General features: G+C 60.1%; 78 protein-coding genes, 4 tRNA genes and 1 pseudogene. 34 read left to right on the top strand and 49 right to left on the bottom strand.

Going from position 1 to position 81,382, the window contains the following annotated elements:
- Positions 1–182: 182 nt before the first annotated feature.
- The 28 genes from RX395_RS03900 to RX395_RS03765 all read left to right on the top strand — a co-directional run bounded on the left by RX395_RS03900 (position 183) and on the right by RX395_RS03765 (position 23,507).
- Positions 183–255: transfer RNA gene (locus RX395_RS03900), tRNA-Ala, on the top strand.
- Between the two features lie 198 nt (positions 256–453).
- Positions 454–529 (top strand) — tRNA-Ile (locus RX395_RS03895).
- Between the two features lie 447 nt (positions 530–976).
- Positions 977–1,049: transfer RNA gene (locus RX395_RS03890), tRNA-Ala, on the top strand.
- A 75-nt stretch (positions 1,050–1,124) separates the two neighbouring features.
- Positions 1,125–3,158: an ABC-F family ATP-binding cassette domain-containing protein gene (locus RX395_RS03885; protein ID WP_316365603.1), complete on the top strand. Its 2,034-nt coding sequence runs from the start codon at positions 1,125–1,127 to the stop codon at positions 3,156–3,158.
- Complete coding sequence (locus RX395_RS03880; RefSeq protein WP_316365601.1) at positions 3,145–3,441, top strand: hypothetical protein; 297 nt, start codon at positions 3,145–3,147, stop codon at positions 3,439–3,441. The genes RX395_RS03885 and RX395_RS03880 overlap by 14 nt, the downstream gene beginning before the upstream one ends.
- Positions 3,442–3,450: 9 nt before the next feature.
- Positions 3,451–4,134 (top strand): site-2 protease family protein, encoded by a 684-nt coding sequence (locus tag RX395_RS03875; protein WP_316365599.1) that lies wholly within the window; start codon positions 3,451–3,453, stop codon positions 4,132–4,134.
- Between the two features lie 84 nt (positions 4,135–4,218).
- Positions 4,219–5,031, top strand: a complete 813-nt coding sequence (locus tag RX395_RS03870) for a segregation and condensation protein A (protein WP_316365597.1) — start codon at positions 4,219–4,221, stop codon at positions 5,029–5,031.
- Positions 5,032–5,042: 11 nt separating this feature from the next.
- Positions 5,043–5,771, top strand: coding sequence for an SMC-Scp complex subunit ScpB (gene scpB / locus RX395_RS03865; RefSeq protein ID WP_316365596.1), 729 nt, complete (start codon positions 5,043–5,045; stop codon positions 5,769–5,771).
- Positions 5,758–6,723, top strand: coding sequence for a pseudouridine synthase (locus tag RX395_RS03860; protein WP_316365594.1), 966 nt, complete (start codon positions 5,758–5,760; stop codon positions 6,721–6,723). Before scpB ends, RX395_RS03860 begins: the two co-directional genes overlap by 14 nt.
- A 66-nt stretch (positions 6,724–6,789) precedes the next feature.
- On the top strand, positions 6,790–7,476 hold the full coding sequence (gene cmk / locus RX395_RS03855; RefSeq protein WP_316365592.1) for a (d)CMP kinase: 687 nt from the start codon (positions 6,790–6,792) through the stop codon (positions 7,474–7,476).
- 3 nt (positions 7,477–7,479) lie between these two features.
- Positions 7,480–8,208 (top strand): lysophospholipid acyltransferase family protein, encoded by a 729-nt coding sequence (locus tag RX395_RS03850; protein ID WP_316365590.1) that lies wholly within the window; start codon positions 7,480–7,482, stop codon positions 8,206–8,208.
- 2 nt (positions 8,209–8,210) lie between these two features.
- Entirely contained in the window at positions 8,211–9,110 is a 900-nt protein-coding gene (locus tag RX395_RS03845) for a 4-hydroxy-3-methylbut-2-enyl diphosphate reductase (protein WP_316365588.1), read from the top strand.
- Between the two features lie 2 nt (positions 9,111–9,112).
- Positions 9,113–10,555: a DUF512 domain-containing protein gene (locus RX395_RS03840; protein ID WP_316365586.1), complete on the top strand. Its 1,443-nt coding sequence runs from the start codon at positions 9,113–9,115 to the stop codon at positions 10,553–10,555.
- Positions 10,556–10,565: 10 nt separating this feature from the next.
- The gene (der, locus tag RX395_RS03835; protein WP_117803194.1) at positions 10,566–11,900 is read left to right on the top strand and encodes a ribosome biogenesis GTPase Der; all 1,335 of its coding nucleotides are present in this window, start codon (positions 10,566–10,568) and stop codon (positions 11,898–11,900) included.
- On the top strand, positions 11,893–12,576 hold the full coding sequence (gene plsY, locus RX395_RS03830; RefSeq protein WP_316365584.1) for a glycerol-3-phosphate 1-O-acyltransferase PlsY: 684 nt from the start codon (positions 11,893–11,895) through the stop codon (positions 12,574–12,576). The genes der and plsY overlap by 8 nt, the downstream gene beginning before the upstream one ends.
- 9 nt (positions 12,577–12,585) lie before the next feature.
- The gene (locus tag RX395_RS03825; RefSeq protein ID WP_316365582.1) at positions 12,586–13,593 is read left to right on the top strand and encodes an NAD(P)H-dependent glycerol-3-phosphate dehydrogenase; all 1,008 of its coding nucleotides are present in this window, start codon (positions 12,586–12,588) and stop codon (positions 13,591–13,593) included.
- Positions 13,594–13,611: 18 nt separating this feature from the next.
- On the top strand, positions 13,612–14,283 hold the full coding sequence (gene rpe, locus RX395_RS03820) for a ribulose-phosphate 3-epimerase (RefSeq protein WP_316365580.1): 672 nt from the start codon (positions 13,612–13,614) through the stop codon (positions 14,281–14,283).
- A 6-nt stretch (positions 14,284–14,289) separates the two neighbouring features.
- Complete coding sequence (locus RX395_RS03815) at positions 14,290–15,468, top strand: cysteine desulfurase family protein (RefSeq protein WP_316365579.1); 1,179 nt, start codon at positions 14,290–14,292, stop codon at positions 15,466–15,468.
- Complete coding sequence (locus tag RX395_RS03810) at positions 15,465–16,274, top strand: Nif3-like dinuclear metal center hexameric protein (RefSeq protein ID WP_316365577.1); 810 nt, start codon at positions 15,465–15,467, stop codon at positions 16,272–16,274. Before RX395_RS03815 ends, RX395_RS03810 begins: the two co-directional genes overlap by 4 nt.
- On the top strand, positions 16,271–16,990 hold the full coding sequence (locus RX395_RS03805) for a zinc ribbon domain-containing protein (protein WP_316365576.1): 720 nt from the start codon (positions 16,271–16,273) through the stop codon (positions 16,988–16,990). The genes RX395_RS03810 and RX395_RS03805 overlap by 4 nt, the downstream gene beginning before the upstream one ends.
- Before the next feature lie 3 nt (positions 16,991–16,993).
- Complete coding sequence (coaBC, locus tag RX395_RS03800) at positions 16,994–18,205, top strand: bifunctional phosphopantothenoylcysteine decarboxylase/phosphopantothenate--cysteine ligase CoaBC (RefSeq protein WP_316365574.1); 1,212 nt, start codon at positions 16,994–16,996, stop codon at positions 18,203–18,205.
- 80 nt (positions 18,206–18,285) lie between these two features.
- Positions 18,286–18,362 (top strand) — tRNA-Pro (locus RX395_RS03795).
- A gap of 294 nt (positions 18,363–18,656) precedes the next feature.
- Positions 18,657–19,361, top strand: a complete 705-nt coding sequence (locus RX395_RS03790) for a CDP-alcohol phosphatidyltransferase family protein (protein ID WP_316365573.1) — start codon at positions 18,657–18,659, stop codon at positions 19,359–19,361.
- Between the two features lie 66 nt (positions 19,362–19,427).
- A complete protein-coding gene (locus RX395_RS03785) occupies positions 19,428–19,862 on the top strand; it encodes an FHA domain-containing protein (RefSeq protein WP_316365571.1) in 435 nt (144 codons plus the stop codon).
- Between the two features lie 3 nt (positions 19,863–19,865).
- Complete coding sequence (gene ftsR / locus RX395_RS03780) at positions 19,866–20,744, top strand: transcriptional regulator FtsR (RefSeq protein ID WP_316365570.1); 879 nt, start codon at positions 19,866–19,868, stop codon at positions 20,742–20,744.
- Positions 20,745–20,784: 40 nt separating this feature from the next.
- Complete coding sequence (locus RX395_RS03775; RefSeq protein WP_316365568.1) at positions 20,785–21,315, top strand: adenine phosphoribosyltransferase; 531 nt, start codon at positions 20,785–20,787, stop codon at positions 21,313–21,315.
- Between the two features lie 32 nt (positions 21,316–21,347).
- Complete coding sequence (locus RX395_RS03770; RefSeq protein WP_316365566.1) at positions 21,348–22,475, top strand: coiled-coil domain-containing protein; 1,128 nt, start codon at positions 21,348–21,350, stop codon at positions 22,473–22,475.
- 165 nt (positions 22,476–22,640) lie between these two features.
- The gene (locus RX395_RS03765; protein ID WP_316365564.1) at positions 22,641–23,507 is read left to right on the top strand and encodes a DegV family protein; all 867 of its coding nucleotides are present in this window, start codon (positions 22,641–22,643) and stop codon (positions 23,505–23,507) included.
- Positions 23,508–23,580: 73 nt separating this feature from the next.
- Here the strand turns inward: RX395_RS03765 and RX395_RS03760 are convergent, their stop codons facing one another.
- Together RX395_RS03760 and RX395_RS03755 are read right to left on the bottom strand one after the other, a co-directional pair.
- A complete protein-coding gene (locus tag RX395_RS03760) occupies positions 23,581–24,192 on the bottom strand; it encodes a DUF1836 domain-containing protein (RefSeq protein ID WP_195622239.1) in 612 nt (203 codons plus the stop codon).
- A gap of 154 nt (positions 24,193–24,346) precedes the next feature.
- On the bottom strand, positions 24,347–25,285 hold the full coding sequence (locus tag RX395_RS03755; protein WP_316365562.1) for an NAD(P)/FAD-dependent oxidoreductase: 939 nt from the start codon (positions 25,283–25,285) through the stop codon (positions 24,347–24,349).
- Positions 25,286–25,354: 69 nt separating this feature from the next.
- On the opposite strand from RX395_RS03755, the gene RX395_RS03750 reads away from it, so the two are divergent.
- Positions 25,355–26,704 carry an MGDG synthase family glycosyltransferase gene (locus tag RX395_RS03750; RefSeq protein WP_316365560.1) on the top strand — a complete coding sequence of 450 codons (1,350 nt, stop codon included), beginning with the start codon at positions 25,355–25,357 and terminating at the stop codon, positions 26,702–26,704.
- A gap of 464 nt (positions 26,705–27,168) precedes the next feature.
- Here the strand turns inward: RX395_RS03750 and dut are convergent, their stop codons facing one another.
- Genes dut through RX395_RS03735 form a run of 3 tightly spaced genes read right to left on the bottom strand, consistent with a single transcriptional unit; the run spans position 27,169 to position 28,561 of the window.
- A complete protein-coding gene (gene dut, locus RX395_RS03745; RefSeq protein ID WP_316365557.1) occupies positions 27,169–27,612 on the bottom strand; it encodes a dUTP diphosphatase in 444 nt (147 codons plus the stop codon).
- Between the two features lie 4 nt (positions 27,613–27,616).
- Complete coding sequence (gene nrdR, locus RX395_RS03740; RefSeq protein ID WP_316365555.1) at positions 27,617–28,060, bottom strand: transcriptional regulator NrdR; 444 nt, start codon at positions 28,058–28,060, stop codon at positions 27,617–27,619.
- A 51-nt stretch (positions 28,061–28,111) separates the two neighbouring features.
- Positions 28,112–28,561, bottom strand: a complete 450-nt coding sequence (locus tag RX395_RS03735; protein ID WP_316365553.1) for a LysM peptidoglycan-binding domain-containing protein — start codon at positions 28,559–28,561, stop codon at positions 28,112–28,114.
- A gap of 163 nt (positions 28,562–28,724) precedes the next feature.
- On the opposite strand from RX395_RS03735, the gene lexA reads away from it, so the two are divergent.
- Both lexA and RX395_RS03725 read left to right on the top strand, forming a co-directional pair.
- Positions 28,725–29,369 carry a transcriptional repressor LexA gene (lexA, locus tag RX395_RS03730; protein ID WP_040359862.1) on the top strand — a complete coding sequence of 215 codons (645 nt, stop codon included), beginning with the start codon at positions 28,725–28,727 and terminating at the stop codon, positions 29,367–29,369.
- Positions 29,369–30,073 carry a heparan-alpha-glucosaminide N-acetyltransferase gene (locus RX395_RS03725; protein WP_316365550.1) on the top strand — a complete coding sequence of 235 codons (705 nt, stop codon included), beginning with the start codon at positions 29,369–29,371 and terminating at the stop codon, positions 30,071–30,073. The genes lexA and RX395_RS03725 overlap by 1 nt, the downstream gene beginning before the upstream one ends.
- Here the strand turns inward: RX395_RS03725 and hflX are convergent.
- The 42 genes and pseudogenes from hflX to pyrR form a co-directional block, all read right to left on the bottom strand.
- Positions 30,058–31,347, bottom strand: a pseudogene (hflX, locus tag RX395_RS03720) (GTPase HflX). The gene RX395_RS03725 and the pseudogene hflX sit on opposite strands and share 16 nt — an antisense overlap.
- Positions 31,347–32,285 carry a tRNA (adenosine(37)-N6)-dimethylallyltransferase MiaA gene (miaA, locus tag RX395_RS03715; RefSeq protein ID WP_316365549.1) on the bottom strand — a complete coding sequence of 313 codons (939 nt, stop codon included), beginning with the start codon at positions 32,283–32,285 and terminating at the stop codon, positions 31,347–31,349. Before miaA ends, hflX begins: the two are co-directional and overlap by 1 nt.
- Positions 32,285–33,655 carry a tRNA (N6-isopentenyl adenosine(37)-C2)-methylthiotransferase MiaB gene (miaB, locus tag RX395_RS03710; protein WP_316365547.1) on the bottom strand — a complete coding sequence of 457 codons (1,371 nt, stop codon included), beginning with the start codon at positions 33,653–33,655 and terminating at the stop codon, positions 32,285–32,287. Before miaB ends, miaA begins: the two co-directional genes overlap by 1 nt.
- Before the next feature lie 49 nt (positions 33,656–33,704).
- Positions 33,705–34,022, bottom strand: a complete 318-nt coding sequence (locus RX395_RS03705; protein ID WP_006235982.1) for a stage V sporulation protein S — start codon at positions 34,020–34,022, stop codon at positions 33,705–33,707.
- A 74-nt stretch (positions 34,023–34,096) separates the two neighbouring features.
- Entirely contained in the window at positions 34,097–35,182 is a 1,086-nt protein-coding gene (locus RX395_RS03700; RefSeq protein WP_316365544.1) for an ATP-binding protein, read from the bottom strand.
- Position 35,183: 1 nt separating this feature from the next.
- A complete protein-coding gene (gene rny, locus RX395_RS03695) occupies positions 35,184–36,734 on the bottom strand; it encodes a ribonuclease Y (protein ID WP_115596193.1) in 1,551 nt (516 codons plus the stop codon).
- Between the two features lie 257 nt (positions 36,735–36,991).
- On the bottom strand, positions 36,992–37,684 hold the full coding sequence (locus RX395_RS03690; protein WP_316365542.1) for a regulatory protein RecX: 693 nt from the start codon (positions 37,682–37,684) through the stop codon (positions 36,992–36,994).
- A gap of 11 nt (positions 37,685–37,695) precedes the next feature.
- A complete protein-coding gene (gene recA, locus RX395_RS03685) occupies positions 37,696–38,844 on the bottom strand; it encodes a recombinase RecA (protein ID WP_022094695.1) in 1,149 nt (382 codons plus the stop codon).
- A gap of 257 nt (positions 38,845–39,101) precedes the next feature.
- Entirely contained in the window at positions 39,102–39,632 is a 531-nt protein-coding gene (locus RX395_RS03680; RefSeq protein ID WP_316365539.1) for a CinA family protein, read from the bottom strand.
- A gap of 12 nt (positions 39,633–39,644) precedes the next feature.
- The gene (gene pgsA, locus RX395_RS03675; RefSeq protein WP_006235973.1) at positions 39,645–40,193 is read right to left on the bottom strand and encodes a CDP-diacylglycerol--glycerol-3-phosphate 3-phosphatidyltransferase; all 549 of its coding nucleotides are present in this window, start codon (positions 40,191–40,193) and stop codon (positions 39,645–39,647) included.
- Positions 40,194–40,292: 99 nt separating this feature from the next.
- Complete coding sequence (gene rimO / locus RX395_RS03670) at positions 40,293–41,642, bottom strand: 30S ribosomal protein S12 methylthiotransferase RimO (protein WP_316365536.1); 1,350 nt, start codon at positions 41,640–41,642, stop codon at positions 40,293–40,295.
- 27 nt (positions 41,643–41,669) lie between these two features.
- Positions 41,670–42,167: a YajQ family cyclic di-GMP-binding protein gene (locus RX395_RS03665; RefSeq protein WP_022094699.1), complete on the bottom strand. Its 498-nt coding sequence runs from the start codon at positions 42,165–42,167 to the stop codon at positions 41,670–41,672.
- A gap of 26 nt (positions 42,168–42,193) precedes the next feature.
- Entirely contained in the window at positions 42,194–43,705 is a 1,512-nt protein-coding gene (locus tag RX395_RS03660; RefSeq protein WP_316365535.1) for a helix-turn-helix domain-containing protein, read from the bottom strand.
- Positions 43,705–46,485, bottom strand: coding sequence for an FtsK/SpoIIIE family DNA translocase (locus tag RX395_RS03655; protein ID WP_316365533.1), 2,781 nt, complete (start codon positions 46,483–46,485; stop codon positions 43,705–43,707). Before RX395_RS03655 ends, RX395_RS03660 begins: the two co-directional genes overlap by 1 nt.
- 1 nt (position 46,486) lies before the next feature.
- Positions 46,487–48,157, bottom strand: coding sequence for a ribonuclease J (locus tag RX395_RS03650; protein ID WP_006235967.1), 1,671 nt, complete (start codon positions 48,155–48,157; stop codon positions 46,487–46,489).
- Between the two features lie 520 nt (positions 48,158–48,677).
- The gene (locus RX395_RS03645) at positions 48,678–50,924 is read right to left on the bottom strand and encodes a polyribonucleotide nucleotidyltransferase (RefSeq protein ID WP_055309899.1); all 2,247 of its coding nucleotides are present in this window, start codon (positions 50,922–50,924) and stop codon (positions 48,678–48,680) included.
- Between the two features lie 149 nt (positions 50,925–51,073).
- Positions 51,074–51,352, bottom strand: coding sequence for a 30S ribosomal protein S15 (gene rpsO / locus RX395_RS03640; protein WP_035138510.1), 279 nt, complete (start codon positions 51,350–51,352; stop codon positions 51,074–51,076).
- A gap of 138 nt (positions 51,353–51,490) precedes the next feature.
- On the bottom strand, positions 51,491–52,240 hold the full coding sequence (recO, locus tag RX395_RS03635; protein ID WP_316365525.1) for a DNA repair protein RecO: 750 nt from the start codon (positions 52,238–52,240) through the stop codon (positions 51,491–51,493).
- A gap of 15 nt (positions 52,241–52,255) precedes the next feature.
- Complete coding sequence (gene era, locus RX395_RS03630) at positions 52,256–53,323, bottom strand: GTPase Era (protein ID WP_316365524.1); 1,068 nt, start codon at positions 53,321–53,323, stop codon at positions 52,256–52,258.
- 12 nt (positions 53,324–53,335) lie between these two features.
- The gene (locus RX395_RS03625) at positions 53,336–53,713 is read right to left on the bottom strand and encodes a diacylglycerol kinase family protein (RefSeq protein ID WP_148346217.1); all 378 of its coding nucleotides are present in this window, start codon (positions 53,711–53,713) and stop codon (positions 53,336–53,338) included.
- Between the two features lie 9 nt (positions 53,714–53,722).
- Entirely contained in the window at positions 53,723–54,232 is a 510-nt protein-coding gene (ybeY, locus tag RX395_RS03620; RefSeq protein ID WP_117770331.1) for an rRNA maturation RNase YbeY, read from the bottom strand.
- Complete coding sequence (locus tag RX395_RS03615) at positions 54,229–55,215, bottom strand: PhoH family protein (RefSeq protein ID WP_316365520.1); 987 nt, start codon at positions 55,213–55,215, stop codon at positions 54,229–54,231. Before RX395_RS03615 ends, ybeY begins: the two co-directional genes overlap by 4 nt.
- Complete coding sequence (locus RX395_RS03610) at positions 55,196–56,488, bottom strand: MiaB/RimO family radical SAM methylthiotransferase (RefSeq protein ID WP_316365518.1); 1,293 nt, start codon at positions 56,486–56,488, stop codon at positions 55,196–55,198. Before RX395_RS03610 ends, RX395_RS03615 begins: the two co-directional genes overlap by 20 nt.
- 9 nt (positions 56,489–56,497) lie before the next feature.
- On the bottom strand, positions 56,498–57,646 hold the full coding sequence (gene dnaJ, locus RX395_RS03605) for a molecular chaperone DnaJ (protein ID WP_316365516.1): 1,149 nt from the start codon (positions 57,644–57,646) through the stop codon (positions 56,498–56,500).
- An 82-nt stretch (positions 57,647–57,728) separates the two neighbouring features.
- The gene (locus RX395_RS03600; protein ID WP_316365515.1) at positions 57,729–58,832 is read right to left on the bottom strand and encodes a DnaJ domain-containing protein; all 1,104 of its coding nucleotides are present in this window, start codon (positions 58,830–58,832) and stop codon (positions 57,729–57,731) included.
- Positions 58,833–58,890: 58 nt separating this feature from the next.
- The gene (gene hemW, locus RX395_RS03595; RefSeq protein WP_316365513.1) at positions 58,891–60,123 is read right to left on the bottom strand and encodes a radical SAM family heme chaperone HemW; all 1,233 of its coding nucleotides are present in this window, start codon (positions 60,121–60,123) and stop codon (positions 58,891–58,893) included.
- Between the two features lie 2 nt (positions 60,124–60,125).
- Positions 60,126–61,169 carry a tRNA dihydrouridine synthase DusB gene (gene dusB / locus RX395_RS03590; RefSeq protein WP_316365511.1) on the bottom strand — a complete coding sequence of 348 codons (1,044 nt, stop codon included), beginning with the start codon at positions 61,167–61,169 and terminating at the stop codon, positions 60,126–60,128.
- A 4-nt stretch (positions 61,170–61,173) separates the two neighbouring features.
- Positions 61,174–62,985, bottom strand: coding sequence for a translation elongation factor 4 (gene lepA, locus RX395_RS03585; protein WP_316365510.1), 1,812 nt, complete (start codon positions 62,983–62,985; stop codon positions 61,174–61,176).
- A 96-nt stretch (positions 62,986–63,081) separates the two neighbouring features.
- On the bottom strand, positions 63,082–63,348 hold the full coding sequence (rpsT, locus tag RX395_RS03580) for a 30S ribosomal protein S20 (protein WP_022094714.1): 267 nt from the start codon (positions 63,346–63,348) through the stop codon (positions 63,082–63,084).
- Between the two features lie 133 nt (positions 63,349–63,481).
- Positions 63,482–64,444 (bottom strand): DNA polymerase III subunit delta, encoded by a 963-nt coding sequence (gene holA / locus RX395_RS03575; RefSeq protein WP_316365507.1) that lies wholly within the window; start codon positions 64,442–64,444, stop codon positions 63,482–63,484.
- 78 nt (positions 64,445–64,522) lie between these two features.
- A complete protein-coding gene (locus RX395_RS03570) occupies positions 64,523–66,826 on the bottom strand; it encodes a DNA internalization-related competence protein ComEC/Rec2 (protein ID WP_316365505.1) in 2,304 nt (767 codons plus the stop codon).
- On the bottom strand, positions 66,823–67,536 hold the full coding sequence (locus tag RX395_RS03565) for a helix-hairpin-helix domain-containing protein (RefSeq protein WP_316365504.1): 714 nt from the start codon (positions 67,534–67,536) through the stop codon (positions 66,823–66,825). Before RX395_RS03565 ends, RX395_RS03570 begins: the two co-directional genes overlap by 4 nt.
- A 213-nt stretch (positions 67,537–67,749) precedes the next feature.
- Positions 67,750–68,994, bottom strand: a complete 1,245-nt coding sequence (gene thiI, locus RX395_RS03560; RefSeq protein WP_006235944.1) for a tRNA uracil 4-sulfurtransferase ThiI — start codon at positions 68,992–68,994, stop codon at positions 67,750–67,752.
- The gene (locus RX395_RS03555; protein WP_035138532.1) at positions 68,995–69,276 is read right to left on the bottom strand and encodes a DNA-directed RNA polymerase subunit omega; all 282 of its coding nucleotides are present in this window, start codon (positions 69,274–69,276) and stop codon (positions 68,995–68,997) included. It abuts the gene before it with no gap.
- 5 nt (positions 69,277–69,281) lie between these two features.
- Positions 69,282–69,851: a guanylate kinase gene (gene gmk / locus RX395_RS03550; protein ID WP_006236131.1), complete on the bottom strand. Its 570-nt coding sequence runs from the start codon at positions 69,849–69,851 to the stop codon at positions 69,282–69,284.
- On the bottom strand, positions 69,852–70,160 hold the full coding sequence (gene mihF, locus RX395_RS03545; RefSeq protein WP_006236130.1) for an integration host factor, actinobacterial type: 309 nt from the start codon (positions 70,158–70,160) through the stop codon (positions 69,852–69,854).
- A gap of 239 nt (positions 70,161–70,399) precedes the next feature.
- Entirely contained in the window at positions 70,400–71,116 is a 717-nt protein-coding gene (gene pyrF, locus RX395_RS03540) for an orotidine-5'-phosphate decarboxylase (RefSeq protein ID WP_316365501.1), read from the bottom strand.
- Positions 71,110–72,018: a dihydroorotate dehydrogenase gene (locus RX395_RS03535; protein ID WP_006236128.1), complete on the bottom strand. Its 909-nt coding sequence runs from the start codon at positions 72,016–72,018 to the stop codon at positions 71,110–71,112. Before RX395_RS03535 ends, pyrF begins: the two co-directional genes overlap by 7 nt.
- Positions 72,019–72,032: 14 nt before the next feature.
- The gene (locus tag RX395_RS03530) at positions 72,033–72,800 is read right to left on the bottom strand and encodes a dihydroorotate dehydrogenase electron transfer subunit (protein WP_316365607.1); all 768 of its coding nucleotides are present in this window, start codon (positions 72,798–72,800) and stop codon (positions 72,033–72,035) included.
- A 116-nt stretch (positions 72,801–72,916) separates the two neighbouring features.
- Positions 72,917–74,206, bottom strand: coding sequence for a dihydroorotase (locus RX395_RS03525; RefSeq protein WP_118273339.1), 1,290 nt, complete (start codon positions 74,204–74,206; stop codon positions 72,917–72,919).
- Positions 74,190–75,134, bottom strand: coding sequence for an aspartate carbamoyltransferase catalytic subunit (locus RX395_RS03520; RefSeq protein WP_316365498.1), 945 nt, complete (start codon positions 75,132–75,134; stop codon positions 74,190–74,192). Before RX395_RS03520 ends, RX395_RS03525 begins: the two co-directional genes overlap by 17 nt.
- A gap of 4 nt (positions 75,135–75,138) precedes the next feature.
- Complete coding sequence (pyrR, locus tag RX395_RS03515; RefSeq protein ID WP_117770320.1) at positions 75,139–75,723, bottom strand: bifunctional pyr operon transcriptional regulator/uracil phosphoribosyltransferase PyrR; 585 nt, start codon at positions 75,721–75,723, stop codon at positions 75,139–75,141.
- Positions 75,724–76,175: 452 nt separating this feature from the next.
- Between pyrR and rpmB the strand changes: the two genes are divergently transcribed.
- Entirely contained in the window at positions 76,176–76,364 is a 189-nt protein-coding gene (rpmB, locus tag RX395_RS03510) for a 50S ribosomal protein L28 (RefSeq protein ID WP_022094725.1), read from the top strand.
- Positions 76,365–76,590: 226 nt separating this feature from the next.
- Here the strand turns inward: rpmB and RX395_RS03505 are convergent, their stop codons facing one another.
- Complete coding sequence (locus RX395_RS03505; RefSeq protein ID WP_316365491.1) at positions 76,591–77,367, bottom strand: transposase; 777 nt, start codon at positions 77,365–77,367, stop codon at positions 76,591–76,593.
- Between the two features lie 329 nt (positions 77,368–77,696).
- Between RX395_RS03505 and adhE the strand changes: the two genes are divergently transcribed.
- Together adhE and RX395_RS03495 are read left to right on the top strand one after the other, a co-directional pair.
- Complete coding sequence (adhE, locus tag RX395_RS03500) at positions 77,697–80,345, top strand: bifunctional acetaldehyde-CoA/alcohol dehydrogenase (RefSeq protein WP_316365489.1); 2,649 nt, start codon at positions 77,697–77,699, stop codon at positions 80,343–80,345.
- 88 nt (positions 80,346–80,433) lie between these two features.
- Entirely contained in the window at positions 80,434–81,198 is a 765-nt protein-coding gene (locus RX395_RS03495; protein WP_035138543.1) for an aminoglycoside phosphotransferase family protein, read from the top strand.
- 95 nt (positions 81,199–81,293) lie between these two features.
- Here the strand turns inward: RX395_RS03495 and RX395_RS03490 are convergent, their stop codons facing one another.
- Entirely contained in the window at positions 81,294–81,380 is an 87-nt protein-coding gene (locus RX395_RS03490) for an IS3 family transposase (protein WP_316365605.1), read from the bottom strand.
- Between the last annotated feature and the right edge of the window lie 2 nt (positions 81,381–81,382).

The following is an 81,382-nucleotide window of genomic DNA, read 5'->3' as shown; positions in this document are numbered from 1 at the left end:
TCAGGGTCAACCAGGCGCGCGACAGGTGGGACCCGACTGCAAGGGTGGTGCGCCATATCCTGATGGCCGACGCGACTTACCGCAGCTTGGGATAGGTGCGGCATCACCCGTTATCTAAACTGTTAGATTCCAAAATTATCCTTGCATCGGCGGGGGAGTTCCCGTATAGTTCTTCTTCGCACGGGGGCGTAGCTCAGCTGGGAGAGCGCTTGACTGGCAGTCAAGAGGTCAGGGGTTCGATCCCCCTCGTCTCCACCCGAACATTGAATGAGGCTCCAACGCAAGTTGGGGCCTTTTTTCATATAGGCACACAAGGTCAAAGGCGGCACCATGATCCTCCTGGTCGACAAGATCGTGCGTTGAACGGGCGCCGCGTGCATGGTAGTATTTCACGTCGTGGTTCAAGATGGGTGGCCTGTTCTATTGGCCTCTATTGCACGCGCCATTTTATAAGGGCTCTTGGCGCAACGGTTAGCGCAGGGGACTCATAATCCCTGGGTTCTGGGTTCGAATCCCGGAGGGCCCACCAGAGAATCGAGGGGCCGGGCAAATAGCCCGGCTTCTTTTTGCCATAGTTCCCACTCCATATGCCTGCCAAATTGCTTTGAAAAACGTTTGCAGTTCAAATCCACGTAAAAGATTATGCTGGTTGACAAGAACCATTTCAAAACTATGCCGGATTACGGGGCTGGACCCGGACCGGCCGTCCATACCCTGCATTTCGCTGAATGCGCAAGTCGTCTACCTGCGGTTTTGATTTTACCGATTACGGCATGCTCGGGGGTTCCCGGCCTGGCCCCGTAAACCGGCATGGTTTTGAAATCGCCGGGTCGGCGGGAGCGCGATCGGCCCCGATAATGAGCCCGGCGCTGGCGGGACGGTCGTTGGGCGGATGGCGGCCTGCGCCGCGACTGCGAAATTTTCCAAAATTGTCCTTGCATCGGCGGGGGAGTTCCCGTATAGTACTTCTTCGCACGGGGGCGTAGCTCAGCTGGGAGAGCGCTTGACTGGCAGTCAAGAGGTCAGGGGTTCGATCCCCCTCGTCTCCACCCGAGCATTGAATGAGGCTCCAACGCAAGTTGGGGCCTTTTTTCATATAGGCACACAAGGTCAAAGGCGGCACCATGATCCTCCTGGTCGACAAGATCGAAAAAAGCTTCGGCGCACGCGTCCTCTTTAGCGGCGCGTCCTTCCAGATCAACCCCGGCGAGCGCTTTGCGCTCGTGGGACCCAACGGCGCCGGCAAAACCACCATGCTCAAGATCATCATGGGCATCGACAGCCCAGACGCCGGCCAGGTCCAGTACGCCAAGGACTGCCAGGTAGGCTACCTAGAGCAGGAAACTAATCTGGAGCAAAAGGACACCACCATCCTTGCCGAGGTCATGGCCGCCGCCAAGGAAATCCGCCGCATGGGCGAGCGCGCCAACGAGCTGCAGGCCCAGATCACCGAGCTCTCCGAACAGGGGAAGGACGTCAACGCGCTCCTCAACGAGTACGGCCAGGTCCAGGACCGCTTTGAGCACCTGGGCGGCTACGAGCTCGAGAGCAACGCTCGCAAGATCCTGTCCGGCCTGGGCTTTAAGGTCGCCGACTTTGAGCGCCCGTGCTCCGAGTTCTCGGGCGGCTGGCAGATGCGCATCGCACTTGCTAAGCTCTTCCTGCGCCACCCCGACCTGCTGCTGCTCGACGAGCCCACCAACCACCTGGACCTCGAGAGCGTCCAGTGGCTGCGCGGCTTTATCGCCAACTACGACGGCGCCGTGCTCATCGTCAGCCACGACCGCGCCTTCATGGACGCCTGCGTCGACCACGTCGCCGCACTCGAAAACCGTCACGTAACCACCTACACCGGCAATTACAGCAGCTACCTCAAGCAGCGCGAGGACAATCTGGAGCAGATGCGCGCCAAGCGTGCCGCTCAGGAGCGCGACATCGCCCACATGCAGGTCTTCGTCGACAAGTTCCGCTACAAGCCCACCAAGGCTGCCCAGGCCCAGGAGCGCATCCGCAAGATCGAGCAGATCAAAAAGGAGCTCGTCATCCTACCCGAGGGCCACAAGCACATCGACTTTAAGTTCCCCGATCCGCCACGCTCCGGCGACATGGTCGTGGGCCTCGAGGGTGTGTCCAAGTCCTACGGCGACAAGCACATCTACAGCGACATCGACCTCAAGCTCTACCGCGGCGAGCATGTGGCGCTCGTCGGCCCCAACGGCGCCGGCAAGTCCACCCTCATGAAAATCATCGCCGGTCTGGAGCCGCCCACTACCGGCACGCGCGACCTGGGCACCAACGTGGGCGTGGCCTATTACGCCCAACACGCGCTCGAGGGCATGACCGAATCCAACACCGTCCTGCAAGAGATTGACACCGTTACGCCCAAGTGGACCGTGCCGCAGCAGCGCAGCCTGCTGGGTGCCTTCCTGTTTAGCGACAACGACGCAATCGAAAAGCAGGTACGCGTCCTCTCCGGCGGTGAAAAGGCGCGTCTGGCCCTGGCAAAGATGCTCGTGGCCCCCGAGGCGCTCCTGTGCCTGGACGAGCCCACCAACCACCTGGATATCGACTCGGTGGACATGCTCGAGAATGCCCTGCAAAACTTCCCCGGTACCATCGTGCTGATCAGCCACGACGAGCACCTGGTACGTGCCGTGGCCAATCGCGTAATCGACATCCGCGATGGTAACGTCACGGTCTACGACGGCGACTACGACTACTACCTCTACAAGCGCGAGGACATCGCGGCCCGCGCCGCCGCCGAGGCGGCAGGGGAGAGCGCACCGGCCACGGCCAAGTCCGCCAAGGTCGCCGCGGCCCAGCCCGATGCGCCCGCCGCCACCCCCAAACCTGCCGAGGGCAAAAAGACCAAGGAGCAAAAGCGCGCCGAAGCCCAGGCCCGCGCTGCGCTCAACAAAAAACTCAAGGGCGTGCGCAACCAGCTCAAGAAGATCGAGGCAGAGCTTGACAAAAAGCGTGCCCGCTATGACGAGCTTATGGAATTGATGGCAAGCGAAGAGCTTTATGCCGATCAGGATAAGTTCAACGCCGCGCTGGGGGAATATAACGGCCTTAAGCAGGAGCTGCCCAAGCTCGAGGACGAATGGCTGGAGCTTTCCACCCAGATCGAAGAGGAGACCGCGCGTGAACTCTCGTAAGGCCGCTGCCGTGGCGATGAGCATCATCGCCATCGCGTGCCGCATCTCCGGCATCTTTATGAGCGCGATGACCGTGCTGCTGTGTTTTAGCGGCCTCACCGCCAAGCTGCAGATCGTGGGCTTTGTCGTTGAGCTTTCGCGCGCGCTGCCAAGCGCCATCGCCGGCTACGGCGTCATCACCTCTCCCTTTGGCGGCGTGTTCCGCCTGGATTACGCAATCGTGGCCGTCATTCTGTTTGTCGCCGACTACTTGCTCACGCGCGCCTCGCGCCGCGTCCGCTAGGGGAGCGCCATGTCCAGCAGCTATATCATGAACCTGCTCGCGAGTGCCGTCGCCGTCATTGTGGGCATCGTCATCCACGAGAGTGCGCACGCCGCCGCAGCCTGGGCACTCGGCGATAAGACGGCCCGTTCGCGCGGACGCGTCTCGCTCAACCCGCTCAACCATATCGACCCGTTTGGCACCATCATCCTGCCGCTGCTTATGCTTGCCGCCGGCGGTCCTGTATTCGCCTTTGCCAAACCCGTGCCCGTCTACCTCAACAACCTCAAGCACCCCAAACGCGACGAGGTCCTGGTGAGTGCGGCCGGCCCCGCATCGAACATCGCCCTCGCGTGCCTTGCCGCGGTCCTCATGCACGCGGCATACGGCAACCTATACACCAGCATGTCCTTTGCCGTTGCATCACAGATCATGAACTTCGGCGCCACGTTCATCGTAGTCAACCTGTCACTCGCGTTCTTCAACCTCATCACGATCCCGCCGCTCGACGGCTCGTCGATCATCGTGCCCTTCCTCAAGGGCAAGGCGCTCGCCAACTACTACCGCCTGCAGCAATACGCCATGCCCATCCTCATCCTGGTGCTGTACCTGCTGCCCATGTGGACCGGCATCGACGTAATCGGTCGCTATTTCGACGTTACCGTGTATCCGCTCGCTGAGCAGCTGCTTAACTTCGCAATCGCCGCCATCTAAGGTAAACTAACAGGTCGACCGTGCAAAACGGTCGTAACATGCACCCAAACCGCGCCGCGAAGGCGCCGTCAAAGGAGGTCGAAGATGTCGTATCGCGTGTCGACGCAGGTCTACAGCGGACCGTTCGACCTGCTGCTGCAGCTGGTAACCCGCCAAAAAGTAGATATCGGCGCCATCTCGATCAGTGAGGTGGCCGAGCAGTACCTTGCCGAGGCCGAGCGCATCGAGGCGCTGGACCTGGACGTGGCAAGCGACTTTTTGCTGGTCGCGGCAACCCTTTTGGATATCAAGGCCGCCTCTCTGGTGCCGCAGGAGGCCCCGCGCAAAGCCGATGATGACGATGACGAGTTCGACGAAGACCTCGAGGAGCTCAGCACGCTCGACGGCGACGCCTTGCGCGAGGTCCTGATCCAACGCCTGATTGCCTACAAACAGTTTAAAGGCGCGGCTGCGGCCCTCGGTGCCCGCATGCAGGCCGAAAGCCGCATGCACCCGCGTGTGGCCGGCCCCGACCCCGAGTTCTTGGGCCTCATGCCCGACTACCTGGCCGGCATCACCCTGCGCGGTCTCGCTGTCATCTGTGCCGACCTGGACGGCAAGCGCCAGACCTTCCTGCTGGAGGCCGAGCACGTGGCGCCGCATCGCGTGCCGCTCGACCTGACGGTGGCCTCGGTCGACCGCTTTACCATGGCACACCAAACCTGCACCTTCCGCGAGCTGTTAGACGGCGATGCTACCACCGAGCAGCTCGTCGTCACCTTCCTAGCCATGCTTGAGCTCGCCAAGCGCGGCTCGCTCACGCTGAGCCAGGACGAGATCTTTGGAACCATCCGCATCAACCGCGTCGAGGGCGCCGAGGCCTACGTGCCCGGCGAGGGCCCCGAGCTCACCGAATAGGAGCCGCAACCATGTCAACCCTTTCCACGCTGGAGGCAAACAGTCTCAAAGGTGCCCTCGAGGCGCTGCTGCTGGTGTCGAGCGACCCGGTGAGTGCGGCCGCGCTGGCCGGCGCACTGGATATCGCCCCCGGCGAGTGCGCGTCGCTGCTCGCCGAGCTCAAGGTTGAGTACGAGGAGGCCAACCGCGGCTTTCAGCTTCGCGAAGTCGCCGGCGGCTGGCGCCTGTTTACGCATCCCGCCTACCACGACGTGGTCGAGGCCTACGTGCTGAGCTGGGACACGCAAAAACTGTCGCAGGCGGCGCTCGAGACCCTGGCCGTCATCGCCTACCACCAGCCCGTCACGCGCGAGGTGGTCAAGGGTATCCGCGGCGTCAATTCCGACGGCGTCATTGCGTCGCTCGTTGACAAGGGTCTGGTGCGCGAGCTCGGCCGTGACCCCCAGCGCGGTCAGGCCATCATCTACGGCACGACCAACGCCTTCTTGGAAAAGTTCGGTCTGCGTTCCACCCGCGACCTGCCCGATCTGGAGCAGTTTGCCCCCGACGAGCAGTCGCGCCAGTATATCCGCGAGCGCCTGAGCGGCCGCAGTATTCAGTCCACGCTCGAGGAGCAGGCCGAGGACTTAGACGAAGAGCGCGAACTGCTCGATACCGATGTTGAAGATGTTGAGGCAGCCGAGGACTTGGAGACCCTGGTCGTTGGCGATACCTCGGAGGATTTGCATGACGAGGACTAACGAAGCAGAGGAGACGCGCGCCGTGGGCAACGCAGTACCCGCAACCGACGCCCAGCCCGTCTACCCGCACACCATGCGCCTGCAGCGCTTTTTGGCGCGCGCAGGCGTGGCGAGCCGACGTGGCTCGGAGGATCTGATGACCGCCGGCCGCGTGACCGTCAACGGCGAGGTCGCGACCGAGCTGGGTACCAAGGTAGACGTCGACCGCGACCATATCGAGGTCGACGGCATGCCCGTCAAGCTCAACCAGGGCGCCGTGTACCTGATGCTCTACAAGCCAACTGGCTACCTCACCACCATGAGCGATCCGCAGGAACGCCCTTGCGTGGCCGACCTGGTCCCGCGCGACCGTTTTCCGGGGCTCTTCCCGGTGGGTCGCCTGGACCGCGACACCACAGGCCTTTTGCTCTTTACCACCGACGGCGACCTGTCGCAGGATCTGCTGCACCCGAGTAAGCACGTCTACAAGACCTATCAGGCGCTCGTGGACGGCCACTTGACCGATCGCGACTTGGAACCGCTCCGCCGTGGCATCGAGCTCGACGACGGCCTATGCCAGCCGGCGATCTGCCGAATCATTAACGCGCGCGAGGCCGAGGCCGTAGCTCCCCAGGGCGTCAAGCCCGGCACCACCGCCGTGGAGGTCATCATCCGCGAGGGCCGCAAAAATCAGGTTAAGCGCATGCTGAGCAAGATTCACCATCCGGTGATCCGCCTGCACCGCTGCAACTTCGCCGGCCTGGAGCTCAAGGATGTGGCCAAGGGTTCGTGGCGCGAGCTCACCGACCGCGAGGTGCAGATCCTCAAAAGCGGTGGCATCCCGCCCAAGCAGGCGAGCGGCAAGCGTAACGGCGGCAAGCCCCAAGACACGCCCGCCAGCCGCACGCGTCACCACGGCAGCCACGGCTCCGCACCCAAGCGCAACACCTACCGCGAGCGCTACACGGGCTAGGCAAACCGCCGCACCCCAACGCCCGCGAACCATAGCAGCACTTCAACCACCGAAAGGAAGCATTGCATGATCGTTGCCATCGACGGCCCCGCCGGATCCGGCAAGTCCACCATCGCCAAGGAGATCGCCCGCCAGCTGGGCTTTAACAAGCTCGACACGGGCGCCATGTACCGCGCCGTCACCTTTGCCGCGCTCGACCGCGGCATCGATCTGGACGACGAGGCGGCCATCGACGCCCTCGCCGAGCAGATCGAGATCCGCTTTACCAACGGCACCGGCGAGGACACGCGCCTGACTATTGACGGCCAGGACGCCTCGGCTGCCATCCGCACCCCGCAGGTCGACGCCAACGTGTCCAAGGTCTCGGCCTACCCGGGCGTGCGCACCGCCATGCTCATCCATCAGCGCCGTGCCGCCGAGGACCGCGATATCGTGGCCGAGGGTCGCGACATCGGAACCGTCGTGTTCCCTAACGCGCAGGTCAAGGTCTTCCTGACGGCCGACCCGCGCGAGCGCGCCCGTCGCCGCGTGCTGCAGCGCCACCAGAACGACGCCCAGCCGCTCACGTCCGAGCAACTCGAGGCCGAAGTCGACGAGACCCTCGACGCCCTTAAGCAGCGCGACAAACTTGACAGCAGTCGCGAGGTCGCCCCGCTCGTGCCCGCCGAGGACGCCGTGCACGTCGACTCCACCGCCCACACCATCGACGAGGTCGTCTCGATAATCAAGGACCTCATCAACCAAAGGAGGTAGCCCATGCGCCTGTTTCAGCAGACGCCCGAGGACTATTACAACGCCCCCTACGCCGAGTTTCCAGCGCTCATCCGCGGCACCGTCGTCGTAGTCATGGCCATCCTTTGGGCCTTCTCCAAGCTCATGTGGCGCTGGAAGGTCGAGGACGCCGATCTTCTGTTTGAGCGCCAGGAAGGCCGCGGCAGCGTGGTCATCTGCAACCACACCTCGATGGCCGAGCTCTTGGCCGTGGAGACGGCGCTGTTCTTTGGGGGCCGCCGCATTCGACCCATCTTTAAGTCCGAGTTCGCCAAGAGCAAGATTGTTCGTTGGGCCTTTAGCCGCGTGGGCGGCATCCCCGTGGAGCGTGGTACTGCCGATATGAAGTGTCTGCGCGCCGCCCAGCATGCGCTGCAGCGCGGCGAGGACGTTCTGATCTTCCCCGAGGGCACGCGCATCCGCTCGCGCGAGATCAAGCCCGAGGTCCACGGCGGTTTTGCGCTCATCGCCCAGATGGGCAAAGCACCCGTCAACCCGCTCGCAATCTGTGGCTGGTCCGACATCACGCCTGCGGGCAAAAAGATCATGCGTCCCAAGAAGTGCTGGATCCGCGCCGGCAAGGCCGTCTCGCTTTCCGATGCACCCGCCGGGCTTAAGCGCACGGAGCGCCTGGCCTGGTTTGAGTCCGAGGCCATGAACCGCGTCTACGCTATGCGAGACGAGCTGTGCGCCGAGCATCCGGGCAGGTTCTAGCCATGAGTGAAAACGTGACGAACACTGCCGCGACTGCGTCCGACCAGGACGGCGCGCCCATCATCGAGATTGCAGCCCACGCCGGCACTTGCTACGGCGTACAGCGCGCGCTCGACATGGCGCTGGCCGCCGCGCCGCAGGCAGGGGAGAGCACTCAGGTCCATACCTTGGGTCCGCTCATCCATAACCCCATCGTGGTACGCGAGCTCGCTGAGGCAGGCGTTGGCTTGGCCGAAACCCTGGACGACGCAGCAACCGGCACCGTGATCATCCGCGCCCACGGCGTGGTGCCGCAGGTCATCGATGCCGCTCGCGAGCGTGGCCTTAACGTCGTCGACGCCACCTGCCCTTACGTCAAGAAGGTCCACGTGGCCGCCGAGCGCCTGGTGCGCGAGGGCTACCGCGTGATCGTCGTAGGCGAGCCGGGTCACCCCGAGGTGGAGGGCATCCTGGGTCACGCCGGCAATGATGCGCAGGTCGTGAGCTGTGCCGCCGATGCCAACGCTTTGCCGCTCAAGGGCAAGGTGGGCTTGGTTGTGCAGACCACCCAGACCGCGCAGAACCTCGCCGAGGTCGTGGCTGCCATCACCCCGCGCGTGCAGGAGCTGCGCGTGATCAACACCATCTGCGCCGCCACGAGCGAGCGTCAACAGGCAGCAGCCACACTTGCCAAATGCTGCGACTGCATGGTCGTGGTGGGCGGCAAGAACTCGGGCAACACCCGCCGCCTGGCGCAGATTTGCGCAGACGCCTGCGAGCGCACGTATCACATCGAGGAAGCTTCCGAGCTCCAGGCCGCGTGGTTTACCGACGCTCACCACATCGGCATCACTGCCGGAGCCTCCACCCCACAAGAACACATCGAACGCGCCGTCACGCGCATCAAGGAGCTTTGCCGCTAACCATGGACCAGACCGTACCCGCATACGCCGCCGAGGTGGCCGATTACGGGCGCAGCCGCGACCCCGAGCCGGGTGAGGGCGCGCTCGTAAAGAACGTACGTCCCGAATCGCCCGCGTGGGATGTGGGTATCGAGCCGGGCATGCGCGTGCTCACGGTCAACGGTGAGGTGCTCACCGACATGATCGTGTGGCTCTGGGAGGCAGACGACGACACCGTCGAGCTTGAGGTATTCGACCCGCGCGACAACAGCGTCACCCCCGTCGAGCTCGACCGCTTCCCGGGCGAGGATTGGGGTTTGGAGTTCGATGGCCCCATCTTCGACGGCATGCGTACCTGCGTAAACGCCTGCGTGTTCTGCTTTATGACGATGCTCCCCAAGGGCGGCCGCTCCACGCTCTATATTCGCGACGACGACTACCGTCTGAGCTTTTTGCAGGGCAACTTCGTCACGCTCACGAACCTCACCGATGAGGACGTGCAAAACGTCATCCAACGCAACATGAGCCCTATGAACGTGTCGGTCCATGCCGTGAGCCCCGACGTCCGCCGTCGTATGATGGGCCGCAACGCCCAGCGCGGCATGGACGTACTCGAGGCCATCATGGCCGCCGGCATCGAGATTCACGCGCAGATCGTGTTGTGCCCCGGCATGAACGACGGCGAGGAGCTGGAAAAGACCCTGCGCTTTTGCGAGGAGCACGAGCAAATCACAAGCCTGGGCATTGTGCCGCTCGGTTTTACCAAGCACCAAAACCGCTTTAGCTGGTCATACAGCGACAAGCCCGAACTGGCGCGCGAGACCATTGCCATGATCCGTCCCTACCAGGACCGTGCCTTCGAGCGTTTTGGCCGCCACACCTTCCAGATGAGCGACGAGTTCTACCTGGACGCCGGCATCGATCCGCCCGAGGCGGACTTTTACGACGGCTATCCGCAGTACTACGACGGTATCGGCATGATCCGCTCGTATCTGGACGAGACCGACGATGTACTTGCTGCCGACGCCGAGCGCCTGTGCCGCGTCCGCGCTGGCATCGCCGAGCGCAACCAGCACCTGCTGTGCCTCTCGGGCGCCAGCGCACGCGACACCGTGGCGCGCTTTGTGGAGTCGCCGCATGGTCTCGCCGGCACTGTCACAGCCATCAAGAACCGCTACTTTGGCGGCAACGTGGACGTGACCGGCCTCATCGTCGCGTGTGACATTCTGGAGCAGCTGCCGCAGGACCTCTCGGGGGTTATGCTCTTTGTGCCTAAGCTCATGTTCAACGCTGACGGCATGACGCTTGACGAGTATCATCGTGACGATTTACTCGCAAGCCTTGCCAGTCGCGGCACCGAGGTTCATGTGGTGTCGACCATGCCGCATGAGCTGCTCGATACCCTGGAGCACATCCTTGGCATTGTGCCCGCGGACTCTAACATTTCCACTGACCCTACCCATTAAAGGAGTGCAGATGAAACCTATCGTCGCCGTCGTCGGACGCCCCAACGTGGGCAAGTCCACGCTCGTTAACCGCCTGGCCCAGACCTCGGACGCCATCGTCCACGAGTCCCGCGGCGTCACGCGCGACCGCTCGTACCACACGGCCGATTGGAACGGCCGCGAGTTCACCATCGTCGACACGGGCGGCATCGAGCCGCTCAAGAGCGATGACGTGTTTGCCACGTCCATTCGCGACCAGGCCCTCGCCGCCGCCGAGGAAGCCGCCGTCATCCTGTTTGTGGTCGACGGCCGCACCGGCGTCACCGAGGAGGACGAGTCGGTCGCCCGCATGCTCAAGCGCTGCGACAAGCCGGTCTTTCTGCTGGTGAACAAACTCGACAACCCCGATCGCGAGAACGACAGCATCTGGGAGTTCTATTCGCTCGGTATCGGCGAGCCCACGCCGCTCTCGGCCCTGCACGGCCACGGCACGGGCGACCTGCTCGACGATATCGTTGCCCTGCTTCCGGAGGAAGAGGACGAAGTCGCCGATGAGTTCCCCGATGCGCTGAACGTCGCCATCATCGGCCGCCCCAACGCCGGTAAGTCGTCGCTGTTCAACCGCATCCTGGGCGCCGACCGCTCTATCGTGTCCAACATTGCCGGCACGACGCGCGACGCCATCGACACCGTCGTGGAGCGCAACGGCAAGCACTACCGCATGGTCGACACCGCGGGTATTCGCAAGAAGAGCACCGTATACGAGAACATCGAGTACTACTCGATGGTTCGCGGCCTGCGCGCCATCGATCGCGCCGACGTGGCACTGCTCGTCGTCGACGCCTCCGTGGGCGTTACCGAGCAGGACCAGAAGGTCATGGGCCTTGCCATCGAGCGCGGCTGTGCCATCGTGGTGCTGCTCAACAAGTGGGACCTGCTCGACGACGACCGTAAGCGCGAGGCCTGCATGGAAACCGTCGACCGCCGTCTGGGCGTCATGGCTCCCTGGGCCCAGTACCTGCGCATCTCTGCCCTCACCGGCCGCAGCGTCGAGAAGATCTGGGCGATGGTCGACGCTGCCGAGAAGACGCGCTCGCAAAAGATCACCACCTCGCGCCTCAACACGTTCCTTACCGACCTGCGCGAGTTCGGCCACACCGTGGTGGACGGCAAGCGCCGCCTGCGCATGCACTACGTGACTCAGACGGGCATCAACCCGCCGACGTTCACGTTCTTCGTCAACCACAGCGACCTGGTCAACGACACCTACCAGCGCTACGTGGAGAACCGCATGCGTTCGACCTTCGATTTTGCCGGTACGCCCATTCGACTCTTCTTTAGGAAGAAGGAGCAAAAGGATGCATAATCCGATTCTTCTGACCGCCATCTGCGCCGTGGTCTCGTTCTTTATCGGAGCGATTCCGTTTGGCCTGATCCTGGGACGCGTGTTCAACCACACCGACATTCGCAAGGCGGGCTCCGGCAACATCGGCACCACTAACGCGCTGCGCGTGGCCGGCCCCAAGGTGGCCGCGCTCACGCTGCTGCTCGACTGCCTTAAGGGCGCCGTCTGCGTCCTTATCGCCCGTCCGCTCATCGCGAGCGTGGGCTATGGCTTTCCGCCGAGCATTATGGCTCCCGGTGCTGCCGGTGATTGGATGATCGGCGTCATCTGCCTGGCGGCCGTATGGGGCCACATCTTCTCGCCGTACCTCAACTTCCACGGCGGCAAGGGCATCGCCGTGGGTCTGGGCGTTATCCTCGCCTGGTACTGGCCCATCGGACTTTCGCTGCTGGGCATGTTTATCGTGGCCGTTGCCATCACCAAGTTTGTGTCGGTGGGCTCGCTTGCCGCCGCCATCGGCCTTCCCATCGCCGCCTGCGCGGTCTTTCCGTACAGCAGCCTGGGCCTCAAGTTTTGCATGGCGATGATCGGCATCACCGTGGTGTGGGCCCATCGCGCAAACATCAAAAAGCTCATGACCGGTAAGGAGTCCAAGCTCTCGTTTACCAAGCGCGTCACCGAGCCCGACGATAAGTAGGAGAGAGTCATGAATGTTGCGCTGATTGGCTCTGGCTCCTGGGGAACCGCTGTCGCCGGCCTTGCCGCCGCGCGAGCCGAGCGCGTGACCATGTGGGCCCACAGCGAGCAGACGGCCGCCGGCATTAACGGCGAGCACCGCAACCCGCGCTATCTGGTGGAATACGAGCTGGCGGACAACGTGGTAGCAACGACCAAGCTCGCCCAGGCGCTCGACGGTGCCGATGCGATCATCTTTGCCGTTCCTTCGACGCACCTGCGCGACGTGTGCCATCAGGCAGCGCCGTTTATCGATGCGGAAACTCCGGTCCTGTGTCTCACCAAGGGCATCGAACCCGAGTCCGGCCTGCTCATGAGCGAGGTCATTGCCAGCGAGATCGGCAACGAGTGGCGTGTGGCGGCCCTCTCGGGCCCCAACCATGCCGAGGAGATTTGTCGCGGCGGGCTGTCTGCCGCCGTCATCGCCAGCGAAGATACGCAGGTAGGGGAGACCTTTAAGAAGCTGCTGCTGTCCACGGCCTTCCGTATCTACCTGTCGCAGGATATGACCGGCGTCGAGGTTTGCGGCGCCATGAAAAACGTTATCGCCATCGTGTGTGGCATCTCCGCCGGCTCAGGCGCGGGCGACAACACGCTTGCCCTCATCATGACGCGCGGCTTGGCAGAGATCAGCCGCCTGGTGCACGCCCGCGGCGGTCAGGCCATGACCTGCATGGGGCTTGCCGGCATGGGTGACCTCATTGCCACCTGCACCTCCGAGCATTCGCGCAACCGCACCTTTGGCTACGAGTTTGCCCACGGCGTGTCGCTCGACGAGTATCAGACGCGCACGCATATGGTAGTGGAGGGTGCCGTTGCCGCCCGCAGCGTGAGCGAGCTCGCCCGTTCACTGGGCGTAGACATTCCGCTCACCTTTGCCGTGGAGCAAACGCTCTACAACGGTGTTACTTTGGATAGGGCGCTCGAGATCCTTACCGACCGCGTCCCCTCTCAAGAGTTCTACGGACTCAACGACTAGCGCAGAAAGGCTACTACCATGGGTTCCATCAAAATCGCTCCGTCTGTCCTTTCGGCCGACATGGCCAACCTCAAGGGCGAGCTCGACAAGATCGCCGGTGCCGACTACGTGCACTTCGACGTTATGGACGGTCACTTTACCGGCAACCTCACCTTTGGCGTCGACATCCTCAAGGCCGTCAAGCGCTCCACCGATGTACCGGTCGACGCGCACCTGATGGTGTCGAACCCCGACGAGACCGTTGATTGGTACGCCGACGCCGGTGCCGACATGATCACCGTGCACTACGAGGCTTCCACGCACCTGCACCGCACGCTCACGCATCTGCAGCAGCGCGGCGTCAAGGCCGGTGTGGTGCTCAACCCCGCCACGCCCGTCTGCGTGCTCGATAGCATCATCGACATTGTTGACATGGTGCTGCTCATGAGCGTGAACCCCGGCTTTGGCGGCCAGAGCTTTATCCCCGGCACCATCGCCAAACTGCACGAGCTCAAGGCCATGTGTGAGCGCCACGGCGTTTCGCCCCTCATCGAGGTCGACGGCGGCATCTCTTCCAAAAACATCGCCGAGGTCGTCAAGGCCGGTGCCGATGTTCTGGTGGCCGGCTCCGCCGTATTTAAGTCCGAAGATCCCGCTGCCGAGGTTGCGCTGCTGCAGAAGCTGGGCAACGAGGCCGCACAGGAGGCATAAACCCTTATGACCGCAGGTCAAAACCGCATACCCGTGAATCTTGACTATGCCGCCTCGACGCCCATGCGCGCCGAGGCGCTCCTTGCGCAGCGCGAGTACGACGACAGCGAGCTTGCCGGCGTCAACCCCAACTCGCTGCACTCGCTCGGCCGCAAGGCTGCCGCGCGTCTGGAGGTTGCACGTCGCGAGATCGCCCGCAGCTTTGGCGCGCGCGTTCGCCCGTCTGAGATTGTTCTGACCAACGGCGGCACCGAAGCCAACCAGCTGGCGCTACTCGGTCTTGCCGAGGGTGCACGTCAGCGCGACCGTAAGCGTAACCGCGTGATCGTATCTGCCATCGAGCACGATTCGATTCTGGACAACCTGCCGCTGCTGCGTGCCGCAGGCTTTAGCGTCGACCTGGTGCAGCCCTGCCGCATGGGCTACATTGAGCCTGCCACGCTTGTCGAGCTACTAGGCGACGACGTGGCGCTCGTGAGCATCATGGTTGCCAACAACGAGACCGGCGTGGTACAGCCCATCCGCGAGCTTGCCTCGGCCGCTCATACCGTGGGCGCAGTGTTCCACACCGATGCTATCCAGGGCTATCTGCACATTCCACTCGATGTCACCGAGCTGGGCGTCGATGCTATGTCCGTCGCGGCCCACAAAATTGGCGGTCCTGTGGCATCCGGCGCGCTCTACGTTAAGACCCGCACGCCGCTGCGCCCCCGCATCTTTGGCGGCGGACAGGAAGGCGGACGTCGCGCCGGCACGCAGGACCTGCGCACGCAGCTGGCCTTTGCCGCTGCCGCCCGCACGCTGGCTCCCCATGTGGCTCAGGAGCGCGAGAAGCTGCAAACCCTTTCCAACAAGCTCTACGCCATGCTTACGGCCCATCCGCGCATTCACGCCACCATGGGCGACTACGAGCAGGTCGACCGTCTGCCGGGTATGGTTTCGATCTACGTCGACGGCATGGACTCCGAGGAGCTCATCGTCAAGCTCGACGCCGCCGGCTTTGAGGTATCGGCAGGCTCGGCGTGCTCGAGCGGCAGCATGGACCCGAGCCATGTTTTGAGCGCGATGGGCATCGGTCGCGAGCAAGCTCTCGGCGCTCTTCGCATCTCGTTCGATGACCGCGTGAACCCAGCCGATCTGGACGACTTTGCCCAAGCGCTGCTGTCGATCGTGGGTGCCGCATGATCGTCGCCGAGCTCGAGCGCGCTCTGCTGGCACGCTATCCAAAGACGGACACCGAGCCCTGGGACCACGTAGGCTTATCCGTGGGCGACCCTGCCGCCGAGATCACCGGCGTGACCTGTGCGCTCGATGCAACCGAGACCAACGTACACCGCGCTCTCGAGGCCGGTGCCAACGTTCTGCTGACGCATCACCCTATCTATATCAAGGCTCCTGAGGCCTTTTGCCCAGCTGATGCCGCACGCCCCCAGTGCAGCGCGGCACTCTACGAGGCAGCGCGTTGCGGCGTGAGCATCATATCGCTCCACACCAACCTGGACCGCTCGCACGAAGCCCGCGTCTGCCTGAGCGAGCTGCTGGGTGCCGCACCCGTGAGCTCACTGGAGCACGTGGACGACCCCGAGTCCACCGGCCTGGGTGCACTCGCGACCCTCAACAACCCCTGTAGCCTGCGCGATCTCGCCGCCCGTGCCGCCACGGCATTTGGCAGCGACCCGCGTGTGTGGGGCGAAGCCGAGCACGCATGCCGAACCGTCGCTATTTTGGGCGGCTCCCTGGGCGACTTTGGAGAGCTCGCCATCGCCACGGGCGCAGATGTTGTCGTGACGGGCGAGGCGGGCTACCACGTGGCGCAAGACCTTGCCTTGCGTGGGCTACCGGTGATCTTGCTCGGCCACGACCGCTCCGAGGAGCCGTTCGTTGATATATTGATGAACTCTGCAGTTGACGCCGGGGTCGACCCCCGTCATGCGATTAAAATACTGAACCCTTGCCAATGGTGGACTGTGACAAAAGGAGAGAACTTATGAGCGCCGGCGCTACGCTACTCAAGCTGCAACAGATCGATTTGGAGCTCGCCCGCAACAAGAGCGAACTTGCCAATATGCCGGAGCTCAAGGAGCTCGCTTCCAAGCGCAAGACCTATGTGAAGCTCAAGTCCGAGATGACCAAGCTCTACGCCCAGCGCAAGGATCTGGACATTGAGCTCGACGATCTCAATACAACCGAGATTCAGACCAACAACGCCATCGAGGCTGCCAAGAAGCGCCACGTCGACGGCTCCGACTACCGCGAGGTTCAGGACCTGGAAAATGAGCTCGCCACCCTGGCCAAACGTCTGGACAAGATTGAGCACACCCGCAAGGACGTCGTTGTCGCCCATAAGGAGGCGCTCGACCGCGAGGCCCGCGCGCAGGCAATCATCGCCAAGTTCGAGGAGGGCGTGAAGGCCGATACCAAGGCCGCCCGCGCCAAGGCTGCCGACCTGCAGGCTCAGATTGACGCCGCCGCTAAGGAGCGCACCGCGCTTGCTGCCACGCTGCCGGCCGACGTTCTCACCGACTACGAGCGTCTGCTCAAGCAGTTCCGCGGCCTGGCCGTCGAGACCATCCAGGGCAACATCCCCACGGTCTGCCACACCGCGCTGCAGGCATCGTCCATGAGCGACCTGAACCACGACGGTAGCGAGATTACGCACTGCCCGTACTGCCACCGCCTCCTGGTGCTCCCGAGCAAGGAAGCTTAAACGATGGCGGCACCCAACAATTCAATGCAACTTGAGGGAAAAACGATCCTGCTGGGCATTACCGGCGGGATCGCCGCCTATAAGTCGTGCAATATCGTGCGCCTGCTGCAAAAGCGCGGCGCGCACGTCAAGGTCGTTATGAGCGAGCATGCCACCGAGTTTGTGGGGCCGCTTACCTTCCGCGCACTCACCAATGAGCCGGTCGCGGTGGGCCTATTCGACGATCCCTCCGACCCCATCCACCACATTTCGCTGGCGCAGGAGCCCGATCTGGTGGTCGTGGCGCCCGCGACGGCCAATATCATCGCCAAGATGGCCAACGGCGTCGCCGATGACCTCATCTCCACCACGCTGCTTGCGACGCCGCGACCCATCGTGATCGCACCCGCTATGAACAACGGCATGTGGAAGGCGCCGGCGACGCAGGCCAACATGGCCACGCTTCGCGAGCGCGGTGTCCATGTGGTGGGTCCGGGCAGCGGCTACCTTGCCTGCGGCGACGTGGACACGGGACGCATGAGCGAGCCCGAGGATATCGTCGAAGCCATCTGCGAGGTGCTCAATCCTGTGCCGCAAGACTTGGCGGGCAAGCGCATCGTGATTACCGCCGGCCCCACGCACGAGCCGATTGACCCCGTGCGATTCATCGGTAACCGGTCGTCGGGCAAGATGGGCATCGCCCTGGCGGGGGAGGCTGCTCGCCGCGGTGCTGCGGTCACGCTCGTGCTGGGCCCGACATCGCTCGATGTTCCCCGCGGCGTGGAGTGCGTGCGCGTGCAAACCGCCGCAGAGATGCTCCAGGCGGCCCTGAGCGCCTTCCAGACGGCCGATGCGGCAATTTGTGCGGCCGCCGTCGCCGACTATACCCCCGCCACCCCTGCGGACCATAAGCTCAAAAAGTCCAACGAACGCTTGAATCGAATCGAACTGGTCGAGACGGTCGATATCTTGGCCGAGCTCTCGCGCCAAAAGGGAAATCGGAGCGTGATCGGCTTTGCGGCCGAAACCGATAACGTCGTGGAGTACGCACAGCGCAAGCTCGCGCGCAAGGGTTGCGATGCCATTATCGCCAACGATGTCTCGCGCGCCGATTCGGGCTTTGGAACCGATACCAACAAGGCCTGGATTGTGAGCACAACGGGTACGCAAGAACTTCCCGTGCTAACAAAACCCCAGCTCGCAGATACAATTTTGAACTTGCTTCAAAATTTGTAAAAAAGTTCTTGCACAAGGACAAAGTTTCGAGTTAATATACTCCCTGTTGCGAGCGAGAGCAGAGCAACAAACAAAAGTTTCGGGACGTGGCGCAGCTTGGTAGCGCACTTGACTGGGGGTCAAGGGGTCGCTGGTTCGAATCCAGTCGTCCCGACCAGAAGTTTGCAGGTCAGGCACCTAGTGCCTGACCTTTTTTGTTTTCAGTCATCATGATTAATTTGCTTAAAGCAACAACGTTCCCGATCGATGTAATCACCGAATCAAAACGTGTACATCAGCCACCAAAATCGACATTTTTCGACATGTTTGGAGGCGGATGTACACGAATGCGAAATCCCCGTCGCCTAAAAGCACCTTCCACATGTCTGGACTCTCTATGCTTACGCTGGATAGACATCGCCGGAACGGGTATAGTATCGAAAGTTTTGTCGTTAACCAGCGGGGGAGTCCTGTGGGCATCAAAAAGAAGATCAAAAAGGAGCTTATCGGCACTTCCGATTACCCGTCGAATAAGATCTTTACGATCTCCAATTTCATCACCTTTACGCGCCTGATCCTCACCCTGGTATTTCTATACCTGTTTGTGACGGATAACAACCGCGTCATCGCCATCGTTATCTACGCCGTTGCCGCCTCCACCGACTGGATGGACGGTCAGATCGCCCGCATGACTAAGACGGTCTCGTGGCTCGGCAAGGTCATGGATCCCATTTGCGACCGTGCGCTGCTGTTCACCGGCGTGCTGGGACTGGTGGTCCGCGGAGAGCTGCCCATCTGGGTCTGCGTGCTCATTATTGGCCGCGACATCTATCTGGGCATCGGCACGCTTATCGTGCGTCATTATCACCGTCGCCCCATCGATGTCGTCTTTCCCGGAAAGATTGCCACAGCGCTGCTCATGACCGGCTTCTCGCTCATGCTGCTCGGTTTCCCCGTTATTGACGGCCTGCATCTTTTACCTTCATCCCTTACGGCCTTCCCGGGCCTCAACGGAAGCTCGGTGCCCCTCGGCATCTTCTTTGTGTACGGCGGTGTGATCTTCTCCATGCTCACGGCTGTCATCTACTCCATTAAGGGCGGAGCGGCCATTAAACAAGCTCTCACGCATCCCGAGGACGAGGACATCGACTTTCTGAACCCTGAAATCGAAGACTGATTCGTTGGGGTATGATTACGTACGGTTCATTATTTGCGGCACGTCCGCGATAAGTTAGGGGTTGTCATGGACAACATAGTTAACAATATGCCTCAGAATGATAAGACTGCTGACGCTACCTGCGTATTCCGCGTGCCTTCAAGCGACGTCACCGTTCCCGACCTCATGGCCAACGTGCGCATCACCGCCCCCGTTCTGTCCATCGTCAAGGGTCCGCAGACTGGTGCCGCCTTTGAGCTCGAGGACGACGTGACCACCATCGGCCGCGATCCTGCAAACGGCATCTTCCTCAATGACATGACCGTTTCGCGCAGCCACGCGCGCATTATCCGCGAGGGCCTCGGCGCTCGCATCGAGGACTTGGGCTCGCTCAATGGCACCTGGGTCGACGGTGCCATCGTCAATGCGGCCCCGCTGCACGACGGTTCTTCCGTCCAGATCGGTACGTTTACGCTCATCTACCACGAGAGCACGCCGGAGCGCATCGAAACCGGTGAGTAGGGCATGGCCGAACGCAACTATCTGAGTATCGGCCAAGTCGTCAACCTACTTCGAGGCGCATACCCCGATCTTTCGAACTCAAAAATTAGATTTCTAGAGGATGAGGGGCTCATTACCCCTCATCGTACGCCAAAGGGGTACCGTCAGTACTCCAAGGAGGACGTTGATCGCCTGGAGGTCATTCTGCACTTGCAGAAGACTCGCTACATGCCGCTCAACGTGATTAAGCAACGCTTGGAAAACGCCACGGACCTGTCAACGCTCGCCTACGAGGTGGGCTTGCTGTCCGATGTTCCGCTCAAGACGGAGCCCAAGGAGACTAAGCAAAAGCTACATCCCATCGAGACCATTCCCGATATGCTGGGCGTCGAGATTTCGTTTATCCGCTCGCTCGCCGAGAACGATCTCATTCGCATCATCAAGAGCCCACAGAATCGTGAGCTCGTCGATGGCCGCGATTTTCCGATCATCCGCTACTGCTCCGAGCTGTCACGCTTCCATATCGAGCCGCGCAACCTGCGTCAGTACGTGTCTTCCGCCAACCGCGAGTCCTCGATGTTTGAGCAGGTGCTCGTGAGCATGCTCGGAATGGATACCTCCGATGACGAGCGCGACGCCAAGCTCGAGCGTGCGTTTAAGAAGCTTCACGACCTGACGGAAGGTGTGCACACTGCGCTGCTCAAGAACCGCGTTTTTGAGTCGCTCAACGCCGTGGTCGAGGACGCCGACATCGATGCACTCGATGAGGAAATCACTCGCTCCGAGTCCACCAAGGCCAAAAACGAAGAGACAGCCGCGCCTGCTTCGCACGAGGATTCTCTCGTAAAGCCGCTCAAGGTCGTCGTCCCTTCGCAATCCGGCACCGCCACCGCGGGCATATAACCGCTGCTGAAATTTCGGCAACCCATTGAAAGGTCATGCAATGTACGACTTCGAATCTCAAATCGTCGACATCCCCGACTATCCCGAGCCCGGAGTCATCTTTAAAGACATCACGCCGCTCTTTGGCAATCCCGAGGCGCTCAAAGCCATGACCGATGCCCTCGCCGAGCACTTTGCCGGCATGGGAATCACCAAGGTCGTGGGTCCCGAGGCTCGCGGCTTTATGGTTGGCGTACCGGTGGCTGTAGCCCTTGGCGCTGGCTTTGTTCCCGCACGTAAACCGGACAAGCTGCCGCGCGAGACCGTAAGCCAGAGCTACGAGCTCGAGTACGGCACCGATTCAATTGAGATCCATGCCGACGCTATCAGCTCTAAAGATACCGTGTTGATTCTGGACGACTTGGTCGCGACGGGCGGAACCGTCGAGGCAACAGGTAAACTGGTGCGAGATATGGGCGCAAAGCTTGTCGGTTACGGTTGTATACTTGAGCTTGCGTTTCTCAACCCGCGCGAGAAGCTCACGCCGTCTGATGACGATGTGGAGCTCTTTAGCCTGGTGACGGTGGACTAGCCGTTACCCTTAGTTACTGGAAAGGAAGCTACATGCGCACAGCAAACACGCACAAAAACATGGCACGCTGCGCTGCTACGGCAACCCTCGCTTGTGTTTTGGGCTTGGGCCTCGCGGCTCCTGCCTACGCCGATACCGCATCCGACCTTGCCGCTGCTCGTACGAAGCTCGAGCAGATCGGTACCCAAACCCAGCAGATTTACGATGAGCTCGCCACGCAGACGCAGGCGCTCGATCAGACTGCCGGCGAGATCACGCAAAAGCAGCAGGAGATCGCCGATGGTCAGGCCAAGCTCTCGACCTATGTCGCCGGCGAGTACAAAACCGGCGGTCTGAGCCTGCTTCAGGTTCTGACGGGTGTCGATGACCTGAGCGATATGCTCAACCGTCTGTTCTACTACGGCAAAGTTTCCGATAAGCAGGCTCAGACCATTCAAGAGGTCAAGGAACTTAAGCAGCAGCTCACCGATAAGCAGTCCGAGCAGGAAAAGAACGTCGCCGCCACGCAAAAGAAGGTCGACGAGCTTAACGCCCAGCAGGCTGAAGCCCAGAACGTCGTAAACTCTCTGGATTCACAGCTGCAGGCCGAACTAGCCGCCGAGGCCGAAGCCAACGCCGCGCTGCAGGCCGGCATCAACGCCAGCACCGCCGAGAAAGCCACGGTGAGCAACGAGACTGCCGGTACGACCGAGAACACCAACAACGGTGGCCAGACCAGCAATAACAACAACCAGGGCGGCAACACTCCGGCTCCTACGCCGGCACCTGCTCCGACGCCGCAGCCCCCCGCACCTGCTCCGGCTCCGACGCCTTCTGCCCCGAGCCAGTCCGTCGACGGCGGTTCTGTTGTCTCTCGTGCATACAGTAAGCTTGGTTGCGCTTATTCCTGGGGCGGAATTGGCCCGAACAGCTTCGACTGCTCTGGTTTTGTTAGCTATTGCCTCACTGGTCGCTATTGCCGTCTGGGCACCACGGGTACCTTTATGGGCTGGACGCGTGTGTCCGATCCGCAGCCCGGTGACGTTGTGGTCAACTCGTACCACACTGGCATTTACATCGGTGGTGGTCAGATGATTCATGCTTCCGACTACAACACGGGTGTTATCATCAGTTCCGTTGCCGCCGGCATGAACAACAACTATATCTTCGTGCGCTACTAAGTTATCCTACACAGCGTGTGAATGTGGACCTCGTGGCTTTAAGTCGTGAGGTCCACTCTTTTCTCTCTCATCTTAGACGGCTATCTAGTATTCAAAACTAGATAGCCGTCCATTTGGTTTGCAAGAAGGCTATAATTGTTGACGAACCATTAGAAAGGACCCTCTATGAGCTGGGCACTTATCTCCGATTCAAGCTGCAACCTCCGCGATTGGCAACCGACCGCGCCCCATACCACCTTTGCATTTGCGCCCCTCAAAATTCGAGTGGGGGAGCGTGAATTCGTCGATGACCTTTCACTCGATGTTCATGAACTCAACTGCGCTGTTCAGGCGGAGACGAACGCTTCTTCGAGCGCTTGTCCCAGCGTAGGGGAGTGGGCCGAGCTCTTCAAATTGGCAGACAAGACCATCTGTATGCCGATCTCTGAGGGCGTGTCGGGCAGCTACAACGCAGCAGTCACGGCTCGCGATATGGTTCTTGCCGAGGAACCGGACCGACAGATTCATCTAGTCAATTCACGCGCAGCTGGCGGCAAAATGGACCTCATTTTCTTGCTGTTCGACCGCTATCTTGCAAGCAATCCGAATGTCGCATTCGAGGACGCTTGCGCATACTTCGATAGCCTTGAACAGAACAGCAAAATCCTCTTCAGTTTGTGCAATTACGAAAACCTCGCCAAAGCCGGACGTATCCCTAAGGCAGCCGGCGTCATTGCCAACAAGCTCAATATCCGCATTTTGGGCACGGCGAGTGAGGCCGGTAAAATCGAACTCGTCGGGCACACGCGTGGCGAAAAGAAGATGCTCAACAAGATCATCGATACCATGGAAGCCGAGGGCTTTGCCGGCGGCGAGGTCATCATCGATCACGTTGAGAACGAAGCTGGAGCACAGGCGCTTACTGATCGCATAGTCGAGCATTGGCCCGGCTCCAAGACCATCATCATGCCCTGCAACGGCCTGGATTCCTATTACGCCGAGATGCACGGCCTCATCATCGGCTACGGCATGGGCGTAGCTTCGGGCAAATAAAGTCCAACCAAGCAAAAATACGGGCGGGACAAAGCGACAGATGGCTCTTTGTCCCGCCCGTTTTATACGCCGGCTAGCTATTAAACCCGTTGAACTTGAGATAGCTCATCAGGTACGCCTTCGAAACGAAGGACGATACCGCGCTGCGCACAAGCAGCGACTCACGCGTTACCTGATGCGCCGTATCGGGAACCGGCGTCTGCTCGACGGAAAACGCCGAACGAATCGATGCCTCGAGCTGATCGACCACATAATCGAAGGCCGTCGGGGCATCGTAGCTCAAACGCTGAATGTTAAAGAGTGCCTGCACAGCAGCAATAGGTAGCACCTGTTTAAAGATGCAGATAGCGATCAGGCGGGCAATCTGCTCGCGGCCATATTGCTTTTTGACCGGAGCAGGCACTAGGCCGACCTTTACGTAGTTATTGATCATCGATGGCGTAATGATGGGCTGCTCAACGCAAATGGACAGCGGCTCCATCCACAGCGCAACATACTCAATGACCTGGTCGCGGTAGAGCGTCACATTTGGCAACTGGTCATAGCGCGGCAGACTCAACGTATTGAGTTTGCGCACGATATCGGACTGAATAAATGCATCGGGCAGCACAGTGGGCTGAATATCCTCAGGCTTAATGCTGACCGATGTATCGGACATCGGGATAACGCGTTTGGCGTGGTTCATAAGGATCCTCCGTTCATAAGCTATATTGTATTCTAGATAATCTAGTTTTGCATACCACATAACCGGTAAGTAAAAGTGGCTGGACAACACATTGAAGCACCGTCCAGCAACTTTGTTTAAAGATAGCAACCTTACATAAGATATATTATCGTACTTATCTACGGAGAAATGCGTATGCGCTGGTTGCCGCTATGGCTCCATCAGAAACGGCGGTCACAACCTGGCGTAAACGCTTGGAACGTATATCGCCAGCGGCAAATAGACCTGGCGTGCGGGTCGCCATAGATTCATCAGTTAGAATGCCGCCATCAGGCGCCAGATCGACGAGATGCTCAACAAGCTCGGTATGGGGTTGCGTGCCGGTAAAGACAAAAATGCCAAACGAGCCAGGCTCAAATGACTCGGTATGAATTTCCCCGGATGCATTGTCCTTAAAGGCGATCGACGTTGGCATCGCTTCACCAGAAAGTTCAACAATACTAGTTTGGTACCTAACTGTAATATTGTCCTTTTCGAGTACTTTCTGAACAACACCATCAGGTGCACGGAACTGATCGCGACGCAAGACGATGGTCACGCTGCTGGCGATTTCTGACAAGAACAGGGCTTCCTCACAGGCAGCATTGCCGCCGCCAATAACAAAAACCTGCTTGCCACGGAAGAACATGCCGTCACACGTCGCGCAATACGAAACGCCACGACCGCGATACGTATCCTCGCCAGCGAAACCAGCAGATCGCGGCGTGGCACCCATGCAAGCGATAACGCTCGAGGCCAGCGTATCGCCCATATCGTGATGCACCGTAAACAGCGCTGCATCGGCATCGTAATCGATACCCGCAACCATGCTCCATGCGACCTGTGCTCCCAGGCCCTCTGCATGCTGCTGAAAACGCTCGCCGAGTTCGGCGCCGCTCAAGAGCGGAATGCCCGGATAGTTCTCGACTTCATTGGTCGTGGCGATCTGTCCACCCGACATGCCCTGCTCAATCACGGTCGTCGTCAGGTTGGCACGCGCAGCGTAAATGGCGGCAGCATAGCCCGCGGGGCCTCCACCGATAATCGCAACATCAATCGGCTGATCGGTAGTCATGGAATATCCTCTCGTCGATACATTGACGTTCTTTGCGCTCATACCCAAATTTACGTGAACATGACACTCATGCACTACAATGTTAAATCGCGTAACAAAGCTGAAGGGGACTTATCGATGGATCAAACGCAGACGGGCAATAGCGCTCCCCTGCCCATGCAAGCCACTCCCCAACCGGAGCAAATGACCGTTTCACCTACACAAAAACCCCTGGTAACCATTGTGCACGCATCGGTTGGATCGGGCCACAAAGCCGCCGCCAACGCGATTGCACAAGCATTTGACCTTATCCGCGGCACCAAGGGAATCCCTGAGGATATTGAAATTGAAGTGCTCGATATCCTTGATTTTGGACGTATTAAATTCGATGGTAATAAAACAGCAGCGTCGTTTACCGGCGCCACGCGTCCCATTTACGACCTGACCTGGCGATATACGCTTACAGGACATCTGCTCTGGGGCGGCGGCACAGCATGGTCACGAATTATGTTCCCCGCCTTCAACGAATACGTCCGGACCCGCAGGCCCATAGCCGTGGTCGCAACACACATTACGGCGGCCAACGTCGCTGTGGGCGCCCGCGTCATCACGGGTATCGATTACCCGGTCATCTGCGTGCCGACCGATTACGAAGTCGAAGGCTTTTGGCCCCACAAGGACACCGACCTATTCTGTGTAGCCAACGAGTTTATGGCCGAAACGCTGCGCCCGCGCAAGGTTCCCGAGTCAAAGATCCGCATAACGGGCATCCCCATCCGAGCCGGTTTCGATACCGATTACAAACGCGAGGATGAGCTGAGCAAGTTCAATCTCCCCATAGACAAAACCGTCGTATTGGTGATGGCCGGCGCCAGTTTGCCCCAACCATACGTGCGTTTCCGCGCCGCGATGGACCACACGCTCCCCTTCTTACGCAGCTTTGAGGACATGCACTTTGTCTTTTTACCGGGCAAGGATAAGGAATACGCCGCCCGACTCAAGACGCTCTTCGACGCCATGAAGCTCGACAACGTCACGGTTCTGGACTACGTGGACGACATGGCGGCCCTCATGCACGGCTGCGACCTGGCAATCCTCAAATCGGGCGGACTCACGGTCACCGAGTGCCTATGCGCACATCTGCCGATGATCCTGCTGGGCAAATCATACGGTCAAGAAAAGGCCAACACCACGATGCTCACCGGCATGGGCGCCAGCATGCATGTCACCACCGCACGAGAACTCATCGTAACCCTACGTCACTTGCACGACCATCCCGAATCACTCAAAGCCCTACTCATCAACGGCGAAGTACTGCGCCGCCCTCACGCTGCCAAAGACATCGCCATCGCAACCATGGAGCTAGTAGGCAAGCCCCAAAAGCGCAAACGAGCCTTCTGCCGCTTCTACTGGGGCGGAAAACCCGCGCATATCCGCTAGCACCGGACTGTCCGCCGTGGCGCAGGCCGCCCACACATATCATTCCATGCTCAAACATTCTCGCTTCGCTTCGCTCGCTGCGAAACTGCGCGTGGAACGATATGTGTGGGCGGCCTGCGCCACGGCTATACGTACGCACTAGCAGCCATATCGGTTAGCCTACTAAAAGCAGCGAAGGGAAACTCGAAAACAAGAAATCAAAGTAATCCGATCTGACAAAGGAGCCGTCTCTTTGTCAGATCGGATTACTTGTTAGACACAGCTTCTAGATACAGCATTAGGCTTCAGATGGGAAGCCATAACCGATTGCGAGCATGTAAACGTAGCTCGCCCCTGGGAGGCCCCTATATATCGTCCCGCGCGCAGTTTCGCAGCGCAGCGAGAATGTTTGAGCACGGGATGATATATAGGGGCATCCCAGGGGCGAGCGGACATTACGGCACTCCGTTCAACGAAGCAAAAGACTAAGCGACGCCGCTAGAGCCGAAGCCTCCTTTGCCCCGGTCGGTTTCGTCTAGTTCTTCTACTTCTACGAGGTTGACCGTGGGGACTTCTTGGATGACGAGTTGGGCTATGCGGTCGCCTTTGTTGATTTGGATATTGTTGGAGGGATCCAGGTTGATGAGGATAACCTTGAGTTCTCCTCGGTAGTGGGCGTCGATGAGGCCCGGCGTATTGACTATAGACAGGCCCTGCTTGATGGCCAAGCCGCTGCGGGGCTGGACAAAGCCGGCGTAGCCGTCGGGCAGGGCGATGGCCAACCCAGTAGAGACCAGACGGCGTTCGAAGGGCTTCAGGACGCAGTCCTCGTTGGAGCGCAGATCCAAGCCGGCATCGGTGGGATGGGCGTATTTGGGAAGCTCGACGGTGGGATCGAGACGCTTTATGTTGATGGTAATGTTGGACATGGAATCACCTTAGCTTGTCGAGCTCTTGCAGAAACTCATCGACGTCTTTGAAATCGCGGTAGACCGAGGCAAAGCGGATGTACGCCACCTTGTCGATCTTGGCCAAGCGCTTGAGCACCATATCACCCAACTCATGGGACGTGACGGCCGTCAGCGTGCGAGAGCGCAGCTCGACCTCGATATCGTCGATAATCTCATTGAGCTTCTTAGTGTCGATATCACGCTTGATGGTGGCGCGCACCAAGCCGACGAGCAGCTTATTGCGATCGAACCGCTGCTTGGATCCGTCGGACTTAATGACCTCGATTGGGTCTTCGCATCGTTCGAACGTTGTAAAGCGATAGTTACACGAGCAACATTCGCGGCGACGTTTAATGGTGTTATTTGACTCCTGCATACGAGAATCAACGACGCGGGTATGTGCCTTGCCGCATTTGGGACAGCGCATGGTACCTCCTCTTAAACGATAACAAGGGTACCATGCGCAGCGCGATAATGATTACGAACGAGCAGGAACCTTAAGATGCGCACCGGCGGCGAGCGAACCATGCTCCAGATGATTGACGTTACGGATCATGTCGGAAGTCTCTTGCGTGGAAAGGCCTTCGATTGGATATTCCTCGGCAAGCGACCAAAGAGAATCACCAGGCTGAACGCGAATGGTCTCGTAGGTAACGTTGGAAACGGACTCGGCATACGCGGCGTGACGAGCGCTAAAGACAGACGTAGCGAGGACAAAAAAGAGCGTGAGCGCAACGGCGACGGCAACAATCGTCGAGACCTTCAGGGCAGCGGGAGTCGACGCGGCAACAGCATACTGAGTGCGAGCAGACTTTACGGGCAAAGGCTGATAACCGGAACGTCCACCCTTGACAACAGTAAAAGCGGGCGCGGCAGGCGTCTCGAGCTTAAGGGCGAGGTTTCCCTGGACCATATTCGTTGCGTTCATCATGTTCTCCTCTCGCGTGTTTTGCTGAGAACAGTTTTATCAAGCCGCGCGGACAAAAATGTCTAGCGCGAGAACGAATGTTCGGTTATTATTATCTTCGAACAGTTGTTCCTGTCAAGCAAAATTCGAACATTTGTTTGACATGGGTAGAGAGGATGCCCTGATGGCTCGCAAAATTACCAAGCGTCAGCAGCAAATTTACGACTTCATCAAGGAATATCAGCAGGAGAAGGGTTATCCGCCCAGCGTGCGCGAGATGGCTTCTGCCGTGGGTCTTTCCTCCCCCAGCACCGTGCACGCCCATCTATCTGCTCTGGAGGCGCGCGGGCTACTCAAGCGCGATGCCACCAAACCGCGCGCCCTGGAACTCTTTAACGAGGACGGTTCCTCTGTCTCAATTTCTAAATCTGACGAGCCCACCGCACCTCGCGGAACGGTCTCGCTACCGCTCGTTGGTCGCGTCGCGGCTGGGATTCCCATTCTGGCCGAACAGAATATCGAAGACACTTTTACTATCCCGACCGAAATCGCCACCGATCAGGGTTCCTTTATCCTTGAGGTGCATGGGAGCTCAATGATCAATGTCGGCATCTTCAATGGCGATTACATCATCGTCCGTGAACAAAAGAGTGCCATGAACGGCGAAATTGTCGTGGCCATGATTGATGGTTCAGCGACCGTCAAGACGTTCTACAAGGAGCAGGGACGCGTACGCCTGCAGCCCGAGAATGACACCATGGAGCCTATCTATGCAACGAATCCCGTTATCTTGGGCAAAGTCGTCGGCTTGATGCGCCGGTTCTCGTAATGCAAAAACGCATCACCATCTTTGATACCGTCCGCGGGTTTACGATGATTTCAATGGCAGGTTTTCACGCTTGTTACGATCTCGCTTACCTGTACGGTTGGGATATGCCCTGGTTTACACAGACTGTCTTTCAAGACATCTGGCGTGCCAGCATCAGCTGGGTATTCTTGTTTATCGCGGGTTGGATGTGCACCCTCTCACGCAACAATGCTAAACGAGCGGCCAAATACGCTGCCGCAGCTTTGGTCGTCTGGATTGCAACAACGCTCGTATCGGTCGACGATTCAGTGAACTTTGGCATCATCTACTGCATGGCCGCATGTACCGGCATCGTGGCGTTGACCGATCCCGTCCTTAAGAAGATATCGGCGAGATGGGGCATGTCCCTATGCCTTGTGTTGTTCGCCCTCACCTGGAGTATCCCCAAAACGATCTATCCTGTCCCCTACCTGGCGTGGCTGGGATTTCCGAGCCCTGGGTTTGTTTCAGGTGATTACTACCCCATCATCCCGTTTTTCTTTATGTATCTTGCAGGATACTTCGCCGCACACATAGCGCAGGGAATCGATAAGACCGTCCCAAGCTGGGCCTACGCCAATCCCATCCCGGCGCTCGCCAGCCTTGGACGTCACGCACTCCCCTTTTATCTACTGCATCAGCCCATTATTCTGGGCTTTTTGGAGCTCGTCTACTCGGTGCGATAACGCTTGAGCCGCGGCGCGATACGAGCCGGCAGCTTCGCAACAATACGAACGCCGCCCTCAAGATATTCCTCGTGCAAAAGGGTTCCCTGTTCATGCACCAGCGTGATGAGGGCGCCCTCGCGATACGGGATATCAGCGGAGAGCAACACATCGGTGGCAGCCGCCTCACGAGCAATACGGTCGACGAGATCGTCAAGTCCCTCGCCCGTCTGGGCCGAGAACAGCACGGCCTCGGGATAGCGACGACGGAAACTCAATCAATCAACGCTATCGAGAAAATCGATTTTATTGAACACCGTAAGCGTCAAACGCTCGCCGGCACCGATCTCGTCAAGAACGCGATCGACTGCCTCGAGCTGGCGCTCGTAGTCCTCGTCAGAGGCATCCACAACTTTAAGGATCAGATCGGCACCAAGAACTTCAGACAGCGTGGACTTAAAGGCATCAACGAGACCATGCGGTAGCTTTTGAATAAAGCCAACGGTATCGGTAATCGTCATGCCGCGACCGCCGGGCAGGCGATACGAACGCGTCGTCGGGTCGAGCGTAGCAAACAGCTTGTCCTGCGAAAGTACCGTAGAGCCGGTCAGGCGATTGAGCAACGTCGATTTACCGGCATTGGTATAACCGGCTAACGCGACGCGAAACGCCGGTGACTCAATGCGGCTCTTGGACTGGACATCGCGACGCTGTTCAACCTGCTTGAGCTCACGACGAAGCGCGGCAATCTTATTGCGAATGAGGCGACGGTCAACCTCGAGCTGGCTTTCACCCTGGCCAAAGCGCGAACCGATGCCGCCGCGCGTCTGCTCCTTGGCAAGATGGCTCCACATGCCACGCAGACGAGGCAACAGATATTGAAGCTGCGCCAGCTGTACCTGTAGGCGTCCCTCACGCGTCTGAGCATGCAGGCCAAAGATATCAAGGATCAGTGCCGTACGATCGATAATCTTTACCGGCTCGCCCACGGCTTTCTCCAAATAGGATTGCTGTGAGGGCGTCAGGTCGTCGTCAAAAATTACGACATCGGCATCCATGCGATGCACCAGGCCGCACAGCTCTTCAACCTTACCGGAACCGATAAACGATTTTGGATACGGCTTAACCAGACGCTGCGACAAACGCGCCACGCACTGGGCGCCAGCCGTATGGGCCAGGCGCTCAAGCTCGTCAAGCGAACGATCGAGCGGCCATGCATTGTCGCGCCACTCAACACCAACTAATATGGCACGCTCGGGCTCGGGTGCCGTGGGAACAAGGGGGAAACGGGCCATTAGGCAGCCTCAATACGATGCAGGATGTCCTCAACGACCCCATCGATCGTAAACTCGTCCATATCGAACCACACGATGCGGTCATCGCGTTTAAACCACGAAAGCTGACGTTTGGCATAGCGACGCGAACGCATCTTGATGAGTTCGCGAGCCTCATCCATGCTTATCAAGCCATTGAAAGCATCGATGATCTCTTTATAGCCAATTGCCTGCATCGACGTCAGGGCATCTCCCAGCCCCTGCCCCATAAGACTGCGGACCTCATTGACAAGACCCTGCTCAAACATCATATCGACACGCAGGTTAATGCGCTCGTAGAGCACCTCGCGATTACGCGTCAGACCAAACCATAGGGCATGATAATGCTCGCGCGGAACACTAAACTGCAACTTTTGCTGCGCGTAGGACACACCATCATCGTGCATTTCGAGCGCGCGAATCACGCGACGAACATTATGGGGATGGATGACCGCAGCGGACTCGGGGTCACGCTCGGCAAGCAGCGCGTGCAGCGCTTCCTCGCCTATGCGCTCGGCAAGTTCCTGATACCCCGCGCGACGATCGTCCACAAGCTCGCCCGAGGGAAAATCCATCTCATCGAGTGCGGCCTTGAGATACAGCCCCGTACCTCCACAAAAAACCGGCAGGCGACCCGAACCAAGGAGACGTTCAACATGCGCGCGAGCGTCAGCCTGATAAAGCGCGGCAGAATATGCCACACCCGGCTCTACAATGTCGACGAGACGCAGCGGCGCCGTACACTCATCGGGCGCCATCTTTGCGGTACCGATGTCCATGCCGCGATAGATTTGCATCGCATCGCACGACAGCACTTCGGACAAAAGACGAGCGGCCAAACGGTCGGCAACATCACTCTTACCAACCGCCGTCGGACCGACGATCGCAACGGCGGAAAGTCCTGCCCTGGGAGAAACCATTAGCGCGGCTCGCCCACAACGGAGCCGGACAAATACCAGGTCTTGGCAACGTCAACGTCAACATCAACGATCTTGCCAACAAACTGATCGATGCTGTAACCCTCGGGGATAGGCGCATGCACGGTCTGATTCTTGGGACTCTTGCCCAGCAGGACCGCGTCGTTCTTTTTACTCGTTCCCTCAATGAGCGCCGGCACCACAGTATGAAGCTCACCCTGGTTATACTCGTGTGCCGTAGTCTCGATAACCTTAACCAGGCGGTTGAAACGCTCGAGAATAACCTCATGCGGCGTAGGATCGTCAATCTCTGCGGCCGGGGTACCGGCGCGCTTGGAATAGATGAAGGTATAGGCCTGGGCATAGCGGACCGTCTCGGCAAGTGAAAGCGTCTGCTCAAAGTCTTCTTCAGTCTCGCCCGGGAAGCCAACGATAATGTCGGTCGAGAGCGCGATATCGGGCATGCGATTGCGGATGCGATCGACCAGGCCCAAATAGTCCTCGCGTGTATAACGGCGATTCATCTCTTTAAGAATGCGCGTCGAACCCGACTGAACGGCCAGATGCAGCTGCGGCATAACGGCAGGCGTTTCGGCCATGGCGTCGATGGTCTCGGGCAGCAGATCCTTGGGATGCGAAGACGTAAAGAAGATGCGCTCCACACCCGTATCGCCCACGGCACGCAGGAGATCGGCAAAACGCGGCTTACCAAACAGATCGCGACCATATGAGTTAACGTTTTGGCCCAGCAGCGTAATCTCACGCACGCCCTGGCGCACCAAACCGGTCACCTCGTCGACAATCTCCTCGAAGGGGCGGCTCTTTTCGCGACCGCGCACGTACGGAACGATGCAATAGGTACAGAAATTATTGCAGCCCGTCATGATGGGCACCCAAGCGTGATACTGGGTCTCGCGATGCCACGGCATGCTCATAGCATCCGTATCCTCATGCTCATTGGTGCGGATATGACGCTTGCCGTCAAGGAACGCCTCGGCAATGAGCTCGGCCACATGTGCGATAGAATGCGTGCCAAAGATGACATTGACGTTATCGACGTTGGTGAGCAGCCCCTCGCCATCACGCTGCGCGATGCAGCCGCCCACGGCAACCACGCGCTTGCCCGAAGGCGAAGACGGCAGGCTTTTGCAGGAATTACACTGACCGTACAGGCGAGTATCGGCGGCCTCACGCACACAGCATGTCATGAAGACAACGATATCGGCATGCTCGGGATCGAGCGCCATGAGGCAGCCATACGAATCGAGCAGGCCGCTCACGCGCTCGGAATCGTGCTGATTCATCTGGCAGCCAAAGGTGCGGATAAAGTAGGTTTTACCGGCAAGAATATCGCGTACGGAACGCTGGTCCATGTGCATAAGTCCTAACGATGGAAGGGAGGCGAATCGAGGCAAGCGGAAGCTATGCCACAGGCTTAACATCATCCATGACGACGTTATCCATAGCAGCTCGATTGATCTGGTGAACGTAGATAGAAAGGCGGATGGCCGTGCGCGACTCCCCGTTAATGAGGATGTCGGAGAACACGGGCGCGCAGGAAATATCAAAACCGGTTGGAATCAAAAAACCGCGCGCGATAGCAACGGCCTTAATGGCCTGGTTGACAGCACCGGCGCCGACACACTGGATGTTGACGGGTACACCATCCTTGACCATGCCGGCGATGGCGCCGGCAACGGACGCGGGCGATGATTTGCTTGATACCTTCAGGCAATCCATGAAGAAACTCCTGCGTTTAAAAGTACGTTTTAACTGCAATAACTGTATCGTACCGAGTGGACTCGGTAAAGGCACTATTCCTCTTTGGCAAGATCGAAGGTCACAGTGATTCGATCACGCGAAACACGAATCTTTGGGTCGCCGCAAAGGTTGAGATAGTACCGGGCGGCAAGGTCATTAAAGTCACGCTCCACAGCACGCGAAAACTGTGCCATGTCATCCTTGGCAATACGTAGCCCGCGACGATCCTTCGCAAGATCGACAGGAGCCGGCGCATGCGTGGACGAATCACGCTCGCGCAGCAGACGCGCGGTCACACCGCGAACGGGCTTAATCTGCCCTGCCAAAATGCGATGAGCCGTGCGCTCGGACATCTCAAGACCCAAACCCGAACAGATACGGATAAAGTCCTCGGCATCAGAGGCAAGGCCTAAACGATCGACAACCGGAAGCTCGCTCTCGTCATCAATAAACAGGAGACGCGACGTATCAAACCGACTTGACGCCTGAGCATAAAGGGTCGCGGCAATCTCAGACGGAGAACCAAGATAGACATCGCAACCACGCAACTCCTCGAGCGCAAACTCACAAGCAGCGCGAATAATATTATGCGGACCGCGAGCACAGACATAACGTCCATCCTCATCCTTGACGGCCTGGGGCCAGCTGGACTGATCGGCACGCTCGCTGAGGCGGTCGGCCGCAACGCTCACCTTAAAGGCCGAGCCAAGATCGACACCGGACGTGACCACACGGGCCTCGTCGGTGTTCTGCTTGATCGAAAACAATGCCATGCCACGACCGTGAACGCCCCAACGGTCCATCTTCATGCTCTCGAGCTTGGAGGTAACGCGGGCATCGAAGATTCGCTCTTGCATATCCTGCGGAACGCCCGAACCGTTATCCAGAAAGACGAGCGTGCGGATGCCATCTTCCTTGGTCGTGGCGAGATAGACCTTGTCGGCGCCGGCATCGCGAGCATTACGGAGCATTTCGATGACGATATCCTCGACATGCTGAATGTCGTGCTTTGCCTGGCGCCGCTCGGCCTCCGAAACGCGGAGGCGGACATAACCCTCGCCAAGGTTCTCCTCGACGCGAAGGTTGCCCTCCCCCGACATCGACGCGATAAATGAGATGAGCTCGTTCGCGTCGCTCATGTTATTTAGCGATATCGACAGCGCGGCTCTCGCGAATCACGACGACGCGCACCTGACCGGGATACTCCATCTCTTCCTCGATCTGATGGGCGATATCGTGAGCCAGGACCGTGGACTGGGCATCGGAGATCTTGTCCGGCTGAACCATGACGTGGACCTCGCGACCAGCCTGCATGGCATAGGTACGCTCGACGCCATCATGGGAGTTGGCGATCTCCTCGAGCTTCTCAAGACGCTTGATGTAGTTCTCGGCAGACTCGCGACGGGCACCGGGGCGAGAGGCAGAGACAGCATCGGCGGCCTGTACCAGGACATCGAGCACCGTGTTGGGGTCGACGTCGGCATGGTGAGCCTCGATAGCGTGGACGATAACGGGCTTCTCGCCATAACGGCGGGCAAGCTCGGCGCCGATGACGGCATGCGGGCCCTCGACGTCATGGTCGATTGCCTTGCCCAGGTCGTGCAGCAGGCCGGCGCGCTTGGCGGTCACAACGTCCAGGCCAAGCTCGGAAGCCATCACGCCGCACAGGTCAGAGACTTCGAGGGAGTGCTGAAGCACGTTCTGACCAAACGAGGTACGGTAGCGCAGGGCACCAAGGGTCTTGACGATCTCGGGGTGCAGGTCGTGGATGCCGGTATCGAAGGCAGCCTGCTCGCCGGCCTCGCGCACGCGCTGCTGAACCAGGTCGGCAGCCTTGTGATACATCTCCTCGATGCGGGCGGGGTGAATGCGGCCGTCGGCGATGAGGTTCTCGAGGGCAACACGGGCGGTCTCACGACGGACCGGGTCGAAGCTCGAAAGAACGACGGTCTCAGGCGTGTCGTCGATCACGAGGTTGACGCCGGAAACCTGCTCGAAGGTCCGGATGTTGCGACCCTCGCGACCGATGATACGGCCCTTGAGGTCATCAGAGGGAATGTGCACGGAGGTAACGGTGACCTCGGCTGTGTGGTCGGCAGCGCAGCGCTGAATCGCCAGGGACAAAATCTCCTGGGCGGTCTTGTGGCACTCGGCGCGAACCTGCTGCTCGGACTCGCGAATGATCGTGGCAGCCTCATGGGTGACCTCGCCGCGAACCTTATCGAGGAGCTCCTTGTGGGCGTCCTCGCGGGTCAGGTCGGCGATACGCTCGAGCTCGGACGTCTGCTTGGCGCAGAGCTCCTCGAGCTCGCGGGAGCGCTTCTCGACCTGACCGGCCTGGCTGGACAGCTGGTGCTCACGCTTGTCGAGAGCGTCGTTTCGGCGATCAAGGGACTCCTCGCGCTGCATCACGCGGTTCTCGAGCGTACGAATCTCGCTCTTACGCTGCTTGTCCTCGGCCTCGGCGGCCTGCTTGTTCTTGATGATCTCCTCTTTAGCCTCGAGCAGAGCCTCTTTTTTGAGGGTCTCGGCCTGACGCTTAGCATCACCGATCAGGGACTCAGCCTGTGCGTGTGCCGACTGGATCTTTTCGTCGGCCTCGTGAAGACTACCCTGCTTGGCGGTGCGCATGTAGGCAATGGCGGCGATGGCACCCAAAACGATGCCAACGAGCGCTGCGATGATAGGCATGCTCACTCCTTTTTATGGATTCGTTACACAACAAAGCGAACCGTCCTTACGAACGGCTCGCGCCATTTGAGTAATATGGGCGCAGCTTATGCGGGTCGGATACAGATAAACATATAAACAAACTCATCACAGATGAGCACATATCACAAAGCAAATGACAGTGTTTATCGTACGTTGAACCACAACAACTGTCAAATAAAGGGCCCCGGCACGGCGGCTAAAACGCGGTGAACGGCAGGGCCACAAAGCGCATACGCCTAAACTGCACATTCCTCGCGTTCGGCATCGAGACGTGCCTTAACGGCATCGGCGGCGACGTGATACGAGAAGCCTTTGCCCATCAAAAACCGAACCAGTTTTTCGAATCCGCGCGTCTCTGGAACACGACGCTTGGCGAGCAGGGCTGACGCACGCGCCAAATCGTCTTCGGCGGCAAAATAATCCTCGGGATAACCGGGAATGTCTTCGAGCACGACATGACGGCGCTTGAGCTCGGTCTCGATTTTGCGCTGTCCCCAACCGCGCCGCTTGCGCTCCTCGATAAAGTACGAGCAAAAGCGGCTCTCGTCTAAAAAGCGATACTCGGTGGCGCGCTCGACGGCGAAATCGATCGCGGGCTGGTGAAAGCCGTAGCGAGCCAGCTTGTCACGGACCTCACCCGTCGCATGGTCGCGGCGCGATAACATCTCGGTCACCATGGTGAGTGCACATTTACGCTCAATGAGCTGCACCGCCTCACGAAAGTTATCCCAATCACAGGGAAGATCGGGGCGGTTTTTGACATACAGCCGCGCGACCCGCACGGGAATCCAAATGGACCGCTCAAAACCGCCCTCAAGCTCACAATCGATATGTGCGCAAGGCTTTTTGGACGCATACCCGCTCGAGAACGAGGAGGCCGCCTTCTTATCGGGAAAGACGACCGTGGCCTCGGTCACCGTATACGACATGAGCGTAACCGTTACTCGTCGTCATCATCGAGCATGGCGGAACCATCGATGGCGTAAAGCTCGTCAAACTCCTCAGGCGCAGGCTGATCGGTCAGCTCGACCTCGGACGGAGCATCGTCATCAAACTCAAGTCCACAGGCAAGGCGGACCTTATGCTCAATCTCGTCGGCACAATCGGGGTGTTCGCGCAGGAACGCCTTGGCGGCCTCGCGACCGTTGCCGAGCTTGTCCTCGCCATAGGCAAACCAGGAGCCCATCTTCTTGCAGATGCCGCACTCGACAGCCATGTCCAGAATCGAGCCCTCCTTAGAGATGCCCGTACCGTACATGATGTCGAACTCAGCAGAACGGAACGGAGCTGCCACCTTGTTCTTAACGACCTTGGCGCGCACGCGGTTACCGATAACCTCGTCCTTAAGCTTAATGCTGTCGATACGGCGAATGTCGATACGCACCGAAGAGAAGAACTTAAGGGCGCGGCCGCCCGTCGTAGTCTCGGGGTTGCCGAACATGACGCCGATCTTCTCACGCAGCTGGTTAATGAAGATGCACGTCGTGTTGGACTTGGACAGCGAGCCGGCGAGCTTGCGGAGCGCCTGGCTCATCAGGCGAGCCTGAAGACCGACCGTAGTGTCGCCGATTTCTCCCTCGATCTCGGCACGCGGGGTCAGCGCGGCGACGGAGTCGACGACGATGGCATCGATGGCACCGGAACGCACGAGCATGTCAACGATCTCGAGCGCCTGCTCACCCGTATCGGGCTGGGAAATCAGTACCTCGTCGATATCCACGCCGATGCGCGCGGCATACGTGGGATCGAGCGCGTGCTCGGCATCGATAAATGCCACAACGCCACCCATTGCCTGGGCCTCGGCCAGGATCTCGAGCGAAAGCGTCGTCTTACCGGAGGACTCAGGACCGTAAATCTCGACGATACGGCCGCGCGGCACGCCGCCGATACCCAGCGCGGCATCGAGGGCCAGGGCGCCCGTGGGAATGGCCTCGACCTCGAGCTCGGGACCACCGTCGCCGTACCTCATGATGGAACCCTGGCCGAATTTCTTCTCGATCTCGGCCTTGGTGGTGGCGATCATCTCATCGCGCTCTTTACCCGTCGTGCGAGCATGAACGGTACGTACGGGACCTGAATTCTTGGCCATGAATAGCCCTCCTCTTAACAACCTGCATCGATAATAAACGAACGGCTGTTCGTGGTCAACCGTTCAGGCCAATCATATGCAGGCGGTCTTTCCAAAACCCAACCAAACGCCGACCAAACACTGACCAAATGCTTGACCACAAAGGACCAAATATGAACAAGGCAGGCAAAAATACATCTACAACCAGCACAAACGCCAAATGAGCCTAAGGTCCCTATCTCCACAATTAAGGGGCTCGGAGGCCCCTTAAAACACGTCTATTCCATAGAGTTGAGCACAAGGGCAATGCGCCCCAATGCCTCCGCGACCGCATGGGCACGAACACACGAACGGTCGCCCTCATAGTGGCAGCGCACAGAGTCCACAACCGGGACTTCCCCATAAGCCGCGCGATACGCCCAGCCAATATAGAAAGTGCCCGCCGGATCGCCCTCAGTGCCACCGCCGGGGCCGGCATAACCCGTTGCGCTCACTGCAATATCGCTCTGGTACAGCTCCAGCGAACCCACCGCCATCTCGCGCGCGGTCTGATGCGACACCGCGGTATAGCGGTCGAGCGTCTCCTGCTCAACACCAAGAACGCGATGCTTAATCTCATCGCAGTAAGTCACCGCACCGCCACGCAACACCGCCGAGGCGCCCGGGATATCCGCAATCGTCGAGGCGATCATACCCGCCGTCAGCGACTCAGCCGTCGAAACCGTCACGCCCCGAGCGCTCGCGCGCTCGACAATATCGCGCGCCAGCTCCTCATTGTGTGCGGAAATCTGCTCAAAAGAGACCGTCATACCCACCAGGACCTAGACCGAAAAGACGATCTTGCGGCAGTTCCAGAAGTACTGGGCGCCCGAGATAACGGTCAAGACAACGGCAACGGCATACAGGAAGCGTGACACCGAGTAGATGCCGAGCGTCAGCGCCACCGGGCCAAGGTGCAAGCCGGCCATAGCAAAAACGCACAGGTAACCGCAGATGGAGACCATCGTGGTTGCCGTCTTGTACTTGCCGAGCTTATCGGCCGCAACAACCACGCCGGCCGCACTCGCAACCATGCGTAGGGCGCTCACCAGCAGCTCGCGGAACAGGATAATAAACACGGACCACACGGTTACGGCGCCAAAATCCAAGAACAGCAGCAGGGCCGAGAACACCAGCAGCTTGTCGGCGATGGGGTCCAAGAACTTGCCGAAATCGGTGATCTCGTTGCGCGAGCGTGCCAGATAACCGTCGACCTTATCGGTGCACGACAGGATCACATACAGAATGAAGGCAGCGGCGGCGAGCGGACCGTCAAAGGTGCTCCAATCCGTACCGGCAACACTCGTGTGAGAAAGCGCCGACACGATCATGAACACCGGGATAAAGACGATGCGCACGCACGTCACGATGTTGGCGGGCGTCCAGACACTCGTCAGTTCCTTATTGCTCTCGTTAGCCACGACGCTCTCCTACTCCACAACATGACCGATAAGCTCATAGCAGAAGCTATCGGTAAACTCGACAATCAGAATATCGCCCACGGACGCCTCGCTGGCGTCCAGATGCACCGCTCCATCGGAATCGGGCGCCTGGAACCAGGCATGGCCGATCAGCTCGGCGCCGTCCTCGGTCTCTTCGATACCGTCGACGATCACCTGGGCGCGCTCGCCCACATGGGCGGCGGTGGCGGCAAAACCGAGCGACTCGGCCAGGTCCATGGCCTCCTGGGCGCGCTCGAGCTTGACCTCTTCGTCGACCTGACCCTCCATCTTAGCGGCCAGGCTGCCCTCCTCCTGCGAGTAGGCAAAGACGCTCGTGTAGTCAAAGCCGACGGTGTCCATAAAGTCGATAAGGTCGCGGAACTCGTCGTCGGTCTCGGTCGGGAAGCCGACCATGGCCGTGGAACGGATCACGATGCCGGGGATACGCTCACGAAGGTCGCGGAACAGATCCTCGAGCTCCTGGCGCGAACCGGAGCGACGCATGGCCTTGAGAATGCGCGCGTCGCAGTGCTGCACGGGGATATCGATATAGGGCAGCACCTCGGGCGTATCACGAATGGTCTCAATGAGCTCGTCAGTCATGCCCTCGGGCTGCAGATAGAGCACGCGGACCCAGACGTTGTGCGGGCGCACGGCCTCGGCGACGGCACACAGCAGCTGCGCCAGATTGCGCGGCGAGCCATCGGCGACGTCCTCGTCGGCAAAGTCGGTACCCCAGATGCCCGTGTCCTGGCCGATCAGCACGATCTCGCGCACACCGCCGGCAACCAGGTCGCGCACCTCGGAGATGATGCTCTCGGCATTGCGCGAATGATAGCGGCCGCGGATGTAGGGAATCATGCAGAAGCTGCAGAAGCGGTTGCAGCCATCGGAAATCTTGACGTAAGCGACAGCACCCTCGACGGTACGTTTGACCTGCGGGATATAGGCTGCAATCTCACGCTCGACACCCAGCACGCCATCGATGACCGCCACGATGCCATCTTCCTCGTCGGCCTTCACAAAGGCAGCGACCTCGGGCAGCTCGTCAGGCAGGTCATCGCCATAGCGCGACGGCACGCAGCCGCACATAACGATGGGGCAAGAACGAACGCCGTCCTGAACCTCGTTGGCGAGCTCGAGCGTGGTCTCGATGCTCTCGGACGTTGCGGAGGCGAGGAACGAGCAAGTATTGACGATGGCGATGTCGGCATCCTGCGGGTCGAATGCCTCCTCGTAGCCCGCGGCGGTCAAAAGAGAACGCATGCGGTCGGTGTCAACCTCGTTCTTAGCGCACCCGAGGGTGATGTAGAGCACGGAGCCCAACGGTGTATCCATGTTGGAGAGCGGTCCTTTCGATTGATATTAGCGGTAGTTGGTGAACTGCAGCGGCTGGCCGTAGTCCTGGTCGCGCAGGAACTGGATCACGGTCTGCAACGCGTCCTTCGAAGCAGAGGAAACACGCAGCTTGTCGGCCTCGATGGTCACCTTGACCTTGAGCTTTTGGTCCTTGATGTCCTTGTTGATCTTCTTGGCGGTCGCCTGGTCGATACCCTCGACGATATGGCCGAGCACGCGCACGGTGCCGCCCGACGCCGCCTGCGGAGCATCCCACGAGACAGCCTTGAGGTCGATGCCGCGCTTGATGAGCTTGGAGCTCAACACGTCGATAATCTGTTTGGAGACAAAGTCGGCCGGGGCGTTGATCGTAAAGAGCTTGTCGCCCTTCGAAAGCTCGATCGTGGCGCCGGAATCCTTAAGGTCATAGCGCTGGGAAATCTCGCGCGTGGTCTGCTGGAAGGCGTTGTCGACCTCTTGCATGTTGACCTCGGACACGACGTCGAAGCTGGAATCTTTAGCCATGATGTTTCCTTTCGCGTACGAGCGGCTTAGTAGCTATCGTACGAATAGTCGGTAGAATCGGTGGGCGTCTGACCGTCAGATGCGGTATCGGCGCCATCCGTGGACTGGGCATCGGTGCCGTCGGTGGTGTCGGTACCATCGGTGGTGTCGGTACCATCAGAACTTTCACCATTCTCGGAATCAGTCGTCTCCTTCTTGGGAACGGTGATCGTCACACGCGCCACGCCCGAGGTCTTGGTATCGTAACGGACCTTTTCGCCGTTCTTGGTAACGGTGACATCGGAAGGCTTGGACGTGGTGATCTCGATCGAGGACTCGGGCGTGTACTCCTGCTCAAAGGGGCCAGTCGCCTGGGCGCCATAGACCGACTTTCCATCGACCTTGACCTCAATCCACGCGGTCTTTCCCTTGGCAACGGAGACCTTGACCTTCGTGACCTCGTTCTCTTCCTTCTTGGCCGTCGTCTTGGTGGCGTCCGAATCAGTCGACTCATCCGTCGCCTCATCGGTGTCTTCATCCTCGTCGACCGTTTCGGTCTTCTTAGAAGACTTCTTAGTCGTCGTCTTGGTGGCAGTGGGCGTCTCGGGCGTGGTCTCGGGCGCCGAAGATGCGCAGCCGCGCAGAAGCACCACGATGAGCACGATCAGCAGTAACGCCACGGCACCGATGCCGGCGTAGACGATACGCGGATCGAGCACGTTGTTTTGAGGAGTACGTGATCCGCCGCGTCCACAACTGGAACTGCTGCGGCCGCCTCCCTGAGGCATACGACCGCGATTGCTATCGGAACGGCCGCGATAGCCGCCCTGGCTCTGAAGGCTGCGCTGACCCGAGCGGGGCGCAAGTTCACCGCGGCCTTGATAGCCACGCTGGACCGAACGCGGAGCCGAAGAGCGCTGGCCATACGGCTGTGATTGAGAGCGAAGACGCGGCGTCACCTGCGTGGTATCGGCATCCGAATAGCCACCGCGAGAGCGTCCCATAGAGGCACCACGGTAACCGCGATCGGAATAGCCGCCGTCGCCATAGCCGACACGAGGGTCACGCGCCACACCGCGGGCAGCGGGAAGTGCACGGTCCTCGGGCATCGGCGTACTGCGGAACCGGTCACGCTGCGAGCGAATCTCCTCGCCCGAACCCGTCTCGGTAATATAACCGGCCTGCTGAGGACGCTGTCCATAGCGGGTCGAACGACCGCCCTGAACCATCAGGAAGCGCCCGTTATCGACCGAGGAGCGCGAATTGACGTAGCCGGCGGCGTCCTGAAAACGACCGCCCTGCTGGGACGTCTCGCGTTCGTATGCCATCAGGTCGTCAAAGTAGGCATTGACGACCTCGCGCGGATTGAGGCCCAAAAAGCGAGCATAGCTCGAAATCATGCCCTGCGCATAGCCGCGCGGCGGCATCGAAGCAAAGTTACCGGTCTCGAAAAACTCGATGATCTGCGGCCTGATTTTGATGGTGTTGGCGACCTGCTGAATGGAAAGGCCCATTCGGCGACGCTGCTCGAGCAGCATGTCACCAAAGCGTGCAGCCATCAGAATCCTCCAAACTCACGATCTTCACGTGCCATCTCGGCGTCGACAGACTCCAGCGCGGCAAGCCCCTCCTCGTCCAACAGGACCTCGCGCGGCTTGGAACCGTCGGGCGGGCCGACGACACCCTTTTCTTCCAGCATATCCATAATACGCCCGGCACGCGCATAGCCAACCTTCAGACGACGTTGCAGGCCAGATGTGGAGCCAAGCTGCGATTCCACCACAATATGGGCGGCTTCCCAAATGAGCGGATCATCGTCTTGCGGCTCGGCGACTCCGGTGCGGACAATGCCGCCGCCACCCGCCATGGACATGGAAGCGGGCGCCACGGCAGACAGGATCTCCTCGTGGTAGTCTGGCTCACTCTGCGACTTGACGAACTCGACAATCTCGTTGATCTCATCATCCGAAACAAAGCAGCCCTGGATACGGCGGGGCTTGCCCCAGTCGACCTTGGAGAACAGCATGTCGCCCAAACCGGTGAGCTTTTCGGCACCCATCTGGTCGATGATGACGCGCGAGTCGATGCCCGTGGCGACGTTAAAGGCGATGCGGTTGGTGATGTTGGCCTTGATGAGGCCCGTCACCACGTTGGAGCTCGGGCGCTGCGTGGCCACGATAAGGTGGATACCGGCGGCACGGCCCAGCTGAGCAATACGCACGATCGAGGCCTCGACATCCTTACCGGCGACCATCATCAGGTCCGAGAGCTCGTCAATGATGATGACCAGGTAGGGCATCTTTAGCGGCGGGTTGTCGAAATGCTCAAACTCGCCGGCGGCCTGCTTTTCGTTGTAGGTCGAGATCTTACGCACGTTGAGGCGCTCGAAGACCTTCAGGCGACGCTCCATCTCGGACACGGCCCATTGCAGAGCGCTCGCGGCCTGCTTGGGCTCGGTCACCACGGGGACATAGAGATGCGGGAGGCCGTTATAGCCCGCAAGCTCGACGCGCTTGGGGTCGACCATGATCAGGCGAACGTCCTCGGGAAGAGCGCGCATGAGCAGGGTCGTGATGATGGAGTTGATCATGACCGACTTACCGGAACCCGTGGTACCGGCGATCAGCAGGTGGGGCATCTTGGCAAGGTCGGCGACGACCGGCGTACCCTCGGCATCGCGACCGATGGCGAGCTCAAGCGGACCGCCCTTCACATAGGGCAGCACGTCGCCCAGGTTGACGTTCTGGCGCTTGCGGTTGGGAATCTCGATGCCCACGAGCGAGGTGCCGGGGATCGGGGCAAAGATACGCACCGACTGGGCAGCGAGCGAAAGCGCGATATCGTCCTCGAGGCTCGAGATCTTGCTCACGCGCTCGCCCTCGCCAGGTTGCAGCTTAAAGGTCGTCACCGTGGGGCCGGCGATCCAGCCGACCACGCGGGCACTGCGGCCAAACTCAAGCAAGGTGGATTGCAGTGACTCGGCAGTCTGTTCCAGCTCCTTGTCAGAAGACGCGGAGGACGCCGACTGCGGGTTGGCATGCAGGATTTCGAGTGGCGGAAGCTTAAGGCCATCCTCTTCTTCGCCCTCGTTATCCGCGGGGGCATTGACCGCTCCCCCATCGCTAGAAGTAGGCGCCTCGACAGCGCCCGCGACAGCCGTATCGGCAACCTTGGGATGCTTCAAGAAGTCGGGAATCTGAGGTGCTGCCGAGACAGGATTCACGGCAAACGGTGGCTCGGACTCGTCGATCTTATCGGGGTCGTCTTCCATCGAAAGCTGGCCGGTTACCTGGTCGCGCTTGGCATGGCGACGCGGCAGCAAAGTTGTCTTTGCGGTCTCAATCGGAGCCTCGTCATCCTCGTCATCGCCCTCGGTGAGCTCAATCTCGCTATCGGACCAAAACGGGTCGGGCTCGCTTGTATTCAACTTGGGTGTGGCCTTGCCCTTCTTGGCATGGCGGCGCGGCAGCAGCTTCGTCTTAGCGCGCTCAGCCTCAACCGACTCGGACACGTCGACAAACGGATTCTCGTCCTCGTCGTCATCGTCCAAAACCGGGTCCACACCGTTGCCCATGACCGTGGTCACGGCAGCATCGGAGCCCTTTTGACGAAGAATGCTCAGGTGCGGACGGGCAACGCCGGGCACCGACAGAGCTTCGTCGTCACCCCACGGGCTGGCGTTGACATCGGCACGACGGCGCTCGGCAAAATCGGCCGCACGGTCGCGAGCAGAGCGCAAAACGCCGCCAACCGAAAAGCCGATGATGACCAAGCCCACGACGACAAAGCCCAACAGGACTACCATCGCGATAGGCTTACCCAGGGCATTCTGCAGCGCACTCGCAATAAACGCACCGATGTAGCCACCCGAGGCGGACAAATTTTGCGGCGTGAACATAAGGTCACAAGAGACACTCGTACCCGGCACCATCAGCGAAAGAATGGAGACGACGGCGATAAAGACCACGGCGCCGCCCGCAACAGAGCGTACGTTGAGCGGCGAGTCCTCGCCTAAAAAGAGCGTGGCGGCAAACAGCAAAATGACGATCGGCAGCACGTAGGCGCCCAGACCAAAGCCCAGGTGGTAGAAACCGGCAACCGCAGCCGTAACGGGTGCGGTCGCCGGCGAAATCACGGCAATGAAGGACGCAATCGCCAAAACGGCGATGACCACGCCGGCGATATCACGGTTGGCCGAGGGCTCAACCAAAGGCTCAAAATCGTCGAAGTCCGCCTCGTGGCCCTTATTGGCACGCAGATGGGAACCGGCACCCTTAGCAGATGCCGGTTGGTTATTGGCCTTATTGCCTTTGGCGTTTTGTGCAGATCCACGCGCCAAACTAAACCTCCATGACGACCGGGATGATCATCGGACGGGTGCGCGTACGGCTCCAAATAAAGTTGGAGAGCGAATCGCGCACGGCCTTGCGAATGGCATCGGAGCCGCTGCTCGTAAAGCTAAACTTGCCCTTCTCGATCGTCTTCATAATGGACGCGGAGGCATCCTCAGAGAACTGGTCGTCGATGGCAAACGAGACGCCGCGGCCCGAGAACTCGATGGCCTCGATCTTCTTGTGCTTGAGCGAGACGATAGCAACGGCCGTGACCATGCCGTCGTTGGCGAGCTTCTGGCGATCGCGCAGGACGATGGGGTCGGTATCGCCGATACGCAGGCCGTCGACGTAGACGACGCCGGACTCGACGGGCGTACCGCGTTTGACGATACCGCCGCGCATCTCGAGCGTGTCGCCGTTATCGAGGATAAAGATATGATCGTCCTTGATGCCCATCTTGCGGGCCAGCTGGGCATGGGCGCGCAGATGCACGGCCTCACCGTGAACCGGCATAAAGTACGTGGGCTTGGCCATGGCCATCAGGAGCTTGAGCTCCTCCTGGCTACCGTGGCCCGAGACGTGGACAAGAGCGCGGTTCTTATCCCACACGTCGCAGCCGAGCTTGGCCAGGCTGTTGACGACCTGCTGGACGGCCTTCTCGTTGCCGGGAACAGGCGTTGCCGAGAGGATGACGGTATCGCCCTCGTGGATGGAAAGCGTCTTGTGCTCGCCGTTGGCCATACGGGACAGCGCCGACAGCGGCTCGCCCTGCGAACCGGTGCACATGACGACGATCTTATCGTCGGGCAGGTTATCAATGTCGAAGGCATCGATGATATCGGCATCGTCGATGTTGAGGTAGCCCAGCTCACGCGCCACGCGGGTGTTCGTGAGCATGGAGCGACCGGTCACAACGACCTTACGGCCGCACTTGCGGGCGGCATCGCAGATCTGCTGCAGGCGATGGATGTGGCTCGAGAACGACGCGACGAACACGCGACCCGGGGCGTTCTTGATGGCGTGCAGCAAGTTGGGACCAACCTCGGCCTCGGACTTGGTAAAGCCGGGAACCGTGGCATTGGTGGAGTCGGACAGCAGCAGGTCGATACCCTGCTTGGCAAAGCGGCTGATAGCGGCATAGTCAGGCGTGACACCATCGATGGGCGTCTGGTCGAGCTTAAAGTCGCCGGTGTGCATAACGGTGCCCTGATTGGTGCGGATAAACACGCCCAGAGCGCCGGGGATGGAGTGCGTCATCGAGAAGAAGTCGAGCGAGATGCCGCCGAGGTTGACATGGCTGCCGCCCTTGACCTCGCGGAACTTGGGCGCGCGGATGCGGAACTCAGAAAGCTTGCCCTCGATAAAGCCAAGCGTCAGCTTGCTCGAAAAGATGGGCACCTTGTTGTTGAGGTCCTGCAGCAGGTACGGAAGCGAACCGGTGTGGTCCTCGTGGCCGTGGGTGACGACGATACCGCGGAGCTTCTCCTCGTTCTCCAGAACATAGGTGTAGTCGGGAAGCACCAGGTCGATACCGGGCTGGGAGTCGTCGGGGAACATGAGACCGGCGTCGACGAGCACCATGTCGTCGCCGCACTCGAAGACCGTCATGTTCTTACCGATGCCGTCAAGGCCGCCGAGCGGGATGATCTTCAAGGGAGATGATTTTTTAGCTGCCATAGGTTAGTGTGGTTTCCTTTCTTCGAAACGGGTCTGGAACAACCGACGGGGCGCTTCTGGCAAACCGACCGTCGGGAACGTACAAACATGCATCACAGAGTCGATGTAATAACCACAGTATGATACCCATTTGCACAACAACAGACCACCCATGCATCAAAGCCCCATCTGAACCTGTGTATCCCGCCGGTCAGGGCTCAGCGGCCAATATGAGATAGGTTTATTTTGGTAGGTTTTATCAGGGGAAATACTGCTGTGTCTATCTACTGATCTGAAATCTGACTACTGAATAGACTGTCTAACTAAATAGCGAGCGGCACTAACCAGCCCTTTTGCTTGCGCCCGGGAGGGACGCATATGAAGTTTATCGCGAGTTCCGCACGCAAAGGAAAGCACTTAATGTGCTTTCCGTCTTGCGCAGGACTGTAGAGCAGGAAACTTCATATGCGGCCCTCCCGGGCGCAAGCAAAAGGGCGACCCCCTTAGGAGTCGCCCTTGTTGAGCTGCTTATGTTTAGCTGTTACTCGGCGTCGTGGTGACGGCGGGGCTTGCGGCCTCCGTTGTCGCCGGGACGGCGCGGACGGTCGCTGCGCTCGGAGCGCTCGCGACGCGGACGCTCACGGCGCTGGAAGTGCTCGCCGTCGCCCTCGGAGGCACCCTCAGCACGAGCCGGGGCCTCGGGCTTGTCCAGACGATCAAGCGAGATCTTGCCGCGATCGTCGACCTCGATGACAACGACCTTGACCTCGTCGCCCACGTTGAGGACGTCCTCGACCTTCTCCACGCGGCCCTTGGCGACGCGGGAGATGTGCAGCAGGCCGTCCTTACCGGGCAGCAGGTTGACGAAGGCGCCGAAGGGCTGGATGGAGACCACACGACCGGTGTACTCCTCGCCCGGCTCGGGAACCTTGATGATGAGCTTGATGCGCTCGACAGCCTGGTCGACGGACTCGCCGGTGCCGCCGACAAAGACGGTACCGTCCTCCTGGATGTCGACCGAAGCGCCGGTCTCGTCCTGGATGCCGCGGATGACCTTGCCGCCGGAACCGATGACGTCGCGAATCTTGTCGGTAGGAACCTGGATGGAAACGATGCGCGGAGCAGTGCTGCGCGTGGTGTGGCGCGGCTCGGGGATCACATCGAGCATCTTCTGCAGAATGAAGGCGCGACCCTCCTTGGCCTGCTGCAGGGCGCGGGCCAGGATGTCGAAGGTGAGGCCGGTGGCCTTGTTGTCCATCTGCAGGGCGGTGATGCCCTCGGTGGTACCGGTGACCTTAAAGTCCATGTCGCCCAGGAAGTCCTCGAGACCCTGGATGTCGGACAGGACCACGGTCTTGCCCTCCTCCTGGATCAGGCCCATGGCGATACCGGAGACCGGGCGCTTAATGGGCACGCCGCCGTCCATAAGGGCGAGCGTGGAGCCGCAGGTCGAAGCCATCGAAGAGGAGCCGTTGGACTCCATGACCTCGGAGACGACGCGGATGGCGTAGGGGAACTCGTTCTCGTCGGGAAGCACCGGAAGCAGAGCGCGCTCGGCCAGATTGCCATGGCCGATCTCGCGGCGCTTGGGGCTGCCCATGCGGCCGGTCTCGCCGGTGCAGAACGGCGGGAAGTTGTAGTGGTGCATGTAGCGCTTGCCCTCGGTGGGCTCGATGGTATCCAGACGCTGGCCCTCGTTGAGCATGCCGAGCGACAGGACGGAGAGCACCTGGGTCTGGCCACGCTGGAACAGGCCGGAGCCGTGAACGAGCGGCAGGTAATTATCCTTCACCATGATGGGACGGATCTCGTCGGCAGCACGGCCATCGACGCGCTCGCCAGTCTCGACGACCATGGTGCGCATGGCCTTCTTCTCGAGCTTCTTGAGCGCCACGGGGATCTCGCGCTCCCAAGCGGCCTGCTCCTCCTCGGTGAACTCGGCGCGGATGGACTCCTTCAGAGCCTCGACCTTACCGATACGAGAGAGCTTGTCGGCGTCGCGAAGTGCGGCCGCCATCTCGTCGTAGTGGGCAAAGATGCGCTCCTGGACCTCCTCGACGGGCTGGTCGAGCGGGTACTCCTTCTTGACGATGGGGCCGTTGACCTGCTCCCACTCGGCGACGAACTCATCCTGAGCCTGGCAGAAAGCAGCAAGGGCCTCCTGGCCAAACTTCATGGCGGCGAGCATGTCGTCCTCGGAGATCTCCTCGGCGCCGGCCTCGACCATCGAGATGAAGTCGGCAGAGCCGCCCAGCTCCAGGTCCAGATCGGAGTTCTCGCGCTCCTCGTAGGTGGGGTTGACGATAAACTCGCCGGTCTCCACGTTACGGCCGATGCGCACGCAGGCAAGCGGGCCCTCGAAGGGAACGCCGCCGAGCGTCATGGCCAGAGAGGCACCCATGACGTTGATGACGTCGAAGGGGTTGACCTGGTCGGCGACGAGCGAGGTGGCGACGATATGCACCTCGTTGCGGAAGCCGTCCGGGAAGCTCGGGCGAATCGGACGGTCAATCATGCGCGCGGTGAGCGTGGCCTTCTCGCTGGGACGGCCCTCACGCTTGAGGTAACCACCCGGGATGCGGCCGGCGGCGTACATCTTCTCGTTGAAGTCGACGGTCAGCGGGAAGAAGTCGTAGTTCTTGCGCTCCTTGGAGACGACCACGGTGTCGAGCATCGTGGTGTCGCCCTGCTTGACCAGGCAGGCGCCGGTGGCCTGCTTGGCAAGCTCGCCCGACTCAAAGGTGTAGGTCTTGCCGTACAGCTCAAAGGTCTTGGATACGAGTGTCATTGTTCTCCTTTACCCCGCAGACCCCTTGCCTGCGGGCTTCTCATGTGACGCGGGCCCCCTGCCCCCGCCACGCTTCAGAGCGTGATTGTTCGCGCCCTTACACAAAAAGAGCGCCCCGCTGCGCAGGACGCTCTTAGCATGTACAAATCCTACTGGATGTTGTCGCGGATGCCCAGAGCCTTGATGAGCTCACGGTACTCGACGATGTCGTTCTTCTTGATGTAGGAGAGAAGACGACGACGACGGCCGACGAGCATGAGCAGGCCACGACGGGTGTGGAAGTCCTTCTGGTGGGACTTCATGTGCTCGGTCAGCTCCTTGATGCGCTCGGACAGGATGGCGACCTGAACCTTGGGGTTGCCGGTGTCGACCGGGGTGTTACCGAACTGGGCAGTCAGCTCCGCCTTGCGCTCTTTGGAAACAGTCATTGTTTCACCTTTCGTTTTACGTCGCCATCGGGCGACTCGATTCGCCTCGGACTGGGAAGCCGCCGGTGGAGCGAGCAACCAAGGTCGAGGTACCAACAGGTCGGTATGTTACCACAAGCAGCCCGCGCCTGCGCATCATCACCGACCCAACATGAATTCCATCGCACGGAGGCGCTGATCGGTGTGCGTCGCAGCCCAAACATGCGAAAGCCCCAGCAAAAAGGCTGCGGTATGCGGGTCGATTCGCTCGGCCAAAAGCGCATCGAAGGTCATGGACATGAGGGCGCGCAGCCATGCGGCCTCACCGGTCGACACCAGTTCGGCACCTGGAACGCTCGACGCGCACGACCCGCACATGAGGCCGCCCGCCTGGGGCGAAAAATACGACAGCATGGGGTCTCCGCACAGCACGCAGGCCGAAAAATCGGGTCGATAGCCAACGTGCGACAGCAGCTTAAAGACATATGCCGCCACAAGTAGATCCAAATGCGCCGTGTCGAGCCCGCTGCCCACCAGGGCAAGCGCTCGCTGCGTTATAGCAAAGGTAAACGGGTCCTCGGCGTCCTCGAACGAGCACACGCGCGCGACCTCGGCGATCGCGCTTGCGGCGCAGGTCGTCTCGTAATCGGGCGCAACGCCGAGCGGCGCCTCCATAAGCTCGGCCTGGGAAACCACGTCGAGTGACCGTCCATGTGCGAGCAGCATATCTACCGTACAGAACAGCTCGCAGCGCGCAGCCAGGCGTCCGCCGGGTTTGCGGGCGCCCTTTGCCACGGCACGAACCTGCCGCCCCCGCTCGTCAAGCATCGTCAAGATCAGGTCGGTCTCTTTGAGCTTCGTTTTGTCGAGGACGAGCACCTTGGTGCGATATGTCCGGGAGCCTGCCATGCGCGCCGCGCGTCCTTAGTCCTCGGCGTTGTAGCCAAAGCGGCGAATCTGGGCCTCGTCGTCGCGCCAGCCGGCCTTGACCTTCACGTCCAGCTCCAAAAAGACCTGCGTGCCAAAGATGCGCTCAAGATCGCGACGGGCGTCGATACCGATATGCTTGATCATCTCGCCGCCCTTACCGATGATGATGCCCTTTTGGCCCTCGCGCTCGACGTAAATGGTGGCGTGCACGCGCAGCACCTTCTTGGTCTGCTCAAGCGCATCACAGATCACGCCAACGGAGTGCGGGATCTCATCACGGGTGCGGCGCAAGACCTTCTCGCGCACAAACTCGGCAACGAGCGTCTCATCGGAAGCGTCGGTACCCATATCCTCGGGAAACCAACGCGGACCCTCGGGCAAAAAGTGCGCAACAGTCTCGATAAAGGCATCGACGTTGAAGTTCTTGACCGACGACGTCACGATCTCGTCGTCATATTCCATGAGCTCGTGGGCGGCCTTGAGCTGTTCCATAACCTGTGCGGGGTCGGCCTCATCGGCCTTGGTGAGCACCAGGACCTTCTTGGAACGGGAGCATCTGACGCGCTCGGCAACCCAGGCGTCTCCCCTGCCGATCGGCTTGGTGGCATCAATCAAAAACGCGACGACATCGACATCGTTCAGCTCGAACAGCGCGCTCTTGTTGAGCTCGGACCCCAGGCCGTCCTTGGGTTTGTGGATACCCGGAGTATCGACAAAGACCAGCTGGTAGCCGGGACGGTTGACGACGGCGCGCATGCGGCGGCGAGTCGTCTGGGCCACCGGCGAGGTGATGGCGACCTTTTTGCCATAGCAGGCATTAAGCAGCGTGGACTTGCCGGCGTTGGGACGACCGACCAGGGCCACAAAACCGCTGCGGAAACCGGGCTCCACGTCACCAAAGCCCGCGAGGCTGTCGCCCTCGTCGCACAGGGCGTCGAGCTCCTCGTCGCTCATGCCCTCAAACGGGTCGAACTCCTCGACATCCTCGAGCTCCTCGGTATCCACCGCATCCAGGACCTCGTCATCCAAAACTTCATCGGTAGGCTGCATATTGTCGGACATGGGAATCCCTTTCTAAATAAAGCCGAGCGCGCGGGCAAATACCAGCACGCCCACAATCGCGGCGGTGATGGAAAGAACGTATACAGAGGCGGCGGCGATGTCCTTCGCACGCTTGGCCAGCGGATGGAGCTCCTGGGTCGCTAGGTCGACGATGGCCTCCATAGCGGTGTTGCACAGCTCGCCGTGAATCACCAGGCCACAACAGATGATAATCGTGGCCCACTCGGCAATGTCGAGCCCCACGATACAGCCGGCGATGACGGTACACACGCCCGCCACGAGCATGACCTTAATGTTGCGCTCGGTCTTGACGGCGGTGACGAAGCCCTCCATGGCGTAGGAAAACGACTTTAAGAAGGACGGATGGTCCTTGTTCGATCCGGGAATCATAGACGGCTCCTAGTCGTGGGCGTGGTTGGTGATGGGGCCGACGTGGACTAGCTTAGGGTCCTCACCGCGCTCGAGCGCCAGATCGCGCAGGATGGCGTCCTCGCGGGCCTCCATGACCTCGGCCTCGTCGTCCTCGATGTGGTCATAGCCCAGCAGGTGCAGCATGCCGTGTACGAGCATCAGACGGCACTCGTCAGCGGGGCTATTGCCAAAACCGGGGGCCTGACGGGCAATAACCTGCGGGGCCAAGATAATATCGCCGAGCTCGAGCGTCTCATCGGCGGGAATGTCATCGTCGAAGGCCGAATCGCACTCAAACGAAAGCACATCGGTGGTGCGGTCGATACCGCGCCACTCGTGGTTGAGCTCGTGCATCTCGTCCTCGTCGACATACGAAAGGGAAATCTCGACTCCACGTTCAACGCCCTCGGCGGCAAGCACAACCTCGCAGATGTGCTCCACCTCCTGCGCGTCGAGCAGCGTATCGAGCTCGGCATCGTTGCTGATCAATACACTCAACGGGACTCCTTTCGGTCGCGCGGGCGCTGCTCGCGCACGTCATCATAAGCTTCATATGCCTCGACGATACGACCCACCAGGGCATGGCGCACCACGTCGGCACGCTCGAGGTGAGAAAATGCGACATCGTCGACACGGCCCAAAATCTGCTCAACGTCAGCAAGACCGCCACGACGACCCACCAGGTCGCGCTGGCTCAGGTCGCCGGTAATCACGAACTTGGAGTTGAACCCAAGGCGTGTCAGGAACATCTTCATCTGCTCGGGCGTGGTATTTTGCGCCTCGTCGAGCACCACGAAGGCATCACTCAGTGTGCGGCCGCGCATGTAGGCAAGCGGGGCGATCTCGATCACGCCACGCTCCATAAGCTCATCGGTGCGCTCGCGATCCATCATGTCAAAAAGGGCGTCGTAGAGCGGACGCATGTAGGGGTCGATCTTTTCCTCGAGGGTACCGGGCAAAAAGCCCAGATTCTCCCCCGCCTCGACAACCGGACGCGTCAAGATCAAACGGCCCACCTCGTGACGCTTGAGCGCGGCAACGGCGAGCGCCATGGCCAGATAGGTCTTACCGGTGCCGGCAGGACCCAGGCCAAACGTGATGGTATGCGTGCGGATGGCATCCACATAGCGCTTTTGGCCGAGCGTCTTGGGGCGAATGACGCGGCCGCGATACGAAAGCAGCACGTCATCGCGAAGCGACGTAGCCTCGTGCTCACCGTCGCGCAAGACGGCCAGGCAGCGAGAGACATCGTCGGCAGACAGCGTGCGCCCGGCGGCCGCCTCGCGAAAAGCGTGCTCGAAAAAGCGCGCCACGAGTTCGACCTCGTCCGGGTCGCCGCTCACGGAGATGCTATCGCCACGGGCGACCACATGAGCGCGAACCAAGCTCTCGAGCGCACGAAGGACGCCGTCGCCGGCGCCCAAAACGCGCGAGGGATCAATCCCCTCGGGAACGGTAAGTCTAATCTTCGAGGCTTCCATGAACCTCCCTGCGTGCATGGACCAAGCCGGAATCATCGACTCCGATGATAGCAACATCGAGCAGGCACGGGGCTGTAAGTCCACAGGTATCGTCAAGACGGGCATGATGGAACGAGCCGAGCGTCAGGTTGTCGCCATACTCGAGCACGGCACGCTCGACCGTGCCCACGCGACGGCGAGCGTCGGCAATAGCGAGCTCCTGTGCGGCGGCCCGCATACGGCGGCTGCGCTCGGCCATAACCTCGGGCGGAACCTGGTCGGGCATGTCGGCAGCAAGGGTACCGGGACGCTTGCTGTAGCGGAACACGTGCATACGCGAGAAACCCACACGGCGGCACAGCGCCAGCGACTTCTCGAACTCCTCGTCCGTCTCGCCAGGGAAGCCGACAATAACGTCGCAAGAAAGTGACGCCTGCGGCAGATTGGCGCGAATCATACGCACCGTGTCCTCAAAGGCCTCCGCACTATAGGGACGGCCCATGCGATGCAGGGTCGCCGTGCAGCCGGACTGCACGGGCAGGTGCAAAAACGGGGCGATACGCTGCGGAAAGCGCGCCATAACCTTAAGCAGGCGCTCAGAGATATCCATGGGCTCGACCGAGGAAATGCGCACATGCGGGATAGACGTGCGCTCCATGATGGCCTCGAGCAGCTCATCGATTTCGACATGCTCGTCGGTCGCGCTCTTGCCATCGTAGGCGCCCAGGTTCACACCGGTCAGCACCACCTCGGGCACGCCGGCCTCCTGGGCCTCGCGAACTTGCTCGAGCACGGACTCAACGGGCACGGAGCGCTCGGGGCCGCGTGCCTTCCACACAATGCAATAGGTGCAGCGATGGTTGCAGCCGTCCTGAATCTTCACGCCCAGGCGAGAGCGACCGAGCGCATCGACCACCCCGCCATCGCTGCAGGCGGGAACGCTATCGGACTCAACGCCCAACACCTCGCAGACACGTTCGGCGACATCGATCTTGGACGGCTCGGCGATCACGCGATCCGAAAGCTCCAGCAGCTCCTCGGGATGTAAATTGACCACGCAACCGGTCACAAGCACATAGGGCTCGTTAGGATGGGCCAGCGCATGACGGACGGCCTTACGGGTCTTGGCCTCGGCCTCGCCCGTAACGGCACAGGTGTTAATGACGATCAGATCGGCATCCTGGGGATCCACAATAGCAAAGCCCAGACGCATAAGATCGGCAGTGATACGGTCAGACTCAACCCGGTTGACGCGGCAGCCGAGGTTGACGACGGAAATATGGGGTGCGAGCACGCGGGCTCCTTAATCGAGGATATCGTCGAGGGCACTCTTGATACGGTCGGTCACCGACTTCTTACCAGAAGCGACGTCATCGCCCATCTCATCGGCAAAAGCACGGAGCAGTTCGCGTTGCTTATTGGAAAGATTGGTGGGAACGACCACGCGCAGTTGCACGATCAGGCGGCCACGCGAACCGCCACCGCCAATGCGCGGCATGCCGTAATTATTGACGCTCACGGTGTCGCCGTACTGGGCGCCGGCGGGAACCGTCACCTTAACGACCTCGTCGGGCATAATGCCCTCGACCTCGATCTCGCAGCCGAGCGCAGCCTGCGCAATCGAGATATCGCTCACCAGGTACAGGTCGTCCCCGTTGCGCTTAAAGCGCTCATGGTCGGCAACGCGCACGTTGACAATCAGGTCGCCCGAGGGCTCGCCGCGAAGGCCGGCCTCGCCAAAGCCGCTCACGCACAGCTGACGACCGGTCGAAACGCCGGCGGGAATATCGATGTCGATCTTTTCGTGCGAAGGCGTGCGGCCCTGACCGTCGCAGGTCTCGCAGGGATGGTCGATAACCGTACCCTCGCCATGGCAGTCGGGGCAAGGCGAGGAAGACTGAACCTGGCCCAGGAACGAACGCTGAACCGTCGTGACATAGCCCGTACCGTGGCAGCGGCCGCACTGCTTTTCCTGTGCGCCCTCTGCCCTACCGGTGCCATTGCAGTCCTCGCAAGGAGCAAGGCGGTCATAACTGATCGTCTTTTTGCAGCCGAGCGCCGCCTCCTCAAGGGTCACCGAAAGCGAGATGGCCATGTCACGTCCGCGACGACGCTCACGACGGCTGCGGGCGCCACCGCCGGCACCGCCGCCAAAGAACGACGAGAACAAGTCGTCCATGCCCATGCCACCAAAGATATCGTTGATATCGACGTAACCCGAACCACCAGGGCCGTCAGCAGTGCCGTAACGGTCGTAGTTAGCACGCTTCTGCTCATCGGAAAGAACGGAATAGGCCTCGTTGAGCTCCTTGAACTTGGCCTCGGCCTCGGGGTCGTCCGAAACATCCGGATGTACGGTACGGGCCTTCTTTAGAAACGCACGCTTAATCGTCCGCGCGTCGGCATCCTTGTCGACGCCAAGCACCTCGTAGTAATCCCTATTTTCCGACACGACCGAATCCTTCCGACTTTCATTATTTGTCACAGTGCGTCCTATACCCAAGCTGGGCCGACCGCAAACAGAGGGTTTGATGTTATTGCATTGCGTAGGGCGAAAGCATGGCACGTTGCGAGCAGCTCGCGAACCAAACCGACACGAGCGCGAACATGAAGCCGTTGGCAAAACCGTTGGCAAACTGCATCGCACCGCGCTTCCACCACAGCAGACTACGATGAAGCACACCGTCCGAAAGCACCATAAACAGGCCCATGGTAAACGGAATAAAGCACATCACGGCAAAGGCCGAGAACACGCCCGAAATGGCCGACAGCACCAAAAACGGCGCCACGATGCCCATCAGGTAAAAACCGGTACGAGCTTTGCCTTCCAAGCGCTCGGCTTCAACATGGGCACGGCCGACCAGGTCGCCGCCCGCGGCACCGTTGGTGCCAGCATGCCCCATGCCGCCAATGCGGACCTCGTCGCCATCGTGCGTGCCGGCAGGAAACTCAATTGTCTGCTCGGAGGTCACACGGGTCCGCCCGCTGCCGCCGCAATCGGGGCAGGGGTCGGCGACGACCTTACCGGAACCGCCGCACTCGGGGCAGACTGACTGAAACGTGCCCGCACCAAACAGGAAGGACAGGTCGACGTCGATGTGGCCGCGGCCGCCGCAGCTCGGGCAGGTATGGGCATGCTCGGAGGAGACAGAACCCGAGCCGCCGCAATGTCCGCATGTATCGAAACGCGTGTAGCGGACGGTCTTGCGGGCACCGCCCTTGGCCTCCTTGGCGTCAAGTTTGATATCGACGACCACATTGGCGCCGTTCTCGGGATTGTAGGCAGCCTGGCCGCGACGCTGCTGGCCCCAGGCGCCACCAAAGGGAAAGCCGCCCTCAAAGGGATTGCCATAGCCTGTGTTGCCGGCGTAGCCGCCACCATAGGACGAAGCCGTAGGAGCACCGGCAAAGGGATTGCCAGAACGCATGGCGTCGTAGCGCGCACGTTTTTGCTCATCCGAAAGCACGGCGTAGGCCTCGGAAACCTCTTTAAACTTTTCCTCGGCATCCGGCTCTTTGTTGACGTCCGGATGGAGCTTGCGGGCCTTTTGCTGAAAGGCCTTTTGAATATCACGCGAGGTGGCGTCCTTGGAGACACCCAGAATCTCGTAATAATCTTTTTCGTTCATCGTCGCCATGCGCGGCAACCTCCTGCTCACAGCAGCGTATATATTCCGGTAATTCTACCCGAGCGGCCTAAGCTAGATCCCAAAACAGCTCGAACAGAACATTTCCATCGAGCCAGCCCAAGTGTGTCGGCGCCAGACGAGCTCGAACATAGCCCGCGACGACATCTGCCGAAGTGAAAGGTCCCTCATGGACCCCGAGCGTCTCGGGCACCCAAGTGGCAAGACCCAATTCGAGCGCGCGATCGCAGGCAGCTGCCAGCTCATCGGCCGGGATGACACGAGCCGCGCGAACCAAAAGGTCGGACGCGACACCGCGCGTCATGCGACAAGCAAGCATCAGGTCTTCGGCCGCAGCCTCACGCTGCGACAGATATTCGGCCTCGAACGCCGTCGCGGCATCGTCACGTTGCACCAGTCGCACGCGGTACGCATCGCCGCGAGCAGACACGCCGGGAAACAGCCCGGCCAAGCGATCAAAATCCTCGGCGTCGAGCATACCGGCGGCAGAGCGACCCAAGCCCAAATAGCCCTGGCCGGTCCAGTAGGCAATGTTATGGGCGCACTCATGGCCGTCGAGCGCATAGCTTGCCACCTCATAGGGATGATAGCCGGCCGCACCCAGACGCTCACGCGCCACATCCATGCACGAAGCTTGAAAATCCTCGTCGGGCTCGAGCGACTCATCGCGGCACGCCATGCGATAAAGGGGCGTCCCCTCCTCAAGCGTGAGCGGGTAGACCGACACATGATGCGGAGCCGCCGCCAGCACGCCATCGAGCGTGCGCTTCCAACTCACTGCGGTCTGCCCGGGAAGTCCGCACATAAGGTCGCACGACACGTCAAGCCCAGCGTTCTTGACCGTCGAGATGGCAGCGAGCGCCCGATCGGCATCGTGAATACGGCCGATGGCAGTAAGTTCGGTGTTATCGAGCGTTTGCACGCCCAAAGAGACGCGTGTGACACCAACCTTGACAAGTGCAGTGGCAAGCTCGGCGGTCAGCGACTCGGGATTGGCCTCGCAGGTAAACTCAACGGGGGCGCACCACGCACGAATACGCCGCGCCAGCTCCACCAGGCGCTCCCCCGCCAGCGACGGCGTACCGCCGCCAACATAGACAGTGCGGATCTGGTCAAGGGCCCCAGCTTTGCCAAAAGCATCGAGGCGCGCGTACAACTGCTCAAAATAGGCATCGAACGCAGCGCTCAGGTCGCACGGAGCAAAACTGCGCGAGTCAAAGTCGCAGTACCGGCACTTTTGAGCGCAAAACGGCACGTGCACGTACAGCGCGGTAACGGCCACCCTTAAGCCTCCAGCGGATGAGGGGGCACCGATTCGCCGGCGGCAAGTGCGGCCTCGCAGGCCACCACATCGCGCTCGATCTCATCGACCAGCGCCATAAACTCCTCGTATGTGGAACAGCGCACCACATGGGCACGCCAAGCGGCAGCATGGGGCATGCCTTTTAAGTACCAGCTTGCGTACGTACGTGCACGCGACATGAGCGGCAGGAGCTCATGCGTCAGCGTTAGGTGCTCACGCAGGGCGTCTAGGCGCTCGACGGAGCTGCGCGCCGGCACCGGTGTGCCATCGAGCGCAAGGGCGCGAGCATCACCGAACACCCACGGATTGCCGTAGATGCCGCGCGCGATAAACACCGCGCTGGCACTCGAACCTTGCAGATGCTCAGCAGCGTCCTCGGCCGAGAACACATCGCCCGAACCGATAACGGGAATCTCGACGGCGTCGGCCACCTCATCGACGACCGACCAATCGGCCTGACCCGTGTAGAGCTGCGTGGCGCAACGACCATGCACGGCGACTGCGGCGGCACCGGCGCCTTCGAGCATCTGGGCAAACGTCGCGGCATTACGGTCCTCGGCATAAAAGCCCTTGCGGATCTTTACGGTCACGGGCACATGCGCCGCGCCCACCGCCGCCTCGACGATCTTCTCGGCCAAATCGGGCGTGCGCATAAGGGCTGAGCCCTCGCCCTTGGTGACAACCTTTCGGGCAGGACAGGCCATGTTGATATCGATGAGCGACAGGCGATCGCCCACACGCTCCTCGACGGCGGCGACCGCACTCGCAAACTGATCGGGCTTGGAACCAAAGAGCTGCACGCAAATCTGCTGCTCCTCGTCGGCCGGCAACACCAGGCGCCACGTCTTGTTGCTGGCATAGGCAAGGCCCGCCACGCTCACCATCTCGCTGTAGGCAAGATTGGCACCGCGGCGGCGACACATGATGCGATAGGCAGGGTCGGTTACGCCCGCCATAGGAGCCATAAGGAACGGCTGCTCGGCATAAGCACCCAGCAGCCGCTTGCTGTATTCAGAAAGCGCCATAGACCTACTCGTCCACCTTGAGGATCGCCATAAAGGCCTCCTGCGGGACCTCGACTGAGCCGATGGCCTTCATGCGCTTCTTGCCCTCTTTCTGCTTCTCGAGCAGTTTGCGCTTACGCGAGATATCGCCGCCGTAGCACTTTGCAAGAACGTCCTTGCGACGCGCTTTGACGGTGGAACGGGCAATGATCTTGTTGCCGATAGCACCCTGGATGGGCACCTCGAACAGCTGACGAGGAATAATCTCCTTGAGCTTGTCGCATAGGCCGCGGGCAAGACCGTAGGCCTTGTCCTTGTGGACGATAAACGACAGCGCGTCCACCTCGTCGCCCGAAAGCAAGATATCGAGCTTGACGAGCTCGGAGGGACGATACTCGTTGAACTCGTAGTCGAGCGAGGCATAGCCCTTGGTACGGCTCTTGAGCTGGTCAAAGAAGTCCAAGATGAGCTCGGCGAGCGGCATATCAAAGCGCATCTCGACCGACTTGCTCGTGAGATGAATCATGTCGGTAGTAATGCCGCGGTGCTCGATAGCGAGCTGCATGACGGCACCCGTATACTCGGGCGGGCAGATAATCTTGGCCTTGAGGTAGGGCTCCTCGATGCGCTCGATGCGCGTAGCCTCGGGCAGATCCTGCGGACTGCGGACATCAATCATCTCGCCGTCAGTCTTGTAGACGTGATAGTCCACCGAGGGGCTCGTAGCAATGAGGTCAAGATTGAACTCACGCTCCAGGCGCTCCTTGACGACCTCCATATGCAGCAGGCCCAAGAAGCCCACGCGGAAACCAAAGCCGAGCGCCACCGAGGTCTCGGGCTCCCACACCAACGACGGGTCGTTGACGTGCAGCTTATCGAGCGCGTCACGCAGGTTCTCGTAGTCCTTGTTATCGATCGGGAACAGGCCCGTATAGACCATGGGCTTGGCCTCGCGGTAGCCGGGAAGCGGCTCGGGGCAGGGATTCGACGCCCACGTGAGGGTATCGCCCACGCGAACGGCCTCGGGGTCCTTCAGGCCCGTGACCACGTATCCGACCTCGCCGACCGTCAGCGCGTCAACCGGGGTCTCGGCGGGACGCTTGACGCCCACGCCATCGACCAAAAAGTCGCCCTTTGCCTGCATCATGCGCAGGGTATCGCCCTTTTTGATTGAACCGTCAAAGACGCGGACCGTGGCGACGACGCCACGATACTCGTCGAAGTATGAATCCAGAATGAGTGCCTTGAGCGGCGCGTTCGCATCGCCCTTGGGCGGAGAGATCAGAAAGACAATGGACTCCAGCAGATCGTGGATGCCCTCGCCGGTCTTGCCCGAGACACACACGGCATCATCGGCAGGGATCGCCAGGTCATCCTCGATCTCGGTCTTAACCTCATCGGGATGGGCCGAGGGCAGGTCGATCTTGTTGATGGCCGGCACAATGTCCAGATTGGCGTTCATGGCGAGCGTCGCGTTAGAGACGGTCTGCGCCTCGACGCCCTGCGTGGCGTCGACAACGAGCACCGCGCCCTCACAGGCTGCCAGCGAGCGCGAGACCTCATAGGTAAAGTCCACGTGGCCCGGCGTATCGATCAAATTGAACTGATACGTCTCGCCATCGTCGGCGTCATAGGACACGCGAACGGCATTGGACTTGATCGTGATGCCGCGCTCGCGCTCGATATCCATGGTGTCGAGCAGCTGCGACTCCATATCGCGTTCGTCGACGGTATGGGTGAGCTCGAGGATGCGATCGCTGATCGTGGACTTGCCATGGTCAATGTGCGCAACGATTGAGAAGTTGCGGATGTGGGAAAAGTCAATTGAAGTATTCATGCGGACTATCTTACCCGAGCGGTACAAAAAATGGAGCCTGTTCCATAAAACAGGCTCCATTTATGCGCGTAATCTGTGTGGTGTGAAATTTACAACTTAGGCGTTGATGCTGTTCACGAGCTTGGCAAGACCGGACTTGCGGTTGGAAGCCTGGTTCTTGTGGATAACATGCTTGGCGGCAGCCATGTCGAGACGCTTGGTGACGGTCTTGAGGGCAGCCTGGGCCTTCTCGGCGTCGCCCTCGGCGACGGCGGACTGGACGTGCTTGGTCAGCGTCTTGAGCTCGGACTTGACAGCCTTGTTACGCATGCGAGCTGCCTCATTGGTGCGGATACGCTTCTTCTGAGACTTGATGTTTGCCACTTCTGGAGTTCCTTTCGAGTTCCTTGCAAAAAATGTATGACACCTCTGAGACACGGTGAGGTCATGCAAGCGCCTACTATAGCACGCTCCCCCTCAAAGGGATAGAACGAATTTGTCAAATAGGCAGGTATCATCACGATTTTCTCAAGATGTTCGTAATCCAGAGCAAAAGCGCGGTCTGAGAATCGGCCGAACCCTTGAGCGCGAGCTCCACATCAACGGCACCCTCGAGCGCTGCGACGAGCTCTGCCATCGAAAAGCGACGTGCCCAGGTCAGGTGATTCTTGACCTGCCAGGACTGGAGTTTGAGCGTTGCGGCCAGCTCACGACCCTGTCCGCGCGCATCGAACGCCTTGGCAACGATAAGCTCGCGAATGCGGCCGCACAGCAATGTGTACGTCCACACGTAGCTCTTGGCGGGCATTAGATTGAAGAGCTCGAGCGAACGGCGCATGTCACGGGCCGAGACCGCATTGAGAAAGTCCCAGGGTTGAACCTCGGCCGTACGTACAATCCAGCGCTCAACGTCGGCAAGCTCAATCTGGGGCGCCTTGACCATCTGGGCAAGCTTAGCCAAGTCGTTATCGAGCATGCGAGTGTTTTCACCCGAACGCGAGACGAGCTCCTCGGCGGCCGCCGTCGAGATCGACTTGCCGTGCTGCGTCGCCATCTGTTGCACGCGGCGCGGTAACTCCCAGCGCTTGGTGCCGGAGCAATCGATCACGGCCTTCTTGTCGATTTTGGCGATCGCCTTATACAGGCGCGTGTTCTTGGCAAGCGAGTCGGCGATGATGAGGCAGACCGTCGTGGGGCTGGGACTCGCCAGATAGTCGACAAGCGGCTCCGAGACCGCCTTAGCGAGCTTTGAGCAGCCATCAAGGATTACCAAGCGAAACTCGCTGCCCATCGGAAAGGTGTTAAGCGATCCGATAATGGACTCGATATCGGGGTCCTTGGTCATGTCGCGCTCGTCGAGGTTGAACTCGACCATTCCCGACTTTTCCAGACGCGCCTTCATACGCGAGACGGCGTGATCGCGCTTGACGCCGTCGGTACCGACGATCAGATATGCCGGCAGCAGACCGGTTTCGGACATTACGCTCCCCTCCCGCAGGCCTTCGTATTCGTTCCGTGCCATTCTAGCCCAGGGGCCCACCACACGCCAACGACGTCGTCACGGTCGCTGGCATCGCATCGCAAAGCCATTCGCAGTTGGCGTGACGGTAATGTCGCCGTGTTCGATGGTGCATGCGAACGCACCGCCCGCTTCCTGAACGGCATCGATGCAGGCATCCGACGGATGACCGTATCGATTCCCCTTGCCGGCGCTCGCGAGGGAAAGCTCGGGTCTCAGGACATCCAGCAACTCACCATCGACTGAAACCTTGGAGCCGTGATGCCCAAGTTTAAGGACATCGATATCCCCCACCTCCTGCACGAATTCCCGTTCTTGGTCGAGCTCGGCATCACCAGTGAGGAGCATACGCAGGCTCTTGCCTTCCTGAACATAAGAGAGTAGCAGGACAAGCGAGTCCTCATTTCCCTCGCCATCTACGGACTCGAACGGCCACATCACGCGGGCACAAAATGAGCCGATGTCGACCGTATCCCCACGGCGCACCTGCCGATACTCAACGCCAGGTCGATTCAATACCTCGGCAGGAGCATCCTCCAGCGCATCCGCCGCCACGGCAATCGTTCCGACCGAAAACTGTTCGAGCACGGCAGGTAGACCACCCCAGTGATCCTCATCCCAATGCGTCACAAAGACGGCATCGATATGGTGCACATTATTGCGAACCAACGCCGCTACCACGCGCTCATCGAGCCCGCAGTCGACGAGTGCTAATGCGTCGCCCTGGCGGATAAGAATCGCATCCGCCTGGCCCACATCGAGCACCGTCACCGAAGGCGGAGCGAATCGATCCCAGTAGATGTACGGAATCGCAGCCAAGAGCACCAGGCATGAAAGCCCCACCGCCATAGGACGTGCACGGGGACGCGGCCACCAGACCAACAGAACCGCCAGCAAACACGGCACTAGGTAAATCCACATGCTATCGGGCGGCACACTCACAGATGCACCAGACACGGCGGCAAACAGCTGCTCGAAGAACAGTGCGCAACGGGCGGCAACCATGGGCACAACGAGCGCCCAAATCCGCAACGGTTCCACGAGCGAAAAGGGAACCAGCACGATTGACACAGCAAGCAGTACGCTCACCACCGGACCGATGACTGCATTTGCCAGCGGAGCAATGAGCGAGAACGTACCGAAGGCAGGAATGGTAATGGGAAGTGTTGCCAGTTGCGAGCACAGCGTGACGGAAAGTATGTTGGCAACGCCCGATGGCACACCCAGCTCACCCAAAGCGTAGGTCGCATAGGGGCAAAAGCACAGAATGGCTAAGACGCTGGCACACGAGAGCTGAAAGCCCATCTCGAACAGCACCGTCGGCCGCAGTAGCACAAAGATGGACATGGTTACGAAGAGTGCCGATGCGCCGTGCCGGCGACGCCCCGCGCCGTTTACGACAAGCGTCGCGAACACCATGCAGCACGCGCGCACGGCCGAGGGAGACGCGCCCGTAAAGGCAGTGTAGCCCACAAGCGCCATCGCCAATATCGCCCGCTGAAGACCACGCGAACACCGAGTCTTTTGCAATACACCCCCGATTACAAACCCCACGATAGCCAAATGGCTGCCCGAGACGGCGATAAGATGCGCCGTTCCCGTCACCGAAAACCAATCGCCCGCCGGCTGGGCACGCAGCTCGGTCGAACGACCGCAGACGACACCGGCTATGAGCGCACGCGCTGGGTCGGTCGCAGGCGCGATGGACACAAGCAGCCCATTTCGCAGTCGAAGCAGCGGCCCCGGAGAGCCCTCATCGACGGACATAATCCGAACGGCTTTAACCTTGCGCACCTCGCCTCGGAGCGCGCGCGATCGTCCATACGCATCGTTCTCAAAACGTGAAACGCGACCGACAACACGCACGTGCGCCCCGACCTTGAGCTCGCGGCCGCACGATAGGCGAACCGTTGCCAAGTTCTTACTGTCCGCGCGTGCCTCGCAGGTATAGGAATACATGTCGTCGTTTATGGATGGATCACCCTGCACGACAAACTCGAGGCTGCTTGCCGCTCGACCGTCGAGCGCCTTCGAGGCGCTTAGCGCGCCCACAGCCCACCACGCCGAGACGACCGCTCCCGCCACGAGACCGACGGACGCGGCATACAGCCACCGCTTCCAAGGGGCAAGCCGCGCACAAGATTGAGCCAGCACAACGAATACCGCTGCCGCAACGGGAATGGCCCATAGCGGCCCGAACGCTGGCGCCTGCTCCCCCTGTAGCGCATCAGCGGCCACGTTGAGCACCAAGGCGCAGCTCATGCACATGCCGGCGCACAGGGCCATCGTCCACGGCATCAGGGGCCGCGGAGGCATCACATGCTCGCGCTCGGCCGAACTCATACGCAGACGTAATCTTTGATTTTGGCAAGCTTCTTCTCGCCAATTCCCGACACACGCATCAGATCGTCAACCGAGGCAAAAGCACCGTTCTTTGTCCGCTCGTCGATAATCGACTGGGCCATGGAGGGGCCGATGCCCGAGAGCGTCTGCAGCTCTACCGCGCTTGCCGTATTGATATTTACTAGGCCTGTTGCGCCACTCACGCCCGATGATGCGAAAGCCCCACCATCAACACCGGCTTCCGCAATGGACGTCTGCTGCTCCCCTACCGTTGGAACGTGAATCTTCTGTCCATCGACGACCTTAGATGCCCGATTGAGCCCCGTAACGTCTGCCTCGGGCGCCAGCCCGCCGGCGGCATCAATCGCCTGAGCCACCCGCGCGCCGTCTTTGAGCCTGTATACACCGGGCGACACAACAGCGCCATCAACATCGACATAGACTTCTGCCGCGGCAGACGCCTTAAACGAAGAGCCTTCGGATGTCTTTCCGCTCGAGGCATCGCCGGACCCCGGCTCCACCAACGAGTCTGAACCGTCAGTGCGCTCAAACGACACGCCGCCGGCACCGCCGCCAAGGTTCGCCATCGCCAAGCCGCTCGCCATCGCAATGACGACCAGTATCGCCACGACCACCGCCTTATGACCGAACAGCTTGTCCGCCAAGCGGTCCATCTTTTTGACCCGTTCGTGTTGTTCGCGCTGCGCCATAGCAAAACCTCCCAACACCATCGTGTCAGGAAAGGAACTCCGCAACAGCTACGCTCCAAAACCGGTTTTAGCGGTCAAACCAAAAACCGACCAAAACCTTGCACAAATCTGTCCATTTATTCAGGCACACGTCAGCAAATGAACACTTAGCCGCAAAATGCCCAGATAGCAAAAGACCGACGATGCAGACGCATCGTCGGTCTATGCACAAATTTACTCGTGATCTTGGTAAATCTCACGCGGAGCAAGCTCCGAATGTTTGCGTTTTAAGGTCTTAGGGGCCTTATACGTGTTGCTTTCGAAGTCGATGTACTCGGTCTGCTTGAGTAGGCGCTCGATCATCTCCTCGTGATCGAACAACTCCCAGGCCTCATGCACGGCATCGAGTTTAGCGTGCGTCTCGGGACGACGCGGCATAAACAGCGTGCAGCAGTCGGGAGCGGCCTCAGTCGAGATATCGAACGTACCAATCTCCTCGGCGCGCGCGATAATCTCCTGCTTGTCCGAACCGATGAGCGGACGGAACACGGGGATCTTCACGGCCTCGTTAACGGCCATGATATTCTCAAGCGTTTGGGAGGCAACCTGTCCAAGCGATTCGCCCGTCACGATGGCCTTGGCGCCCTCGATGTGTGCAATGCGCTCGGCAACCGAATACATAATGCGGCGATACATGATCACGCGCAGGTTGCTGGGACAGGTGACCGAAATCTCACGCTGGCAGTCGCCAAACGGCACCACGTACAGGCGGCCGATCTGGACACCCGGCTCAAGCGCACGAATGATGTCCTGCACCAAATACTCGCTCGTGTCGGGCGTCTGCGGACGACCTGAGAAATGTACCGGCACGCACACCGCGCCGCGACGCGCGAGCATCCAGGTTGCCACCGGAGAATCAATACCCGACGACAGCAGCGTCACGACCTTGCCGGCAGAACCCACCGGCAGACCGCCCACGCCGCGCTCGGAGCGCGCGTACACATAAACGCTACCCTGGACCACCAGTACGTGCACCATCGCATCGGGGTCGTGCATTTGAACCTTTTTATCGGGGAAGGCCTCGCACAGCACCTCGCCCACCTGACGATTGATGTCAATCGAGGTGAGCTCATAATCGGTATTGGAGCGCTTGGCGTGCACCTTAAACGAATCGAAGGAACCAAACTCGCGCAGCGCCTTCACGGCGGCGGCACAGTACTCCTGAGGGTCGCGATTGGTGTGATACGCCAAAGACACACGAGCAACGCCGGGAACGGTGCGAATGACACGCGCCGCCTCATCGGCCTGATGCTCGTTAAAGGTCACGAGGATATAACCGGAAATTCGAGACACGGCATTCACGGAAAAGGCGGCCAAGGCCGCCTTGATGTTATCCATGAGGATATGCTCAAAATGTGCGCGGTTCTTACCCTTCAGTCCAACCTCGTGATAGTGGACCAGGCAGACGCGAGCCGCCATTTAGGCTTCAGCAACCTTGTGGCCGAGCGCCTTCTCGTAACGGGCCTCGTCGTAAGAGATGTCGCCGTCGACAATCTCGTCCATAGCCATCGAAATGGTATCGGCACCGGAAAGCCCGATGGTGATGTCATCGACATCCTGGACGGCAAGCACGCGGTTGTGCTGGCCACGCAGCATGCTATTGATATCGCAGGCGCGCTTGGAGGCAAGCGAAGCAAGCAGGAAGCGGTTGTGATCGGTCTTCTCCAGAAGATCGTCAATGCAAGGCTTTACAACGGACACGGACCTCAGATCCTTTCATGCATATCGAGAACGCGAACGAGCTCATCGGTCGCGCGGTCGAGATCGTCATTAACCACGACGTCGTCGTAGCGGTCGGCAAGGGCAAGCTCATCGGCGGCGTTTGCCATACGCAGCTCAATCGTCTCGGGCGTCTCGGTACCGCGACCGACTAGACGCTCGCGGAGCACCTCAAGCGAAGGCGGCTTGATAAAGATCAGCACGGCCTCGGGGAAACGCTCCTTCACCTGCAGGGCGCCCTGGACATCGATCTCCAAAATCAGAGATGCGCCAGAGGCGAGCTTGGATGTGACCTCGCTCACCAACGTGCCGTAGCAGTTACCGTGGACCTCGGCCCACTCAACAAACTCACCGTTTGCCACGCGGCGGTCGAACTCCTCGCGCGTCAGAAAAAAGTAGTTGACGCCGTCGACCTCACCTTTGCGTGGTGCTCGCGTGGTAGCCGAAACCGTCAGGCCCAGGTTCGAGCGGCGCTCGCGCACACGAGTGACGAGCGTACCCTTCCCTGCGCCTGACGGTCCAGAAATCACAAAGAGCTTGGAATCCTGAGCGCTCACTTATTTGGTCAGCTGCTCGAGGAGCTGCTCGCGCTGACGGACGCCGAGGCCCTGGACGCGACGGGTAGCGGAGATACCGAGCTCCTCCATGATCTTGGCGGCCTTGGCCTTGCCATAACCAGGGAGAGACTCGATGAGGGTGGAAACCTTCATGCGGGAAGCGATGGGGTCATCGGAGTTGAGCACGGACTCGAGGGACTTCTCGCCCTTCTTGATCTGCTCGCGAAGCTCAGCGCGGGCGTGACGTGCGGCAGCAGCCTTCTCAAGAGCCTGCTTGCGCTGCTCATCGGTAAGCTGAGGGAGTGCCATTCGAACCTCCAAATAGTTGGGTTATATCTGATTCAATAATTGGCATTTTAGCACGTAGAACGTACAAAATGCCCAATCGCGGCTCCATAGGTTAGACGATACCCGCAAAAAGTGCAATATACTGCGCCCAAAGTTAAGCCCCTGACCTGCGATTCCACACAAAGGATGGGAAAGTTTACGCAGGCACAGGGGCTATTTTGTGCTAATGAGACCCAAAAGTGGTGACTTAGGGGAATCTTTTACGCGACGTTTTCGACCAGCTCGGCGACGATGGCGTCAAAGGCGGCAACCGGATCGTCGGCGCCGGTGATGGGACGGCCCACCACAATGTGGCTTGCGCCGCGCTCGATAGCCTGGGAAGGCGTCGCCACGCGGGACTGGTCACCAAGGGCGGCACCCACCGGACGCACGCCCGGAGTCACGATCAGGGCATCGGGACCCAGCAGCTCGCGCATGTCGTGAGCCTCCATCGGCGAGCACACGATGCCATCGATGCCGTTGGCCTGAGCGAGCTTTGCCAGGCGGGCGGCCTCATCGGCCACGGGCGACTCGACGCCGATCTCGCTCAAGGCATCCTGATTCATGCTCGTGAGCACGGTGATGGCGACGAGCTTGGCGCGGTCCTCGCGCGCCTCCTCGGCACCCTCGCGGCAGGCAGCGAGCATGGCGCCCGAACCCAAGCCGTGGACCGAAAGCAGGTCGGCACCGGCAAGCGAGGCCGAGCGGGCGGCACCGCGAACCTGATGCGGAATATCATGGAACTTAAGGTCAAGGAAGACCTTAAAGCCCAAATCCTTGAACGTCTTGACGATCTCAGGACCCTCGGCGTAATAGAGCGTCATGCCAACCTTGAGCCAGGCGGCATGGCCCGAAAGCTCGTGGGCGAGCTCGAGCGCACGCTCACGATCGCAGTCGAGGGCGACGATTACGCGGTCGCGGGCATCGGTCTCTAGCATTCGAAAGCACCTACCAGCTCGTTGATGTCCTTTACGCCCTGGGACTCGGCCCAGGCCTCGAGCTCGTGCGCGATCTTGAGCGAAGCGCACGGATCGACGAAGTTGGCCATGCCGACCGACACGCAGGTGGCGCCGGCCAGGATAAACTCGGCCGCATCCTCGCCGGTCATGACACCGCCGACACCGTTGATGGGGATATCGACGGCCTGGGCGACCTCCCAGACCATGCGCACGGCGATGTGGTGGCACAGCGGGCCCGAAAGGCCGCCCTTGGGCTTTGCCACGCGGGACTTGCGGGTATGGACGTCGATGGCCATGCCCTGAATGGAGTTGATGACCGAAAGGCCGTCGGCGCCGGCAGCCTCGAGGGCCTTGGCGATCTCGGCGACGTTGACCGGCGCCATCTTCACGAACAGCGGCTTATCGGTCACCTTGCGGCAGGCAGCCATAACGGAAGAGGCGCCCTCGGGCGTGGAGCCCATGGCGGCACCGCCGGCGGCGATATTGGGGCAGCTCACGTTGATCTCGTAGCCGGCAGCCCAGGGGCACAGCTCGACATACATCTCGAGTGCGCGGACAAACTCGTCAACGGAGTGGCCGGCAACCTGACAGATGACCTGGCAGCCGTCCTTGGAGAGCTGCTCGAGCCACGGACCGGACTCGCGAGCAAAGGCGGCCACGCCGGGGTTCTGAAGGCCCACGGAGTTAATCATACCGCCGGGAATCTCGGCCATGCGGGGCGCGGGGTTGCCGGGCCAGGGCTCGGCAGCGCAACCCTTGGTGGTGATGGCGCCCAGCTGGGAAACATCAAAGAAGTTCTGGAACTGCCAACCGTAGCCAAAGGTACCGGCTGCGGTGTTGATGGGGTTCTGCATCTTGACGCCGCCGAAATCGACGGCCATGTTCACGGTACCCACTAGAAGACCACCACCTTGGAAGCATCGAACACGGGGCCGCACATGCAGGCGCCCTTCATACCGTCGACCGTCTCTACATTGCAGGTGTTGCAGGCGCCAAAGCCACAGCTCATCATGCGCTCAAGCGACACCTCGCAGTACGCACCGGCCTCGGCGGCAGCGGCGGCGACTTTCTTCATCATGACAGCGGGGCCGCAGCTGGCCACATAGTCGTAGCCGCCCTCGCCGAGCAGCTCGGCTGCCGGGTCGGTGCAAAAACCGTGCGTGCCCAGCGTGCCATCATCGGTGCACACGTTAACCGTGGCGCCCAGCGCGCGGAACTCATCGACACCCACGGCCTTGGAAGCGGTGCCAAAGCCCAGGCACACATCGACATTCACGCCCTGCTCGGCAAGCATGCCGGCAAGACACAGCACGGGCGGAACACCGATGCCGCCAGCAACGAGCAGCGCCTTCCTGGTACCCTCGGGCACAAGCCAGCCGCGGCCGCCAGGGCCCAGCAGATTAGAGGTGGAGCCGGGGGCCATCTGCGACAGACGACGGGTGTCGTCACCCACGACGGCGTACCACAGCTCGACGGTACCGGCCTGGGCGTCGGCGCGATAGAAGCTCAGGGGCACGCGAAGCAGCGAGGACGCATCGCCGGGCACGGCGATGTTCACAAACTGACCGGGCTTGAGCGCACTTGCAAGCTTGGGGGCCGAGATGACGAGCGAGAAGATGCCGTCGGCGATCTCCTGGTTCGAGACGACCTCGAAGTCGTGCATGCGTGCAGTGGAAGGTGTGGGCATAGACGCTCCAATCCCCCATGCGGTTGCATGGTCAAAACGAACAGAAAGCGCGGCACCACAAGGGCGCCGCGCACAAAAGCGATAAGGCTATGCTAGCAGATGCAGCCGTCGGCAAGCGTCTGCTTACCGCCGACAAACACATCGGTGGCACGACCGGTAAGCGTGCGGCCGGCAAAACCGGAGTTCTCGGCGCGCGACTCGTAACCGTCCTCGCCGACCGTCCAGGTGGCAGAGGGGTCGAACACGGTCAGGTCGGCAACGGAGCCCGCCTTGACCTGAACCTGGTCGAGGCCCAGGATCTCACGCGGCTTGATGGCCATGAGCTCGACCATACGGCCCATGCTCATCTTGCCCGTGTTGACCAGCTCGGTGAGCACGAGCGACAGCGAGGTCTCGAGACCGATCATGCCAAAGGGCGCAAGCTCGAACTCGCGGGCCTTCTCCCACGGGGTGTGGGGAGCGTGATCGGTGACGATAACGTCTACGGTGCCGTCGATGACGCCCTGACGGATGGCCTCGGCATCCTCCTCGGTACGCAGCGGCGGATTGACCTTGAGCGAGGTGTTGTAGGTCTCGTCCAGGTCGTTCTCGGTCAGGAACATGTGATGCGGGGTGGCCTCACAGGTAACCTGAACGCCAGCGGCCTTACCGGCACGCACGATCTCCAGGCCATGGGCGGTGGAGATGTGCTGGATGTGTAGCTTGGCACCGGTCAGCTTGGCGATCTCGATGTCGCGGGCGATCTGGAGCTCCTCGCCGGCAGCCGGCCAGCCCTCGAGGGCCAGACGGGTCGAGACCTTGCCCTCGTTGATCTGGCCGTGGCCGACCAAGTCCTCGTCCTGGCAGTGGCTCATAAAGACCTTGCCGAACATCTTGCCGTAGTCCATGCAACGACGGAGCATGCCCGCGCCCTGCACGCCGCGACCGTCGTCGGTGAAGGCGACGGCGCCGTGGGCGACCATATCGCCCATCTCGGACATGGCCTCGCCCTTAAGACCGCGGGTCATGGCGCCCGACGGATAGACGCGGCAGTGACCGACCTCGGCAGCACGGGACTTGACGAACTCCACGACGGTGCCGTTATCGGTGACGGGATCGGTGTTGGGCATGGAGCACACGCCGGTAAAGCCGCCCTTGGCAGCTGCGCGGGTACCGCTCTCGATGTCCTCTTTGACCTCGTAGCCGGGCTCGCGAAGGTGAACGTGCATATCCACCAGGCCGGGGACGAGGTACTTGCCGGAAAGGTCGCGGACCTCGGCTCCCTCGACGGCGAGATTCTCGCCGACCTCGGCGATCTTGTCGCCGTCAATCAGGACGTCAACGACACCGTCAAGCTCGACGGACGGGTCGACGACGTGGGCATTCTTAAGAAGCAAGGCCATTATCGGCACCTCCAAGCAGCAGATACAGGATAGCCATACGCACGCAGATACCGGCGTAGACCTGCTCCAGGATGACGGAGCGTTGCGGGTGGTCGGCCATATAGGAGTCGAACTCGACGCCGCGGTTGATGGGGCCCGGGTGGCAGATGATTGCATCGGGCTTCATGAGCTTCTCGCGGTCCTTGGTCAGACCGAAGAGCTTGTGGTACTCGCGAATCGTGGGGAACGGGGCACCCTCGAGGCGCTCCTGCTGCACGCGCAGCATGTAGACGACGTCCAGCTCGGGCAGGACAGAATCGAGATCGCTCGTCACGTGGTCGCAGCGCAGAACCTCGGGCGCCGGCGGCAGCAGCGTGCCGGGGGCGACGGCGTAGGTCTCGCAGCCCATGATCTTCAACGCGGGAATCAGCGAGCCGCAAACGCGGGAGTGGGAGATATCGCCGACGACGGCGACCTTCAGACCATGGAAGTCACCCTTGTGCTCCCAGATGGTGTACAGGTCGAGCAGGGCCTGCGTGGGGTGGTTGTGCTTGCCGTCGCCAGCGCAGATGACGCTCGCGGGCGAGTTCTGCGTGACGATGTAGGGAGCACCGGCGTGCTTATCGCGCACGACGATGCAGTCGATCTTATAGGCGTTGAGGGTCTCGACGGTGTCGACGAGGCTCTCGCCCTTGACTGTAGAAGTCGAGGAGCCGCCAAAGTTAAGGCTATCGGCCGAAAGGCGCTTCTCGGCGAGCTCGAAGGAGCTGCGGGTGCGCGTCGAGGGCTCGTTGAACATGTTGACGATGGTCTTGCCCTTGAGCGTGGGGACCTTCTTGATCGCACGCTCGTTGACCTCGGAGAACGCCTTGGCGGTCTCGAGGATGAGCTTGATATCCTCTTCGGAGTACTCGGTAATGTCGATCAGGTGCTTATGGTTGAACGCCACGGTACTACTCACCTCCCAGCGGCGCAGAACCCACGTGGGAGCCCGGCGCGACGTCGTTGATCTCGACGGCGGTGTGGCCGTCGACTTCCTTCATATATAGATGCACGTTCTCCTCATGCGACGAGGGAACGTTCTTGCCGACAAAGTCCGGCGAGATGGGGAGCTCGCGGTGGCCGCGGTCAACGAGGACTGCCAACTCAATGCGGCTCGGACGGCCCAGGTCCATGACGGCGTCGAGAGCGGCGCGGATGGTACGGCCCGTATACAGGATGTCATCCACCAGCACGACGCGCTTGCCGTCGACGCTAAAGGGAATGTTGGTGGCGTGGATCGCGGGAGCGAAATTGGTCGCATAGTCATCGCGGTAGAAGCTGATGTCGAGGCTGCCGAGCGGAACTTCGACGCCCTCGATCTCCTTGATCTCCTCGGCGAGCTTCTTAGCCAGAAGGTCGCCGCGCGTGACGATGCCGACCAGAGCGAGGTCTTCACAGCCCTCGTTGCGCTCGAGAATCTCGTGCGCGATGCGGGTCATCGCTCGATTGACGGCGGTCTCGTCCATGATGACCGCCTTGGGGGAAGTCGTGCCCATCGATCTCCTTCCTCACATGTCTTGACTGCTGACACAGTCAAAAAAATAGATGCCCGACCGCTTAAAGCGGACCAGACACCCACAGGAAGGGCTGCTCGCATGGCAGCTATGTAATTCCATGTGGGTATCTCGTACCCCTTTAATGGTCAAGGGATAGTGTAGCCAACCTCGAGCTTAATTGCGAGCATAAATACAGAGCAATCCGTAAACGGAGCCCAAAGCCCAATAAACCTATATATATTTGTGGGACGAGCTTGAAAACGCACGCACGAGCTGGCATAATCCCCTCTGCTGCACGCAAATCGGATCTACGTCCAGGGCCGTGGCGTGGGCACTATCGCCAAAAGAGGAATATCTCTGTGTAGATTGCGCACAGGGAGCGACTTCTGTGCTATAGTTCAGGCTTGTTTGTTAACGCGACATGTTCGTTTGTCGCCCAAGGAGGGTCAGTTATGTCCAAAGTTTGCGAAGTTTGCGGTAAGCACCCCGTTGCCGGTCGCTCCATCAGCCACTCTCACCGCGTCACCAACCGTAAGTTCCGCCCCAACATCCAGCGCGTCTACGTCGTCGTCGATGGTCACCGTCGCAAGATGAACGTTTGCTCCACCTGCCTCAAGTCCGGCAAGGTTGCGCGCTCCTAAATAAGGTCTTACCAACAAGTACCTCGGACTCTCCGGGTCAAAGACCTCGCGTTCATATAGAACTTACCAAAGGCGTCCTCCCCTACGGAGGGCGCCTTTTTGCACTCATTGGGGACAGGCTTACATGAGTGCTTTCACGCATTGGGGACAGACTTAGATGAGTGCTTTCCAAAGCTCACAGTGCATCGACGAACTCACGGCGCTTCGATCGTCACCAGTACGTACCTCACGCCGCCTCGTTCCAGCCCGCGGTGGCCTTGGTTACGCTTGTAGCGCCGATGCCGGTGATACGGGCAATTTGCTTGACCGTGAGATGTGCCCGCCTGAGCCTCAGCAGACAGGCATCGCGATCGGGGCGTGGCAGGGCCTTGAGCAGCGCAGGATCTATGCTCGGCAGGACTTCGTGCGCAACGGAAAGGGCCTCCTCATCGGGGATCCGCCGGCGTGGAAGAACCTCCACTGACCAGATGTGCCCGGCAACTTCCTCGAGATGCTCGCAATAGCAACGGGAGCCTCCGACGATATCGAGCATAGGAGCCGCGTCACAGATGTCAAAGGGATCATAGCCCAGCTGATATGCCTTGTAGCTTGACCAGCGGTACGCCTCGAGCGAGTCGAGCGCACCTTTCACGGGATTGAGATGGATATAATCGAGCAGCTGTACCGCCTGCGTGTCCGACTCGACCGCGACCCGTGAATAGCGATTGTCAAACAGATGGCCTGTTCTCCCCGTTTTCCCATTGAAATACTTGGCATACGCCGTCAGCGCACACTGCATTGCCTTTGAAAGATTGTCAAATGGGTCATCAACCATCAAATGGAAGTGATTGTCCATAAGGCACCAAGCCAACACCGCCACTTTATGGTGCGCGAACCTGTCCGAGATGTCCGATAAGAAACGATATCGGTCAGAGTCATCTTCAAAAATAATCTGTTTAGAGTTACCACGGTCAAAGACGTGGTAATAACCGGTGAGCGAAACGGCACGGGCGCATCGAGGCATAATCTCTCCTTTCAAAAACTGAACAGGCAACACCTAAAAGGAGAGAAGGAACGCGAAATGCTGAGCCTGTGATCTATTTATATCCAATGAGCGGCAAAAACAGGCCCAGAACGGCAAAATGGCAAATCAATGTCTGTCCCAAATGAGTGAAAGCACTCATGTAAGTCTGTCCCCAATGAGCGGGGCGACAAAGCAGATGGTTTTAGTTGAATCGCTTCATTTAGTTGAAGCGTTTTAGTTTGTCTTTTACGGGAATCTGACCGTTCACCGAATTATTTCTTGCTATCATGCAAGGCGTAGGGTAAATCTCCGATCGCAAGGAGACACAAATGGTGAAAAAGTCACCGGAAAACACTACTCCCGCAATTGTGGACAACGTAGAGGCGCTTGAGGCTAAGCTCGCTCAGATGCGAGAGGCCCAGGCGCTTTTTGCTACGTACACGCAGGAGCAGGTCGACAAGATCTTCTATGAGGCCGCCATGGCCGCCAACAAGGCTCGTATCCCGTTGGCGAAGATGGCCATCGAGGAGACCGGCCGCGGCGTTCTTGAGGACAAGGTCATCAAGAACCACTACGCCGCAGAGTACATCTACAACGCTTACAAGAACACCAAGACCTGTGGTGTCCTGGAGCGCGACGAGGCTTACGGCATCACCAAGATCGCCGAGCCCATCGGCATCGTGGGCGCCGTCATCCCGACGACCAACCCCACCTCCACCGCGATCTTCAAGACGCTGATCTGCCTGAAGACCCGCAACGCCATCATCATCTCCCCGCACCCGGCTGCCGCCAAGTGCACCATCGCCGCCGCCAAGCTCGTGCTTGACGCCGCCGTCAAGGCCGGCGCCCCCGAGGGCATCATCGGCTGGGTCGATGTCCCCTCCATCGAGCTGACCAACATGGTCATGCGCGACGTCGACATCATCCTCGCCACCGGTGGCCCGGGCATGGTCAAGGCCGCTTACTCCTCGGGCAAGCCCGCCCTGGGCGTTGGCGCCGGTAACACCCCGGTCGTCATCGACGACACCGCCGACGTGCTGCTCGCCGTCAACTCCATCATCCACTCCAAGACCTTCGACAACGGCATGATCTGCGCTTCCGAGCAGTCCGTGACTGTCATCGACAGCATCTATGACCAGGTTAAGGCCGAGTTCCAGAAACGCGGCTGCTACTTCGTCAAGCAGGGTGCCGAGATGGAGGCCCTGCGTGCCGCCATGTTCAAGAACGGCGCTCTCGATCACCGCATCCCCGGCATGGCCGCTGCCAAGATCGCCGAGCTCGCCGGCATCGAGGTTCCCGCCAAGACCAAGATCCTGATCGCCGAGGTCACCTCCACCGACCCCGCCAAGGAGGAGTTCTCCCACGAGAAGCTCTCCCCGGTGCTGGCCATGTACCACGCCAAGGACTTCCAGGAGGCCGTCGACAAGGCCGAGCACCTGGTGCTCGCCGGTGGCCCGGGCCACACCGCCTCTCTGTACGTGCACCCCGCCCAGGCCGAGAAGATCAGCCTGTTCGAGCACGTCATGAAGGCCTGCCGTATCGTCATCAACACCCCGTCCTCGCACGGCGGCATCGGTGACCTGTACAACTTTGGCATGAAGCCGTCTCTGACCCTGGGCTGCGGCTCCTGGGGCGGCAACTCCGTCTCCGAGAACGTTGGGGTGAAGCACTTGATCAACGTTAAGACTGTGGCCGAGCGCCGTGAGAACATGCTGTGGTTCCGCGCTCCCGAGAAGGTCTACTTCAAGAAGGGTTCCACGCCCGTCGCCCTCGACGAGCTGGGCAACGTAATGGGCAAGAAGCGCGCCTTCATCGTCACCGACCAGTTCCTCTTCAAGAATGGCAACACCCGCGCCATCGAGGCCAAGCTCGACGAGATGGGCATCGCCCACGACTGCTTCTACGACGTCGAGCCCGATCCGTCGCTGCAGTGCGCACGTCGCGGCGCCAAGCAGATGGCTCTCTTTGAGCCGGACGTCATCATCGCCGTCGGCGGTGGCTCTGCTATGGACGCCGGCAAGATCATGTGGATGATGTACGAGCACCCCGAGTGCAAGTTTGAGGACATGGCCATGGACTTCATGGACATCCGCAAGCGTATCTTCACCTTCCCCGAGATGGGCAAGAAGGCCTACTTCGTCGCCGTCCCGACCTCTTCGGGTACCGGCTCCGAGTGCACGCCGTTCGCCATCATCACCGACAAGGAGACCGGCATCAAGTGGCCGCTCGCCGACTACGCGCTGCTCCCCAACATGGCTATCGTCGACGCCGACAACTGCATGACCGCCCCGCGCGGCCTGACCGCTGCCTCCGGCATCGACGTCATGACCCACGCCATCGAGTCCTACGTCTCCATCATGGCTTCCGACTACACCAAGGGCCTCTCCGAGCGCGCTGCCAAGCTCGTCTTCGAGAACCTGCCCTCCAGCTTCACGAACGGCGCCAAGGACCCGCACGCCCGCGAGGAGATGCACAACGCCTCCTGCATGGCCGGTATGGCCTTCGCCAACGCCTTCCTGGGCCTCAACCACTCCATGGCCCACAAGCTCGGCGCTTTCCATCACCTGCCCCACGGCCTCGCAAACGCCGTCATCCTGACCCGCGTCATGCGCTACAACGCCGCCGAGGCTCCCGTCAAGATGGGCACCTTCTCCCAGTATCCTTACCCCAACGCGCTGCACAACTACGCCGAGATGGCCAAGTACTGCGGCATCGAGGGCAAGGACGACAAGGAGGTCTTCGAGAACTTCATCACGAAGCTCGAGGAGCTCAAGGACTTCATCGGCGTCAAGAAGACCATCGCCGACTACGGTGTTGACGAGCAGTACTTCCTCGACACCCTCGACGAAATGACCGAGCAGGCATTCAACGACCAGTGCACCGGCGCCAACCCGCGCTACCCGCTCATGAGCGAGATCAAGGAGCTCTACCTGGACGCCTACTACGGCCGCGAGCCCCAGGATTACGCCGTCTGCTAGTTTTAGCACGGTTTTTAACGGCGGGGGTGCACGGGTGTTTCACACACCCCCGCCGTCGCTTCTATCGCATCGTTGAAAGGATGCAACCATGCTGCTACCCGATTCCAAGACCGAGCTCGTCCGCCGTGGCAACAAGGTCGTTTACGACCTGGGCGACAAGATCGTCAAGGTCTTTAACGAGACCAAGCCTGTCTCCGACGTGTTCAACGAGGCTTTGAATCTTGCCCGCATCAATGAGTGCGGCATCCGCAGCCCCAAGGCGCTCGAGGTTTCCCAGCTCGAGAACGCCAACGGCTGGGCGCTCGTGACCGAGAAGGTTCCGGGCACCACCCTTGCCGAGAAGATGACTGCCGAGCCCCAGCGCTTTGGTGAGTACCTCGAGATGTTCGTCGACCTCCAGATCGAGATCCACGGCTACACCTCCCCGCTGCTCAACCGTCAGCGCGACAAGTACGCCCGCATGATCGACAGCCTTGATCAGCTCAATGCCACCACGCGCTACAACCTTCAGGAGCGTCTGGACGGCATGACCAAGGAGTTCAAGGTCTGCCACGGCGACTTCAACCCCTCCAACGTCATCGTCGGCGACGACGGCCAGCTCTATGTGTGCGACTGGGCACACGCCACCCAGGGCTCCCCTGCTGCCGACGTTGCCACCACCTACCTGCTCTTTGCCCTCAACAGCAAGGATCAGGCTGAGGCCTACCTGGAGCTCTACTGCGACCGCGCCGACATGCCCATGCAGGTCGTGCGTCAGTGGACGAGCATCGTCGCCGCTTCCGAGCTCGCTCGTAAGCGCAATGTGAACGATGAGTTCCTGAAGAACTGGATCGACGTCGTCGATTATCAGTAATATCTGAGCGATTTATTTCGCATCGGAGGCACAAAGGAAAACCCCGCAGCTCGAATGTGAACTGCGCCCCAAATCTTGGACGCCCTAAATAGCGACTAGGCCGCAAGGGCCTGATTCCGGAACTCCTCCGGGGTCAGGCCCTTCAATCTTACCTGCCTCCGGCTCGTGTTCCAGTGGACTATGT

Source organism: Collinsella aerofaciens, from assembly GCF_032584215.1.
In the GTDB taxonomy this organism is placed as follows: Bacteria; Actinomycetota; Coriobacteriia; order Coriobacteriales; family Coriobacteriaceae; genus Collinsella.
This window is presented reverse-complemented; position numbering and strand designations above follow the sequence as displayed.

What these genes read in the sequence shown, in the direction of transcription:
- RX395_RS03885 (WP_316365603.1), top strand. Translation starts at nt 1,125, where the DNA reads ATGATCCTCCTGGTCGACAAGATCGAAAAAAGCTTCGGCGCACGCGTC.
- RX395_RS03875 (WP_316365599.1), top strand. Translation starts at nt 3,451, where the DNA reads ATGTCCAGCAGCTATATCATGAACCTGCTCGCGAGTGCCGTCGCCGTC.
- RX395_RS03870 (WP_316365597.1), top strand. Translation starts at nt 4,219, where the DNA reads ATGTCGTATCGCGTGTCGACGCAGGTCTACAGCGGACCGTTCGACCTG.
- scpB (WP_316365596.1), top strand. Translation starts at nt 5,043, where the DNA reads ATGTCAACCCTTTCCACGCTGGAGGCAAACAGTCTCAAAGGTGCCCTC.
- RX395_RS03860 (WP_316365594.1), top strand. Translation starts at nt 5,758, where the DNA reads ATGACGAGGACTAACGAAGCAGAGGAGACGCGCGCCGTGGGCAACGCA.
- cmk (WP_316365592.1), top strand. Translation starts at nt 6,790, where the DNA reads ATGATCGTTGCCATCGACGGCCCCGCCGGATCCGGCAAGTCCACCATC.
- RX395_RS03850 (WP_316365590.1), top strand. Translation starts at nt 7,480, where the DNA reads ATGCGCCTGTTTCAGCAGACGCCCGAGGACTATTACAACGCCCCCTAC.
- RX395_RS03845 (WP_316365588.1), top strand. Translation starts at nt 8,211, where the DNA reads ATGAGTGAAAACGTGACGAACACTGCCGCGACTGCGTCCGACCAGGAC.
- RX395_RS03840 (WP_316365586.1), top strand. Translation starts at nt 9,113, where the DNA reads ATGGACCAGACCGTACCCGCATACGCCGCCGAGGTGGCCGATTACGGG.
- der (WP_117803194.1), top strand. Translation starts at nt 10,566, where the DNA reads ATGAAACCTATCGTCGCCGTCGTCGGACGCCCCAACGTGGGCAAGTCC.
- plsY (WP_316365584.1), top strand. Translation starts at nt 11,893, where the DNA reads ATGCATAATCCGATTCTTCTGACCGCCATCTGCGCCGTGGTCTCGTTC.
- RX395_RS03825 (WP_316365582.1), top strand. Translation starts at nt 12,586, where the DNA reads ATGAATGTTGCGCTGATTGGCTCTGGCTCCTGGGGAACCGCTGTCGCC.
- rpe (WP_316365580.1), top strand. Translation starts at nt 13,612, where the DNA reads ATGGGTTCCATCAAAATCGCTCCGTCTGTCCTTTCGGCCGACATGGCC.
- RX395_RS03815 (WP_316365579.1), top strand. Translation starts at nt 14,290, where the DNA reads ATGACCGCAGGTCAAAACCGCATACCCGTGAATCTTGACTATGCCGCC.
- RX395_RS03810 (WP_316365577.1), top strand. Translation starts at nt 15,465, where the DNA reads ATGATCGTCGCCGAGCTCGAGCGCGCTCTGCTGGCACGCTATCCAAAG.
- RX395_RS03805 (WP_316365576.1), top strand. Translation starts at nt 16,271, where the DNA reads ATGAGCGCCGGCGCTACGCTACTCAAGCTGCAACAGATCGATTTGGAG.
- coaBC (WP_316365574.1), top strand. Translation starts at nt 16,994, where the DNA reads ATGGCGGCACCCAACAATTCAATGCAACTTGAGGGAAAAACGATCCTG.
- RX395_RS03785 (WP_316365571.1), top strand. Translation starts at nt 19,428, where the DNA reads ATGGACAACATAGTTAACAATATGCCTCAGAATGATAAGACTGCTGAC.
- ftsR (WP_316365570.1), top strand. Translation starts at nt 19,866, where the DNA reads ATGGCCGAACGCAACTATCTGAGTATCGGCCAAGTCGTCAACCTACTT.
- RX395_RS03775 (WP_316365568.1), top strand. Translation starts at nt 20,785, where the DNA reads ATGTACGACTTCGAATCTCAAATCGTCGACATCCCCGACTATCCCGAG.
- RX395_RS03770 (WP_316365566.1), top strand. Translation starts at nt 21,348, where the DNA reads ATGCGCACAGCAAACACGCACAAAAACATGGCACGCTGCGCTGCTACG.
- RX395_RS03765 (WP_316365564.1), top strand. Translation starts at nt 22,641, where the DNA reads ATGAGCTGGGCACTTATCTCCGATTCAAGCTGCAACCTCCGCGATTGG.
- RX395_RS03760 (WP_195622239.1), bottom strand. Translation starts at nt 24,192, where the DNA reads ATGAACCACGCCAAACGCGTTATCCCGATGTCCGATACATCGGTCAGC.
- RX395_RS03755 (WP_316365562.1), bottom strand. Translation starts at nt 25,285, where the DNA reads ATGACTACCGATCAGCCGATTGATGTTGCGATTATCGGTGGAGGCCCC.
- RX395_RS03750 (WP_316365560.1), top strand. Translation starts at nt 25,355, where the DNA reads ATGCACTACAATGTTAAATCGCGTAACAAAGCTGAAGGGGACTTATCG.
- dut (WP_316365557.1), bottom strand. Translation starts at nt 27,612, where the DNA reads ATGTCCAACATTACCATCAACATAAAGCGTCTCGATCCCACCGTCGAG.
- nrdR (WP_316365555.1), bottom strand. Translation starts at nt 28,060, where the DNA reads ATGCGCTGTCCCAAATGCGGCAAGGCACATACCCGCGTCGTTGATTCT.
- RX395_RS03735 (WP_316365553.1), bottom strand. Translation starts at nt 28,561, where the DNA reads ATGAACGCAACGAATATGGTCCAGGGAAACCTCGCCCTTAAGCTCGAG.
- lexA (WP_040359862.1), top strand. Translation starts at nt 28,725, where the DNA reads ATGGCTCGCAAAATTACCAAGCGTCAGCAGCAAATTTACGACTTCATC.
- RX395_RS03725 (WP_316365550.1), top strand. Translation starts at nt 29,369, where the DNA reads ATGCAAAAACGCATCACCATCTTTGATACCGTCCGCGGGTTTACGATG.
- miaA (WP_316365549.1), bottom strand. Translation starts at nt 32,285, where the DNA reads ATGGTTTCTCCCAGGGCAGGACTTTCCGCCGTTGCGATCGTCGGTCCG.
- miaB (WP_316365547.1), bottom strand. Translation starts at nt 33,655, where the DNA reads ATGGACCAGCGTTCCGTACGCGATATTCTTGCCGGTAAAACCTACTTT.
- RX395_RS03705 (WP_006235982.1), bottom strand. Translation starts at nt 34,022, where the DNA reads ATGGATTGCCTGAAGGTATCAAGCAAATCATCGCCCGCGTCCGTTGCC.
- RX395_RS03700 (WP_316365544.1), bottom strand. Translation starts at nt 35,182, where the DNA reads ATGAGCGACGCGAACGAGCTCATCTCATTTATCGCGTCGATGTCGGGG.
- rny (WP_115596193.1), bottom strand. Translation starts at nt 36,734, where the DNA reads ATGCCTATCATCGCAGCGCTCGTTGGCATCGTTTTGGGTGCCATCGCC.
- RX395_RS03690 (WP_316365542.1), bottom strand. Translation starts at nt 37,684, where the DNA reads ATGTCGTATACGGTGACCGAGGCCACGGTCGTCTTTCCCGATAAGAAG.
- recA (WP_022094695.1), bottom strand. Translation starts at nt 38,844, where the DNA reads ATGGCCAAGAATTCAGGTCCCGTACGTACCGTTCATGCTCGCACGACG.
- RX395_RS03680 (WP_316365539.1), bottom strand. Translation starts at nt 39,632, where the DNA reads ATGACGGTCTCTTTTGAGCAGATTTCCGCACACAATGAGGAGCTGGCG.
- pgsA (WP_006235973.1), bottom strand. Translation starts at nt 40,193, where the DNA reads ATGATCGTGTCGGCGCTTTCTCACACGAGTGTTGCCGGTACGGATTGG.
- rimO (WP_316365536.1), bottom strand. Translation starts at nt 41,642, where the DNA reads ATGGATACACCGTTGGGCTCCGTGCTCTACATCACCCTCGGGTGCGCT.
- RX395_RS03665 (WP_022094699.1), bottom strand. Translation starts at nt 42,167, where the DNA reads ATGGCTAAAGATTCCAGCTTCGACGTCGTGTCCGAGGTCAACATGCAA.
- RX395_RS03660 (WP_316365535.1), bottom strand. Translation starts at nt 43,705, where the DNA reads ATGGCTGCACGCTTTGGTGACATGCTGCTCGAGCAGCGTCGCCGAATG.
- RX395_RS03650 (WP_006235967.1), bottom strand. Translation starts at nt 48,157, where the DNA reads ATGGCAGCTAAAAAATCATCTCCCTTGAAGATCATCCCGCTCGGCGGC.
- RX395_RS03645 (WP_055309899.1), bottom strand. Translation starts at nt 50,924, where the DNA reads ATGACACTCGTATCCAAGACCTTTGAGCTGTACGGCAAGACCTACACC.
- rpsO (WP_035138510.1), bottom strand. Translation starts at nt 51,352, where the DNA reads ATGACTGTTTCCAAAGAGCGCAAGGCGGAGCTGACTGCCCAGTTCGGT.
- recO (WP_316365525.1), bottom strand. Translation starts at nt 52,240, where the DNA reads ATGGCAGGCTCCCGGACATATCGCACCAAGGTGCTCGTCCTCGACAAA.
- era (WP_316365524.1), bottom strand. Translation starts at nt 53,323, where the DNA reads ATGTCCGACAATATGCAGCCTACCGATGAAGTTTTGGATGACGAGGTC.
- RX395_RS03625 (WP_148346217.1), bottom strand. Translation starts at nt 53,713, where the DNA reads ATGATTCCCGGATCGAACAAGGACCATCCGTCCTTCTTAAAGTCGTTT.
- RX395_RS03615 (WP_316365520.1), bottom strand. Translation starts at nt 55,215, where the DNA reads ATGGAAGCCTCGAAGATTAGACTTACCGTTCCCGAGGGGATTGATCCC.
- RX395_RS03600 (WP_316365515.1), bottom strand. Translation starts at nt 58,832, where the DNA reads ATGGCGACGATGAACGAAAAAGATTATTACGAGATTCTGGGTGTCTCC.
- dusB (WP_316365511.1), bottom strand. Translation starts at nt 61,169, where the DNA reads ATGGCGCTTTCTGAATACAGCAAGCGGCTGCTGGGTGCTTATGCCGAG.
- lepA (WP_316365510.1), bottom strand. Translation starts at nt 62,985, where the DNA reads ATGAATACTTCAATTGACTTTTCCCACATCCGCAACTTCTCAATCGTT.
- holA (WP_316365507.1), bottom strand. Translation starts at nt 64,444, where the DNA reads ATGTCCGAAACCGGTCTGCTGCCGGCATATCTGATCGTCGGTACCGAC.
- RX395_RS03570 (WP_316365505.1), bottom strand. Translation starts at nt 66,826, where the DNA reads ATGAGTTCGGCCGAGCGCGAGCATGTGATGCCTCCGCGGCCCCTGATG.
- RX395_RS03565 (WP_316365504.1), bottom strand. Translation starts at nt 67,536, where the DNA reads ATGGCGCAGCGCGAACAACACGAACGGGTCAAAAAGATGGACCGCTTG.
- thiI (WP_006235944.1), bottom strand. Translation starts at nt 68,994, where the DNA reads ATGGCGGCTCGCGTCTGCCTGGTCCACTATCACGAGGTTGGACTGAAG.
- mihF (WP_006236130.1), bottom strand. Translation starts at nt 70,160, where the DNA reads ATGGCACTCCCTCAGCTTACCGATGAGCAGCGCAAGCAGGCTCTTGAG.
- pyrF (WP_316365501.1), bottom strand. Translation starts at nt 71,116, where the DNA reads ATGCTAGAGACCGATGCCCGCGACCGCGTAATCGTCGCCCTCGACTGC.
- RX395_RS03535 (WP_006236128.1), bottom strand. Translation starts at nt 72,018, where the DNA reads ATGGCCGTCGATTTCGGCGGCGTCAAGATGCAGAACCCCATCAACACC.
- RX395_RS03530 (WP_316365607.1), bottom strand. Translation starts at nt 72,800, where the DNA reads ATGCACGACTTCGAGGTCGTCTCGAACCAGGAGATCGCCGACGGCATC.
- RX395_RS03525 (WP_118273339.1), bottom strand. Translation starts at nt 74,206, where the DNA reads ATGGCCTTGCTTCTTAAGAATGCCCACGTCGTCGACCCGTCCGTCGAG.
- pyrR (WP_117770320.1), bottom strand. Translation starts at nt 75,723, where the DNA reads ATGGGCACGACTTCCCCCAAGGCGGTCATCATGGACGAGACCGCCGTC.
- rpmB (WP_022094725.1), top strand. Translation starts at nt 76,176, where the DNA reads ATGTCCAAAGTTTGCGAAGTTTGCGGTAAGCACCCCGTTGCCGGTCGC.
- RX395_RS03505 (WP_316365491.1), bottom strand. Translation starts at nt 77,367, where the DNA reads ATGCCTCGATGCGCCCGTGCCGTTTCGCTCACCGGTTATTACCACGTC.
- adhE (WP_316365489.1), top strand. Translation starts at nt 77,697, where the DNA reads ATGGTGAAAAAGTCACCGGAAAACACTACTCCCGCAATTGTGGACAAC.
- RX395_RS03495 (WP_035138543.1), top strand. Translation starts at nt 80,434, where the DNA reads ATGCTGCTACCCGATTCCAAGACCGAGCTCGTCCGCCGTGGCAACAAG.